Here is a 115,343-nt window from a genome sequence, read left to right as displayed (position 1 = left end):
GCGATGACCGCGCCCGCGTCATCGAGGCTTTCGCCAGGACCGCGCTCGGTGTGGTCTCCGTGGAGGAGTTCCGCATCACCCGATCCGACGGGGCGCTGCGTTGGATCCGCAACACCTTCTTCCCCATCCGGGACGAACAGGGCCGGATCCGGCGCACCGGCGGCATCGCCCAGGACATCACGCGCCATGAAGGGCGCTTCGTGTACATCGTCGACGCAGAAGGGACCTCGCGCGAGAGGCTCTCCCGCGTGCTCCGGGAGGCCGGCTACGACGTCAGAGCCTTCCCGTCCGGCAAAGCCTTTCTGGAGTCGGCACCCGCCCTGGTGTCCGGCTGCGTCGTGCTCGACATCCAACAGCCTGACGCGGGCGGCCTCACCATCCCGAGGGAACTCAAGGCTCGGCGGATCGGCCTGCCGGTGATCGTTCTGGGTGACGCCGGAGGCGATGTGACCTTCGGCGTGCACGTGATGAAGGCCGGCGCGGTGGATTTCCTGCCGTCGCCTTATCAGACGGACAACCTGCTCGCCGCCGTCGCGGCGGCGGCGGCTGACATTCGGCAGACCGAAGAGGCCGATCAGGAGGCCGACCACGAGGCCGGCTGGGCCCGGGCCCGCATGGCCGGGATGTCGGAGCGGGAACGGGAGGTGTTGGCCGGCATCCTCGCCGGCCAGACGAACAAGCAGATCGGGCGGGACATCGGCATCAGCCCGCGCACGGTGGAGACCCATCGGGCCCATGTCATGCAGCGGCTTGGCGCCAAGACCGTGCCCGACGCGGTGCGGATTGCCGCGTCAGCGGGCGTGCAGGCGCCGCGGCGGTCAAGTGATGGCGGTCAAGTGACGGCGGTTATGAAGCCCTGGCGCGGAGGTTCCCTGAGGAACCATCCCTAGGAACGCGGTGAGGCTCGTTCAGGTTTTGAGGCTTTCAATCCGACAGACCATCCCCGCAGAGACAGGCTCTTGGGTCCGAATCACTCCCGGAAGCGCAGGCCTCTGCACCTTGGCAGGATGAAGGAGGACAGCATGCGAGCCTTGGTTTGGCACGGCAAGGAAGACATCCGGTGCGACACCGTCACCGACCCCGAACTCGAGCAGCCGCGCGACGCCATCGTCAAGGTGACGAGCTGCGCCATTTGCGGCTCGGACCTGCACCTGTTCCACAACTTCATCCCGGCGATGCTGCCCGGCGACATCATGGGGCATGAGATGATGGGGGAGGTCGTCGAGGTCGGGCCCGAGGCCAAGCACAAGCTCAAGGTCGGCGACCGGGTGGTGGTTCCGTTCACGATCATCTGCGGCGAGTGCGACCAGTGCAAACGCGGCAATTTCTCGGTGTGCGAGGCCACCAACCGCAAGAAGTATCTCGCCGACAAGGTCTTCGGCCACCCGACCGCAGGCCTGTTCGGCTACACGCATCTGACCGGCGGCTATCCGGGCGGGCAGGCCGAATATCTCCGCGTTCCCTTCGCCGACGCGACGCACATCAAGGTGCCGGATGGGATCCCGGACGAGAAGGTCCTCTTCCTGGGTGACATCTTCCCGACCGGCTGGCAGGCCGCGGTCCAGTGCGACATCCAACCGACCGACACCGTCGCGATCTGGGGCTGCGGTCCCGTCGGTCAGATGGCGATCCGCAGCGCCGTCCTCCTCGGCGCCAAGCAGGTGGTCGCCATCGATCATCTGCCGGAGCGCCTGGACATGGCGGAAGCCGGTGGCGCCATCACCATCAACTTCGACGAAGAGAGCGTGGTCGAGCGTCTGAACGAGCTCACCGGTGGCTTGGGCCCGGAGAAGTGCATCGACGCCATCGGCATGGAAGCCCATGTCTCGCCGTCCATGCCGGATACGGTCTACGACCGCGCCAAGCAGATGCTGGGCGCCGAAAGCGACCGGCCGCACGTCCTTCGCGAGATGATCTACGTCTGCCGCCCGGCCGGGGTGATTTCGATCCCGGGCGTCTATGGCGGGTTGGTCGACAAGATCCCGATGGGCCAGCTGATGAACAAGGGGCTGACCATCCGGACGGGCCAGACGCACGTCAACCGTTGGACCGACGACCTCCTGCGCCGCATCGAGGAGGGGCAGATCGATCCATCCTTCGTCATCACCCACACCGTGAGCCTCGATGAGGGGCCCGAGATGTACAAGGTGTTCCGCGACAAGCAGGACAGCTGCGTCAAAGTCGTCCTGAAACCTTGAAGACCGGGGAGAGAAGACGTGACTTACACCATCTCGAACATCGCCCGGTCCAAGGGCGACCCGAAGGTCCTCCACGCCGGCCCCAGCTCGCTGGGAGCCGCCGACCGCTTGGCCAGGGCACTCGGCTGGTACAGCATCGCGCTCGGCGTGACGGAGCTGTTCGCGGCGAAGCGCATCACCCGGGCGCTTGGCATGGAGGGCAAGGAAGCCCTTGTGCGGGCCTATGGTGTCCGCGAACTCGGGCACGGCATCGTCTCGCTCTCGCCCGACAAGCATCTTGGGTTGTGGAGCCGGGTGGCCGGCGACGGGCTCGACATCGCCACCCTGATGATGGCCATGCGGCATGACAATCCGAAGCGCGACAACGTCGGGATTGCTCTCGCGGCGGTGCTGGGGGTGACGCTGCTCGACATCATCGGCGCGCAGGGGGTCACGGCCCGCCACCGCCGCCCCCGTGACCGGCCACGCTCCTACCGGGATCGGACGGGCTTCCCGCAGGGTGTCCAGGCGGCGCGTGGCGCAGCCAGGGATTTCAAGGTGCCCCCGGACATGCGGGCCGCACCAGCCCTCGCCGCGGTGTCCAATCGCGCCCCGCAGGAGAAGGCGCAGGAGAAGGCACGGCCGGTTTGAACCATCGACGATACGGCTGCGTCCGAGCGGCGTTTGCGCCGTGAGACGGCCGCCGCATCCCACACGATCTCGGCCACACGATCACGGCCACACGATCACGGCCACGCGATCACGGCCACGCGATGGAAATGAACATGCAACGGCTCGCAACGGTGACCCTGCTTTTCGGAACGCTCCTGGCCGGCACATCCATGGCGCAGCAGGGCGCCGCACCATCTCAGGGTACGGCGCACCTGGAGCAGGTCGCCAGCTTCGAACACCAAGTGACCGGGGTGACCGTTTCGAAGGACGGGCGCATCTTCGTCAACTTTCCGCGCTGGACGGAGGATGCACCGATCTCGGTCGCCGAGGTGACGCGCGACGGCCACATCAAGCCCTATCCGGATGACGCCTGGAACTCCTGGCGCAACGCCAAGAAGAACCAGATGGCGGCCGGGGATCACTTCGTGTGCGTCCAGAGCGTCGTGGCCGACGCGCGGGGCAATCTCTGGGTTGTCGACCCGGCCGCGCCGGCCACGGCACCCGTCGTGCAGGGCGGGCCCAAGCTCGTCAGGATCGACCTGAAGACGAACAAGGTTGCCCAGGTGATCCGCTTCGACGAGACGGTCGCACCCCAGGGCAGCTACCTGAACGATGTCCGGTTTTCGCCGGATGGGCGGCATGCCTACCTGACCGACGCCGGGGCCAAGGGCGCTCTCGTCGTCGTGGATCTGCAGAGCGGCAAGGCTCGACGCGTCCTCCACGGCCACCCGAGCACCCAACCGGAAAAGGATGTGGTGGTGAAGACCGACGGGCGGGAGTTGCGCCGGCCCGACGGGCGCGGGGTGGAATTTGCCGCCGACAGCATCGCGCTCTCTCCCGACGGGCGCACGCTCTATTGGAAGGCGCTGACCGGCCGGACCCTCTATCGCATCCCGACGGATGCCTTGGAAAACCCACGCCTGTCCGAAAAGGAGCTCAAAGCTCGCGTCGAGCGTGCCGCCGAAACCGAGCCGACGGACGGTCTTTGGATCGACGGGCGCGGACGGCTTTATCTGAGCGCGATCGAGCAGGATGCCGTGAAGGTCCGTGAGGGGAACAGCGTCACCACCCTCGTGCAGGACAAACGGTTGCGCTGGCCCGACACATTCTCGGAGGGGCCTGACGGGACCGTCTACGTCACCAGTTCCCGCATTCAGGACATGAACTGGTTCAAGCCCGAGACCGGCCCGCGCCTTGAGACGCAGCTGTGGCGCATCGAGCCTGGGCAGAGCGCGGAGGCGACCAGCCCGGTCGGGCAGCCCCAATGACCCCGACGGAGCCGTTGGGATGACAGGAGGCCGCCATGGTGGGACGACTGGAGCAGGGCCTTGGAGCACTGCTGATCCTGATCATCTTGCTCGATATTTTTCTGACCGTGCTCTACGCCCGGATCGGAACCGGCATCATCGGAATCAGGGTCGAGCGGCTGGTCTGGGCTTGCTTCGTCAAGGCCTCGAAGCTTCTTGGCTCTCGACACGGGAGCGTTCTGTCCTTCTGTGGTCCGGTCATCCTCGTGCTGCTGGTCGGGGTCTGGGCTCTCGGGCTGACGCTCGGGGCGGCGTTGATCATGCACCCGGAACTCGGCACCTCCATCCGCGCCACCAACGGCGAGACCCCCACGGACTTCGTCACCGCGATGTATGCCGGGGGAACCAGCATGGCCATCGTCGGGGCGAGTGACTTCACCCCGCACACGAGCCTCACGCGGCTGCTTTTCCTGTTCAACTCGCTGATCGGCATGTCGGTGATGTCGCTGACGCTGACCTATCTGATGCAGGTGTATACGGCGCTCCAAAGGCGCAACGTGCTGGCCATGAACATCCATTTCCTTTCAGGGTGCACAGGCGATGCCGCCGAACTGCTGGCGCGTCTCGGACCCGAGGGGCAGTTCAGCGGCGGCTACACGAACCTGTCGGAACTCGGTGTCGAGATGACCCAGGCCAAGGAGGCGCACCACTTCTACCCGGTGCTGTTCTATTTCCGCTTCAATGATCCCTACCACTCGGTGTCCCGTTCCACGCTGGTCGCGTTGGACACGGTGAGCCTGATCGGGAGCGCCCTAGATGATCAGAAGCACCGCTGGCTGCGGGAGGCGGGAGCTGTCGCGCAGCTCCGGGAAGCGTCCATGTTGCTCCTCGTCTCCTTGGAGAACACCTTCCTTCCCCATGGGGCACCGGACCGGGAGGCCCAACCGGACCAGCAGACCCGGGACCTTTGGCGGGCACGCTACCACGCTGCCCTGCAGCGGCTTCGGCAGGCGGGGATCCAGGTCACGGCCGACGGGCAGGCCGGCGCCGAGGCCTACATCTCCTGCCGGATGCAATGGGACCACCACGTCACGAACCTGGCGCCATCCATGGCTTACAGCATGGAGGAGATCGACGCGGCCATGAGCGGTTTGGGATCGAAGGACGGGCCGAACGATCCCCGGTCCCGCCTGCGCGTCGCCGATTAGCGGTGGCGATGCTGCTCGTGCCCGAAGCATCGGCGTCTGTGAAGGGAGGCCCTGTGGCTCAGCCCAGTCCAGGTCGGCACTGGACTCCGCCAGCGCCGGATCAACGGACCTCAGACGTCGTTGCGGTCGTGGGCCACGCGGAACCAATGCTCCGCATACTGGCGGCAGGTCTCGGCTTCGACGGAATCGCCGGACCGCTCGGCGTCGCTGGCCCGGGCAAGCCACTGGGCGTGCTTCTGCTGGGCGGAGCCGTTCACCTTGGGTTGCGAGGGCGCCGGCGTTCCCTGAGCGGCGTGCCGTTGGGCTGACTTGCCGAACCGTGCTTGCCGACGGGCCCGATCACCCGCCGGATTGTCAAAAGGCATGGACGTCGATCCTTGGATGCTCGGCGGACCGCGATCAGGAGCGGGGGATCATTCCCGAACGCTCAATCGCGGCCTTCTTTCGTCACGCCGGAAAACGCTCGGAAAGCTTCGGTCACATCATTCATGACCTGCGGGAAGAACGCAACGCGGCCGGCGAGCGGACCGTCGCTGATCGGTGTGGGGCGGGGGAGGGGGCGCGGCAAGGGAAGCGGCTTGCCGGGGTCCCGCTCGTCGGCCCGGGGCGGCTCGTAGAAATGAAGGGCGAGCTGGCCGTTGGGTTCCGCGGCGTAGGGGAGGCCGGGCTCGGTCCGGCGTTCCGCGCCGGGAAGGACATATTGATCGCCCTGGGCGGTCCTTTCCGTCAGCGGCATCCAAGACACCCCCTTCACCGGTTGAAGCCTCGCTCAACCTATCAGCAATCCGCCGCTCCGCTCCAGCGAATACGGCGGATTGCCGATGGCACGGCGGCGTCGGGCACCGGAGGCGCGGCTGAACCGGTGGCGCGGCCGTCCGCCCGGTCGTCGCCGCGGGGCGAGGATGGGTCAGACCGTTGGGATCGTCCCGCCGTCGATGACGTGTTCCGCGCCGTGGATGGCGGCGGCGCGATCCGAGGCCAGGAAGGCGATGAGGTCCGCCACCTCCTCGGGCCGGGCCGGGCGTCCCAGCGGGATGCCTCCAAGAGCGTCCAGGATGCTTTGGCGCGCCTCCTCCGTCGTTCCGCCGGTGCTGGCTGCGATGCGGGCCATCAGGGCGTCGGCGGCCTCCGTGTGGATCCAGCCCGGCGAGACGACGTTGACCCGCAATCCCTTCGGTCCGAGTTCCTTCGACAACGCCTTGCTGTAGGTCGTCAAGGCCGCCTTGGCGGCCGCGTAGGCGGTCGTGGAGTCGTGCAACGGCAGCCGGCGCTGGATGGACGAGACGTGGATGACCGTGCCGCTGCCGCGGGCGATCATCCCCGGCAGCAGGGCCCGGTCGAGCCGCACCGCGGCAAACAGGTTCAGGTCGAGTTCGGCGCGCCAATGATCGTCCGTCAGGGCGGCGAAGCCGCCGCTGGGCGAGGCGGAACCACCCAGGACATGGACGAGCACGTCGACGCCGCCAAGGATCTCCATGGCCGCCTCGGCGAGTGTCCGGGTTCCCTCCGGGGTGGTCAGGTCCGCCTCCACGAACCGGGCGCCCGACGGATCGTCGGCGCCCTTGCGCGCGGCCGTCAGGACCTGGGCGCCGCCCGCCACGAACCTCTGGACGGTCGCCCGGCCGGTGCCCTTGGTGCCGCCGGTGACGACGACGCGGCGTCCCTGGAACTCGATGGGGTCGATGCGGGCGGCCATCAGGCGATCTCCAGAGCGGCAATCGCTCCGCCCTCCAGCCGGAAGCGGAAGGTGAAGCGGATCGGGCTGCCGCTGAAATCGCTTGTGGTCAAGCCGTCCGCCACGATGCGGCCGTCCTCGTCGCGCCAGGCCTTGGGGCTGAAGACCGCCCGGCTGTCGAGTGTCGCTCTCCGAATCCAGGCCTTGATCTCCTCCCGTCCTTCATGTCGACCGCCATCGTCGAGGACGACCGCGCGTGGTGCGAACGCCGCGAGCATGCCCTCGGCGTCGAGCCGGGCGTTGGCCGCGACATAGGCGGCGATCGCGGGAGGAAGGTCATGGGCCATGGGTTCTCTCCGGAACTGTGTTGCTTCGGAGACAGGGTGCTATTAGGCTTTCCAGATGACAAGAACCGACGAAAAAGTAAGGTACTTACCGGAAGGTAAGCGTGCCTCCTACACGGCGGGGTCGGCGGCCCAGAGCGTGCAGAACGTGCTCCGCGTCCTGGAAGGCCGGTGGAAGCTCGTGATCCTGTTCCAGCTGTTCGGCGGTCAGGTGCGACGCTTCTCCGATCTTGAGCGGGCCATCCCCGGCATTTCCCAGAAGATGCTGATCCAGCAGCTTCGCCAGCTCGAGAGCGACGGCGTGGTCGGGCGCATCGTTCACCATCAGGTTCCGCCGAAGGTCGAGTATCATCTCACGGAATGGGGCCAGTCCCTGTGCCCGGCTCTTGACGCCCTGCTGATCTGGGCGGAGGGGGCGCCCGCCGACCTCCGGTCGCAACTCATCCTGGAGGGCGGGGAAGGCGATGCGCAAAAGCCGGAGACCGGCGCCACGTAGCCGGTGCCGGCCACGAACGTCGGCTCCTCCGGCCGGAGTCCCGCCTGGGCTGCGTCCTCAGACGCTCGATGCCGTCCAGGCGGTGCTGCCCTGCTGGGCGGTTCGCTGGCCTCCGGTCGCCACGGCCCGGCTGACGACCTCGCCGTCGAGATTGACGAAATAGGCCGCGGTGCGCGCGAGCTGCTCCGGCGTCAGGCCGTTAGCCCTCAGCTCGTCCCACATCCTCTCCATCTCGTGCTGCGGCCGGCCAAGATAGGAGTCGGTGATGCGGTCCATCAGCTTCTGCTGGTCGGCCGTCACGTAGGGCATGTAGCCGCGGTCGTTGACGGGCAGCGCCATCTGAAACGCCGGCGGGTCGCTCGTCCGGTTCCGGACGACCTTGTCCCGTTCGCGCTTGTATGCGGCCAGTTCCTCCTGCATGCGGGCAATCGCGCCGCTCTCGGCCCGCTCGGCCGAGGCGGGCGCCGCCATGGGGGTTGGCGATGGGGAGGCGTTTGCCGACAACAGATCCGAGAAATCGGGCGAATCCGCGGTTTGGCCGGCGCTTGGCATCCTGCCGCGATCCGAGACGACGGTCTGGCCAGCGGCCCCATGGTACCCAAGGACTTGCACGTTCCCCTCCACTGCGGTTCGTGGCTCCAGCCACGTGCCGCCGGGGAGTAGCAAAGGTTGTGCCATGACCGCGCGGCGCCGCGCACCGCGGCAACGGGCTTCCATGGGGTGTCTTTCGGACAAGCTTGACGCCGATGCGCTCGCCTTTCGCTTGGTCGGACTCTGCCTATGGGCACAAACTGCCCGGTCCGGTCGTGAAGCCGGGCAATCGGCAACGTTCAGGTGCGGCTGAAATTGCCAGGAACGCGTCGACTTGCTATAGGAATCCACCTCATCCCGCTGCGGTCGGTCGTCCGCGATGCACACGTTCAGCGCCACCGTCACCCGGCGTGCCCTTCTGATGCTGCTCGCCGCTGCGTTGACCCTCCTGGGAATCGTCGCGATGTCGGGGTGGCTGGCCGAAAGCACGCGGCAGTTTTCACGGTCCGTCGGCCGTACCACCGCCTTGCGGGTCGCCGCCGGGACGCTGCTCAGCCAGTTGCAGGACGCCGAGATCGGTCAGCGTGGGTATCTGCTCACCGAAGACCGCCACTATCTCAAGCCCTACGAGGCCGCCATCACCGCGGTCGACGCAACGATCGCCCGGCTGCGCGACCTTGGCGACGGAAGTGCCGGTGAGTTGCGCATCGTCGACCGCCTCGCCGTCCTCGCCGCCGCCAAGCAGGAGGAGTTGGCCCAGACCATCGCGCTGATGGAGGCCGGACGCCGGGACGAGGCGCTGGCCATCGTGCGCACCGACCGCGGCATGATGCTGATGGACGACGCCAGACGCTCGCTCGCCGACCTGATCACCCCCGCCGACGCGCAGCTCGACACCCAGCTCGCCGCCCTGATCGGGCAGGCCAGAGCGTCGGGCTGGGTGGCCAATCTGGGCGGCCTGTTCATCGTGCTGGTCGTCGGCGGCGCCGTCTGGATCGCGTTCCGCTACACGCGCGACCTCATGCGGGCGCAGCACGCGATCCGGGCGCTCAACGATTCCCTGGAACAGCGCGTCTGCGAGCGCACGATGGAGCTGCAGCGGGCCAACGGCGAGATCCAGCGCTTCGCCTACATCGTCAGCCACGACCTGCGCGCGCCGCTGGTGAACGTGATGGGCTTCACCGGCGAGTTCGAGGCGGGGCTGGAGAGCGTGCGCGCCCATTTCGCCCGCCTGCTGCGAAACGACGGCGACGCCGTGGCGTCGGAGGCGCGTCGGGCGGTGGAGGAGGACCTGCCGGAGGCCATCGGCTTTATCCGCGCCTCGACGGCGAAGATGGACCGGCTGATCAACGCCATCCTCGCCCTGGCGCGCCAGGGCGGACGGGTGCTGATCCCGGAGCCTGTCTCCATGCAGGCCCTGCTGGAAAATGTGGTCTCCAGCCTCCGTCATCAGGCGGGCGAGCAGCGCTGCGCCATCGACATCGAAAGCCCCCTGCCGGTCCTGGTGGCGGATCGGCTCGCCCTGGAGCAGGTGTTCGGAAACCTGCTCGACAACGCGATCAAGTATCTCGATCCGGCAAGGACGGGGCGGATCGCCATCCGCGGGCGGGCCGAGGGGGACCGCCTGGTCTTCGAGGTCGCCGACAACGGGCGCGGAATCGCTTCGCAGGATCACGAGCGCATCTTCGAGCTGTTCCGCCGGTCCGGCGTGCAGGATCGGCCCGGGGAGGGGATCGGGCTGGCCTATGTCCGGACGCTGGTCCGGCGCCTGCAGGGTGAGGTCACCGTCGAATCGGTTCCTGGACAGGGCAGCGTCTTTCGCATAAGCCTTCCTGGAGTCCTAGCCCTGTCATCGGAGACGCTCGCTCATGGCGCGTGACAGTGAGCCGGTGCGCATCGTCATGATTGAGGACGACGAAGGGCATGCCCGGCTGATCGAGAAGAACATCCGGCGGACCGGCGTCACCAACGACATCCTTCCCTTCGCCGACGGCACGAGCGCGCTCGCCTACCTGTTCGGTCCGGACGGAAGCGGGCGGGCCAGCATGGGGCGGGTGCTTCTGATCCTCCTGGACTTGAACCTTCCCGACATGACGGGGATCGATATCCTGGCGAGGCTCAAGGCCAATCCCCACACCCGGCGCTTTCCCGTCGTGGTGCTGACGACCACCGACGATCGGCAGGAGATCCGGCGCTGCTACGACATCGGGGCCAATGTCTACGTCACCAAGCCGGTGAACTACGATGGCTTCGCCGCGGCGATCCGGAAATTGGAACTGCTCTTTTCCGTCATGCAGATTCCGGAGGCGGAGGCATGACCGAGCCGGCCGTCCGCATCCTCTACATCGACGACGACGTCGTCATGGCGCGGCTGGTGCAACGGAAGCTCGAGAGGCGCGGCTACGCCGTCGAGTGCGCCAAGGACGGTCGGGAGGGGTTGGAGCGGCTGGAGCGGGGCGGCATCGCGGTGGTCGGCTTGGATCACGAGATGCCGGGGGCGAACGGGCTGGACATTCTCCCCGACCTGCTGTCGCGCGAGGACGCGCCGCCGGTCGTCTACGTCACCGGCGCCGGCGACACGCGGGTGGCCGTCGCGGCGCTGAAGGCCGGCGCGGACGACTACGTCCCCAAGGAGGCCGGTGAAGGCTTCTTCGACCTGCTGGTGGCGGCCATCGAGCAGGCCCGCGAGAAGGCCCATCTGCGCCGGGAACGGGAACGCGCGGAGCGGGAGGTGCGCGCCGCGCGGGACCGTGCGGAGCTTCTGCTGCGCGAGGTCAACCACCGCGTCGCCAACAGTCTGGCCCTGGTGGGCGCCTTCATACAGATGCAGCGATCGGACCTGTCCGACCCCGAGGCCCGCGCCGCGCTGGGGGAGACCCAGGCGCGGATCATCGCCATCGCCGGCATCCACCGAAGCCTCTACACCTCCGACGACGTGCGCTCCGTCCGCATCGACCTCTATCTGGAAACGCTTCTCGCCGGGATGCACACCGCGATGGCCTCCCGGCGCCCAGACCGTTTCACCGTCATCGCCGACGCCGTGTCGGTGCCGACCGATCAGGCCGTGTCCCTGGCGGTCATCGTGACCGAGCTGGTCACCAACGCCTGCAAATACGCCTATCCGGACGGCCGGACCGGCAGCGTCCGCGTCCGGGCCACGGCCGCCGATGGGGCCCTGTCGGTGAGCGTGGAGGACGACGGTGTCGGCTTCTCCCGCGACGACGCCCCGCGGGGAACCGGCCTTGGCACCCGGATCGTCCAGGCGATGGCGAACAGCCTGGGAGCGCGGTTGACCTACGACCGTCGGCAGGCCGGCACCTGGGTGACGTTGACGATGCCGCTGCCGTGACGGCGTCCAGCGCCTCGTCCGCCACACGGTGTACAGGGCGTTGCCGTCCGACGTCTCCAGCCCGTGGCGCTCGGCCGCCGGATGGGGATTGTCGTCGACCTAAAGCGGATTGCAATCCGCTTTGGATCGCGACGGCGGTCCCGGCCGCACATGCGGCCGAAGCCCGCCGGCAAGTGAGGCGATGTGAGTCTAAAGCGAACGGAAGTTCGCTTTAGCGTTTGCGCAGCAGGAGCGCCGTGACCACCGGCGCGCCGACCAGAGCGCCGGAAATCGAGTGGCGCAGCGGCAGATGACGTCCGTCCAGGCGGGGCGTCAGCGTTTCCCCTTTCCGGGCAGGCGATGCAGCAACTCACCCACGATGCCGCGGCGGAAGACCAGCACGCAGACGACGAAGATGGCACCGATCACCACCGGGACCGGCAGGCTGGTGGCCGCCAGATAGCTTTCCAGCGTGACGACGATGGCCGCCCCCACCACCGGGCCGAGCAGCGTGCCCATGCCGCCGAGCAGCGTCATCAGCACCACCTCGCCGGACATCTGCCACGTCACGTCGGTCAGCGAGGCGAGCTGGAACACCAGCGCCTTGGTCCCGCCGGCCAGTCCGGCGAGGCTCGCCGACAGCACGAAGGCCAGCAGCTTGTAGCGCTCCGTCCGGTAGCCGAGCGACACGGCGCGCGGCTCGTTCTCGCGGATCGCCTTCAGCACTTGACCGAAGGGCGAATGCACCGCGCGCCAGATCAGGGCGAAGCCGCCGAGGAAGATCGCCAGCACCGTGTAGTACATCGTCAGCGGCTGGCTGAGGTCGAACAGCCCGAACAGATGCCCGCGCGGCACCGCCTGGATGCCGTCCTCGCCATGGGTGAAGGGCAGTTGCAGGGCCAGGAAGAAGATCATCTGGCTCAGCGCCAGCGTGATCATGGCGAAGTAGATGCCCTGCCGGCGGATGGCGAGTAGGCCGAAGACCAGCCCCATCCCCCCGGCCGCCGCGGTGGCGGTGAGCAGCCCGGCCTCGGGCGACCAGCCCCATTCCTTGACCACATGGGCGGCGACGTAGGCCGCCCCACCGAAGAAGGCGGCGTGGCCGAAGCTCAGCAGCCCGGCGAAGCCGATCAGCAGGTTGAAGGCGCAGGCGAACAGCGCGAAGCACAGCACCTTCATCAGGAAGACCGGGTACAGGGCGTAGGGCGCCAGGACCGCCAGAAGCAGCAGGGCTCCGGTCAGCAGGATTTTCGGCGAGCCGCCGCGCATGGCGAGGCCTTCGTGCAGCGTGTCCCTGGTTTGCAGGCTCATGGCTTATCTCTCCCGCCCGAACAGGCCGGCGGGCTTGACCATCAGCACCACAGCCATGATGACGAAGACGACGATGTTGGAGGCTTCCGGGTAGAAGACCTTGGTCAGCCCCTCCAGCAGCCCCAACCCCAGTCCGGTGACGATGGCGCCGAGGATCGAGCCCATGCCGCCGATCACCACCACCGCGAAGACGACGATGATCAGGTTCGACCCCATCATCGGCGAGACCTGATAGATCGGTGCCGCCAGCACCCCGGCCAGACCGGCCAGCGCCACCCCGAAGCCGTAGGTCAGCGACACCATCACCGGCACGTTGATGCCGAAGGCCTGGACCAGGGTCGGGTTCTCGGTGGCCGCCCGCAGATAGGCGCCCAGCCTGGTCCGCTCGATGGCGAACCACGTGCCCAGGCAGACCAGCAGCGAGGCCGCCACCACCCAGCCGCGGTAGGTCGGCAGATACATGAAGCCGAGGTTGGTGCCGCCCCGCAGCAGGTCCGGGATCGGGTAGGGCTGTCCCGACACGCCATAGTGATGGCGGAAGGCGCCCTCGAAGATGAGCGCGAGGCCGAAGGTCAGCAGCAGGCCGTAGAGATGATCGACCTTGTAGAGCCGGCGCAGCAGCGTGCGTTCCAGCGCCAGTCCGACCAGCCCGACCGCCAGCGGCGCCAGAACCAGCGCCCCCCAGTAGCCGACACCGGCGTAGGTCAGCAGCAGCCACGCCACGAAGGCGCCGACCATGTACAGGGCGCCGTGCGCCATGTTGACGACGTTGAGCATGCCGAAGATCACGGCCAGCCCGAGGCTGAGCAACGCGTAGAAGGAGCCGTTGATCAGGCCGAGCAGAAGCTGGCCGAACAGGGCCTGCGGCGGAATGCCGAGCAGTTGGGACATCGGGCGTTCTTCTCCCGCTCACACGCCGAGATAGGTGTGGAGCTTGTCCATGTTGGCGTGGAGCTGGTCGTTGGGGATCATGTCCACGACATGGCCTTCCTCCATCACGTAATGGCGGTCGGCGATGGTCGCGGCGAAGCGGAAATTCTGCTCCACCAGCACGATGGTGAAGCCGCGTTGCTTCAGCGCCCGCACCGCCACCCCGATCTGCTCGATGATGACGGGGGCGAGACCCTCGGTCGGCTCGTCGAGCAGGATCAGGTCGGCGCCGGTGCGCAGGATGCGCGCGATGGCCAGCATCTGCTGCTCGCCGCCCGACAGGCGTGTGCCCTGGGTGGTGCCGCGGCCCTGCAGGTTGGGGAACAGCTCGTAGATCTGCGGCACGGTCATGCCGCCGGACTTCACCACCGGCGGCAGCATCAGGTTCTCGTCCACGCTGAGCGAGGAAAAGATGCCGCGCTCCTCCGGCACGTAGCCGATGCCGAGGCGGGGTATCCTGTGCTGCGCCATGCCGATCAGCTCCTTGCCCTGGAAGCGGATCGAGCCGGTGCGCTTGCCCATGATGCCCATGATGGCGCGCATGGTGGAGGTCTTGCCGGCGCCGTTGCGGCCGAGCAGGGTCACCACCTCCCCCTGCCGCACCTCGATGCTGACGCCGTGCAGCACGTGGCTCTCGCCATAGAAGCCGTGCAGATCGGCGATCCCGAGCATCGCCGTTCCAGTCCCGGCGGTCGTCTTGCGCATCCCGTCAGGCATGTCCGGTTCCCATGTAGGCTTCCATGACCTGCGGGTTGCGCGATACGACGTCGTATGCGCCCTCGGCCAGGATCTCGCCGCGGCGGAGCACGGTGATGGTGTCCGACAGGTGGGCGACGACCGACAGGTTGTGCTCCACCATCAGGATGGTGCGGTCGGCCGACACGCGCTTGATCAGCGCGGCGGTGCCTTCAATGTCCTCGTGGCCCATGCCGGCCAGCGGCTCGTCGAGCAGCATCACCTCCGGGTCGAGCGCCAGCGTGGTGGCGATCTCCAGTGCGCGCTTGCGGCCGTAGGGCAGCTCGGCGGCGGTGTGGCCGGCCCAGGGGGTCAGGTTCACCGCCTCGATCAGCTCCTCGGCGCGGGCGTGCAGGTCGTACAGGCTGGCCTCCGGCTTCCAGAAATGGAAGCTGGTGCCGCGCGGCCGCTGCAGCGCGACGCGGACGTTCTCCAGCACGCTGAGGTGCGGGAAGACGGCGGAGATCTGGAAGGAGCGCACCATGCCGAGCAGCGCCACGTCGGCGGGCTTCATGGCGGTGATGTCGCGCCCCTTGTAGAGGATCTGGCCGCGCGTCGGTGTCAGGAACTTGGTCAGCAGGTTGAAGACCGTGCTCTTGCCGGCGCCGTTGGGGCCGATCAGCGCGTGGATGGTGCCGCGGCAAACCTGGAGGTTCACCTCCTTCACCGCGATGAAGCCCTTGAACTCCATCGTCAGGCCACGCGCTTCCAGGATGATGTCGCCGGTGTGCCCGGTCATGTGGCTGCTTGCCGTGTGTCCGGTGGTCATGTCTGTCCTTTCCCGGTGATGAGCCGGCCTCGCGCCGTCTGCGCAAGGGGCGCGACGCCGCCGGGGCCGCGGCGCAGAAGCGCCGCGCCCCGACGGCGTGTTTCGCCTTACATCTTCTTGACGAGCGGGCAGTCGCTTTCCGACAGCGGGCGGAAGGCGCGGTCGGCGGGAACGCTGCGGACCAGCTTGTAATAATCCCACGGCGCCTTGGATTCCGCAGGGGTCTTGACCTGGAACAGATGCATGTCGCGCAGCACCCGGCCGTCCTCGCGCACCGAGCCGTTCTTGGTCATGAAATCGTTCACCGGGGTCGCCTTCATCGTCTTCATGACGTCGGGGGCGGCGTCCGTTCCGGCGGCCTTGATCGCCTTCAGGTAATGGCTGACGGCACCGTAGACGCCGGCCTGATAGAAGGTCGGCATCGCCTTGCGCTTCTCGAAGAAGCGCTTGGAGAAGGCGCGCGTCTCGTCATTCATGTCCCAGTAGAAGGGGGTGGTCAGCATGATGTCCTGGGTTGCCGGCAGGCCCAGCGCGTGGACTTCGCTGATGGCGAGCAGCAGCGCCACGATGTTCTTGCCCGACTGGCCGAGCCCGAACTCCGCCGCCTGCTTGATCGCGTTCTGGGTGTCGGCCCCGGCGGTGGCGAGCGCCACGACCTTCGCCGGCGACGCCTGGGCTTGGAGCAGGAAGGACGAGAAGTCGGCGTTGTTGGCGGGCACCCGGACGCTGCCCAGGACCTTGCCCTTCTGGCTTTCGACGACGGCGCCGGTGTCACGCTCCAGCGCATGGCCGAAGGCGTAGTCGGAGGTCAGGAAGAACCAGCTGCTCAGGCCCGAGGCCACCACCGCCTCGGCCGTCACGTGGGCGAGGGCGTAGGTGTCGTAGGTCCAATGCAGCCCGTTCGGTGTGCAGGCCTTGCCGGTCAGGTCCGAACTGGCCGGGGAGGAGAAGATGGCGACGCGGTTGGCCTCCTTGGTGATCTGCTGCACGGCCAGCGCCACCGCGGAGTTCGGGACGTCGATGATGGCGTCCACCTGATCGACGTCGTACCAGCGCCGCGCCGTCGAAGCGCCGATGTCGGCCTTGTTCTGATGGTCGGCGAAGATCAGCTCGACGGGCGTGCCGTTGACGGCGCCGCCGAAATCCTCCACCGCCATCTGCGCGGCGGCGATCGATCCCTGTCCGGTGCTGTCGGAGAGCTGGCCCGACAGATCGGTCAGGATGCCGATCTTGATCTTGCCGTCGCTGTAGGCGGCGCCCTGGGCGTGGGCCGGTGCGGAATAGGTCTGGGCGAGCAGGCAGGCGGCGATGGCCGCCGTCACGGCGTAGCGCTTCACGATTTCCTCCCAATGAATCTTTGGACCCGAGATTTTCTCATGATGGTCAGCCGGCGTTCCGGGGTTCGGCCATGCTCTGGGCGGCGTGCTGGGCCGCGAGCCGGCCGAACACGGCGCCGCGCAGGACCGAGGTCGAGCCGGTGTAGACCTGGTGGTAGAGGCCGACGGTCTCGCCCGCCGCGTAGAGGCCGGGCATCGGCTGGCCGTTGCCGTCCAGAACGCGGGCGTCCACGTCCACCTTCAGCCCGCCGAAAGTGAAGCAGTTGGCCGAGACGATGGGGAAGGCACGGAACGGCCCCTTGACCAGCGGGCGCGCCCAGTTGGTCTTGGGCGGGGTCAGCCCGGTCGTCGCCAGACCGTCCACCCGCGTCGGGTCGAAACCGGCGGCGTCGGACGGGCAGGCGGCGTTGTAGGCGGCGACCGTCGCCCTGGTGGCGTCCGCCGGCAGGCCGAGCTTCTCGATCAGGGCGTCGAGCGTTGGCGCCTCGATGGCCGGCACGTCGCTGCGGATGCTGGTGCGCCAGCGCGGGATGTCCTCCACCTGATCGTCGAACAGGACGTAGGCGAGCCCGTCCGGCTGGTCGGCGACGACGCGCGTGATGTGGTCGTAGGTGGCGTCGGCGGTGCCCGGCGCCTCGTCGAGGAAGCGCTCGCCCCGCTTGTTGACCAGCACGCCGTAGGGCCAGATGAAGATCACCGCCTCGGGCTGGCGGGAGCGCGGATCGACCGGCTCGGCGTGGTAGGAGCCGAAATCGCCGGCCGGCGCCGCCCCGGCGTCGAGCGCCATGCGGATGCCCTCGCCGCGGTTGTAGTAGCCGCCGCGCGCCACCGGCCGCACATGCTTGGCGCGCGCCCCCATGTAGCGGGTCATCATCTCGGTGTTGCCCTGATAGCCGCCCGAGGCCAGGACCGTCGAGCGACCGCGGATGGCGACGCGCAGGCCGTCCGGCCCGGTGGCGTGGACGCCGCCGATGCGGCCCTGCCCGTCGCGCAGCAGGTCGAGCGCGGTGGTGCGGTAGAGAACGCGGGCGCCGAGCGCCTTCGCCTCGGCCATCAGCCGCTCGATCAGGGCGAGGCCGCCGCCCTGGGCGGCGATGCGCTGGGTGTTCTGGGTCAGCAGATAGATCGGCTGCGGCTCGAAGCGCAGGCCGAACTCCTTCAGCCAGCCGATGGTCGGCGGCACCCGCTCGGCGAAGCGGGCGATCACTTCCGGATCGGGGAAGGGGTGCGCCTTCACGTAATCGGGCCAATACTCGTAGGGCTCGGCGGCGGCGGCCAGCACGTTGGGGTCGATGTTCAGCCCGGCGTTGGCGGCGAAATGCTCCTCGAAATCGTCGGCGACCTCGGAATCGTTCTTCATCCGCATGTAGGCTTCGGTCCAGCGCGAGTTGCCGCCGAAATCCTCCTCCGGCGCCCGCTCCAGCAGGGTGACCGAGAGGCCGGCCTGCAGCGCCGTCACCGCCGCCGAAAGCCCGGCGATGCCGCAGCCGACGATCACCAGATCGCTGATTTCGTTGTCGCTGGCGGTGTTGTTGTCGGTGTTGTTGCCGGCCGGGCTCATCCTGGTTTCCTCCGTCATTTCATTTGTCTCCTGACCTGTCCCGCTTCATCCGGCGAGGCGTTTCTGATTCTTGCCCGGTGCACGGTCGGTGGTGCCGTTGGTGGTGCCGTTGGTGGTGCCATCGGCCACGATGACCCCGGCCTCAACCAGCCGCTCGACCGCCGCCGGGTCGTAGCCGGCTTCGGCCAGCACGGCGCGCGTGTCCTGGCCCACGCGCGGCGGATCGCGGCGGATCGCCAGATCCGCGTCCGCCACATGGATCGGCAGCCGCGGCAGCGCGGTCCGCACTCCGTTGGGCAAAGTGGTCGGCATCAGCCCGCCGGTCGCCCGCAGATGCGGGTCGTCGAACAGATCCTCCGGCCGGGCGATCGGGGCGAAGGGAATGCGGGCGCGCTCGCACACCGACACCGCCTCCTCCATCGACAGGCCGCCGAACAGCGCCGTCAGCAGCGGCAGCAGACGCGGCCGGGCGGCGATGCGGTCGTTGTTGGTGCGGAACTGCGGATCGTCGCGCAGGTCCGGCCGGTCGATGGTGGCGCAGAAGCGCTCCCAATGGCTGTCAGTGGTGATGCCGACGAAGATCGGCCGCCCGTCGGCGGTGTGGAAGGTCTCGTAGACCGCCCAGGCCGACACGCGCTCCGGCATGGGCGGGATCGGCGCGTCCGACTGGGCGGCGTAGCAGAGATGCTGCCCCATCAGGAACACCGTGGTCTCGAAAAGCGCGGATTCGACCGTTTGTCCCCGGCCGGTCCGCTCGCGCTCGCGCAGCGCCACCAGGATGGCGATGACCGCGAACATGCCGCCGGTGATGTCGACCACCGACGTGCCGGCGCGCAGCGGCCGGCCGCTCGGCCCGGTCATGTAGGCGAGCCCGGTCATCATCTGCACCACCTCGTCGAGCGCGAGGCGCCCGGCGTAGGGGCCATCGAGGAAGCCCTTCAGGCTGGCGTAGATCAGGCGCGGATTGACGCCGGCCAGCGTCTCGGCGCCCAGCCCCAGCCGGTCCATCGTGCCGGGGGCGAAATTCTCCACCAGCACGTCGGTCTCGGCGACGAGGCGGCGGGCGATCTCGCGGCCCTCCGGCGACTTCAGGTCGACGGCGACCGAGCGCTTGTTGCGGTTGAAATAGCCGAAATAGCCGGTGCCGAAGCCCTTCAGATGGCGGGTGGGCTCGCCGTTGGGCACCGGCTCGATCTTCACCACGTCGGCGCCGAGGTCGGCGAGGATCATGGCGCAGGACGGCCCCATCACCGTGTGGCCGAAGTCGAGCACCTTGACGCCGGCCAGGGGCAGCGGGGTGTCGGCGGACGGGCCGGTCATGCGCCGCCTCCCGGCACCGGGCGCGGCGCGGCGCCGTTGTAGCGGTAGGGGATGGACGGCGGCATCGGGCCCTTGATCCGGCCGCCCTGCTGCGACTGTTCCCAGGCGTGCGCCAGGATGCCGACCGAGCGGGACAGCACGAACAGCCCGCGGCCGAGCCCCGGCGGAAAGCCGAGGTCGGCGAACACCACGGCGGTGGCGCCGTCGATGTTCATCGGCACGCGCTTGCCCTTGCGCGCGGCCAGCGCGTCCTCGACGGCGCGGCCGATGGCGGCCGCCTGTCCGGTCACCGCCCCCTCGCCCGCAGCCTCCTCCACCAGGGCCAGCAGGCGGCCGGCGCGGGGATCGACGGGGTGGAAGCGGTGGCCGAAGCCGGGGATGTGCTCGCGCCGCTCCAGCCGGGCGGCGATCTCGGCGTCCGCCGCCGCGGCCAGGGTGGCACCCTCCGCCATGCGGGCGGCGATGGCCGCGTACAGCTCCATGCATTGCTGGCCGGCGCCGCCATGGACGTCGCCCAGCGCGTTGATGCCGGAGGCCATGGCGTTGTTCAGCCCGACGCCGCAGGTGGCGGCCATGCGGGCCGTGGCGATGGACGGCGCCTGAGGCCCGTGGTCCACCGCCGCGACCAGCGCGGCGCCCAGCAGACGGCCCTGCGCCGGCGTCGGCAGGTCGCCGCGCAGCATCAGCCAGACCATGTCGGGAAAGCCGATCGTGCCGATCAGCTCCTCGATGGCGTAGCCGCGCACCCGGATCGAACCTGGATGGATGTCGATGATCGACGTCCGCCACCAGCCGGCGGCGGTATCGATGGTCGCTTCGGACATGGGAATGCTCCCGGGGCAAGGCCCCTGCAGGCCCGGCCTCAGCCGAGCACGAAGGGGTTGGCGCGGTTGGGCTTGGTGGTGATCCAGACGCTCTTGGTCTGGAGATACTCCTTGATCGCCTCCACGCCGCCCTCGCGGCCGAGGCCGGAGCGCTTGTAGCCGCCGAAGGGCGTGGTGAAGCTGGTGGAGCGGTAGTTGTTCACCCACACCGTCCCGGCGCGCAGCCGGTCCACACAATGCATCGCGCGGTGCAGGTCGCGCGTCCACACGCCCGCCGCCAGACCGAACTCGACGTCGTTGGCGATGCGCAGCGCGTCCTCCTCGTCCTCGAAGGGGATGACGCAGAGGACCGGGCCGAACACCTCCTCCTGGGCGATGCGCATGTCGTTGCGGACGCCGGTGAAGATGGTCGGCGCCACGAACTGCCCCTGGCCGTACTCCGGTCCCGACAGGGCGTGACCGCCGAGCGCACAGACCGCGCCCTCCGCCTTGGCCATCTCGATCATCCGCAGGATCTTCTCCCACTGCGCGCGGGTGGCGATGGGGCCGATCTGCGTCTCCATCTTCGACGGATCGCCGATGCGCGCCTCGCCCGCCGCCGCGACCAGCTTCTCCACGAAGGCGTCGTGGATGGTCCGCTGCACCAGCAGGCGCGAGCCGGCCATGCAGGTCTGGCCCGACGCGCCGAACACGCCGGAGATGGCACCCTTCACCGCCTGGTCGAGGTCGGCGTCGTCGAAGACGATGTTCGGCGACTTGCCGCCCAGTTCCAGCGTCACCTTCTTCAGGCCCGGCGCCGCCGCCTCGTTGACGCGCTGGCCGCCGATGTCGCCGCCGGTGAAGGCGACCTTGGCGGTCAGGCGGTGGCGGACCAGCGGCTCGCCGACCTCGCCGCCGAAGCCGGTGACGACGTTGACGACGCCGCGCGGGAAGCCCGCCTCGTGGGCCAGCTTCGCCAGTTCCAGGATGGAGGCGGAGGTGTATTCCGACGGCTTGATGACGATGGTGTTCCCGGCGGCCAGCGCCGGCGCCATCTTCCAGGTGGTCAGCGCCAGCGGCGAGTTCCACGGCGTGATGGCGACGACGACGCCGAGCGGCTCGTACTTCACGTAGTTGAAGACGTCGGCCTTGTTGATCGGCACGACGGCGCCCTGAACCTTGTCGGCGAGGCCGGCGTAGTAGTGGAACCACTGGGCGACGTTGCGCACCTGCCCGCTGACCTCGGCCATCAGCTTGCCGTTGTCGCGCTGCTCGATGGCGCCCAGCCGGTCGACGTTGCGCTCGATCAGCTCGGCCAGCCGGCGCAGCAGGGCGCCGCGCTGGGTCGCCGTCAGACCGGCCCATTCCGGCGCCAGGAAGGCGCGGTGCGCCGCTTCGATCGCGCGATCGGCATCGCCCTGCGTCCCGCGCGGAATCTCCGCCCACGCCCGCCCCGAATAGGGCTCCGTCGATTCGAACCACTCGTTGGACACCGGATCGCACCAGTCCCCATCGATGAACAGCCTGTAGCGTTCCACCCTTCGCCTCGCAAAAGTTCTGTTAGATAGAACTACGTTTCATCTAAGAGAACATAGGCGTACCAAATGCGTCAACCACGAACCGTTCGCCCACCCACATTTTTCAGCGGCGGCCATCCTTGACGTCCGAGGGTTGTGTCGGGGAAAAATGCACGCTAAGGCCTGCCGACGGCCGAGGTTGCCAAAGCAAGGCTGCCGATGCCGGGCCGCCAATAAAGGATGCGCTATGACCGACGAAAAGCCCAAGACGACCACGGCCTCCGCCGGCGGGGTGGAGGCGGTCGACCGGGCGCTGAGCATCGTCGGCTGCTTCCAGGCAGGCGACCACGCGCTCAGCCTGAAGGAGATCGCGGCGCGGACCGGGCTCTACAAAAGCACCATCCTGCGGCTGACCGTGTCCCTGGAGAAGGCCGGCTATCTCGTCCGCCACCAGGACAAGTCCTACCGGCTCGGCCCGGAACTGATGCGGCTGGGCGGGCTCTACCAGCGCTCCCTGCGCCTGGAGGACCATGTCCGGCCGGTGCTGCGCCAGCTGATGCGCGAGAGCGGGGAAAGCGCGTCCTTCTTCCGGCGCGAAGGGGCGTGGCGGATCTGCGCGTTCCGTGAGGATTCGACGCAGGCGATCCGCGACCACGTCCATGAGGGCGACCGCCTGCCCCTGGATCGCGGCGCCGCCGGCCATGTGCTCCTCCGCTTCTCCGGGACGGTGTCGGCGGAGGACTTCGCCGCCCTGCCTCTGCTGTCCTTCGGCGAGCGGGAGTCCGAGACCGGGGCCGCCGCCGTTCCGGTCTTCTCCCAGCGGGAGGGGCTGGTCGGCGCCCTGACCCTGTCGGGGCCGCTGACCCGCTTCACCGAGGAGCGCGTGGCGGTGATGGTGCCCCTGTTGCTGGCGGCCGGCCATCGGCTGTCGGAGACCCTGGGCGGGCATTACCCGAGCTGAGGCTTCGCCTTGCGGACGGAGCCGGGGGGCGCCGCTCTACCATGGTGGCTTGCCAGCGCCGCCGCCTTGCAGTAGAAAGCGATCCTGGTCGGCAGTTCACCAAGGCGTCGCCGCCCCGTTCCGGGGAGCTAAACCTGCCACGACACCCACTCGACCGACACCTCATCGCGTGCCGCGTCGGAAGCTGGCGACCACCGACATCCCTTCGCGGATTGGCGCGTTGTGAGGATGATTTCATGTCCAGAACGCCGCTGCCCTACAGCGCGGGCGATATTTCCGCGCTTGCGCGCTCGCTGCGCGCGCAACTCGCCAACCGGACCGAGCCGCCCGGCCATGTCGAATGGCTCAACATGCTGGCCAAGGCGGTCGGCTGCCGGAACTTTCAGCATTTCCGGGGCCAGGCCCAGGTCCAGACCCAGGCCCAGACGGTGGAGCAAATCACGGCGCAGGACCCTCCCGGCGTGGTGGTGGACGCGCCGCCACCGGTCGATGCGGTCCGGGTCCTGAAGGTGGCCCGTTGCTTCGATGCCGCCGGCGCGCTGCTGCGCTGGCCGCCGAAGCGGAGCGAGCGCGATCTGTGCCTGTGGGTCCTGTGGTCGCGGATCGACGCCGGCCGGGCGATGAGCGAGGGCGAGGTGAACGACGTGCTGCGCGGCGCCAACCGGTTCGGCGACCATGTCCTGCTGCGTCGGGAGCTGTGCGACTTCGGCCTGCTCGACCGGACGCGCGACGGGCGTGTCTACCGGCGCGTCGAGCGCCGGCCGCCGCCGGAGGCGCTCGCCATGATCCGCCGCCTGAAGGCGGCGCCCGTCGCCGGACGGGCGCCGTCCTGAAGCGCCGCGTCCCCGGCGGGGCGGCGGTGGTCTAAAGCGAACGTCCGTTCGCTTTAGATTCACATCGCCTCACTCGCCGGCGGGCTTCGGCCGCACGCGCGGCCGGGACCGCCGTCGCGGTCCAAAGCGGATTGCAATCCGCTTTAGCAGGGTGCGGAAAAACGAACATATTCCGGCCTTTTTCCTCCGCTGAGGCTGAGAATGCGGGTTTCAGCGGGCGATTTGGTCGGGACGGAGCGTTTTTCCTCGCTCCGAGGCTCCCAGAACCGCCGTTCAGGCGGATTGCGGGCGTGATTATGCCGCAGCCAGCAGCTTGGGCAGGCGGATCAGGTTGTAAGCGGTGGCGGTTAGGGTGAACATCCAACCGACACGGGCTGCTCCGCAATGGCGCGTCTTGCGCAAGCCGGCTCCCTTGATCCAGCCAAAGACCTCTTCGATCCGCTTGCGGACCCGCAGGCTGACGGCGTAGCCGGGATGGCGGGTGGTCCGGCCGTCGATCGCCGAGCGGCGGTTGCTGGTATTTCGGGCAACATGCGGAGCCACGCCCAAGTCGCGCATGTCCGCCACGAAATCCTTGGTGTCGTAGGCCTTGTCAGCGCCGACCGTGATGCGGTGGCGGCCGGGGATGGCCTCGATCATGGCCACCGCCGCCGCACGTTCGGCCAGGCCGCTGGCCGCGGTGAGCCGCACGTCCACCACCAGGGCGTGGCGGTTCTCCATCAGCGCGTGGCCCATGAAGGCCAGCTTCGCCGGCTGGCCGTTGCCCTTGCGGTAGAGCCGCGCCTCGGGATCGCTGGTCGAGGCATGCGTCTCGTTGGACCGCTTCTCGCCATGGAAGTCGCGCTCGCCGTTGCGCCCCGGCCCCGGCGGCTCGCCGCTGCCGTCTTTGGGCCGGAAGCTCTTCACCGACGCCCAGGCTTCGATCAGCGTGCCGTCCACCGAGAAATGCTCGTCCGACAGCAGCGCCTTGACCTTCGGCTGACCCAGCACGGTCGCCAGGAACTTGGCCGCCACATCGCCGGCCAGAAGACGCTCGCGGTTCTTGGTGAACACGGTGACGTCCCACACCGGGGCGTCCATGGACAGGCCGACGAACCAGCGGAACAGCAGGTTGTAATCGAGCTGCTCCATCAACTGGCGTTCCGAGCGCACCGAGTAGAAGGCCTGGAGCAGCAGCGCCCGCAGCAGCTTCTCCGGCGGGATCGAGGGGCGCCCGATCTTGGAGTACAGCCCCTCGAACGCCGGCGACATCACCTCCAGCGCCTCGTCCACGATGGCCCGGATCGCTCGCAGCGGGTGGTTGGCTGGAACCCGCGCCTCGCAGCTCACGTAGCTGAACAGACCCTCGCTGCGTTCGTCCGAACCCCGCATCGTCCCCTCGTCGGTCGCGTTCTTCTCAACCGAAAAGAATCACGACCAACCGCCCGTGCACAGCCCTTTTTCCGCACCCTGTTAGTCGCCCAGCGCGAAGGCCACCGCGGCGTCGGCGTGGAGCGCCGTCGTGTTGAACATGGGGACATCCGGCCGGTCGGCCTGATCGACCAGCAGGAAGATCTCCGTGCAGCCGAGGATCACCCCCTGCGCCCCGTCGGCGGCCATCCGGTCGATGATCTCCAGGTATTGGGCCTTGGACTCCGGGCGCAGGTCGCGCCGCACCAGCTCGTCGAAGATGATGCGGTCGACCGTCGCCTTGTCGGCGTCGGACGGCACCATGATCTCGACGCCGAAGCGGTCCTCATAGCGGCGGCGCAGGTCCTCGGAGAGCATCGTCGGCATGGTGCCGAGCAGCGCCACCCGGGACAGGCCGGCGGCCCGCATCGCCGCGCCGGTCGGGTCGGCGATGTGGATGAAGGGGGTGGCGCGCCCGGCCATGATCGGCTCCACAACGCGGTGCAAGGTGTTGGATACGCACAGGATCACGTCGGCCCCGGCACGTTCCAGCGCGTCCACCTTTCCGGTCAGGTAGCTCTGCGCGGCGTCCCATTCGTTCCGGCGGACGAAATGCTCGATGTTGCCGAAATTGACGCTGACGATGACGATCTCGCCGTTGTCCCAGCCGCCGAGCCGGGCGTTCAGCCCGTCGTTCAGCAAGCGGTAGTACTCGGCGGTGGCCTGGTTGCTCATGCCGCCGAGGACGCCGATGGTCTTCTGGGGCAGGGGCCGGGCGGTGGGCGTCGTCATGTCGTGATCCTATCGGTTGGGCCGCGGATGATAGAGCGGCTGCAGCGGATCGCCAACCGTTCAGGCCTTCTCCACGGTCCGCCCCTCCTGGGTGAACAGGTAGGGGACGAAGCTGCGGTGGTGCTCGTCCACCGACAGCTGGCTGCCGATGGGCGGGAAGGCGCGCTGCTGGCAGTCGGTGCGCTCGCAGATTCGGCAGTTCACGCCGATGGGCACGGCGGCGGCCTCGTTGGAGGTGTCGATGCCGGCGGCGTAGACGATCTCGTTGGCGTGGGTCGCCTCGCAGCCGAGCCCGACGGCGAACTGGCGCGACGGCTTCAGATAGGCGCCGCCGCGCTTGGTCACGGTGCGGGCGATGCCGATGTAGGTGGTGCGGTCGGGCATGGTGGCGAACTGCACCAGGATCTTGCCGGGCTGGGCGAAGGCCTCGTGCACGTTCCACAGCGGGCAGGCGCCGCCGAAGCGCGCGAAGTGGAAGCGCGTCGCGGAATGGCGCTTGGTGATGTTGCCGGCCATGTCGACCCGCACGAAGTAGAAGGGCAGGCCGCGCGCCCCCGGCCGCTGCAGGGTGGACAGCCGGTGGCAGACCTGCTCGAAGCTGGCGCCGAAGCGGCTCTGCAACTGCTCCACGTCGTGGCGCAGCGCGCGGGCCTGGGCGGCGAAGGCGCGGTAGGGCAGGACCAGCGCCCCCGCGAAGTAGTTCGCAAGCCCGACCCGGCAGATCGACTGCGCGTCCTCGCTTGAGAACTTCGCCTGGGCGACCAGATCCTCGATCACGTCGCCGAAGCCGAGCAGGGCGATCTGGTGGGCCATGTGGAAGGCGCGGCTGGGGCCGTTCAGCAGGGCGGACAGGCGCAGCGTGCCGGTGCTGCCGTCGTAGCTGCGCATGGCCGTCTCGCCATCGTCAGCGACGATCTTCACCCGCACGTCATGCCGCCGCTTCAAATAGGCGGCCAGCTCGTTCAGCAGGGCGCCGGAATGGATCTTCTCCGTGTCCCACAGCTTTTCCGCCGCCTCGTCCAGCGGGCCGATGTAGTTGTTGCAGTAGTGGAAATAGTCGCGGACCTCCTCGTAGGGGAACTGCGGTCCGGCGAAGGCGTCGCTCGGCTCCTGGTTCGACAGGCTGTCGGCCAGCGACTGCACCCGCTCGTGAAGCTTCTGGTAGGCCTGATGCAGGCTCAGGACGCGGCGGGCCAGTTCCGGGCTTGAGCCGACGGCGCTGCGCAGTTCGGCGTTGGTCAGCGGCGCCCCGGCGAACAGCGGGTCGGCCAGGGCCTCGCGCAGGTCGGCGACGAGACGGCTGTCCTCGTCCTCGACGAAGTTGGACAGGTCCACCTCGAACACGGCGGAGATCTTCAGCAGCACCGGCAGGGTCAGCGGGCGCTGGTTGTTCTCGATCTGGTTCAGGTAGCTCGGCGACAGGTCCAGCGTCTTGGCCAGCGCCGCCTGGGTCAGCCCGCGCTGTTCGCGCAGGCGGCGGAGCTTGTAGCCGAGGAAGAGCTTCTGCATGGACCCGCCTATCACCCGAAGATTATGCCGAAGTGCATATTTGCAATCTTGGCAAACCGCGCGCTGCGTTTGCAAAGATGTTCGCAACTTCGCACATTTTTCCCGCCCGGCCAATTGCCCTGTTGCAAATCTTGTGAATAATCCAGGCGTTCCGGTGAGGGGACCGCTGCCACAAGGTTCGCAAGGTTCTCCGCCGCTCGCCAAAGTGGGAAACGCCTGATGCAAGAAATTCTGGCCAAGTTGGACGCCATGCGCTCCGGTGCGCGGCTGGGCGGCGGCGAAAAGCGCGTCGCCGGGCAGCACGCCAAGGGCAAGCTGACCGCGCGGGAGCGCATCGAACTCTTCCTCGACGAAGGCTCGTTCGAGGAGTTCGACATGTTCGTGCAGCACCGCTGCAACGACTTCGGCATGGAAGGCCAGAAGGTTCCCGGCGACGGCGTGGTCACCGGTCACGGCACGGTCAACGGTCGTCTCGTCTTCGTGTTCAGCCAGGACTTCACCGTCTTCGGCGGCTCGCTGTCGGAAGCCCACGCCGAGAAGATCTGCAAGATCATGGATCAGGCGATGAAGGTCGGCGCGCCGGTCATCGGCCTGAACGATTCCGGCGGCGCCCGCATCCAGGAGGGCGTGGCCTCGCTCGGCGGCTACGCCGAGGTGTTCCAGCGCAACGTCAACGCCTCGGGCGTCATCCCACAGATCTCCCTGATCATGGGGCCGTGCGCCGGCGGTGCGGTCTATTCGCCGGCCATGACCGACTTCATCTTCATGGTGAAGGACAGCTCCTACATGTTCGTGACCGGCCCGGACGTGGTGAAGACGGTCACGCACGAGGTGGTGACGGCGGAGGAGCTGGGCGGGGCGATCACCCATTCCAGCAAGTCCGGCGTCGCCGACATGGCCTTCGAGAACGACGTGGAGGCGCTGCTCCAGCTCCGCCGCTTCATCGACTTCCTGCCGGCCTCCAACCGCGAGCGGGCGCCGGAGCGTCCCTGCACCGACCCGATCGACCGCGACGACCTGTCGCTCGACACGCTTGTGCCGGAGAACCCGAACAAGCCCTACGACATGAAGGAGCTGATCCTCAAGACGGTCGACGAGGGCGACTTCTTCGAGCTTCAGCCGGACTATGCCAAGAACATCATCATCGGCTTCGGCCGCATGAACGGCAGCACGGTCGGCATCGTCGCCAACCAGCCGATGGTTCTGGCCGGCTGCCTGGACATCGACAGCTCCAAGAAGGCCGCGCGCTTCGTGCGCTTCTGCGACGCCTTCGAGATCCCGATCCTGACCCTGGTGGACGTCCCCGGCTTCATGCCCGGCACCTCGCAGGAGTACGGCGGCATCATCAAGCACGGCGCCAAGCTGCTGTTCGCCTACGCCGAGGCCACCGTGCCGAAGATCACCGTCATCACGCGCAAGGCCTACGGCGGCGCCTATGACGTGATGGCATCCAAGCATCTGCGCGGCGACATCAACTACGCCTGGCCGTCGGCGGAGATCGCGGTGATGGGGCCGAAGGGTGCCGTGGAGATCATCTTCCGCGGCGACATCGGCGACACCGCCAAGATCGAGGCGCGCACCGAGGAGTACCGGCAGAAGTTCGCCAACCCGTTCGTGGCGGCGTCGCGCGGCTACATCGACGACGTCATCATGCCGCACGGCACCCGCCGGCGCGTCATCAAGGCGCTGTCCATGCTGAAGAACAAGCAGCTCCAGAACCCCTGGCGCAAGCACGACAACATCCCGCTCTGAAGGCGCGCCGCCCCATGACGACCCTGTTCTCAAAGATCCTGATCGCGAACCGCGGCGAGATCGCCTGCCGCGTCATCCGCACGGCGCGCCGCCTGGGCATCAAGACGGTCGCCGTCTATTCGGACGCCGACAGGAACGCCCTGCACGTCGAGATGGCCGACGAGGCCGTCCACATCGGCGCCGCCCCCTCGGCGCAGAGCTACCTGCTGATCGACCGCATCGTCGACGCCTGCAAGAAGACCGGCGCCCAGGCCGTGCATCCCGGCTACGGCTTCCTGTCGGAGAAGCGCGAGTTCCAGGAGGCGCTGGCCGCCGCCGGGATCGCCTTCATCGGCCCGGACGCCCACGCCATCCAGGCCATGGGCGACAAGATCGAGTCCAAGAAGCTGGCCAAAGCCGCGGGCGTCAGCACGGTGCCCGGCTATCTGGGGGTCATCGCCGACGACAGCGAGGCGGTGACCATCGCCCGCGACATTGGCTACCCGGTGATGATCAAGGCGTCGGCCGGCGGCGGCGGCAAGGGCATGCGCGTGGCCTGGAACGACGAGGAGGCCCGCGAAGGCTTCCGCTCGGCCCAGAACGAGGCGCGCTCCTCCTTCGCCGACGATCGCGTCTTCGTCGAGAAGTACATCCAGCAGCCGCGCCACATCGAGATCCAGGTGCTGGCGGACGGGCAGGGCACGGCGCTCTATCTGGGCGAGCGCGAATGCTCGATCCAGCGCCGCCACCAGAAGGTCATCGAGGAGGCGCCGTCGCCCTTCCTCGACGCCGCGACCCGCAAGGCGATGGGCGAGCAGGCCGTGGCGCTGGCCCGCGCCGTGGACTACAAGTCCGCCGGCACGGTGGAGTTCATCGTCGACGCCGAGCGCAACTTCTACTTCCTGGAGATGAATACCCGCCTCCAGGTGGAGCATCCGGTCACCGAGCTGGTCACCGGCCTCGACCTCGTCGAGCTGATGATCCGCGTCGCGGCGGGCGAGAAGCTGACGCTTCGCCAGGAAGACATCCACCTGCACGGCTGGGCGATCGAGTCCCGCGTCTACGCCGAGGACCCGTTCCGCAACTTCCTGCCCTCCACCGGCCGGCTGACCCATTACCGTCCGCCGTCGGAGGACCCGCATGTCCGCGTGGACACCGGCGTCTACGAGGGCGGCGAGATCTCCATGTTCTACGACCCCATGATCGCCAAGCTGTGCAGCTGGGGGTCGACGCGCGACGCCGCCATCGCCCGCATGCGCGAGGCGCTGGACCAGTATTACATCCGCGGCGTCAGCCACAACATCCCGTTCCTCGCCTCGCTGATGGCCAACCCGCGCTTCGTCGAAGGCCGGCTGACCACCAATTTCATCGCCGAGGAATACCCGAACGGCTTCCACGCCTCCGACCTGCCGCCGGACGATCCGGCGGTGCTGATCGCCGTCGCCGCGGTGATCCACCGCTGCCTGAACGACCGCGACATCCAGATCAGCGGCAAGATGCCGGGCAACAAGGTCCGGGTGCGCGACGACTGGGTCGTCGTGATGGACGGCACGCAGCACCCGGTCCATGTCCGCCCGACGGACGGCAGCCCGCAACGCATTGGCTACACCGTCGATTTCGAGGGCAGGCACCATGTGGTGTGGAGCGACTGGACGCTCGGCCAGCCGCTGTTCCGCGGCACGGTGAACGGCGCGCATGTCTGCGTCCAGGTGGACCGCGTCGGCGTCGGCTACCGCCTGTCCCACTCCGGCAGCCAGGCGCTGGTCAAGGTGCTGACGCCGAACGCGGCGCGGCTCGACGCGCTGATGCCGGTGAAGGCGCCGCCGGACATGTCGAAGTTCCTGCTGTCGCCGATGCCCGGCCTGCTCGTCTCGGTCGCCGTGACCGAGGGGCAGGAGGTCAAGGCCGGCGAGGTGCTGGCCGTGGTCGAGGCGATGAAGATGGAAAACATCCTGCGCGCGGCGCAGGATGGCACGGTGTCCAAGGTGCACGCGACGCCGGGCTCCAGCCTGGCGGTCGATCAGAAGATCCTGGAGTTCGCGTGAGCCAAGCGGGCTCCGACATATAGGGAAAGGTAAGGACGATGGCTTTCGCAAACACGCTTTCGCAGCGTGCCGCTTCGCTTCTCGAGACGGTCGCCCCGCGGGGCGGCCTGCTCACCGCCGCCACCGCGGCGGTTCTGGGCAGCCTGCTCCTGGCCGCCTCGGCCAAGGTCCAGGTGCCCTTCTGGCCGGTGCCGATGACGATGCAGAGCATGGTCGTCATCCTGCTCGGCATGGCCTACGGCAGCCGCCTCGCCACGGCGACGGTCCTGCTGTACCTGCTGGAAGGCCTCGCCGGCCTGCCGGTCTTCGCCGGTCCGGGCGCCGGCCCGGCCTACATGGCCGGCCCGACCGCCGGCTACCTGCTGGGCTTCGTCCTGGCCGCCGGCGTCACCGGCTGGCTGGCCGAGCGCGGCTGGGATCGCAGCCCGCTCAAGGCCGTCGGCGCCCTGGCGATCGGCCATGCCCTGCTGTTCGTTCCGGGCGTGGCCTGGATGGCCGTCCTGTTCGGCGGCGAGAAGGCCGTCGCTCTGGGCCTGACGCCGTTCCTGGCCGCCACGGTCCTGAAGACCGCTCTGGGTGCCGCGATCATGCAGGCCGCCTGGAAGGTCGTCGCCCGCCGGTCGCAGGGCTGAGGGTTAGGGCGGGGGCGCGCACTTGCCCCCTCCCTGACCCTCCCCCGCTTCGCAGGGGAGGGGACTGTTCTCCCTCCCCTGCGTCAGCGGGGGAGGGTCGGGGTGGGGGCAAGCGACCCACCCATTCATTGATCGTTTCAAATCATTCGAACCAAGAAGCCGTGTCGAGGAGACGTCCGATGAGCGAGTTCCCGAAGAAGACCCAGGCCGACTGGCAGACCCTGGCCACCAAGGACCTCGGCGCCAACGGGACGCTCGACGACCTCGTCTGGAAGACTCCGGAGGGGCTGGACGTCAAGGCCCTCTACACCGCCGACGACCTGGAAGGGCTGGAGCTGGACAGCCTGCCCGGCTTCCCGCCCTTCACCCGCGGCCCGCGCGCCACGATGTACGCGGTGAAGCCCTGGACCATCCGCCAGTACGCCGGCTTCTCGACCGCCGAGGAGTCCAACGCCTTCTACAAGGCGAACCTCAAGGCCGGGCAGATGGGCCTGTCGGTCGCCTTCGACCTCGCCACCCACCGCGGCTACGACAGCGACCACCCGCGCGTGGTCGGCGACGTGGGCAAGGCCGGCGTCGCCATCGACAGCGTCGAGGACATGAAGATCCTGTTCGACGGCATCCCGCTCGACAAGATGTCGGTGTCGATGACCATGAACGGCGCGGTGCTGCCGATCCTCGCCGGCTACATCGTCGCCGCGGAGGAGCAGGGCGTCAGCCAGGACAAGCTGAGCGGGACCATCCAGAACGACATCCTCAAGGAGTTCATGGTCCGCAACACCTACATTTACCCGCCCGAACCCTCGATGCGGATCATCGCGGACATCATCGAGTACACGGCGCTGAACATGCCGAAGTTCAACTCGATCTCGATTTCCGGCTACCACATGCAGGAGGCCGGGGCGACCGCGGTGCAGGAGCTGGCCTTCACCATCGCCGACGGTCTCGAATACGTCCGCGCCGCCATGTCCAAGGGGCTGCCGGTCGACAAGTTCGCGCCGCGCCTGTCCTTCTTCTTCTCCATCGGCATGAACTTCTTCATGGAGATCGCCAAGCTGCGCGCCGCGCGCCTGCTGTGGTCGACCCTGATGAAGCAGAAGTTCGACCCGAAGGACGCCCGCTCGCTGGCCCTGCGCACCCACTGCCAGACCTCCGGCGTCAGCCTGACCGAGCAGGACCCCTACAACAACGTCATCCGCACCACCATCGAGGCGATGGCCGCGGTGCTGGGCGGCACCCAGTCGCTGCACACCAACGCCTTCGACGAGGCGCTGGGCCTGCCGACAAAATTTTCCGCCCGCATCGCCCGCAACACCCAGCTCATCATCGCCGAGGAGTCGGGCGTCACCAACGTGGTCGATCCGCTGGGCGGCTCCTACTACATCGAAAACCTGACCCACAGCCTCGCCAAGGCCGCGCTCGACCTCATCAACAAGGTCGAGGACCTGGGCGGCATGACCAAGGCGGTGGACAGCGGGATGCCCAAGCTGCTGATCGAGGAGGCCGCCGCCCGCCGGCAGGCCCGCGTCGACCGCGGCGAGGAGGTGATCGTCGGCGTCAACAAGTACCGCCCGGAAAACCCCGAGATGGTCGACGTGCTGGACATCGACAACACGGCGGTCCGCGAATCCCAGATCGCCCGCCTCAATCAGGTCCGCGCCGGCCGCGACGACGCCAAGTGCCGCGCCGCCCTGGAGGCCCTGACCAAAGCCGCTGCGGAGAAGTCCGGCAACCTGCTCGCCCTGTCGGTCGAGGCCACCCGCGCCCGCGCCACGGTCGGCGAGATTTCCGACGCGCTGGAGAAGGCCTTCACCCGCCATGTGGCGGTCATCCGCTCGGTTTCCGGCGTCTACGGCGCCGCCTATGAGGGCGACGAGGGCTTCAAGAGGATTCAGGAGGAGGTGTCCGCCTTCGCCGCCGAGGAGGGCCGCCGCCCGCGCATCCTTGTCGTGAAGATGGGCCAGGACGGCCACGACCGCGGCGCCAAGGTGATCGCCACCAGCTTCGCCGACATCGGCTTCGACGTGGACATCGGGCCGCTGTTCCAGACCCCGGAGGAGGCCGCCCGTCAGGCGGTGGAGAACGACGTGCACGTCATCGGTGTGTCGTCCCAGGCCGCCGGCCACAAGACGCTCGTCCCGCAACTGGTCGAGGAACTGCGCCGCCAAGGCGCCGGGGACATCCTGGTCGTCTGCGGCGGCGTGATCCCGCCCCAGGACTATGACTACCTCTACAAGGCGGGCGCCGCGGCCATCTACGGCCCTGGCACCAACATCCCGAAGGCCGCCTCCGACATCCTGGACATCCTGCGCAAGCAGAAGGCCGCGGCGTAAGCGAAGCGGAGAAGCCGGCCTCGCTCTCTCCCAGCGGGGACTGGACGCCTTGAGAAAACATGCGCATAGTGTTTGCGCATGTTTTTTCGTGGGGAGTGTCCATGGCGCGCGGATCAGTCCAGAGGAAGCCCACCAACGTCTCGGCCCGGCCCGATCTGATCGCCGAAGCGAAGAGCTTGGGTATCAACCTGTCGCAAGTCTTCGAAGCCGCCGTTGAGCAGTCGGTGAAGGACGCGAAGCGGGAGCGCTGGATCGAAGAAAACCGTTCGGCCTTTGATGCCTACGATTCCTATGTGGAAAAGCACGGCGTGTTCAGCACCGGGAAGCGGATGTTCTGATGCGTTTCCTAGATGTCTGCCGGAATCCAGATGCGGTCGGCCGACCGGACCATCCAGTTCCGTTTCTTCTCGTCGTTCAGGGGAATCATGTGGCGGTGCGTTCCACGCGCGTCGTCATCCCTCTCGTTCGTGCGTCGGAAGCGGGAACACCCATTCGTGATGTGATGCCGGTGTTCGATATTCAGGGCGAGCAACTGGTTGCCATGACGTCGCAGATCGCGGGCATTCCGGTGACCGACATCGGCGACGTGGTGATGAACATGTCCAGTCGGCATCACGATGTCCGGCGAGCCATTGACGTGCTGACCGGCGATTTGTAAGCGGTTGAACGTTACACCCCATGTCCATCACCGCCGAAACCGACCTCTACGCCCCCGTCAAGGCCTTCCTCGAAGCCCAGGGCTACGATGTGAAGGCCGAGATCCACGGCTGCGACCTCGTCGCGGTGCGCGGGGCCGAGCCGCCGCTGATCGTCGAGTTGAAGAAGCGCTTCACTCTGGACCTGCTGCTACAGGGGGTGGACCGGCTCGCCCTGACCGACACCGTCTATCTCGCCGTGCCGCAGCCGGGGCGCAAGGCCAGCGGCGCGTCGCCCCACGACAGCGGCGTGCGCAAGCTGTGCCGGCGGCTGGGCGTCGGGCTGCTGATCGTCGACACCGGCCGGGCCGCGGGGCATGAGGTGGAGGTTCTGCTCGACCCCGTTCCCTACAGCCCGCGCAAGGACAAGACGCGCACCGCCCGCCTGTTGGGAGAGCACGCGCGGCGCCGGGGCGATCCCAACCGCGGCGGCTCCACCCGCGTGCCCATCGTCACCGCCTACCGCCAGGACGCGCTGCGCTGCGCCCGGCTGCTGGCCGCCGGGCCTCTGTCCCTGAAGGCGCTGCGCGCCGCCGGGGCGCCGAAGGACGCTGCGGCCATCCTCCAGCGCAACGTCTACGGCTGGTTCGAGCGCATCGCCAAAGGCACCTACGGGCTGAGCGAGGCCGGCGTGCAGGGGGTGGAGACCTTCGCCCACGCCCTGGCCGCGGAATGACGGCCACTCACTCCACGAAATCCTCGCGGCTGAGGCCGTAGCGCTTCAGCTTGTCGTAGAAGGTCTTGCGGGGAATGTTCAGCGCCTCGATGGCGGCCTTCACGCTGCCTTTGCAGCGGGCCAGCTCGCTTTCGATCAGGCTCTTCTCGAACAGGTCCACCTGCTCCGCCAGCGACAGGCCGCTGCGGCCCGCCGCCATCGCCGGAGCGGTGCCGCCCACCGCGGACAGCGCGTCATCCAGCCCGAGGACGAAGCGGTCGGCGGCGTTGCGCAGTTCGCGGACGTTGCCCGGCCAGTCATGGGCCGCCAGCCGCTGCACCTGCGCCGGGCTGGGAGCCCGGGGCTCGCGGTTGTAGCGGGCGGCGGCCTGGACGACGAAATGCTGGAACAGCAGGGGGATGTCGTCGCGGCGGTCGCGCAGCGGCGGGATGGTCACCACGACGACGTTGAGCCGGTAATAGAGGTCCTCGCGGAACTTGCCCTCGCTGGCCGCCTTGCGCAGGTCCACCTTGGTCGCGGCGACGACGCGCAGGTCCACGGGGATCAGCTCGTTCGAGCCGAGCGGCTCCACCACCCGCTCCTGGATCACGCGCAGCAACTTGACCTGGAGCGACAGCGGCATGCTCTCGATCTCGTCGAGGAAGAGGGTCCCGCCGCTGGCGTGTTCGATGCGCCCGACGCGGCGCTTGCCGGCCCCGGTGAAGGCCCCGGCCTCGTGCCCGAACAGCTCGCTCTCGAAAATCGCTTCGGGCATCGCGCCGCAGTTCAGGGCGACGAAGGGGTGCTTGCGCCGGCCGCTGCCGGCGTGGAGGGCGCGGGCGACCATCTCCTTGCCGGTGCCGGTCTCGCCCAGCACCAGCACGTCGGCGTCGGTGTCGGCCACCGCGGCGATGGCGCTGCGCAGCCGCTCGATCCCCGGCGTCCGCCCGACGATGGGCGAGGCCTCCCCGGCGGGCAGCCCAGCCAGCTGGTCGCGCAGGCGCCGGTTCTCCAGCACCAGGCGGCGCTTCTCCACCGCGCGCCGAGTCACCTCGACCAGCCGGTCGGAGGGGAAGGGCTTTTCCAGGAAGTCGTAGGCGCCGCGCCGCATCGCCTCCACCGCCATCGGCACGTCGCCGTGGCCGGTGATCAGGATGACCGGCAGTTCGGGGTCCAGCGCCAGCGCGCGCTCCATCAGCTCCAGCCCGTCGATCTGCGGCATGCGCACGTCGGTGACCAGGGCGCCCGGCCAGTCGCGGCCGAGATGGCGCAGCGCGCGCTCCGCCCCGTCGCAGGCGGTTACGTCGAAGCCCGCCAGTTCCAGCGCCTGCTGCCCGGCGAGGCGGACGGACCGCTCGTCATCCACGAAGAGGACGGAGCCGCCCGGGGCGATGCTGCCGGTCGTCATGTCTGGATATCCCTGCGCTTGAGGCGGATGGTGAAGAGGGCGCCGCCCTCCGGGTGGTTGGCGGCGGTCAGGCTGCCGCCGAAATCCTCGACGATGCCGTGGCTGATCGACAGGCCGAGGCCGAGCCCGTCGCCCGCCTCCTTGGTCGTGAAGAAGGGCACGAAGATGCGCGGCAGGTCGGCCTCCGCGATGCCGGGGCCGCTGTCGCGGACGGTCAGCACCGCCTCCTCCCCCTCCTCGGCCAGGGCGATCCGGACATGGCGGTGGGGGGAGGCGCGCATGGCGTCGGCGGCGTTGCCGATCAGGTTGACCAGCACCTGCTGCAACCGCACGTCCTCGCCGGTGACCAGCAGGGGGCCGGCGGGCAGATCGGTGTCCACCGTCACGGAATCGCGGCGCAGACGGGCCTCCAGCAAGGCCAACGCCTGTCCGACGGCGGCGGCGGCGGACACCGCGCCCAGCGTGCCCGAGGCGCGCCGCGCGAAGCCCTTCAGGCTGCGGGTGATGGCGGCCATGCGGTCGGTCAGGTCGGCGATCTCCGCCAGATTGTCGCGCACCGAGTCCGGCCGCCCGCGCTCCAGCAGCACCACCGCGTTGTCGGCGAAGCTGCGGATGGCGGCGAGCGGCTGGTTGATCTCGTGGGCCATGGCCGCCGACATCTGGCCCAGCGCCGCCAGCTTCGCCGCCTGGGTGAGCTCGTTCTCGGTGGCGCGCAGCTCCGCCGTGGCGGCGGCCACGCGGCGCTCCAGCTCGGCCCGCGCCTCCTCCTGCAGGGCCAGCCGCTCCACGAGGTTCAGGCGGCGCTGGGCCAGCGCGTGGCCGGTCAGGGCGGCCAGCGCCACCACCGCGGCGGCGAGCAGCCCGGCCTGCTGGGCGCGGGTGGCGACCGGGGCGAGGCTGGTCAGGGCGTGGATCGTCCAGTCGCCGCCGGGCACCGCGGCGGATTGCAGGAGGTAGCGCCGCTCCGCGTTGCCCTCCCGCAGCGTGATGCGGTCGGACGCCCCGCCGAAGGCCCAGGGCAGGGTGGGGATCTCCTCGGTCGCTGGGACCGCCGCCGCGGGCAGCGTGACCGGCAGGCGGCGGGGCAGGGCGTTGTAGCGCCAGCCCTCCACGTTGGTGATGAAGACGACGCCGTCGCGGTCTGAGACCAGAACCTTTTCCTGGCCGTGCGACCAGGCGCGTTCCAGCTCCTGGAAACCGACCTTCAGGACCACGACGCCGGCCCCCCGGTCGCCTGCCCGCCCGTCTGTGCGGTTTTCCGCCACCACCCGCTGCGCCGTGTAGTAGCCGGGGACGAGCGAGGTGGTGCCGAGCGCGAAATGATGCCCTTCCCCCCGCTCCATGGCCGACTGGAAATAGGGGCGGTAGCTGAAATTCTGCCCGACGAAGCTGGGAGCGGCGTTCCAGTTGCTGGCCGCGACGGTGGTGCCCGCCGCGTTCATCACATAGAGGGCCGACGCCTTCAGCGTCGCCGCGATGGCCTCCAGCTTGCGGTTCAGGTGGTCCACCCGCTCCGGGCTGGGGTCGCGCAGCAGGTCGGCGACCTCCTGGTCGTGGGCGAGCACCATCGGTACGGCGGCGTGGCGCTCCAACTCCGTGCGCAGGTTGGATTCGTAGAGTGACAGCTGCGCCGAGCCCTGTTCGCGCAGGGACTCGCCGGCGTTGTCGGCCGCCAGACCCGCCGCCACCGCCGCGGCCAGCGGCATGCCGACGACCAGCACGGCCAGCATCACCCGCCGCGGACGGGCGAACAGGCCGGACGCCCGCCGGGCGACCCAGTCGCGGCTTTGCGAAAATGTCCAGCGGGTGGGGGCGATCCTAACCAACGGTCCTCAATTCATGTTGCGCCGCAACAAGAGGTCTCGATGTGCGGATTTTCGCACATGGATTCCGCCCCTGTCGTGCGGATTCTGACCCACGCGCTTCGTCAGAGCGCTGCGATTGCTCGTTTTTATTCTTGGCACACGGCTTGCTTAATGAGGGCCATGACGGGCAGGCCGCCGACCGCGAGACAAGAGCGGCAGCCCATTTCAGGAACGCCACGAGGAGACGATCATGCAGGCCCAAGGGCAGCCCCAGAAAAAGCCATTCTACACGAACCTGACCGTCCAGGTTCTGACCGCGATCACCATCGGCATTCTGCTTGGCCATTTCTATCCGGCTCTTGCGGTGCAGATGAAGCCCCTGGGCGACGTCTTCATCAAGATGATCAAGATGGTCATCGGCCCGATCGTCTTTCTGACCGTGGTCACCGGCATCTCCTCGATCGGCGACATGAAGAAGGTCGGCAAGGTCGGCGGCAAGGCGATCCTGTACTTCGAGATCGTCACCACCTTCGCCCTGGGGCTCGGCCTGCTGGTCGTCAACCTCGTGAAGCCGGGCTCGGGGATGAACATCCAGGCCGGTTCGCTGAAGGCCGACGCCGTCGCCAAATACGCGACCGAGGCGCAGAACCACACCACCATCGACTTCCTGGTCAACATCGTCCCGGACAACGTCGTGGGCGCCTTCGTCAAGGGCGACATGCTGCAGATCCTGTTCTTCGCGGTGATCTTCGGCGTCGCGCTGTCCGCCATGGGCCAGAAGGGCAAGGTCGTCGAGGACCTGTTCGAGAAGGTGTCGCACGCCCTGTTCGGCGTGATCGGCATCCTGATGCGCGTCGCCCCGCTGGGCGCCTTCGGCGCGATGTCCTTCACCATCGGCAAGTACGGCGTGTCGTCGCTGACCTCGCTCGGCCAGCTCATGGCGGCGGTCTACATCACGATGGCGCTGTTCGTCTTCGTCGTGCTGGGCAGCATCGCCCGCCTGTACAACTTCAGCCTCCTGACCTTCCTGCGCTACATCAAGGACGAGCTGCTGATCGTGCTCGGCACCTCCTCGTCGGAGTCCGTGCTGCCGCGCATGATGGAGAAGATGCAGAAGTTCGGCTGCTCCAAGCACGTCGTCGGCCTCGTCATCCCCACCGGCTACTCGTTCAACCTCGACGGCACCTCGATCTACCTGTCGATGGCCGCGATCTTCATCGCCCAGGCCTTCAACATCGACCTGACGATCTGGCAGCAGCTCACCATCCTCGGCCTGCTGATGCTGACCTCGAAGGGTGCGGCGGCGGTCACCGGCGGCGGCTTCGTGACGCTGGCGGCCACGCTCTCGGCCACCGGCCACCTGCCGATCGAAGGTCTGGCGCTGCTGCTGGGTGTGGACCGCTTCATGTCGGAAGCCCGCGCCATCACCAACCTGATCGGCAACGGCGTCGCCACCATCGTGGTTGCCAAGATGGAAGGCGAGTTCGACGAGAGCAAGGCGGTCGCCGAGTACCAGGAGCACTTCAAGGAGCCGGCCCTGGCCCGCATCTGACGCGGGTCCGGCCTCCGGTCCGGCCCCCGTTCCAGGGGGTGAAAAGGAAGGGGCGGTCCGCCGCGGGCTGCCCCTTTCCCATTCCGGTGCCCGGACAATTCGGGTATAAGCCGGAGGGGAAACAGTTCGTCGTTCGGCAAATTAACTGAAATCAAGTTAAAAGGGGAGAGGACGTATGTCCGGCGACTTCGACGCGATGGCGCTTGAGTACCACCGGAATCCGAAGCCCGGTAAGTTGGCGATCGTCGCCACCAAGCCCATGGCGAACCAGCGCGACCTCGCGCTGGCCTACTCGCCGGGCGTGGCCGCGGCGTCCAGCGCCATCGCAGCCGACCCGGCCCAGGCCGCGGAGCTGACGGCCCGCGCGAACCTCGTCGCGGTCATCACCAACGGCACGGCGGTGCTGGGCCTGGGCGACATCGGTCCGATGGCCGCCAAGCCCGTTATGGAGGGCAAGGCCGTCCTCTTCAAGAAGTTCGCCGGCATCGACTGCTTCGACCTGGAGCTGAACGAGAAGGACGTCGACGGTCTGGTCGACACCATCGTCCGGCTGGAGCCGACCTTCGGCGCCATCAACCTGGAAGACATCGCCGCCCCCGCCTGCTTCGAGGTGGAGCGCCGCTGCCGCGAGCGGATGAAGATCCCGGTCTTCCACGACGACCAGCACGGCACCGCCATCGTGGTGGGTGCGGCCGTCCTCAACGGGCTGAAGCTGGTCGGCAAGGATATCTCCACGGTCAAGGTCGTCTCCACCGGCGGCGGGGCCGCGGGCATCGCCTGCCTGGACCTGATGCTCAGCCTGGGCGTCAAGCGCGAGAACGTCTGGCTGGTCGACCGCATCGGCGTGGTCCACAAGGGTCGCAACGAGGAGATGAACCCCTACAAGGACGCCTACGCGCAGGAGACGGACGCCCGCGTCCTGAACGACGTCATCGACGGGGCGGACATCTTCCTCGGCCTGTCGGGCGCCAAGGTGCTGAAGCCGGAGATGCTGGCCCGCATGGCCGACAAGCCGCTGGTGCTGGCGCTGGCCAACCCGGAGCCGGAGATCATGCCGGACCTCGCCCGGCAGGCCCGCCCCGACGCCATCATCGCCACGGGCCGCTCGGACTTCCCGAACCAGGTCAACAACGTCCTCTGCTTCCCCTTCATCTTCCGCGGCGCGCTCGACGTCGGCGCGACGACGGTGAACGAGGAGATGAAGATCGCCGCCACCCACGCCATGGCCAGCCTCGCCCAGGCCGAGCCGTCGGACGTGGTGGCCGCCGCCTATGTCGGCGAGAACCTGCGCTTCGGTCCGGACTACATCCTGCCCAAGCCCTTCGACCCGCGTCTGGTGATCGAGGTGTCGTCGGCGGTCGCCAAGGCCGCCATGGAATCGGGCGTGGCGACGCGGCCGATCGTCGATTTCCGCGCCTACCGCGACAGCCTCGGCCAGTATGTCTTCCGCTCCGGCCTCGTCATGAAGCCGGTCATCACCAAGGCGAAGGCGGCCCCCAAGCGCATCGTCTACGCCGAGGGCGAGGAGCCGCGCGTCCTGCGCTGCGCCCAGGTGGTGGTGGACGACGGCATCGCCCATCCGGTCCTGCTCGGCCGCGCCGACGTGATCGAGCGGACGATCGCCGACATGGGCCTGCGCATCCGCATCGGCAAGGACGTGGAGGTGATCGAGGCCGCCCGTGACCTGCGCTGCCACAATTACGCCGAGGTCTACCGGCAGCTCATGGGCCGCCGCGGCGTGTCGCCGGCCAACGCGCTGAACGTCGTGCGCACCCAGCCGACCGTCTTCGGCGCGCTGATGGTCCGCCGGGGCGAGGCCGACGGCATGGTCTGCGGCACCTCGGGCCGCTACGGCGACCACTTCAACCACGTCATGGACGTGATCGGCCTGCGCAAGGGCGTGAAGGTCGCCGGCGCTATGAACGGGCTGATTTCGCAGAAGGGCACGCACTTCATCTGCGACACCTACGTCAACCCCGACCCGACCGCCGAGCAGGTGGCCGAGATCGCCCGGCTGGCGGCGGAGGAGGTGAAGCGCTTCGGCATCGAGCCGAAGGTGGCGCTGCTCTCCCACTCCAACTTCGGCAGCGCGGACACCCCGTCCGCCCGCAAGATGCGTCTGGCCTACCAGCTTATCGCCGAGGAGATGCCCGACCTGGAGGTGGACGGCGAGATGCACGCTGACGCCGCCCTGTCGGAGGTGCTGCGCAAGGGCGTGCTGCCCGACAGCCGCCTGAAGGGCGAGGCGAACCTGCTGGTCATGCCGACCCTGGACGCCGCCAACATCGCCTTCAACATGCTGAAGATCATGGCTGACGCGCAGAATGTCGGGCCGATGCTGCTGGGCGCCGCGCGCCCCGTGCACATCGTCACCCCGTCGGTGACCACGCGCGGTCTGGTCAACATGACGGCGGTGGCGGTGGTCGACGCCCAGCTCGCCGCCCCGGTCAACGCCGCCCCGCGTCCCCCGGCGCTGCAGGACGGCGAGGACTGAGCAACCGCGACCGCGGGGCCGGACGGCGCTTGCGCCGTTCCGGTCCTGCGGGCCACTCTGCCGGGATGAATCCCGACGCTGTTTCCCGCGATGACCTGCCCACCCTGACCGCGCTGGCCTTGCGCCACCACGCCGAAGGACGGCTGGCCGAGGCGGTGACCGCCTACACCGACGCCTTGCGGCTGGACCGCCGCAACCCGGTGCTTCTCTACGGCTTCGGGCTGGTGCTGCGCGATCTCGGCCAGAACGAGGGGGCGGCCACATGCTTCGAGGCGGCCTTCGCCCTTGACCCCGGATGCGTGGACGCGGCCGATAGTCTGGGCACGCTGCGCGCCGGGCAGGGCCGTTTCGCGGAGGCCGAGGCCTGCCACCGCGCCGCTCTGGCCCGCGGCGCCGACCGGGCGACGTTCTGGAACAATCTGGCCAACGCGCTGAGCCGGCAAGGCCGGGCCGCGGCGGCTCTGGCGGCGTGGCGGCGCGCCGTCCTGCTCGACCCGGCCTTGCCGGAAGGGCTGTCCAACCTCGGCGGCGGGCTGCGCGATGCGGAGCGGCTGGACGAGGCCGAGCGGGCGCACCGCCGCGCCCTGCGGCTGCTGCCGGATGAACCGCAGGCCAACAACAATTTCGGCCACGCGCTGCAGGCGCGGCTCCGCCACGCGGAGGCGGCCCGCTGGTTCCGCCGCGCCCTGACGCTCGACCCCGGCTATGCGGCGGCGCTCTGCAATCTCGGCTTGGCGGTGCAGCGCCTGGGCGACGGCGGGCTTGCGGACCGTATGTATGGGCGAGCGCTCCGCATGAGCCCCGATCTGGCGCTGGCCCACTTCAACCGCGGCCTGCTGCGGCTGGAGCGCGGCGAACTGGCGGATGGCTGGGCCGGCTATGGCTGGCGCTTCGCGTGCGGTCAGGCGGGCGGGGCGCGTCAGCCACGGTTGCCCGCGTGGCGCGGCGAGGACCTGACCGGGAAGCGCCTGCTGATCTGGGGTGAGCAGGGGGTGGGCGACACCATCCTGTTCTCCTCCCTCTGCGCGGAGGCCATCGCCCGCGCCCGTTCCGTGGTGATCGAAACCGACCGGCGGCTGGTGCCGCTGTTCGCCCGCTCCTTCCCCGCCGCGCTGGTCCGTCCACAAAGCCACGATGCCATGGCCGTGCCCGATTGCGACCTGCACACGCCCATCGGCTCCCTGGCGCGGGTCTTCCGCCGCGATCTGTCCGCGTTCGCCGGCTCCGCCGACGGCTGGCTGACCCCCGACCCGGCGCGGGGGGCGCTCTGGCGGGAGCGGGTGGCGGCGCTCGGCCCCGGCCTGCGCGTGGGGATCGGCTGGCGCAGCGCCGTGATGACCGAATCGCGCCGTGCCGCCTACAGCCGGCTCGACCAGTGGGGGGCTTTGTTCGCCGTGCCGGGTCTGGTCTTCATCAACCTCCAGTACGGTGCGTGCGAGGCCGAGCGGCTTGCGGCGGAGGACCGGTTCGGCGTTGCCATCCACCGCTGGGACGATCTCGACCTGACCGACGACTTCGACGGGACGGCGGCGCTGATGGCGAATCTGGATCTGGTGATCGCGCCCGCCACGGCGGTCGGGGAACTGGCGGCGGCGCTCGGCGTGCCAGTCTGGCGCTTTGGCGGGCAGGACTGGACCCAGCTCGGCACCGCGGTACGCCCCTGGTTTCCGGCGCAGCGCCTGTTCCAGCCGCAGGGCAGGGAGGACGTCCCTGGCGTGCTGAACCGGATGGCCGCACAACTCGCCCGGCGCCCTATCTGAAATTTCGGAGAAAAACAATTCGCAACTTTACATGCATTGCGGTAAAGTGAGGGTCCAGCGATCCATTCGTGCCTCTCCGTTCGGGGGGCGCGCCTGATGGGAGAAGGTGCCATGTCTGACGGAATGGCCGGCGTCAACCAGATGGTCTCGGACCTCAACAAGTCCGTGTCCGCCGCTGTGGAGCGCATGAACGCGCAACGGGAGGCCGAAGCCGCCGCCGCCGCGAACGTGCAGGAATTCCGCAAGGACGTCCGCAAGTCCTCCGTCAACACTCCGGGCTTCGCCACGGACATGGGGGTTCTCGCCAAGAACGTGACCCGCCTGAACGTGGTCGGGGCGCTGGGCGCCGACGACCCCGTCGACTTCTACAAGTTCCGCGTGACCACCAAGGGCGAGGTCACGCTGGGGCAGGTCGGCGACGAGGGGCTGCGCGTCCAGGTGATGTCCAAGTTCGGCACGGTTCTGGCCGACAGCGACAAGAGCGCCGGAAAGAACTACGACGCCTTCAAGAGCATGATGCAGGGCGAGTACGAACTCGACCGCGGCGACTACACGCTGCGCCTGACGCGCGAGAAGGGGCAGTCGCCCAAGGACACCAAGAACTACGCCATCCAGCTCAGCATGGGCCAATACACCCAGGATTACGACACGGTCGCCAAGGCGCCGAAGAAGGGCGAGAGCCCGTTCAACCTCTCCACCGGCCAGCAGGCCATGCTGGACGGGCTGAGCCAGGCGGCGGCGAGCCTGAATTCCATCCCCACCGGCCAGACCGGCACGCAGAAGTTGCTGGGCAGCTTCAACATGTTCGTCTGATCGAAGCCTGTTTTCCGCCAAAGGCCGAAGCCCTTTCCCCAACCCATGGGGGAAGGGCTTTTTCCATCCGGGGCTTGCGGTCTGCCCCGGTGGGTGCTCCTCCGTCGGCGCACACCGCAAGCGGCGGACCTTTCGCCCCCGGGAAATGTTAAGCCAACGCTATGACCGCACCGGACCACCCGATCCTGCTCTGCCACGACTGCGGCGCGCCGCACGCCCTGCCGCCGGCCTTGCCCGGCCATCGCGCGGAATGCCACCGCTGCGGGGCGGTGCTGCGCCATTTCCGGACCGGCGGGCTGGGGCAGGCGGTCGCCCTCGCCATCGCCTCGACGATCCTGTTCGTCACCGCCAACCTGTTTCCCATCCTGACCTTCGAGCTGGAAGGGCGGGCGCAGACGGCGACGCTGCTCAGCGGCTCGGTGGCGCTGTGGGACGGCGGCTACGAGGTGCTGGGCGTCCTGGTCTTCTTCGTGCTGTTCCTGGCGCCGCTGGCGCAGGTGCTCGGCACGCTCTACGTCGTGATGCCGCTCGCCGCCGGGCGGACGGCGGCGCCGGGCGCGGCCTGGACCTTCCGGACGGTGGCGCGGCTGCGCCGCTGGTCGATGGCCGAGGTCTTCCTGCTCGGCCTGATCGTCGCCTATGTGAAGCTGTCCGATCTGGCGGAGCTGGAGCCGGGGGCGTCGCTGGCCGCCCTGGTCGCCTTCATCCTGGTGCAGGTGTGGGGGGAGGCGTCGCTCAGCCCCTTCGAGGTGTGGGAGCGGATCGCTCCGCAGACCCGCGTCGCCCAGGCGGCCAGCACCCAACCGGAGCGGCTGACCGCCTGCCACGACTGCCACCAGGTGGTCGCCGGGCCCGATGGCGGTGGAGCGGAGGGAGCGTGCCCGCGCTGCGGCGCCCGTCTGCACCACCGCAAGCCGAACAGCCTGCCGCGCGGCTGGGCGCTGATCTCCGCGGCGACGATCCTCTACATTCCGGCGAACCTGCTGCCGATCATGACGGTGGTCTATTTCGGCGCCGGCCAGCCCGACACCATCCTGTCCGGTGTGGAGGCGCTGATCGCGGCGGAGATGTGGCCAGTGGCCCTGCTGGTCTTCTTCGCCAGCATCACCGTGCCGGTGCTGAAGCTGATCGGGCTGGCCTATCTGCTGTGGACGGTGCAGCGGGGCTCGCCGAAGCGGCGGCGCGACCGCACGCGGCTCTACCGGCTGATCGAGGGGGTCGGGCGCTGGTCCATGGTGGACATCTTCATGATCTCGCTTCTGGCGGCCCTGGTCCAGCTGGGCGCCATCGCCACCATCCACGCCGAGCTGGGCGCCGTCGCCTTCGCCGCGGTCGTCATCATCACCATGCTGGCGTCGGAGTCCTTCGACCCGCGGCTGATCTGGGATGCGCCGCCCCGGCGGACGCAGCGGCAGGATTCCTCCTATGACTGACTCGAATTCCACGGTGAAGCCGGCCAGCCCGGTGATCCGCCGCCGCCGCGGCCTGCCGCTGATCTGGCTGGTGCCGCTGGTCGCCGCGCTGATCGGCGGCTGGCTGGCCTGGAGGACGCTGAACGAGCGCGGCCCGACCATCACCATCACCTTCGACACGGCGGAGGGGCTGGAACCGGGGAAGACCCGCGTGCGCTACCGCGACGTGGATGTCGGGACGGTGCAGGGGGTGGCGGTCTCGCCCGACCTGGCGAACGTCATCGTCACCGTGCGCATGGTGAAAGGGGCCGCCTCCTACCTCAACGACCGGACGAGCTTCTGGGTGGTCAAGCCGCGGCTGGGTTTCGGCGGCGTGTCGGGCCTCGGGACTCTGGTCTCCGGCGCCTATATCGGCATGGACCCGGGAACCGGCAACGGCGAGGCGCTCAGCGCCTTCCGCGGGCTGGAGGAGCCGCCGCTGATCCGGTCCAGCTCGCCGGGGCGGCGTTTCGCGCTGCGCGCCGACCGGCTGGGCGGGCTGGGGCCGGGGGCGCCGATCTACTACCGCGGCATCCAGGTCGGCGAGGTGGTCGGTTACGAATTCTCCCAGGACTGGCAGTCGCTGACCATCCCGGTCTTCATCCACGCCCCCTACGACCGGATTGTCCGGCCCAACACCCGCTTCTGGAACGCCAGCGGCCTGTCGGTGTCGATCGGGCCGGAGGGGCCGACGGTGGCGCTGGAATCGCTGCAATCGCTGGCGACGGGCGGCGTGTCCTTCGAGACACCCGGCCTCGGCGGTCCCGGCGACAACGGCGAGATCGCGGCGGAAGGCACGGACTTCCCCCTCTACGAGAACCGCAACGCCGCGAGCGATGCCCGCTTCACCCGCCGGGTGCCCTTCCTGGTGCATTTCGACGGGTCGGTGCGCGGCCTGCATCCGGGCTCTCCGGTGGAGTTCCGCGGCATCCGGGTCGGCGAGGTGACCGACATCCGCCTGGACGTCGATCCGGTGTCGGGGGAGGCCCGCATTCCGGTCACCCTCAACATCGAACCGGAGCGGCTGGACAGCGAAATGCCGGCGGCGCACGACGCCGAGGCCGCCTATGCGGGCATGCAGGCGCTGGTGGAGCGGGGGCTGCGGGCGCAGCTCAGCACCGGCAACCTGCTGACCGGCGAGCTGATCGTCACGCTCGACCTGTTCCCCAACGCGCCGAAGACGACGCTGATCCGCGGCGGTCCCTATCCGGAGGTGCCGTCCCAGCCGAACGTGCTCGACACGGCGACCAAGACCGCCACCGACCTGATGAACGAGTTGGCCCGCGCGCCGATCGCCGAAACGGTGATGGAACTGCGCTCGACCATCCAGAAGGCCGGCGCCCTGATCGCCTCGCCGGAGATTGCGCAGGCCATCGGCTCGCTCAGCCGGTCGCTCGCCGAGTTGGAGAAGACGACGCAGGCCCTGGGCAGCGAGGGCGAGCCGACCATCCGCGCCCTGCGCGACGTGGCGGAGAACACCTCCAAGCTGGTCCGGCAGGCCGAAAAGACGCTCAGCAGCACGGACGGGCTGGTCAACTCGTCCCGCCCCGCGGTCAACGACCTGCAGGGGCTGGTGCGCGAGCTGACCGCGGCGGCCCGGTCGATCCGCGGCCTGACCGACTATCTCGAACGCCATCCCGAAGCCCTGATCCGGGGCAAACGCGGTTGAGGATTCCCATGGCTCATGCTCGTCACGCCCGTCGCCTTCTGCTGTGCGCCTCCGCGCTGGCTCTGCTGGCCGCCTGCAGCACGCCGCCCAGCCGCTTCTACCATCTCGACGCCGTCGCTCCGGACGCCGCGCCACAGGACGCGGCAAGGCCGGCCGCCGCCCCGTTGCGGGGCGCCGAGGCGCAGCGGCGGGTGATCGGCGTCGAGGGCGTGAAGATCCCCGGCTATCTCGACCGGTCGGAGCTGGTGATGCGGGCGCCGGGCAACCGGCTGGTCGTCCGGGAGTTCGACCGCTGGGGCGGCCCCCTCGACGAGATGGTGACCCGCAAGCTGCTGCGGAACCTGGAGGCGGACCTGCCGGGGGCGGAGATCGTCGGCCTGCCGCTCCAGCGCGACTTCCCGCTGTCCCAGGTGGTGGAGGTGACGCTGGACCGCTTCGACGCGGCGGAGGACGGGCCGGCGGTTCTGGAGGCGCGCTGGCGCGTCTTCGACCAGGGCGGCGACCGGCTGCGGCGGCTGGGCCACACCGCGGCGCAGGAGCCGGTGAGTGCGGCCGGCGATCCCGGCGCCGTCGCCGACGCGCTCAGCCGCACCCTGACCCGCTTGGCGCAAGATATCGCAAGCGCGCTGCGCTGATCGGAATCGTCTGTTTTAAAACCAGCGATCCGAATGAAAATATTCGATTCTCGGTGGATTGTCTCAAATGCTGCGACGCAAAAGCGGCGCGTTTCTTCAGTTTTTGTGTCAGGACCTACCTCGGATGGTGCCCTGCGTATTTCGCAGGGATTGATTGATTGGGATCAATGAGGCTGGGGAGCTTTGGGCGCCTACTGATCGGGCAAGCGCGATGCTTGACCGGGCGGGTCCGTCCAGTCCGGCGCCGCGCAACGTGGCGCGGCCCCCGCCGGGGAGGGCAGGGACCGCCGCAGACAAACAGAGGCGCGTCATGGATTCCCTGATGTTCGAACCGAAAATCCCCGTTGCCGAAGCCGAGACGCCGGACCCCTGGCGCGGTTTCGCGCCCGGTTCCTGGCGGACCACGGTCGATCTGCGCGATTTCATCGTGAAGAACGTCCGCCCCTACGACGGCGACGGCGGCTTCCTCTCCCCGGCCAGCGACCGCACCCTGTCGCTGTGGAACAAGGTGCGCGATCTCCTGAAGGAGGAGCGCGCGGCCAAGGGCGGCGTGCTCGACGCCGACACGGAACTGGTGTCCTCCATCGTCAGCCACGCCCCCGGCTACATCGACCGGGAGCTTGAGGTCATTGTCGGGCTTCAGACGGACAAGCCGCTGAAGCGGTCGATCATGCCCTTCGGCGGCTGGCGGATGGTCAAGACGGGCCTGGAGGCCTACGGCTTCAAGCCCTCGCCCAAGCTGGACGACGTGTTCCCGGCGCTGCGCAAGACGCACAACGACGGCGTCTTCGACGTCTACACCGACGAGATGCTGCGCTGCCGCAAGTCGGGCGTCATCACCGGCCTGCCGGATGCCTATGGGCGCGGCCGCATCATCGGCGACTACCGCCGGCTGGCGCTCTACGGCGCCGATTTCCTGATCGCCGACAAGAAGGCCCAGTACAAGAGCCTGGAAGTCGACCGCATCGACGAGAACACGCTGCGCCTGCGCGAGGAGATCACCGAGCAGATCCGCGCGCTCCGCGACCTCGTGACGATGGCGGCGTCCTACGGCTTCGACGTGACCCGCCCGGCGACCAACGCCTTCGAGGCGGTGCAGTGGACGTATCTGGCCTATCTGGCGGCGGTGAAGGAGGCGAATGGTGCGGCCATGTCGCTCGGCCGCGTGTCGAGCTTCCTCGACGTCTACATCGAGCGTGACCTGCGCGAAGGCCGCCTGGACGAGGCGGGCGCCCAGGAGCTGATCGACCAGTTCGTCATCAAGCTGCGGATGGTGCGTTTCCTGCGCACGCCGGAGTACGACCAGCTCTTCTCCGGCGACCCGACCTGGGTCACGGAATGCATCGGCGGCATGGCGCTCGACGGGCGCACGCTGGTGACCAAGGGTAGCTTCCGCATGCTGCACACGCTCCAGAATCTGGGCCCCGCTCCGGAGCCGAACCTGACCGTGCTGTGGTCGGAAAGCCTGCCGGAGGGCTTCAAGAAATTCTGCGCGGAGACGTCGATCAAGACCTGCTCGGTGCAGTACGAGAACGACGACCTGATGCGGCCCTACTGGGGCGACGACTACGGCATCGCCTGCTGCGTCTCGGCCATGCGCATCGGCAAGCAGATGCAGTTCTTCGGCGCCCGCGCCAACCTCGCCAAGACGCTGCTCTACGCCATCAACGGCGGCCGCGACGAGGTCTCCGGCGAGCAGGTCGGCCCGGCCTTCGCCCCGATCACCGGCGACGTGCTCGACCACGACACGGTGGTCGCCCGCCTGCTGCCGATGATGGAATGGCTGGCGCGCGCCTACATGAACACGCTCAACGCCATCCATTTCATGCACGACAAGTACATGTACGAGCGGCTGGAGATGGCCCTGCACGACCGCGACGTGCTGCGCACCATGGCCTGCGGCATCGCCGGCCTGAGCGTCGTCGCGGACAGCCTGTCGGCGATCAAGCACGCCACGGTCAAAGTGGTGCGCGACGAGCGTGGCCTCGCCACCGACTTCGTCATCGAGGGCGACTACCCGGCCTTCGGCAACAACGACGACCGGGTGGACGGCATCGCGGTGTGGCTGGTCGAGACCTTCATGGGTCTGCTGCGCAAGCAGAAGGCCTACCGCGACGCGGTGCCGACGCAGTCGGTGCTGACGATCACCTCGAACGTGGTCTACGGCAAGAAGACGGGCAACACGCCGGACGGGCGCAAGGCCGGCCAGCCCTTCGCGCCGGGGGCCAACCCGATGCACGGGCGCGACCGCAAGGGGGCGATCGCCTCGATGGCGTCGGTGGCCAAGCTGCCCTACGCGCACGCCCAGGACGGCATCAGCTACACCTTCACCATCGTGCCCGGCGCGCTGGGCCCGACCGAGGGTGAACGGGTGGCCAATCTGGTGGGCATGCTGGACGGCTATTTCGGCCAGGGCGGCCACCATATCAACGTGAACGTCTTCGACCGCGAGACGCTGCTGCACGCCATGGATCATCCGGAGCTGTACCCGCAGCTGACCATCCGGGTGTCGGGCTACGCGGTGAACTTCATCAAGCTGACCCGCGAGCAGCAGATGGACGTCATCAGCCGCACCTTCCACGGCGCGCATTGAGTCCTTGAAAGTCCCCTCTCCCCTCCGGGGAGAGGGTTAGGGTGAGGGGGCGCCCGTCAGGGCGTCAACGCAGCCTCAATGCAGTGCATTTCCGGCCTTGCGGCCGCCCCCTCATCCCATACCCTTCTCCCCAGTGGGGAGAAGGGCTTCTACACCGTCCCCTGGGTGTCCTCCTTGATCCCCAGCGCCTGCATCCGCTCATAGAGCGAGGCGCGCGAAATCCCCAGCAGCTTGGCGGCCTTCGCCTTGACCCCGCCGGTGCGCGACAGGGCGCCGACGATCGCCGCGCGCTCCGTGTCCTTCAGCACGTCGCTCAAGGGTCGGTCGCCACCCTCCGCCGGGCGGTCGCCCGAACCGGCGGGACCCGCCGCGCGCGGCAGGGCGCCGCGGATGTGCTCGGCGGTCAGGGACGCGTCGTCGGTCATCGCCGACACCCGCTCCAGCACGTTGCGCAACTCCCGCACGTTGCCGGGCCAGTCGTAATCCTCCAGCACGGCGATGGCCCCGGCGGTCAGCTCCCGCGACGGGGCGGCGGTGGTGAAGGCCAGCTCGTCGAGGATGCGGTCGGCGATGCTGCCGATGTCCTCCGTCCGGTCGCGCAGCGGCGGCAGGGTGATCGGAACCACGTTCAAACGGTAATAGAGGTCGGCGCGGAACTGCCGCTCGCGGACCAGGGCGTCGAGGTCGCGGCTGGTCGCTGCGATGACGCGCAGATCGACGCGCACCACCTTGTTGGAGCCGACCGCCTCGAACTCCCGCTCCTGCAGCACGCGCAGCAGCTTGGCCTGGAGCGGCAGCGGCATGTCCCCGATCTCGTCGAGGAACAGGGTGCCGCCGTCGGCCAATTGGAACTTGCCTTCGCGCATCTTGCGGTCGGCGCCGGTGAAGGCGCCGGGGGCGACGCCGAACAGTTCCGATTCCAGCAGATTTTCCGGGATCGCCGCGACGTTCACGCCGACGAAGGGCGCCCCGGCGCGCGGGCTGGCGGCGTGGATGCCGTGGGCCAGCAGCTCCTTGCCGGTGCCGGTCTCGCCCAGCAGCAGGACGGTGCTGTCGAGCTGCGCGGCGCGGCGGGCCAGGCGCTTCACCTCGCGCATGGAATCGCTGTTGCCGATCATCTGCGACAGGGAGTATTTCGCGCGCCGCTCCTGCGCCAGCTCCTGCCGGGCGCGGGTCAGCTCCTCCTGGAGCTTCTGGTACTTCGACATCAGCGGACGCAGCCGGTCGGCCCGGTCGAACAGGGCGAAGCCGATGGCCCCGATCAGCGTCCCGTCCTCCTCGCGCAGCGGCAGCCGGGTCACCACGATGGTCCGCTCCCCGATGTCCATGAGGTCGAGCAGCATGGTCTGCCCGCTCTCCACGACATGGCGCATCTGGCTGTTGGGGATGACCTCCTCCACCGGGCGGCCCAGCGCATCGTCCGGGTTGCCCGAATAGCCGAGCAACTCCAGATAGCGGTCGCCGATCCAGGCGATCCGCGCCTCCTGGTCGACCACGATCAGCCCGACGCAGGCGTCCGCCAGATGGTGGAACAGCGACTCCACGGCCCTGGCCCGCAAATGTTCGAACTTCGGTTCGAGGCTCATGCCTTCTTCCTTCTTGGTGGGGGGCTTGGTGGAGGGCTTCGCGGACCTAGCATCAAGTGGGGGCACCATACCAGGGAATCCAGTTGGGGAGTGCCCCGCCCGTGCGCACGACGGATATCCTATGCCGAATTACGCCGTGTGCCGCGGGGCACGCTGTTGTATGGTGCGGTGACGCTGACCGACCGAAGACCTTTCCCTGGCATGCTGCCGAAGGCCGATTCGAACGACCCGACCATGCCGGACCATGAGCAACTTCTGCTTGCTGTCGCCCGCAACCGCGACTCCACCGCCTTCCGCGCGCTGTTCGATCACTTCGCGCCGCGGATCAAGGCCTACATGCGCCGGTTGGGCGCCGACAGCAGCGCGGCCGAGGAGCTGGTCCAGGACGTCATGATGGCGGTGTGGCTGCGGGCGGACCGTTTCGACCCGGCGCTGGCCAGCGCCTCCACCTGGATCTACACCATCGCCCGCAACCGCCGCATCGACCGCGTCCGGCAGGAGCGGCGGCCAGAGCTTCAACCCGACGATCTGGTTCCGGACGGTGGGGAGGAACCCCCGCCCGATCATCAGTTCGAAGCCGCCGAGACGGCCTTCCGCCTGCGCACGGTGATCGGCAACCTGCCGCCGGAGCAGGCCGACGTGCTGCGGCTCGCCTATTACGAGGACAAGGTTCACACCGAGATCTCCGCCGAGCGCGGCATTCCCCTGGGCACCGTGAAGACGCGCCTGCGGCTGGCCCTCGGCCGCCTGCGCCGGGCCTTTGGAGAGGGAGCGTGACTGTGCCGGCCCATCATCCCGCCCCCGAACTGCTGCTCGACTACGCCGCCGGCAGCCTGCGCGCGGTGCAGTCGCTGCTGGTCGCCGCGCATCTCGCCTATTGCCCGGACTGCCGGGCGCAGGTCGCGGAGCTGGAGGCCTGCGGCGGCGTCCTGCTGGCCGACCTGCCGCCCGAGCCGGTGTCCGACACCCTGTTCGGCAGCCTGATGACCCGGCTCGGCGATGCGGGCGCCGCCCCGCCGCCGCCCGTCGCCGTCTCGACCGGGAAGAGCCTGTTTCCCGGCCCGCTGCGCCGCGCCATCGGTGCGGAACCGGAAGCGCTGGAGTGGGTGCGCGTCGTCCCGGGCGTCCATCTGTCCGCGTGGGGCGTCGGCGCCGGAACGGCCTCGGCCTGCCTGCTGCGCATGGCGCCGGGGGCGCGGGTCCCGGCCCACCGCCACACCGACAGCGAGATGCTGCTGGTGATGAAGGGCGGCTTCTCCGACGAGTTCGGGGCCTACCGCGTCGGCGACGTGGCGTCCTACGACACCGGCACGCCGCACCATGCCGTGGCCGACGCGGATGGGGAGTGCCTGTGCCTTCTGGTGCAGGACCGGCCCCTGGTGTTCACCGGCCCGCTCGGCTGGCTGCTGAACCGCGGGTTCCGCTTCTGATCGGAGTGCGGCCGTCGCTAAAGCGGATTGCAATCCGCTTTGGACCGCGACGGCGGTCCCGGTCGCACATGCGACCGGAGCCCGCCGGCGAATGAGGCGCTATGAGTCTAAAGCGAACGGAAGTTCGCTTTAAGGACGCGGCCGCCTCACCGCCCGAACAGCGCGATCAGACCGTCGCCGAGCGCGCCGCGCCAGGCGAACCGGTCGTGGCCGGCGGCATAGTCGCGGTAAGTGACCTCGTAGCCCTTGGCTTCCAGCACGTCGCGCAGATGGCGGGAGCTTTCCAGAATGCCGACATCGCCGTCGCTTCCGCCCTCGAACAGGCCGGCGCTGAGAAAGAACCGCACCGGCCGGCGGTCGCCCGATGCCACCAGACCGGCCATATGCTCCGGGCGGTCCGGCGGCGCGTCGGGCGGATGCCACCAGAAGGAGCCGGACATGGACAGCGCGTTTGCGAACCGGTCCGGGCGGGCCAGCGCCGCGGACACCGCCGCCAGCCCGCCATAGCTGGATCCGGCCAGAACCGTGCGGTCGGGGCGGGAGCGGATGCCCATCCGCTCCCGCAACCAGGGGAGAAGCTCGTCGGCAAGCATCGCGGCGAAGGCGGGGTTGGCCGGCAGTTCGCGCTCCCGCGCTTCAGCCGTGGGGTTGGCGATGAAGACGGCGACGGTCGGCGGCAGGCGGCCATCGCCGGTCAGCCTGTCGAGCATGGTTGGAACCGGTGCGCGCCGGTCGAGATAGTCCGGCCCGTCGAACAGCAGCAGCAGAATGGTGTCCTTGCTTGCCGGATCGACGCCGGGCGGCGCATAGACCACGATGTCCCGCGTGTTGCCGAGGATGCCGCTGGCGAACCGTTCGGTGACGAGCCGCCCCGCCGGTTCGGCCCAACCGCCTTCCAGGCCGGGCTGGGGCGGGGCGCCGGGCAGTTCCACCAGGGAGACCTGGTTGTAAGGGTCGGGGGCGTCGGCCGGCCAGGGGTGATGGTTCAGCGGATCGGCCTGAAGCTGCGCCAGGATCGCCATCCGGCATTCGCGGCAGGTTCCGGGGAAGTCCGGCACGTCCGGCGCGATCTGGTAGGACAGGCGGGTGGAGGCGGGAACGGTGAAGCTCTTGAACCAGACGTCGGTGCCGCCGAGTCGTTCGAGGGTCTCATGGTTGGCGCTCGGCCCGCCGAGCAGGCGCACGTTGTGCCGCGCGCCCCGCGCCAGGAAGGTCATGGCGACCCGGTCCGCTCCCGGTGCGCCCGCCAGCGGCTCCACCAACGGGGTGCCGCGCCGGGCGATGTCCTGCCAGAAGGCATCGGTCCCGCCGCCGCGCTTCACCGTTTCCGCCAGGGCGGCGATGGTCGGGCTGAGATGCCCCCGAAGGACGGGATGCTGGTCCGCCACGGCGATGCGGCGGGTCAGCGCCAGCCGATAGCCGCCGGCCCCGCGCAGCGTGACGCGCAGCGCCGCCATGCCGGGCCCGGCGACGAAACGGAAGACCTCCCGCCCCGCCGTGCCGTCCAGCAGCAGGCGGACCGGGTGTCCGTTCCGGTCGATCAGCCGCAGATCCGCAGCGTCCGTTCCCGAATCGAGCACGCCTTCCACATAGTCGCCGTCGTCGAGGTCCAGGGGATGGACGGCGTCGCGCTCCGTCCCGGAGACGGGACCATCGAGGACAAGCGGGGAGCGGTCCGGCATCACCGCGCAGCCGTTCGGAACCATCATCACCACTCCCAGGACCATCAGGCGCCTCACGCGTTCCATGAGCATCCGGCGCGTCACCCGCCCACCGCAGCACGGACCGGTTCCGCGTCGGTGGCCGCTGCCGCGATCACCCGGTCGAGCAAGGGGCCGACGATCCGAAGCGAGGCCGGCGCGATGATGTCCTCATGCGAGCAGTGCGACAGGCGGTGCACCGACAGGCGCCCGACGCGGCCCGCCCAGCTTCCCTCCGGATCGATCTCCGGCGGGATCGACTTCTCCGCGACGAACAGCGTCAGTTCACCGTCGTAGGACGGGGTGCGGGCCTTGGACAGGACCCGCACGGCGTCCTTGTAGTTGCCGAAGATGTGGCCGAACATCTCCACCTTCTCGCGCCGCAGATCCTCGTCCATCACGTCGGCCAGGGCGTCGCTGAGGAACTGTTCCTGCTCGCGTTCCGCCGCCTGATCGGTGTCGGTGCGGCCAAGCCCGCTCCAGTCGTGCGCCTCCGCCGGGTAGGTGTCGAGCAGGCCGAGGAAGTCCACCCGCTCGCCCAGCCGCCGCAGCCGCGCCGCCAGCCCATAGGCCACCGTGCCGCCCAGCGAATAGCCCAGCAGATGGTAAGGCCCCCGCGGCTGGACCTCGCGCAGGATGGCGAGCTGGCGGTCGCACAGCTCGTCGAGGTCGGCGCTGAGCGCCAGCGGGCCGTTGGGGCGGGGCGATTGCAGGCCGATGATGGGCCGGTCGCCGCTCACGTAACGCGACAGGACGCTGTACTGCCAGGACAGGCCGGACCCCGGATAGAGGCAGATCAGCGGCGGCCCCGACCCGTCGCGTAGGTGGATGACCGGGGCGAAACCGAGATTCTCCGGCTCGTCACGCCCGCCCGCTTCGGACAGCAGGGCGGCCAGGCGGGCGACGGTTGGAGCGATCATGATCTGGCTGACCGCCACCGGCTGGCCCAGGTCGCGGCGGATGCGCGCCGCCAGCCGCATCGCCAGCAGCGAATGGCCGCCGATGGCGAAGAAATCATCGTCCGCGCCGATCCGCTCCAGTTCCAGCAGTTCGGCGAAGAGGACCGCCAGACGGCTTTCCAGCCCCGGCGCCGGGGACCGGCCCGCGGCGGCCGTCTGGGCGCCCGCTGCGGGCAGGGGCAGGGCCTTGCGGTCCAGCTTGCCGTTCGGCGACAGGGGGAGGGAGTCCAGGGTGACATAGGCGACGGGGAGCATGTGCGGCGGCAGCGTGTCCTGCAGGGCGGCGCGGATGGCGGCCTCGTCCACCGTTTGCCCCGCCGCCGGGACGAGATGGGCGACGAGCTGGCGCCGGTCCATGCCCGGCTCGGACCCGCCGTCGCCCAGCGCCACGGCGGACACCACCGCCTGGGCCACGCCGGGCAGGGCGGCCAGCGCGCTCTCGATCTCGCCCAGCTCGATGCGCTGGCCGCGGATCTTCACCTGATGGTCGGTGCGGCCCAGATACTCGACCGAGCCGTCCGGCAGCCAGCGGGCGAGGTCGCCCGTGCGGTACATGCGCCGCCCCGCATCGAAGGGATCGGCGACGAAGCGCGACGCGGTCAGGCCGGGTCGACCGAGATAGCCGATGGCGAGCTGGTCGCCGCACAGGTGCAGCTCCCCCACCGCGCCGGGCGGCACTGGGCGCAGGGCGTGGTCGAGGATGCGGAGCTGCGTGTTCCACACCGGCCGTCCGATGGGAACGCCGCCGTCCCCCTCGATCCAGGCGCCGGACGCCGGGCAATAGGTGACGTCCACCGCCGCCTCGGTCGGGCCGTAGAGGTTGTGCAGCGCCGCGCCGAAGCGGCCGGCGAAGGCGCGCGACAGGCTCCGCCCCAGCGCCTCGCCGCTGCAGAAGACGCGGGTCAGGCTGGCGCAGACCGGCGCATCGGGGCCGTGGCTTTCGATCACGCTGTCCGTGAACAGGGCCAGCATCGACGGCACGAAATGGATCGTGGTGACGCGGTGATCCTCGATCAGCCGGACCAGGGCCGCCGGGTCGCGGTGGGCCTCGGGCGGCGCCATGACCAGCCGCGCCCCGACCAGGAAGGACCAGAAGAACTCCCACACCGACACGTCGAAGCCGCAGGGCGTCTTCTGCAGGATCGCGTCGTCCAGCCCCAGGGGATACTCGTTCTGCATCCACAGGATGCGGTTGACGATGGCGCCGTGCGACACCGCCACGCCCTTGGGCCGTCCCGTGGTGCCGCTGGTGTAGATGATGTAGGCCGGGTGCTCCGGCGTCAGCCCGTCCGCGGGGACAGGCGATTCATCGACCAAGCCGGCCACCGCGCCGCCGTCCTCATCGACGGACAGCACCGGCACCGCGTTTCCGAACAGCGGGCGCGAGGCCGCGTCGGTCATCAGGGCGCGCGGGCGGGCGTCGGACAGCATGAAGGCCAGCCGCTCCTCTGGATAGCCGAGGTCGAGCGGCAGATAGGCCGCCCCCGCCTCGATGACCGCGAGGATCGACAGGCTGAGGGATGCGGAGCGCGGCACGCCCACCGCCACCACGTCGCCGGGGCGCACGCCCAGGGCGCGCAGCCGCCCGGCCAAAGCGGTCACCCGCGCTCGAACGTCGCGGAAGGTCAGGCTCTCCCGCTCGTCGACCAGGGCGACGGCGTCCGGCGTGCGCGCCGCCTGCGCGACGAGTAGGTCGCGCAGCGTGGTCCGGGGTACCGCCCGCGCGGTGGCGTTCACCGCGGCGAGGTGCCGCCGCTCCGTCTCGGTCAGGGTCGGCAGGGCGGCCACGGGCGTCCCGGGATGGCGGACCAGCGTGGTCAGCACGCCGCGGACCCGCTCCGCCAGCGCCGCCGCGTCGGGCACCGCGCCGCGGCTCTCCACCAGCAGGGTCAGCTCGCGGCCCGGCAGGACCAGCAGGGCCAGCGGGTAGTGGCTGTAGCCGCGGTTGTGGACGCCGGAAACGCGAACGCCGCCGAGGTCGAGGGACTCGTATCCGCTGTCCGGGTAGTTTTCCACGACCAGCAACGTGTCGAACAGAGCGGCGCCGCCCGCCATCGCCTGAAGCTCCGACAGCCCCAGACCGTCATGCTCCATCAGGGCGATGTGGCGTTCCTGGACGGCCGGAAGCTGCTCCCACAGCGGCCGCGCCGGGTCCAGCGCCACCCGCACCGGCACCGTGTTCAGGAACAGGCCGACCTGCTCCTCCAGGCCGGGAACGGCGGCGGAGCGTCCAGAGACCGGCGTGCCGAACAGCACGTCGTCGCGCCCCGCCAGATTGCCCAGCACCAGCCCCCACACCGCCTGCATCAGCGCGTTCAGGGTCAGCCCCTCCGCCCGCAGCCGGGAGAGGAGGGCCTCGGTCAGCTCCGCCGGCAGGGCCAGCTCCGCCTCCTCCATCGGCGTGTCGCCGCCGGACCGGGCCGGGTCGAACAGCACGGTCGGGGTGGCACCGGCCAGCGCCGCGTCCCAGGCGGCCCGGCTCGCGGCCCGGTCGCGGGCCAGCAGGCCGTTGACCACCGCCGGATAGCCGACGGCCGGGGGTGTCAGCGCGTCGGGACCCTGCGCATAGGCGGTCAGCAGGTCGCGCAGCAGCAGCGGCGTGGACCAGCCGTCGACCACCAGATGATGCACGGCGATCAGCAGCCGATGACGGTCGGGCGCGGTGCGGACGAGGATGGCCTTCACCAGACCCAGGAAGCGGTCGGTCGGGTTCGCGCGCTCCGCCGCAGCAGCCTCGATGCGGGCCAGCTCCGCGGCGCGGGTGTCCGGCGCACCGTCGGACAGGTCGTGCTGTTCGAAGGGCCACAGCCCGGCGCCGCCGTCCGGCAGGGCGGGGATGACCAGCAGCGGGTCGCCGCCGACGTCATGGTCGAACAGCCCGGCGAGCTGCGGGTGACGGCGCAGCACCGCGTCGAAGGCCCGCTCCAGCCGCTCCGCGTCCAGCGGCCCGTCGAGGTCGAGCGCGGTGAAGGCGTTGTAGGCGCTGGCCTTTCCGCCGAGCTGGCTCTGGAACAGCATGCCCTTCTGCAGGGGCAGCAGCGGCACCGCAGCCGCGACCGGGCCGTGACGGGCCTCCAGCGTCGCAAGATCGACGGCGGGCGCCGCCGCGAGGGTTCGGCTTTCCGGAACCAGCGCCTTCAGGGCGAGCGCCATGCGCCGCGGGTCGCGCCCGGCGAAGACGTCGCGGGGGCGCAGTTCGAAGCCGTGGGCGCGCAGGGCGCTGCCCAGCGCGATGGCGCTGATGCTGTCGCCGCCAAGCGCGAAGAAATCGGCATCCGCGCCCACCGACGGCAACTGCAGAACCGTCGCCATGGCGCGGCAGAGCAGAGCCTCCGCCGGGGTGGCGGGGGCAGCACCGCCGCTCTCCGCCGCCGGGGCTGGCAGGCGGGCGCGGTCCACCTTGCCGTTGACGGTCAGCGGGAAGGCGTCCAGCACCACCAGCGCCGAGGGCACCATGTAGTCGGGCAACCGCTCGCGCAGCCCATGCAGCAGGTCGCGGGACGTCCGATCCGCCCCCTCGGCCAGGGTGCAATAGGCGACCAGCCGGTGGCTGGCGTTCACCGCCTCCGCCACCACCAGCGCGCCGGACACGCCGGGCAGGCGGTGCAGGGCGGCCTCGACCTCCGGGATCTCGATGCGGTAGCCGCGGACCTTGATCTGGTGGTCGGCACGCCCGATGAAGTCGATCTGCCCGTCGCCGGTCCAGCGCACCAGATCGCCGGTCCGGTAGAGCCGCCCGCCCGTGCCGAACGGATCGGCGACGAAGCGTTGGGCGGTCAGTCCCGGACGGCCCACATAGCCCGCCGCCAGACCGGCGCCGCCGATGTACAGCTCGCCCACGGCGCCGACCGGCACCGGGCGCAGCCGGGTGTCCAGCACATGGACCCGCACATTGCCGACCGGGCGCCCGACCACCGGCCGCTCCGCCGCCGTGACGGGCGCGCGCAGCGTGTCCACCGTGTTCTCGGTCGGGCCGTAGAGATTCACCGCCATCAGATCGGCATGGCCGCGCAGCTCCGTCCACAGGGCGGGGGAGGCCGCCTCGCCGCCGATCAGGATCAGCGTCGGCTGGTGGTGCCCCGGCTCCATCAGGCCGCAGGCCAGCATCTGCGCGCAGAAGGACGGCGGCAGGTCCATGGCGTCGATGCGCCGGCTCCGCACCTCCTGCACCAGGGCGTGGGCATCGCGCCGCATCTCCTCGTCGAAGACGTGAAGCTCCTGACCCAGCAGCATCCAGAAGATTTGCAGCCAGGACGAATCGAAAGCAAAGGAATGGGTGTGCGCGGCCCTCAAGGCCCGCGCGCCGTGGCGGCGCCGGACGGCGTCCAGCGCCGGACCGTAGACCGCCGCCGTGTGCGACAGCAGCAGGTTCAGCAGCGCGCCGTGGGTGTTCATCACCCCCTTCGGGCGCCCGGTGGAACCGGAGGTGAAGATGATCGTGGCGACATGGCCGGGCGTCAGGGGCGCCTTGCGCTCCGCCGCCGCGACGGGGCCGCCGGGCAGGGCGGCGCAGGCGGCCAGAAGGTCGGCGTCGTCCAGGCAGAGCGCCTCAAGCCCGGCGGGCAGCCGCCCGGCAACCGAGGCCCAGGTCAGCGCGCAGCGCGGCCCGGCGTCCTGGCACATCATCGCCAGCCGCTCGCTGGGATAGTCGAGGTCCAGCGGCAGATGGGTGGCGCCGCTCGCCAGCACGGCCAGCATGGCGACCACCGCGTCGGCGGAGCGCGGAACCGCCACCGCCACCACGTCGCCGGGGCCGACGCCGCGCGCGATCAACAGCCGCGCCAGCTGCGACACAGCGCCCGACAGCTCCGCGAAGGGTATGCGGGCGTCGTCGAACACCAGCGCCGTGGCCTCCGGCGTCTCGGCGGACTGGCGGTCCAGAACCTCCACCAGGGTCGCCGGGCGCTCCGGCGCGGCGAAGACGGGACCGCTGGACCACGCGGCGATGGCCGCGTCCTCGTCGGCGTCCATCACCGGCAGGCCGTCCAGCGGAGCGCCGGCCGCCGCGGCGTCGACCAGCCGGATCAGGCGCCGGGCGTGACGGGCCAGTTCCGCGGCGTCGTAGCGGGTGCGGTCGGCGCGCAGCTCCAGCGCGATGCCGCCGCCGCGGGTCATCAACCCGAACTCGAAGTCGTCGACCGGGCCGGTGGCCAGATGGTGGGTGATTGCCTCTACACCCGCGAAGTCGAGGTCGTAATCGAACAGGCGGTAATTGACCACCGGGCCGTAGAGCGCCTTGCCCGACCCGACCTGACCCAGGTCGCGGGGGATGCGCTCCGCGTCGTAGCGCTGGTGTCGGCGCGCTTCCCGCAGCGCGGCCCGCACCCGCCCGGCGGCCTCGGCCAGCGTGCCGGCGCCGGTCAGGTCGATGCGCACCGGCAGCACATTGACCACCGGCGCCACCGCATGGACGGCGGCGGAACCCATGCGCCGCATGAAGGGCACACCCACCACCGGGCGGGAATCGCCGGACAGCCGGTGCAGATAGACGGCGATGCCGGCCATCACCAGATCGGCGACCGACACGCCGCAATGCTCCGCCAGCGTGCCAAGCGTGCGGGCCAGCGGGTCGGGCAGGGCGGCGGCGTGGGCCACCACCTCCGACGTGGCCTGCTGCTCGGTCGGCTTGGCGCCCTGGACCGAGAGGGTCAGCGGCGCCGGAAAGTCCCGGCACAGCCCGCTCCAATAGGCGCGGTCGCGGACCAGAGCGTCGGAGGCGAGATAGGCCGCTTCCTCCTCCGCCACCGCGGCGACGGAGACGAAGGGGCAGGAGGCCGGCGTCCGCCCCTCGACAGCCGCGCCGTAGAGATCGGCGATGCGGCGGGTCAGCGCGTTGAAGCTGTAGCCGTCCAGCATGATGTGGTGGTAGCGCTGGTACCAGATCCAGCGCGGCGACCCGTCCGCCCCGGTGACGTCGAACAGGATCTGGCGGCACAGCGGACGCTCGCTGTCGGCGGGCAGGTCACCGGCCAGATCGTCGGCCATGATGGCGCGCGCCGCCTCTTCCGGGTCGGGAGCGCTGGTCAGGTCCACGCGCTCCGGCTCCGCCGCCGCGTTGCCGCCACCGAGAATCTGGACGACGCGGCCGTCCCGCTCGGCGAAGCTTGCGGTCACCGTGTCGGCCTCCGCCAGCCCGTCGCGGATGGCCCGGGACAGGCGCGCGGCGTCGATGGCGCCGTTCAGCGCGACGGCGTGGGCGATGACATAGGCGTTCTTCCGGGCCGCGACCTGATCCGCCAGCCAGATGCCCAGTTGCGTGCCCAGCAGGGGGATGATGCGCATGGCCCTGTCCTCGTGATTGCTTTGAAAAGCCGTCAGGCGGCGGCGGGGGTGAGGTCGGTCCAGGCGGCCTCGATGTGGTCGAGGCAGGCGGCGCGCCCGGCGGGGCCGAAGACGGCGGTCCAGCCCTCCGGCACCGCGGCGAAGCACGGCCACAGGCTGAACTGGCCGGCAGCGTTCGCCAACGCCAGGAAGTCGTGACGCTCGTCGTCGAAGGGGTTCACATACTGGTCGTTGGTCATCGGGTGATTCCTGGAAAGGAAAGGGCTAGCGTCCCAGCGTCGCCCCGCCGTCCACCAGAAGGTCGGCCAGGGTGATGTGGCCGGCGGCGGGAGAGGCGAGGAAGACGACCGTCTCCGCCACGTCGCGCGGCGTGGCGAGTTTGCCGAGTGGGATGCCGAGCTTGTGCTGGTCGGGATTGCCCCGGATGGTCTGCGCCGCACCGTCCGGCCCGCTCCACAGCGCACGCTGCATCGGCGTGTCGGTCGAGCCGGGGGAGACGACGTTGCAGCGCACGCCGTAGGGCGCCAGCTCCAGCCCCACCGTCATGGTCAGGCTGGTCAGCGCGGCCTTCGACGCGCCGTAGGCGGCCATGCCGATCCGCGGCACATGGGCGGCGTTGGACGACACGCTGACGATGGCGCCGCCGCTCCCGCCGCTTTTGAAGGCCGGGATCACCGCCCGCATCATGTGGAAGGGACCGGCCACGTTGACGGCGAAGGTGTCGCTCCAGTCGGCGTCGGTCATCGCCTCCACCGGTCCCATGCGCAGGATGCCGGCGACGTTGGCCAGGACGTCGATCCGCGTGCCCTCGGCGAACAACGCCTCGCAGGTTTTGGCGACCGTGCCGGCGTCGGCGATGTCCAGCGTCACGGCGCGGTAGGGCCGCTCCCCGCCGTCGTGCCAATGGCGGTCGAAGGCGACGACGATGGCGCCGCGGGCATGGAACAGATCGGCCACGGCCCGCCCGATCCCTTGCCCGGCGCCGGTCACCCAGACGGTCCGGCCCGCGACGTCCGTCATGCCGCCACGCGCCCGGAAGCGGCCAGACGGGGCTCGATCAGCGCCCACCAGCCGTTGATGCTCGGCTGCGCGGCCAGTTCCGCGAAGCCGACCTCGACCCCCGCGGCCTTCCAGCGGTCCACCACCTGCATCACCGCGATGGAATCCAGGCCAAAATCCATCAGGTTGTCATCGTCCCCAGGTACCTCATCCAGCGAGGCGAGCAGGATGCGCCGCAGCCCCTCCTTGCTCAGCACCGCCGCGGGAGCGGCCAGAACGCTGTCCGAATGGATCGTCCGCCCGGCGTTGCGCGCGACGTAGCGCAGCGCCATCATATGGTCCTCGCGCGAGAAGTCGGCGATGGCGTCGGCGACCAGGAAGGGCTTGATGCCGCGCATGAAGGCGTCCAGCGCGGTCTGCATCACGCCGATGTGCGCGTAGATCCCGCAGATCAGGAGCTGGTCGCGCCCCGCCTCCGCCATCATCTCGGCCAGCGGGGCGCGGAAGAAGGCGCTGTAGCGCCATTTGGTCAGCACCCGGTCGTCGGCGTCCGGGGCCAGCGGGGCGACGATGCCGGCGAGGTCCGGCTTGGCCGTCAGGCCCGGCCCCCACATGTCGTTCAGCAGGCCGCGGTCGGCGTCGGACTGCTCCGGCGGCTGGGCCGTGTAGACGACCGGCACGCCCAGCGCCTTCAGATGGCGCTTCAGCCGGACGATCCGGTCGATGCAGCTGACGATGGCCGGGTTCGCCGCGCCGTAGAAGCCGACGAAATAGTCCTGCATGTCGTGGATCAGCAGGACCGCGCGGGCGGGGTCGACGCTCCAGGACACTTTGTCCTGCGGCAGGTCCGCCGCGGTGGGCAGGGCGTAGGGGGCGATGGATCGGATGGTCATGATGCGGTCGTTTCCATGAGAGCGTTGTCTTGGCGCGCCCGCTCGCGCAGGGTCTGCTTGTCGACCTTGCCGACGGCGGTCTTGGGCAGGTCCGGGACGAAGACGAAGCGGTCGGGCAGCTTGAAGTCGGCCAGCCCCTGGCCGCGCAGGAAGCGGCGCAGCTCCGACGGCTTCGTGCCGGGCGGGGCGATCACGAAGGCGCAGGACCGCTCGCCCATCAGCGCGTCGGGCATGGCGACGACGGCGGCGTGGCCCACCGCGGGGTGGGCGGCCAGCAGGTCCTCGACCTCCTGCGCGTCGATCTTCTCGCCGCCGCGGTTGATCTGGTCCTTGTTGCGCCCGCAGACGACGAGGTTGCCGCCCGGGGCCAGGCTGACCAGATCGCCGCTGCAGTAGAAGCCCTCGGCGTCGAAGACGCGGGCGTTGTGCGCGTCGGCCTTGTAATAGCCGCGAAAGGTGTAGGGGCCGCGGGTCCACAGCTCCCCCACCGCGCCGGGCGGGACCGGGTGGCCGGCGGCGTCGAGGATGCGGATCTCGTCGTCGGGGCTCATCGGACGGCCCTGGGTGTTGACCACCGTCCAGGGATCGTCGTCGAGCCGCGTGTAGTTCACCAGCCCTTCCGCCATGCCGAAGACCTGCTGGAGACGGCAGCCCAGCCGCTCCGGCACCCGCTCGGCGACGGCGGGGCTGAGCTTGGCGCCGCCCACCTGGACGACCTCCAGGCTCGACAGGTCCTCGCCGCCGCCGGCGGCCTCCAGCCAGACCGACAGCATCGGCGGGACCAGCGCCGCCCAGGTGACGCGGTGGCGGGCGATCAGCGGGAAGCAGGTGGCGGGGCTGGGGTCGCCGGCCATCACCACCGTGCCGCCGGCGTGGAACACGCCGAGCGCGCCGGGCGAGCTGAGCGTGAAGTTGTGCGGCGCCGGCAGGGCGCAGAGGAAGCGGCAGGACCCGTCCAGCCCGCAGATCTCGACGCTGCGGCGGACGCTGTAGAGATAGTCGTCGTGGGTGCGCGGGATCAGCTTCGGCGTGCCGGTGCTGCCGCCGGACAGTTGGAAGAAGGCCACGCCGGACGGGTCGGCGGCCAAGTCGGGGACGGGCAGCGGCCCAGCGGCGTCTTCCGCCAGGGCACCACCGTCGGCCCAGGCGAAGCCGCCGATCCCGTCATCGGACGGCGCGCCGAGCAGGAGCAGCCGTTCCGGCCCGACGGTCTGCGTCATCAGGGTGACCAAGGCCTGGTCCACCGCTGGCAGCACGGCCAGCGCCGGTTCGATCTGGCGCGCGTAGGCGGTCAGCTCGTAGACGCCGTGGCTGTTCAGCGCGTTGACCGGCACCACCCCGCAGCGCAGCAGGGCGAAGAAGACCAGATAGAATTCCGCGCGGTTGGGCAGCCGCACCAGCGCGGTGTCGCCGGGCCGCAGGCCGCGGGCGCGGAAGGCCGCGGCCAGACGGAGCGACAGGCGTTGCAGGTCGGTGTAGCGGAACCGGCGTTCCCCGCAGAGGATCGCGGTGGCCTCCGCCGCAGCGCCCCGGTGGCGGTCGATCACATCGGTCAGCGGGTCGCCGGTCCAGTAGCCCTTGGCGCGGTAGCGCTCCGCGAACGCGGCGGGCCAAGGCGTGAAGGGAATGGTCACGACGCCAGCTCCACCGGAAGGTCGGTGTTGGAGGGCTGGGCGGACGCGACGCCGAACAGGTTCAGCATGGTGGTCAGCTTGGCCGCCGTCTCCTCCCACTCCGCCGTCGGGTCGGAATCCGCGACGACGCCGGCCCCGGCGTAGAGGCGCAGATGCCGGCCCTGGACCAGCCCGCAGCGGATGGACAGCGCCCATTCGCCGTTGCCCCGGCTGTCCATCCAGCCGACCATGCCGCCGTACCAGTTGCGGGCGTAGCCCTCCAGCCGGTCGATGGCGTCGCGGGCGAGGCCGGTCGGCGTGCCGCAGATCGCCGGCGTCGGGTGCAGCGCGTGGGCGAGCCGCAGCGACGACACCGTGGGATCGGCCAGCTCGCCGGTCAGTTCGGTGGACAGGTGCAGCATGGTTGGGGTGCGGATCACGCTGGGGGTGTCCGGAACGGACAAAGGGTTGCAATGGCCGGCGAGCGCCGCGCGCACCGCATCGACGACGTAGCGGTGCTCGGTCCGGTCCTTCGTGGAGGCGAGCAGGGCGGCGGTGCGCTGGCGCTCCACCTCGGCGGACGGGCTGCGCGGGGCGGACCCGGCCAGCGGATTGCTGACCACGGTCCGCCCGGTCTTGCGGATCAGCAGTTCAGGACTCGCGCCCACCAGGGTCTGTCCGTAGGCGACCGGGGCCGCGAAGACGTGGGCGCCGGGATTCTGACGCAGCAGGGCGCGCAGCAGGCGGCCCGGCGCGAAGGCCTCGCGCGCTTCCACGTCGAGTGGGCGCGACAGAACGACCTTTTTCAAAGGGGTGTCGCGGAACAGGCCGATGGCCTGGGCCACCGCCGCCTCGAAGGCGTTGCGTCCCACCGTTTCCTCAATAGCGTTCAAGGCGATGGGGTCGGGGTCGGCGGCCATGCGGCCGGCGTCCTCGTAATCGCAATGCTCGGGGATGAACAGGCGGGCGTGCTGCCGCCCGTCGAAGGGGACGGCGCCGACCAGGATCGGATTCTCGACGCCCCGGGCCTTGCGGCGGCGGAAGGCGCGGTCCAGCGCCTCCTCCCACCGGCCATCGGCGAAGCTGCGGTCGTCGAGGGCGACGTCCAGCCGCTCATCCACGCCATAGGCTTTCAGGACGCGGCCGCGCGAGGCGAAGGCGAAATCCGGGTCGGAACGACCGCCGAGCGGCCGCTCACCGGCGGGCAGGGGTAGAACGTCCATGGAAACACAAGCCTCCACTGTCCATCCGCGAGCGCGGACGACGTTGACATGGTCGGATGAAAGCGCGCCGTTGACGGTCCAGGCGGGCGCGGGAATCGCCGCCGGCCTTCTGCCGGGACCGCAGATTGCGTTCGCATATATTGCGAATGATTCTCATTATCAATTTAGGGTTATGTTCGAAGGGACGCAAGTATTTTTTGCATTACCCGATATGTTTCTCCCGCTTTTGGACTCAGTCGCCCGCTTCCGCCACCTTCCGGTCGTGCGTCGTGGCGCCGAGCCGGTCGGACAGGCGGAAGACCAGCGACAGCACCACGGGCAGGACCGTCACCGTCACCAGGCTGGAGATCAGCAGGCCGCACAGCACGACCAGCCCCAGCCCGCGGTACAGCTCCGTCCCGGCGCTGGACACCGCGACCATCGGGATCAGGCCGGCGACGGTGGTCACCGTGGTGATCAGGATGGGGCGCAGCCGGCTTTGCAGGGCGTCGGCGATGGCCTCCGCCCCGGACATGCCGTGCGTCCGGCGGTTCACGGCGGCCTGTTCGACGATCAGGATGGGGTTGTTCACCACCGTCCCGACCAGCACCAGGAAGCCCATCATCGTCAGCACGTCGAAGGGCTGCGGTGGGCCGAAGCCTCCCGGCAGGCCGGCGGCGAGGTTGTAGAGCCACAGCCCGACCAGCCCGCCGCCGATCCCCGTGGGCACCACCGCCATGATGATCAGCGGATAGCCCCAGTGCGAGAAGACGGCGACCAGAACCAGATAGGTGATGGCGAGCGCCAGCAGGAACCCGCCGGCCAGGGCGGAGCGCAGCTCGTCCAGGGACCCGCCGGCACCGGTGATGCGGGTGCTCATCCCGTCGGGAATCACGCCCTCGGCGCGCAGCCGGTCCACCAGATCGCTCCGCACCGCGGCGATGCCGGATTCCAGCGCCACCGAGCGCGGCGGGATGATGGTCAGGGTGACCGTCCGGAAGCCGTCGATCCGCGCGATGCTGGAGGCTCCCACGGTTTCCCGCAGGTCGGCGAGGCTGGACAGCGGCACCGGCGCGCCGCGGCCGGTGTGGAGGACCAGATCGGCGAAGCCCTGGCGGTCGCGACCCAGGCCCCCGGCCACCCGCAGATAGATGTCCAGCGTCTCGTCGTTCAGCAGATACTCGTCGGCGAAGGCGCCGTCCGAATAGGCGCGCAGCGTGTAGCCCAGCTCGGCCAGCCCGATGCCCATCTCGCCCGCGCGCTCCCAGTTCGGGTGCAGCTCCAGGAAGGGCTGCGACATGGCCAGCGTGGGCGGGGAGGGATCGCTGTTGACCTGTCCGTCGGGGAACAGGTCGCCCGCGCGGTCGAGCACCGTCAGCGCCGTGGCGTAGAGCGTGGTCAGGTCGCCGCCGCTCAGCTCCAGCCGGATGGCGCGGGCGCCGCCACTGTTGCCGGAGAAAATCGACCCGCGCGCGGCGAAGCCGCGCATGCCGGGAATCGCCCGCATCCGCTTGGTGACGTTGGCGATCAGCGCGTCGGTGTCGGCGGGGTCCAACGGCTCCGTCACGAAGCGGATGAAGCCGGGCCGGATGAAGCTCAGATTGACGCGCAGCGGCGGAATGCCGGTCTCGGCGTCGGTGCTTGCCGCGCCCACCTGACGGCTCAGCAGCGGGTCGATCTGCCGCCAGACCTCCTGCATCGACTCCATGCTGTAGCCGGGCGGGGCGGACATGAAGCTGAAGACGGTGGCCTCTTCGCCCTCCGGCAGATACTCGGCGGGCGGCACCATGGTGAGCATGACGGCGACCATGGCCGCGGCGGAGGCGGCGAGGATCGCCAGCTCCCGCCGGGCGCTGCGCAGCATCCAGCGCACCGCGACGCCGAGAGCGCCCTCCCTGGCCGGCCCGTGCGAGGGGGCGGCGGACGCCACCGACCAGCGCCCGGCGACGACGGGGACCAGGACCAGGGCGGCGACCATCGACATGACGACGGCGCCGGTGATGGCGATGGCGATGTCGGAATAGAGCTGCCCGGCCTCCGCCGTGATGAACAGCACCGGCAGGAAGACCAGGACGGTGGTCAGGGTGGAGGACAGGATCGCCGGCCACACCTCGGCGATGCCGTCCTCGGTCGCGGCGGCCTTCGACTTGCCCATGCGCAGGTGACGGGCGACGGCGTCCAGCGCGACCACGCTGTTGTCCAGCGTCATGCCGATGGCGAAGGCGACGCCGGACAGCGAGATCACATTGATGCTGCGCCCGGCCGCCGCCAGGACCAGCAGGGTCGCCAGCGTGCAGACCGGCATGCTGGCCGCCGCCGCCGCCGTCGCCGGGACGGAGCGCAGGAACAGCAGAAGCACCACCGCGGCCAGAACGCTGCCGGCGATCAGGTTGCTCAGCACATTGTCGATGGACCGTTCCATGTAGCGCACGTCTTCCGACAGCAGCCGCATGGACAGACCGCGCTCCTTCAGGGCGTGGCGGTTCAGCTCCTCCACCGCGCCGGTCACCGCCTCCTTGACGGCGATGACGTTGGCGCCGGCCCGCTTGCCGATGGTGACGAGCAGGGTGGGACGCCCGTCGGCGAAGGCGACGCTGCGCGCCTCCTGGGTCGCCATGGTCACCGATCCGACGTCGCGCAGGCGGATGGCCGTGCCGTTCTCGCGCGCTATGATCAGATCGGCCAGATCCTCCAGGTCGGTGAAGCGCCCGATGGTGCGCAGGAAGTAGCGGCGCTTGCCGAAGTCGCGGTCGCCGCCGGAGACGTCGCGGTTGCGCGCCCGCACGGCGTCGCGCACCGTTCCCACATTCAGGTTGCGGGCGGACAGCTTCAGCGGGTCGAGCAGGATGTGGATCTCCTGCGCGGCCCCGCCGATCACCTCGGCCTTGGCCACGCCGGCGACGCGCTCCAGCCGCGGGCGCAGGACGTTCTCGATCCAGTTGGTCTCGCGCTGGATGGAGTCCGGGTCGGTGGCACCATCAAGCCGCTCGACGCCGAAGAACAGGAAGGGCTCCGCCGTCGCGGATTCGGCGACGATGCGCGGGCGGTCCACCGTCTCCGGGTAATCGGTGACCTGGGACAGCGCGTTGTCGATGTGGATCAACGCCTCGTCGATGGAGGTGCCGGAGGGGAACTCCAACTCCACCTGACCGCCGCCGAACTCGGCGCCGGAGGACAGGCGGACGAGACCGGGGATGGCGCGCAGGTACTTTTCCTGCTCGATCAGGATTTCCTGTTCGACGTCCTGCGGGGTGGCGCCGGGCCAGTTGGTTTCCACCATGATCCGGCGCGGGCTGATGTCGGGGATCATCTGCACCGGAATGCGGAAGACCGACACCGCGCCCAGCAGGCACAGGATCAGGACCGACACCAGGGCGGCCAGCGGGTTGCGCAGGATCAGGCGGGTCATCGTGACTCCGGGTAGGAACTTGAAGATTCCCTCTCCCGCCCCGGGAGAGGGAAGGGGCCCGCGCGGAGCGCGGGAAGGGTGAGGGTGCCGCCAAGAATCAGCGCCTTGATCCTCGCAGGACCCTCACCCGGCCCTTTGGGCCACCCTCTCCCGGGGCGGGAGAGGGGGCTCCTCACCCCACCATGTCCGGGACGACCGGCTGGTCGGGGCGCAGGCCCTCGTTGCCCTGGACGACCACCAGATCGTCGGGACGAAGCTCGGGGCTGAGGACCTCCACGTGGTCGCCGGAATGGCGGCCGGTGCGCACCGCCACCGGGCGGGCCACCGCCCCGTCGCCGCCGCGCTGCACCACCCAGACGCGGGCGCTGCCGTCGGGATGGCGCTGCACCGCGTCCGCCGGGACCTGGAGCGCGATCTCCGCCATTCCCGGCACCGGGCCGAGCGCGACGCCGACGCGCGCCGACATGCCGGGCATCAGCCGCCCCTCGGGGTTGGGAAGCGCGATGTGGATGCGGAAGCTGCGGCTGACCGGATCGGCGGCGGGCACCACCCGCTCGACCGCCGCGGCGATGCCGGCATCCGCCGCCGCATCGGCGATCAGAACGGTGACCGGCGTGCCGGCCTCGATGCGCCCGTGCTGGCGCTCCGGCACGTCGACGACGACGCGCAGCGGGTCGGTGGCGGTGAGTTGAAGCACAGAGACGCCCGCCCCCACCCATTGCCCGCGTTCGGTGCGCCGTTCGGTCACCACACCGGCGAAGGGCGCGGTCAGCCCGTGACGGGCCACCTGCTCGCGCTGGATGGCGACGGCGGCGCGGAGCTGGCGGACCTTGGCCTCCTCGATGGCGGCCTGGGCGAGCTGCGTGCGGTAGCGGGACTGCGAGACGCTCTGCACGCCGGCCAGCGCCTCCGCCTCACGGGCCAGCCGCAGGGCGTCGCGTTGCAGGTGTTCGGCCTCGGCCAGGGAATGCTCCAGCCGCTCCAGGTCCAGCCGGGCGATGGTGTCGTCCAGCCGCAACAGGGGGTGCCCGGCCTCCACCCGGTCGCCGGCCTCGACCAGCAGGGCGTCCACCCGGCCCTCGACCTGGGCGGAGAGGGAGCTGCTCTGCGGCGACACCAGCGTGCCGGGGAGCTGCAGCGTCTGGCGGACGGGGGCGGCGACCACCGCCGTCACCTTCACCCGTGTCTGTGCGGCGGCCGGAAGCGCCGCGGCGAGCAGCGCGGCGGTCAGCAGGATCGGCATGCTGCGGGTCATCATCCGGTTCCCTCCAGGGCGGGGTCGCTCATCGGCGCTCCGCGCATCGTGGTGGCGGTGGCGGTCACGGCGGCGGCGAGCGCCAATGCGCCCAGGCCCAGCGCCAGGATTCCCGCGGCGGGGCTCATCAGCGCCGCCAGCAGGCCCATGCCGATGGTGCCGGCGCTGTCGCCGAACACGTCCTGCGCGGTCCACAGGCTGTTGACGCGACCCAGCAGGTGGTCGGGCGTGTGGCCCTGGACCATGCTGTATTCCAGGAGCGAGGCGATGGAGGTGGCGTAGCCGAACAGCACCAGCACGGGCAGCGCCACATAGAAACCATTGGGAAGGCTTCCGGCCGCCCCGATCACGGCGATGCAGGCGAAGGCGCTCATGCAGGCGCCGCCCATCACCAGTCCCGGACGCTCCAGCCGCGCGGCCCAGCCGCTGAGCGCGGCGCCCAGCGTCGCCCCGACTGGAACGGCGCTGTACATCAGCCCGGTCTCGAAGGCGCCGCCGCCGAACACCTCCTCGACCAAAGCCGGGAAGAGGATGCGGATGGATGTGGCGACCGTGGTCAGGCACCCCAGCGCCACCACGCTCAAAATCACCTTGTGACCGAAGAGGAAGGCTAAGGCCTGCGCCATGGCGCGCAGCGGATTCTCCCCGGCCTCGCCCGGCGGCATCATCCGGGGCAGGCCGAGCAGCGTCAGGACGGTCAGCCCGGTGCCCAGCGCCGTCAGCAGATAGACCCAGCCGACCCCCAGCCCGGCGATCAGCAGGCCGCCCAGCGCCGGCGACAGGATGGTGGCGACGCGCATCGACAGCATGCCCAGCGCGCGGGCCTGCACCAGATTGGCGCGTCCGACGAGATGGGGCATCGCCGCCAGCAGGGCGTTGACGCCGATGGCACCGAAGAAGCCGTCCCAGAAGGACAGGGCGTAGATCGCCGGAAGCGACGGGGAGGGCAGCGCCGCGTTGGACGCCAGCCCGAGGAAGCCCAGGCCGCAGACGCCGCGGGCGACCAGGATCAACCGGCGGCGGTCCATCCGGTCGGCCAGCACGCCGCCCAGCAGAAGCCCCAGGAACATGCCGACACCGTCGCAGGCGGCGGCGACCCCGACCTGAAGGCTCGACCCGGTGAGGGCGTAGACCTGGAGCGGCACCGCCACCGACAGCAGGCCGAGCGCCATCAGCGAGATCGTCCGGGCGATCAGCACGCGGCGGAAATCGGGGTTGGTCCTCAGAAGGCTGACATCGACAAAAAGGTTCGACAGGATCATGGGCGGGCCTTTCCGGCACCGGCGCCCGCGGCAAAAGGGCCGAAGGCGGCTTTCAGAAAGCGGGCGCGCCCGCCCCCGGCGCGGGCCGGGGACGGGCGGCGGCGGATCAGAAGCGGTAGTTGGCGGAGACGTAGTAGTTGCGCCCCACCTCCACCGACGTGAAGTTGACGTTCTTCTCGCTGAGGATCACGTCGGTGATGTTCTTGACGCCGGCCCCGATGGTCAGCGCCTCGGTGACGTCGGCGCTGACGCCCCAGTTCAGCAGGGTGTAGCCGGGCATCTTGCTGGTGCCCTGCAGCTGCGGGCCGGTGTAGCTGGTCGACACCGACGTGCTGACGGTGTCCAGCGCCTGCCAAGTCAGGGAGGCGTTGACCTTGTGGCGCGGACGGTAGTCCAGCTCCGCACCGTTGCTCTGCTCGGTGTAGAGGTAGGTGTAGTTGCCCGACAGCAGCAGCTTCGGAGTCAGGCTGACCGAGCCGGTCACCTCGACGCCCGAGATGTCCACATTGTTGATGTTGCTCCAATGGCGGGAGGGCGGCGGCCCCGCGCTGTAGACCGCCTGGATCATGTCCTTGACCTTGTTGTGGAACAGCACGACGCTGCCGTCCCAGCGGTCATAGCGGGTTTCCAGGCCGATCTCGTAGTTGGTGCTGGTCTCCGGCTCGAGGTCCGGGTTGCCCGACAGGAAGCAGCGGCCGCCGCAGCTCACCACCCGGTATTCGCGGCTGAGCTGGTAGGCGTCCGGCGCCTTGTAGCCCTGGCTGACGCCAGCCTTCAGCGACAGCGCGTCGGTCAGCGCGTAGACGACGTTGGCGCGGCTGGTGAAGTTGCCGCCGAAGATCTCGTGATGGTCGTAGCGGGTGCCGACCGTCAGGGTCAGCCCGTCGATCAGCCCGATCTGGTCCTGAAGATAGACCGCCTTCTGCCCGATCTCCGACTTGCCGGACTGCAGGAAGGTGTTGGGGTCCTCCACCGTCTGCTTGCGGTATTCCGCGCCCGCGGTCAGCCGGTTGAAGCCGAGCTGGAAGTTGGAGCGGCCGTGCAGGAAGAGGTTCTTCTCCTTCAGGTGCCGCTGCTGCGGCGCGTTGAAGGACGAGTTGTAGTCGTCGATGCGGCCGTCTTCGTAGTTGGCCTCCAACAGCGTGTCGCCCCAGCTCCAGTTGCCGCGATGGGCGGCGCCGAAGGTGTTGCGGACGATCTCCTGCTTCTGGGAGGAGAGCCAGCGGTCGTAGTAGCCGCGGGGGCGGTTGTCGCGGTTCAGGCCGTAATTGGCCTCCAGCGTCTGGTTCTCCGTCACGTCGAAGGCCAGCGTGGTCAGAAGGTTCGCCAGGTTCTTCTTTTCCAGGACCGGAACGACGCCGTTGTAGCGGGAGTCGTCGTACCAGGCCTGCCGGTTGAAGTATTCGGCGGCGACCGAGGCCGACACCTTGTCCACGATCGGGCCGGCGGCGTAGAGGCCGGTGCGGTACTGGGTGCCGCCGCGGCCCGGCTCGACGACGCGGTAGTCGCCGTTGATCTCGCCCGACCACTTGTCGGTCGGCTTCTTGGTGATGATGTTGACCACGCCGCCGATGGCGTCGGAGCCGTAGAGCGACGACATCGGGCCGCGCACGACCTCCACCCGCTCGATGGCCGACATCGGGATCGAGTGGTAGTCGAAGTCGCCGCCGCGCCACAGCGCGTCGGAGGTGGACACCCGGCGCCCGTTCACCAGCACCAGCGAGTAGTTTTGGCCCATGCCGCGGATCACCACCTCGTCGCGGCCCGTGGCGTCGGTGCGGTCGTTCACGCCCACCGAGCGGCCCAGGATCTCCGGCAGGCCGGAGGAGGCCACGCCCTCCTTCTTCAGATCCTCCGACGTGATGACGGTGGTGAAGGCGGGAGCGGTCAGCGTGCTTTGTGCCGTGCCGGTCGCGGTGACCGTCACCGGACCCAACGTCTGGACCCCGGCGGGCGTCCCTTCCGTGGCGGCCTGCTGGGCCAGCGCCGGCGTTCCCCCCGCCAGCGCCGCCGCCAGAGCCGCACCCACCATGGTTGCGGATTTCCCTGCCGTCACCGGACGGCCCGCTGCCGCCCCTTCCTTTGCACACGCCCCCGATGTGCGAATGGTCATGCTCATGTCCCCTGATTAGGCGTATCCGTAGATGCTAATGCGAATCATTCGCAATAACGTGCTTAGATTGTTAGTGCATATCCCTTATGGCCGCAAGGGATATGACTCGGTCCGGTTGTTTTTCGGGCGCTCCCGCTCACTCCGCCGGGTGGGCCAGCGGTTGGATGCCCATTTCCGATTTCGGGCGCTCGGCCGTGGCTGCCCAAACGCTGTCCCGAGGACCGCTGAGGGCGCGCCGTTCCGCGCTGCGGGCCAGTGCGGCGAAGGCCAGCGCGCCGGCCAACGCAACCAGATCGACACCGATCAGCCCGTCCGACAGCCAAAGACCCGGCATGAAAAGACCCAGCAGCGACGTCGCCGGGATGGCGGCGGTGGCCGCCGCGCTGGCCCACAGAAGCTCCACCCCAGCGCGGGCCGCCCCGCGCAGGAAGGCCCAGGCGCAGGCGCCCAGGAAGGTTGCGTAGTAGACGCCCCAATGCCAGGCGTGCAGGTCGTCCACCAGCCCGCTCAGCCATTTCCCGGCGGCGATGGTCAGCGACAAACCGGCCACGCAGCCCAGGCAGACCCCCACCGTCCCGGCGGCCAGCAGGCGGGTGGCGCGGCTCTGCTCGACCGGGCCGCTGCCCGGACGGCCTTTCGCCTGCCGCTCCGTCCGCCGCCGCGACTCGATCCACAGCAGGTTGCCGGTGTAGAACAGCCCCGCCCCGGCCAGCCCGAGCAGGAAATAGGACCAGCGCACGATGCCGCCGCCGAAGCTCCCGAAATGCAGCGCGAAGAAGGCGGAAACAGTGGCCGACCAGCCGTTCTGGTGGCCCGGCATGTATTCGGTGTCGATGATCCGGCCGTCCACGGCCCCCATCAGCACGAAGCCCTCCCGCCGCACCAGATAGCGCGGGTCATGTCCCCAGACGCGCACGGTGGCGGCCCCGGTGCCGGCGTCGTGATACTCCAGGCTGACCGGCTGGAAGCCGGGCGAGAGGCTGTGGGCGCGCGCCAGGAACGCCTTCGGCGGCAGCATGACCGCCGGGCCCATGTCCTTCGACACCGTGCGGAAGGGGCTGCTGGCCGCCGCCACGGCGCGCATCTGCCCGCCATAGACCACGCGGTCCAACGTGTCGTAGATGTGGTCGTGCAGCCCGAACACCACCGCCGACAGGGCGATGACGAGGTGGAAGGGCAGGCTGATCAGCCCCAGCACGTTGTGGGCGTCCAGCCACAGGCGCTTCACGTTCCGGGTGACGCGCAGGATCAGGAAATCCTTGACCAGCGACGGCAGCAGGATGATCACGCCGGACACCAGCGCCACGACGTAGAGCGCGCTGGCGACGCCGGTCACCGTCGTGCCGATGTCGAGATCGCCCGGAATGCCCACCGTGCGATGGAGGAAGTCCACCAGCAGCCCGATGCCGGACGGGTTGAGCTGCTCCACCGCCACCGATCCGTCCGGCGCCAGGGTGGCGGCCCAGGGAGCGGGGTCGAAGCGCTCCTCCGTCCAGGTCAGGCGCAACGGCGCCTCTCCGGCCAGCGCTGGTTCCACCGCCAGGGTGAAGTCCCGCACCTCCGGCCGCAGGGCGCGCGTGGCGGCGACCAGTTCCTCCGCCCGGTCGAGCGTCGCCGGAGTCACCGCCGCCGGAGGCGTGATCCAGCGTTCCAGCGGTTCCTTGAACATGGTGAGGGCGCCGGCATAGAAGCAGACGAACAGGATCAACCCGGTCAGGATGCCGGTCCAGGTGTGGATCTGCCGGTAGAGGCGCACGACGTCGGTGCGGATGGCCATGGCTCGGCTCGCGGCTGTGAGGGCGGGACGGGTGGGCGACGGGTCAGTGCAGCAGCGGGCTGCGCGCGGCGAGCAGCGCGGTGTGGGCCAGGACGTTGGCACAGCCCAGCCACAGCCAGGCCTGACGCCCGCTGCGGAACAGGAAGCAGGCGCTGACGACCGCCAGCCAGATCGGGACGACGAGCCACATGACGAGTTGCAGCTTGTTCACCGCAGCCGGCCCGCCGGGGCCGATCCAGGCGAACAGTCCCGACAGGGCGATGGCCAGCGCGAATCCCAGGACCACGCCGGCCAGACTCTTGCTCCACCAGTCAGGACGGATCGGTGCCGGTGTCTTGTGGGTTGGCGACGCATCGGCCATCGCTCAACCCTCCCGGCGCGCGAGCACGGCGCCGCGTGCCGCGGCGGCGAACGGCAGAATGGTGAGGAGCAGCATCGCGACGGTGAGGCTGGTGAACAGCGCGGTCGCCGGATGCATGACCACCGACCACAGCAGCCATCCCTCCAGAAGAGCGAGCGTGCCAACCACGCGGCTGCGACGGGCCGGCAACGGGCGGCTCAGCCATTGCTGGCGCGGCGCCGACAGGTAGAATCCGGTGATGCCGGCGACGGTCGCGGCCAAGGCCAGTCCGTGGCAGACGGCTTCTGCCAGCGATGCGCTTTCAGTCATGGCACCTCAATCCAATCCGGTGGAGAGGCGACAGCTTTTGCCTATCAGCGATTGAAGTTGCAAGTGATTCCTAATTGCATAAACGCCCTTGCGACATTTCGCCGTGGCCGGCTGCCGGCATGGATGAGAGGAGCGGGACGATCCGTCGGAACCCGTCGCTTCCGGTCCAGGATCGACGGCCGGTGACCGTCCGCCTGGAACAGGACAGGAACATTCCTTCCCCGCAGCGGGCGTTCTCCTGCTAGACTGCGGCCATGGCTGTGTTCGACGATTGCAAGGTCCTGTGCCGCGACTGCGCGGCGGCTCTCCGCGGGAGCGAGCCGCGCTGCCCGAAATGCGGCGGCCGGCGGCTGGTCCGGCATGGGGAATTGCACGGCCTCGCCATCGGTCACATCGACTGCGACGCCTTCTACGCCACGGTGGAGAAGCGCGACCGGCCCGAGCTGGTCAGCCGCCCGCTGATCATCGGCGGCGACCGGCGCGGGGTGGTCGCCGCCTGCTGCTACATCGCGCGGATGGCCGGGGTGCGCTCGGCCATGCCGATGTGGCAGGCGATGGAGGCCTGCCCGGACGCCGTCGTGCTGCGGCCCGACATGGCGAAGTACAAGGCGGTGGGCCGGCAGGCGCGGGAGCTGATGCACGCCTTCACCCCGCTGGTCGAGCCGCTGTCCATCGACGAGGCCTTCCTCGACCTGTCCGGCGTCGCGGAGCGGCTGAGCATCAGCCCGGCCCAGGCGCTGGCCGAGCTGGTCCGCCGCTTCGAAAACCAGTTGGGCATCACCGCCTCGGTCGGGCTCAGCTACAACAAGCTGTTCGCCAAGATCGCCTCCGATCTGGAGAAGCCGCGGGGCTTCTCGGTGATCGGGCGGGGGCAGGCGCTGGACTTCCTGGCGCCCAAGCCGGTGTCGATCCTGTGGGGTGTCGGGCCGGTGCTCCAGCGCAAGCTGCAGTCGGACGGCATCCGCACGGTCGGCGACCTGCGCGGCTGGACGGAGATCGACCTCGTGCGCCGCCACGGCAAGATGGGCCGCCTGCTGCACCGCTTCGCCCGCGGCCAGGACGACCGCCGGGTGGAGCCGGAGTCGCCGAGCAAGAGCATCTCCGCCGAGACGACCTTCGATTGGGAGACCGCCGACAAGGCCGCGCTGAAGGACGCGCTGCTCCCGCTGGCCGAGACGGTGGCCCGCCGCCTGTCCGCCGCGGGCCTGCGGGGGCGCAGCGTGGTGCTGAAGATGAAGACCGCCGATTTCCAGACGATCACCCGCTCCCGCCGCGTCGATCCGCCGGCGAGGTCGGCGGGGCTGATCTGGCAGACCGGCTGCGAGATGCTGGACGCCGAGCCGGACGGGCGGTCGATCCGCCTGATCGGCGTCGGCTGCACCGACCTGCTCGACCCGGAGACCGAGGCGGAGCCGGGCCTGTTCGACGGGTTCGGCTCGTCTCCGCCGGGCTGAAGCGAATTCGGACCATTCCGGTCCAGGGCTCGCTTGCCGCGGGGCGGTGGAGAGGCCCACTCTTCCAGCCGTCGTTTCGGGATGGAGGAACGGGATGAGTCAGGCGGTGTGCGCGGGCGCCATGATGACCTGCAGCTTCGGGGCGGCGCCGTCCGCCCTGGTGGTGCTGCCGTTGAACCGGACGATGGCCGGCGGTCCGCCGATGGCCAACATCATGGACAACAAGCCGATCATGAACATCCCGCCCTTCGGCGTGTGCACCAGCCCGGCCAACCCGGTGGTGGCCTCGATGATTCCGGTGCCGCCGCCGGGTGTGATCAAGCCGCAGCCCTGCGTTCCATGCACCGTCGCCCCCTGGGTGCCCGGAGCGCCCACGGTGATGGTCGGCAACATGCCGGCCCTGACCTCCACCAGCAAGCTGATGTGCAACTGGGGCGGGGTGATCCAGATCGTCGTGCCGGGGCAGTTCACGGTGCAGACGCCGTGAGGCGTGCGGGGCTCTTGCCCCCTCCCTAACCCTCCCCTGCGAAGCGGGGGAGGGTTAGGGAGGGGGCAAGACCTCCCCAAGGGTTTTCCTCACCCCGCCGGGGGCTCCAGCACGGCGATCTCCTTGCCGTCCTCCGAATAGGTCCGCAGCGGTTCGATCAGCAGGCCGCGGCGATAGACGCCGTGCTGCATCAGCGCGCCGGAGGGGAAGAAGCGGCGCAGCACCCCGTCCTGGAGCCCGTCCAGGAAGGCCGCGCGCTCGCTCACCGTGCCGTCGTCGTAATAGCCCAGCACCGGGCCGTGCAGGCGGTCGTTGGCGTAGCTCTCCCGCCGCATCGGGCGGCCCTGCGGGCTGTGGAACAGCGCTTCGCCCTCGCGCTTGCCGTCGCAATACTGGAAGACGGCGGCCACCGTGCCGCTCTCGTGGAAGAAGACCGACGGGCCGTTGAGCAGGCCGTTGCGGTAGGTCATGCGGCAGGTCGGGCGGGCGTTGGCGTAGAAGGTGGTCTGACCGTGCTGCACGCCGTCCGCATACTCGGCCACCTGGACCAGGGCGCCGCCGGGCGCGTAGTTGCGCACCTCCCCGTGCAGCTTCCCGGCGCGCAGCCGGGCGCGCAGGATCGGGTGGCCGTCCTCGCCATAAGCGGTGTAGAGGCCGTGGAACTCCTCATCGCGCATCTCGCCGCTGCGGACGATGCGGCCCTGCTCGTCGCGCTCCTCCACGGGCTGGGGATCGGCAATCCGGGCTTCAGGTGGGCTTTCGCCGGCCATCTCAATTCACCTTCACCAGGGTGCCTTTGACGGTCATGATGGCGCCGGCGCTGACCTCGCCCATGGTCTGGGCCTTCAGCGTGGCGGACAGCCCCTCGGCGGACAGGGCCATGCCGGCCTTCAGGTTCATCCCCATGCTCGCCTTGACGTCCATGCCCATGCCCGACTTGATCTCCATGGCCATGCCGGACTTCGCGTTGAAGGCGCCGCCGGCGTCGAGCTTCATGTCCGTCCCGGACTTGACGCCGACCTCGCCAGAGGTGGCGGTCACCTTGACCGACTTGCCCTTGATCACCACGTCGCCGGTCACGTCGATGGTCAGGTTGCCCTTCACGGTCAGGGTGTAGTCGCCGTCGGCCTTGTGGGTGAAGTCGGCCTTGTTCGTGTGGGTCTCGTTCCCCTTCACCGTGACGGCGCGCGTGCCCTTCGCGACCTCGTGAGTCTCGTTGCCTTCCGACACGGTGATGCTGTGATCGTTCTTCACGGTCAGCTTGCGGTCGTGCTGGATGTCGATGGTGCTGTCGTTCTCGACCGTCTCCACCTCGTCGTGTTTGATGAGGCGGGTCACGTCGTTCAACACCTCGACGTTCATGTCCTTCTGGGCGTGAACGAAAATCTCCTCGGCATCGGCCTTGTCCTCGAAGCGGATCTCGTTGAACTTGCCGGTGCCGTTCTTCGAGGTCTGGGTCTTGATGGTGCTCTTGGTCGAATCGTCGGGCAGCGTGTAGGGCACGGTCTGCTCCGCGTTGTAGACGGAGCCGGTGACCAGCGGACGGTCGGGGTCGCCGTCGAGGAAGGTCACCACCACCTCCTGCCCGACGCGGGGGAAGAACATGATGCCGTAGTTCTTGCCCGCCCAGTTCTGCGCGACGCGGACCCAGCAGGAGCTTTTCTCGTCCTTCTTGCCCAGCCGGTCCCAGTGGAACTGCACCTTGATGCGCCCGTACTTGTCGAGCCAGATCTCCTCCCCGCTCTTGCCGACGACGATGGCGGTCTGGGTGGAGTGGATGCGCGGCTTCACCGCCGTGTCGAGCGGGCGGAAGGGCAGGTCCGGCGGGAAGGCGGTGAAATGGGCGTTGAAATGGCCGCTCGCCCCGTCGATGCGCACGGAATGCAGGACATATTCGGCGTTCAGGTCGCTCTTGCGGTGGCCCGACACGGTGATGCGCGTCCCGGCCTCCAGCGACCGGCATTCGCCGCTGCCGCGCACCCGGCGTCCGGGGAAGGCCAGCGCCTGCTGGCGCAGCTTGGCCATCGCCTCCCCATCCGACGAGGTGGTGTGGCGGCCCATGTAGTCGCTGACCGTGCCGAAGCCCGACGCGCCTTCCGCCGTGGCGTAGAGATCGGTCGAGGGCGTCTCGAAATGGTAGCCGTCGATGCCGTAGCTCTTGGTCGTCACGCGCCGCTCGACGCTGAGCCCGTTCAGCACATGGTCCTCGTCGTCGTGCCCTTCGGTGGTGCGGTATTCGAAGGCGTCGAGCAGCGTGCTCTTGGCAAAGGCGTTGGCCCCGTCGCCCAGCACCAGCGTGTGCTTCCCGTCCTCATGCGCGAAGTAATAGAAGATGCCTTCCTCTTCGAGCAGCCGGGCGACGAAGTTGTAGTCGGTCTCGCGGTACTGCACGCAATATTCGCGCTTGGCGTAGGTGCCGGTCAGCGACTTCTTGAGGTCGGTGTAGCCGGCGCCCTTGCAGACCTCCTCGACGATTTCCGGGACCGTCTTCTCCTGGAAGATGCGGCAGTCGCCGGAATGGGTCAGCATCCACAGCCAGGGGTGAAGCTCCGCCTCGTAATGGGCGACCTGGCCGCGGTCATCGACGTGGGTCAGCTCGATCCGCCCGACGATGGCGTTGATGTAACGCACCGTCTCCTGGTCGCCCAGCGTGATGGCGACGGTCACCGCCTTGCCGACGACGCGGTCGAAGGCGATGTCCTCGTCCGACGAGATCATCGTGACGCGGTAGGTGAACAGCGACGACAGCCGCTCCTCCCCCACGATGGTGCGCAGCGCCAGCGCGTCCGCCCCCAGCGGGGTGGTGATGGACAGATACTGGCCGTCCTGGGAAAAGCGCTTCGCCATCCTCGCCGCTCCCCGGTCAGGCCGCCGTGCCGTCCACGCTGACGGTGAAGCGCCCGTCCGCGCCGTGGTCCACGGTGATGCGGCCCACCGGCTGGCCGGCGGCGACGCGGTCGAGGATGCGGATCGCCACCTCCGGCACCACGAACTCCGACAGCAGCGTGTCAATCATGCGCGCCCCGGCGTCGGAGTTCAGCGCCCGCAGCACCAGCGCCTCCACCGCCGCGTCGGTGACGGCCAGCTCGGCGCCGCGGTTGCCGGCGGTGCGGCGTTGCAGCTTGTCCAGCTTCATCGTCACGATGCGGCGGATCTGTGCCTCGCTCAGCGGGTAGTAGGGCACGACGGACAGGCGGCCGAGGAAGGCCGGGCGGAAGCGGCGGCGCAGCACGTCGGAGATAGCCGCCAGCCCCTCTTCCCGCGCCTCGCCGATGCGCCCGGCGTCGAGCGCCTCGCGGCCCAACGCGAAAAGCTCCGTGTCACCGAGGTTGCTGGTCAGCAGGATCAGCGTGTTGCGGAAGTCGACCTCCACGCCCTCGCCGTCCTCCAGCACGCCCTTGTCGAAGACCTGATAGAACATGTCCAGCACATCGGGGTGGGCCTTCTCGACCTCGTCCATCAGCACCACGGCGTGGGGACGGCGGCGCACCGCCTCGGTCAGGACGCCGCCGCTGCCGTAGCCGACATAGCCCGGCGGGGCGCCGCGCAGGGTCGCCACGGCGTGGGCCTCCTGATACTCCGACATGTTGATGGTGATCAGGCTGTCCTCGCCGCCGTTCAGCAGCTCGGCGAGCGCCAGGGCGGTTTCGGTCTTGCCGACGCCGCTCGGGCCGCTCAGCAGGAAGACGCCGATGGGACGGTGCGGCTCGCCCAGCCCGGCGCGGTAGCCGCGCACGGCCCGCGCGATGGCCTGGAGCGCCTGCGGCTGGCCGACGACGCGGGCGGCCATGCGGTCCTCCAGCGTGGCGACCACCTCCAGATCGTCCTTGGACATCGAGCCGACCGGAATGCCGGTCCAGTTCGACACCACGGCGGCGACCACCGCGCCGTCCACCCGGTGCGGGACCAGCGGACTATCGCCCTGGATCGCTTTCAGCTTTTCCGTGGCCGCGGCGGCCTCCACCGCGTGGCCGGCCTTCAGCGCGGCCTCCACCGCATCGACAAGGTCGCGCTCGCGCGTCCAGCGCTCATCCAGCGCGGCCTTTTCCAAGGCCAGCGCGCCGCGGCGTTGCGAAATCTGCGACAGGCGGGCGTGGTGTGCGGTGCCGGGCTCGGCCTCCAGCCGCTCGGCCTCGCGGGCCAGGATGGCGTCCTCGCGCTCCATCGCCTCGATGGCCTCGGGCTTGGAGCTGCGGGCGATGGCGACGCGGGCGCAGGCGGTGTCGAGCACGCTGATCGCCTTGTCGGGCAACTGGCGGGCGGGGATGTAGCGGGCGGACAGGGCCACGGCGGCGGCGATGCCGTCGTCGAGCACGCTGACCCCGTGATGCTCCTCGAAGCGGCGGACGAGGCCGCGCAGCATGGCCGCCGCCGCCGTCTCGTCCGGCTCCGGCACCGAGACGGGCTGGAAGCGGCGGGCCAGCGCCGGGTCCTTCTCGAAATACTTCTTGTACTCGGCCCAGGTGGTGGCGGCGATGGTGCGGAACTCGCCGCGCGCCAGGGCGGGCTTCAGCAGGTTGGCGGCGTCGCCCTGGCCGGCGGCCCCGCCAGCGCCGATCAGCGCGTGCGCCTCGTCGATGAAGACGACCATCGGCACGGGCGAGGCGGAGACCTCCTTGATGATCGACTTCAGCCGGTTCTCGAACTCGCCCTTCACACCGGCTCCGGCTTGCAGCAGCCCGAGGTCGAGCGTGCGGATGACCATGCCGCGCAGCGGCGGCGGCACGTCGCCCTCGGCGATGCGCAGGGCCAGCCCCTCGACGATGGCGGTCTTGCCGACGCCGGGGTCGCCGACCAGGATCGGGTTGTTCTGACGGCGGCGCATCATGACGTCGATGACCTGCCGGATCTCGCGGTCGCGCCCGATCACCGGGTCGATCTTCCCGGCCTTGGCCTGGGCGGTCAGGTCCTGGCTGTACTGGTCCAGCATGGCCCGCCCGTCCGACGCCGTGGAGACCGGAGCGGCGGTGGGAGAGGAGTCGGACGCGGCGGCGGACGGTCCGCCCTCCTTCAGGACGCGCACCAGCTCCGGCAGGTCGGACGCGGTGCGCTCGCGCGGCAGGGCGAGCAGGGAGGGGGCGGACTCCGTCACCACCGCCCGCACGGAATCGCAGGCGACCGCGGCCCACAGGATCGCCGGCAGGACGATCTGCGGGCTGTCGAGATGGGTGACGGAGATCAGCAGCGCCGTTTCCAGCATCTCCGGCACGCGGGGGGAGAAGGCCGGGGTGCGGCTGTTGCCGCGGCGGATGCGGTCCAGAGCCGCTTCGAGTTCCGTCTCCAGCCGGCCCGCCTCGACGCCGTAATGGCGCAGGATGCCGGCGACGGTGGCGTCCTTCAGCCGCAGCAGCGCCAGCAGCACATGCTCCGCCTCGACGTCGTAATGGGTCTGCGAGACGCACAGCGCGGCGGAGCGTTCCAGAACCTTGCGCCCGTCGCGGTCGAGCTTTCCGATGAGGGACTTGATGTCGGCGGTCACGGGACGGCTCCCTGGGATGACGTTGCGGGCGGTGTCAGGTGCTTGCGAAGTCCCCTCTCCCCCCTGGGGAGAGGGTTAGGGTGAGGGGGTTGCGCTTGTTGGTACGTCCGGCACAAGCGCAACCCCCTCACCGGCCCTGCGGGCCGCCCTCTCCCCAGAGGGGAGAGGGCTAGAGGGGGCGGGGTCGAGGGTCAGGCGCCCGTCCTTCAGGTTCGGGCGGCCCGGGGCCCGCAGCCAGGAGGTCCAGCCGAGGCGGCTGCCCTCCGGCGGTTTGGTGGACAGGCGCGTCGGCGGCACCTTGGTGGCCTCCAGCACCAGCACGATGCGGAAGTCCATGCCGTCCCCGGTGTGGAAGCGGGCGAGCGCGCAGAGCGTCTGGTGGTGCCGCCCGTCGGGCAGGAACTCGCGGAAGCGCTCCAGGCTGTCGAGCGTCAGTTCGATGGCGTAGCAGCTCTGCTGGTCCCAGACGCGGCGGCCCAGCACGACTGTCCGGCCCAGGCTGTTGTTCCGCGCGCCGAAACCGCCGCCGATCCGGGTCCGGCTCTCCTCGTCCAGCGGCAGCCAGCGCCCGACGAAGCTCTCCACCCGCACCTTGACCCGGAAGACGGCGCCGAGGATCGCCTCAAGCCCGGACGACGAGCGGCGCCGGTTGGCGAGGATGCCGGAGAAGGCGAGCAGCATGCGGTCGGGCGTGCCGGGCAGGCGCTGCTCCAGGCCGGGCGTGCCGATGCCGGCCAGCGCGCGCAGCACACGCGCCATCAGCGTGCGTTCCGGGTCGCGCTCCAGCAGGGGCAGGCTGCCCTGGCGGGTGCGGTAGAAGATCGACATCAGGCGGTGGTTGAAGATGTCGTAAAAGGCAGAGCCCGCCGTGTCGCGTCGCGCCGCCCGCTCGACGAGCAGTTCGGTGGCGACGTAGGGCAGGGGGCCGTTGATGCCCGCCACGCCCAGCACGGGGGAGCGGACCACGCCACGCCCGTCCTCGGTCCGCCGCGCCTCGACGACGTCGCTGGCCGGGAAGACGAAGCTGGGGTCGTGCTCGATGCGGACGGCCTCCTGCTCCGGGTCGATGCCGGTGCCGAGCGGCGCCAGGCCCGGGGCGGCGCGTTCCAGCAGGGCGATGGCCTGCAGCAGGTCGAAGCCCCAGGGCTCGGCCTCCAGCCGGTCGATCAGGGCGGGAGGGTGGCCCGAGGAGGGGGGAGGGCGGTCCGTCACAGGACCGGCTGGCTGCCGGCAAGGCGCGACCATGCCTTCCACACCCCTTCCCGTTGCACCGAGCGCAGCCGAAGCTGGGCAAAGGCGTTGACGTTGACGTAGAGCCCGAGAAAGCGGCTGAGCACGCCGCCGAAGACCAGCGGGCTGGCCCCGACGAAGTTCCGCTCGTCCAAGTCCACAGTCACCTCCAGCCCGCGCACGAAGCCGCGCCAGGCGTCCTGCCCCATGCGGTGCAGCACCGGGCGGGAGGACAGGCCCTGCACGCCGCGGATCTGGTGCTGGGCGGACGGATCGTCGGGCGCGTGCAGCAGCAGGATCGATTGCAGGGCGCGCAGCCCCTCGGCGTCGCCGGTCAGGCTGAGATGGTTGACCGACAGGTGCGAGATCAGCTTCCAGGCCGAGGAGCCGCCCGCCGGGGCGGGGCGGCCGGGCGTCGGCTTGTGCAGGCAGCGGATGGTGGCGATGGGCGCCGCCTCCTCGATCATCAGCGCGGCGCCCGCCGGGACCTGCTCGGCCAGCGCCCGGTTGGTGCAGAGCGTGCGCACGAGGAGCGTCTCGTCCGCCGGGTCGGTCGGCGTCAGGTCGAGGTGGTGCAGGCTGAGATGGATGTCGGTGCCCGGCACGTCCTCCCGTTGGGTCGGCTCGCGCGCGGCCAGCCAGAAGCCGCGCGGCTCGGTCTCCGCCTCGGCGTGATGGTGGGAGAAGAGGGGGACGTAGCGGTGATGCATGCCGTCGCCGTCGCGCAGGCCGCTGACCTCCAGGATCGAATGGACCTCGGTCGTGCGCTCGCGCAGGGCGTCGGGGACGACGCGGTAGGCGGTTCGCCGGTGGTTCAGCCGGATTGGCTCCGCCGTGCGGTTGAACAGGTTGACGATGGGCGTGCAGCCGAGGACGAAGCTGTCCTTGCGCAGGGTCAGGCGGTTGGGCAGCGGGCGCGACACCGCGATCAGGATGTCGACGACCTCCCCCGACAGCTGGCCCCGGGGAAGCGGCAGGTCGTAGAAGTCGAACTTCTGCGGGAACTCGAAGTATTCCTGCAGCAGGCCGTAGGCGGGCTGGGCGTGCCTGGGATGGGGCAGCACCGTCTCGTCGGGACCGAAGCCCACCGGGGCGATCAAGTTCTCGCCGCGCAGCCGCACCGGCGGCTTGCCGGGCTGGACATAGGCGATCTCAACGACGCCGCACAGGAACAGTTCGTGCAGGGCGGAGGTGAGGATCGTCTCGCCGTCGATGAACAGGCGCAGCTTGTCGATCGGCAGATTCTCGAAGGACTGGTTGCGCGTCTCCAGCCGCAGCCGCAGCACCGAGGCGGTGGCGGCGCCGTCGAGGAAGTCGTAGCGGTCCGCCGGCTCCACCGCGGCGTCGGTCACCGCGACCGGCCACAGCGTCACATCGTAGGCGGTGCGGAAGCGGCAGCGGATGTTGTCCTCGGCCACGGCGTGCAGCGGGGTGCCGCGCGGCACGCGGAAGCCGCCGGTCAGCCGCCCCTCGCCGGGAGTCGGCTCCATCCGCGCGATGCCCATGGCTGGGATCGGCGCGATCATCTGCGGGTGCAGGATGCCGAGCAGCGCCTCGGAAAAGCGCGGGAACTCGCGTTCCAGATTGAGTTGCAGGCGGCCCGACAGGAAGGCGAAGGATTCGATCAGCCGCTCGACGTTGGGGTCGGCGGCCTGATCCGGCCCCAGCGCCAAGCGGCGCGCGATCTTGGGATAGCTGCGCGCGAAGGCTTCGCCCGCCCGGCGGACGTAGAGAAGCTCGCGTTCGTAATGGTCGAGGAGGTCCTCGCGCCGCATCCTGATGCGTCCTTTCAGCCGGATTCGGCGTGGCCGCGCAGGCCCACGTCGAACTCCAGCCGTTCGGTGACGGTGCCCGCCACGACCTCGCCGGAGATGCTGGTGACCATGGTGCCGCGCCCGGTTCCGGCGCTGACGGTCACCCGCGGGCGCTTCAGCCGCGGCTCGAAATCGATGATGGCCTGTCGCACCATCCGCTCCACCTGACGGCGGTCGGCGTCGGAGGCGGCGTCCAGATGCGTGATGTCGGCAATCCCATAGTCCAGCGCCGTTCCGCCGAGGTCGGGGCGGCGGGCGCCGGTGCTGCGGCTGTCGAGGATGCGCGCGACCTCGCGCCGGATCGACGCCTTGAGATCGGGCATGGACAGCACCGTGGCGGACGGCTCGTCGCCCGTCGGGTGGTCCGGTTCGAAGTCGATCAGCCGTTCGAACAGCAGCGACCGTCCGCCGGTCATCGTCTTGGGCTGGGTCATCGCCGTGTCCGTTGGAGCTTCAATTCCTTCTCCCCTCCGGGGAGAAGGTCAGGATGAGGGGGTGCCGAAGGCACACCGTGTGAGCACAAAGAGAATTTCTCCGCCCTGCCGGGCGCAATGCCCCCTCACCCAACCCTCTCCCCGCTTTCGGCGGACCAATGGTCTGCCTGTCGCGTCAGCGCAAACGGAGTTTGCGCGTGAGCGGGGGAGAGGGCTTTTGGCGAGCGTAGGAAATTAGCTGTCGGAGACGGTGCCCTTCAGCAGGTTGAACTTCACGCCGCCACCGCCTTCGTGCTTCTGCTCCTCGGTGTAGCGCTTGTAAGTCCAGTAGATCTCCGTGGCGTTGATCTCGATGGTCTCGGTCGTATCGCCCTCGTTGACGCTCAGGCTGTGCTTGGCGATCAGCGGGTTGGTCAGCTCGATCGTCAGGAACTCGCCCCACTGGTGGCTGTCGCCGATCGGCTTCAGGCAGTGGATGGTCCACTGCTTCTTCGCCGTATCGGAGTTGGCCGAGCGCAGCAGCAGCGAGATCAGCTTGGGCGAGGCCCGGTCCCACTTGCGCTCAAGCGTGATGTTCTCGACCTTCGGGGTGTGGACCGTGCGGCGGGCGTTGGTCGACACTTCCATTTCGACGGTCATGTCCTGCGACAGGGATTCGCACAGGATCATGTCCTTGAACACCGTGCCCCCGGCGATCTCCACCGCGGACTCCCCCTGGACGTTGGGGATATCGAGAATGATCATAGACATGCGGATTTACTCCGGACGATGCGTTCGGTGGGGAGGGGATCAGGCTTCCGGCGCCGGCAGTTCGGCGACCATGCGGATGGAGGCCGACAGCTCTTCGAGCTGGAAATGCGGACGCAGGAAGATGTTGGCGCGGTAGACGCCCGGACGGCCCGGCACGTCGTAGACGTCGATGCGGGCCTCGCGCAGCGGGAAACGGGCCTTCGTGCCCTGCGACGCCTCGTCGTCCAGCAGGACGTAGTTGGCGATCCAGGTGTTCAGGTGGTCCGTGATGTTGTTGCGCGTCAGGAAGGCGCCGATCTTGTCGCGCAGCATCACCTTCAGGTAATGGGCGAAGCGCGACGACACCAGCATGTACGGCAGCATCGCGGAGATGCGGGCGTTCGCGTTGGCCTCGTCGGTGTTGTAGACCTTCGGCTTGTTCGTGGTCTGGCCGCTGAAGAACGCCGCGTAATCCGTGTTCTTGCAGTGGACCAACGAGATGAAGCCGAGGTCGTTCAGCTCCTTCTCGCGGCGGTCGGTGATGGCGATCTCCGTCGGGCACTTCAGGGCGATGTCGCCCTCGTCGGTCTTGAAGGTATGGCTGGGCAGACCCTCGACCTTGCCGCCGCCTTCCACGCCGCGGATGGCCGCGGTCCAGCCGTGCTTGGCGAAGCTGTCGGTGATGCGCGCGGCCAGCGCCCAGGAGGCGTTGCCCCACAGGTACTTGGAATGATCGCGCCCGTCGGTGTCCTCGACGAAGTTCATGCCTTCGACCGGAACGGTGTTCGGGCCGTAGGGCAGGCGCATCAGGACGTGCGGCATGGTCAGCGAGACGTAGCGGGAATCCTCCGACGCGCGGAAGGACCGCCACTTCACCATCTCGGCCGTCTCGAAGATCTTCGACAGGTCGCGCGGGGCGCCCAGCTCGCTGAAGCTCTCCATGTCGAACATCGCCGGGGAGACGGCGCTGATGAAGGGCGCATGGGCGGCGGCGGCGAGGTTCGACATCTTCTCCAGCAGGGAGATGTCCTGCGGATGGCGGCCGAACTCATAGTCGCCGACCAGCATGCTGTAGGGCGTGCCGCCCAGCGTGCCGTATTCGGCCTCGTAGACCATCTTGAACATGGCGCTCTGGTCGAACTCGACCGCGCTGTCCAGGTCCTTCTGGAGGTCCTTGCGCGAGACGTTGAGGACGCGCAGCTTCAGCGTCGTCGAGGTCTCGGTGTTCATGACGAGGTAGTTCAGGCCGCGCCACGTGCCTTCCAGCTTCTGGAAGTCGGGGTGGTGCATGACCTCGTTGAGCTGGTCGCTGATCAGCTCGTCGATCTGCGCGATGCGCTGGTTGATCGCCTCGACCACGTCGACGGCGGAGGCGTCGCCGGTCTCGGCGAGGACCTGGTCGACGAATTCGGTCAGAAGGTCGCGGGCGTAGGGCCGCTGGCCCTCCTCGCGCGCCATCTTGCCTTCGACCATCATGCGGTCGAGCAGGGACAGACTGGCGGCGCTCTCAACGGACGTTTCCGTGCTCACCTGTTCGCTCCGTGAAGGGGGTTCTGGTTGGGCTTACCGGGAGGGGGGATCAGGCGGGCTCGCCCGCGGGCTCGCCGGCCGGGGTGCCGGCCACCGGGCCGAGGAGCTTCTTCAGCTCGTCCTGCTGTTCGGTGCTGGTGATGACGTCGTTCAGCAGGCCGTTCAGCTCGTCGTTGCCGTCCAGCTTGGCCAGCAGGTCCGAAAGCTTCTGCCGGGCTTCGAACAGGCGGCTCAGCGTCGGCACCTGCTTCAGCACCTCCACCGGCTGGAAATCGTCCATGTGGCGCATGTTCAGCAGGATGTTCAGCTTGCCGCCGTCCTCCTGCAGCTTGTTGTCCACCTGGAAGGCGAGGCGCGGCCCGACGGAGGCCATCACGTCGTTGAAGTTGTCGCGGTCGATCTCGACGAACTTGCGCTCCTTCAGCTTGGGAAGGGGCTTCTCCGGCTTGCCGCTGAGGTCGGCCAGGATGCCGACCAGGAAGGGCAGCTCCTTCATCTCCTGGGCGCCACCGGTGTGGACCTCGTAGGTGAGCTTCACCCGCGGCGGGCGGACGCGCTCCAACTTCTTCTGACTGCTCTCGCTCATATCTGACGACCTCATAGGGTTGTGCGCGTCGCGCGCCGGCTGTCGAGCTTCGCCATCATTCGAAAGGCACCCCCGCGGAGGCCAGCCGAGATGGACCCCAATTGGACGACATCGCCCCGGAACACCTCCGTTTCGGAGGGAATGTCCGGCGTACGAAGCATCGCCCGCTCAGCTTCGAAGGTGCTGCAAGAGGAAGTTGCGGGCCTCCAAGAGTTGACTCATCCGCTCGGCGCTGGAGAGCAGGCCGGTGTCGGGATGGAAGATCGGGGCCAGCGTGCGGAAGCGGCTGTTGACCGTCTGCGTGTCCAGCCCCCACTCGTGGGTGAAACCGAGCACGTAGGTGGCCTGCCACGGCTTGCGGATCGGCTGGCGCAGCGGGCGGAAGGCCAGCGTCTCCAGCGCCGCGGTCAACTGCTCCAGCCGCAGGCGGCAGCGGCTCATCTCGCTTTCCACGGCGTTCAGCTCGCCCGCGGTGATGAGGTGCGCGCCGTCGTCGTTGCCGATGGTGGCGGCGACCCAGGCGGCCTTGCGGACGGTCGCCGCGTCCAGCGGCGTGTCGTGGCGCACCCGCAGCTTCGGCACCACCCGCACGCGGCGGGTGCCGCCGTTCTTCAGCGTCACGGTGCGGTGGGAGACGTCCACCGGCTCGGGGCTGCCGGGGTCGGGCAGATGGGTCAGCGCCTCCGGCCCGACCAGCGTCAGGCAGGAGCGGATCAGGGCGGGCACCGTCATGCCGCGCGCCGCCGCCGCGGAATCCACGGCGGCGTAAAGGGCATGCTGACAGGGTGCGGTGATGGTGGGCAAAGGGCCTCCGGGTACGCACGGCGGTAATGCCCCGCAAGGTGTGCGATGGCGGGCCGCCGCGGAACGCCTTGTTGGTCCACTCCCGGAGTCACGCCGCCGGAACTGCGTCCGTTGCGGAGCGAAGGCGCTCAGGCGTCCTTGCCGCCGCCCTTGCCGCCGCGGAACTCCTCCATCACGGCGCGGATGCCGGTCTCCAGCGCCCGGACGCGGCGGCGCTGCCGCTCCTCCCGCCGCATGGCCTCCTGCGCCTCGCCGCGCAGGCGGTCCACCTCCTCGACCAGCGAGGGGGCGACGGTGCCGCGGTCGGTGTAGAACAGCCCGACCTGGATGACCTCGTAGAGGGAGGCGCCGGCGGGCATCAGCCGCTCCAGCGCGGAGAGGGCGGCCAGCCGCTCGCCGGGGGAATCGCTGCGCAGCCGGGCGAGGATCGCGTGCAGCCGGGCGTCCTGCTTCATGTTGGAGCGCGTCCTTTCTGGTTCGCCGGGGGAGTATCGCAGGGGCCGGGGAGCGGCAAAAGCAGATCAGACCAAGTTGGGCCAATCTGAACGGGATGCCCCCGCGGAAAGCCGCTATAGCCGGACGCTTGGGAGGCTGGCCATGCTCTACGGTTTCGGGCGTCTGGCGCTTGTGTTGTGGCTGTGCGCCGTGGGCGGGCAGGCGTTCACGCTGTTCGCCTTTCACAACGCGGTGGCGGAGGCGCACACGGCGGAAATCGCCGCGCGCGCGTCGGCGCTGGCCAGCCGCGTGGCGGCCAGCGCGGCGGAGCGCGCCGCCATCGGTTTTCCGCTCGCCGACCAGAACGACCTGCAAAGGCTGATCGAGGTGGCCTCCACCGGCGGCGGGGGCGTGCGGCTCTATGTGGTGGACCCGCGCGGGACCGTGCTGTTCGCCACCGCCCAGGCGGCGGGGACGCCGGTGCCGGCTTCCTGGATGGGCGGCGCCGCGGGGCTGCCGGCGGAGCCCTGGGACCTCGCCGACCACGACGGCGTGCTGGTCGGCGTGCCGGTGGCCGACGCCCTAGGCAAGCCCGCCGGCGCCGTGCTGGGCCTCGCCCCGCAGCAGGACGCGCGGGTGGAGGTTCTGGCCGCGCTGCGCGAGACGGCGACGGTCACCGCCGTTTTCCTGGCCGCCATCGCGATCCTTGCCGTTCTGGGCACGCGGGTTCTGCTGTCCGGGGTCTGCCGGTCCGTTCTGGAGCGGACGGCTTTCTACGCCGCCGAGGCGCGGCAGCTTCAGGCCGACGCACCCGCTGTGGCGGTCGCCGATCCGGCGCTGTCCGCCGTCCTGGCCGGGCTGCGCGCGGCGGAGACCGAGGCCGCCCGCATCGACGGGGAGGTGCTGCGATGACCCGCCCGGCGACGCTGTTCCCCCAGCGCAGCGTGTTGCGGCGCTTCATCCCGCTGATGGCGGTGGTGGTGGTTGTGCCCTGGCTCGCCACGTTGGCGGCGGCGCTGATCGCCGCGGCCGGGCTGGCCGATCGGGGAACCGCCTCCCGCGCCGAGATCGTCGGGACGGGCATCGCCCATGACCTGGAGAAGGCGCTGGCGCTCGGCCTGCCGCTCGACCGCATGGCCGGGATGGACGACTATCTCGGCGAGGCGGGCGCGGTCTTTCCGGAGATCAAGCTGATCCTGGTGGTGGACGGCGCCGGGCGCCCGCTGTTCCAGAAATCCGACGCGGCGCGCCCCGACCTGTCGGTCCGGCTGGTGCCGGCGGAGACCGACTGGTCCGCGCTGGGTCTGGTCCTGCAACGCTTTCCCATTCGCCAGGGCGCCGCGACGGCGGGTGAGGTCCTGCTGGGCCGCAGCGCCGTGGCGCAGCCGGCCAACGCGCCGCGCATCCTCATCGACTTCGCGGTGGCGCTGAGCATCGCGCTGGCGCTCGGCGGGCTGGCGCTGCGCACCATGCTGAACGCCCAGGTGATGGCGCCGCTGCGCCTGGCGGCGTCGCTGGAGGCCAACCTCGCGCGCTCCGCCTACGACCGCATCGCCCCGCCGGTGGAGCAGAGCCTGATCGGCACCCTGCTGGCCGAGATGAACCGGGTGGTGACCGGCGTGAACGACCGCTTCGCCCGCCTGCGCAGCTATCTGGCCGAGGTGCGCGACCTCAGCTTCAACAAGGACGCCGCGGCGGAGGTGGCGCCGCTGATCGAGCGGATCGAGCGGCTGGGTCGCTTCTCGCCCGACCGGCTGACCGCGCTGGCCCCGCCGGACGCCGGGTCGCTGCCCTACGCCATCGCCTTCTGCGCGGGGGTGGTGGTGGCGGTTGCCGCGGCGGTCGCGGCGCGGCACCTGCCGCCGGGGACGGCGCTCGGCGGGGTTGTTCTGGGCGCTGTCATGGCGGTGCCGTTCGCCCTGGCGCTCGGCCGCCGCGCGCCCATTGCGGGGGCGCTGGCGCTGGGCGCATGGGCGTTGCTGAACGGGCTGGGGGACGGAGTGGTGGTCTGGCTGAGCGGGGCGGTGCTGGGCGGGATGGCCGCGACGCTTCCCTTCCAGGCCGCGCGTCCCGCCGCGGAAAGCCTGCGCGCCGGGCCGGCGGTCTCCGCCGCGGGCGGTCTGGTCGTTGGAACGGGGCTGTCGGTCCTGTGCATCGGTGGTGGCGTGCCGGGTGTTCTCATGGCCGGCGCGGTGCTGTCCGGGTTGGCGGGTCTGCTGGCCGCCGTCCGGCTGGAGCGGCGGAGCGGTCTGACGCTGCCGCGCGTGACCCTCCGCGCTCTGCTGGCGGTGGACCGTTGGTGGGCGGACGGGACGCTGCGTCCCAAGGGATGGGGGCTGTGGCTGGTCACAGCGCTGGCCCTGGCGGTGTTGAGCCGGGCCGACGGCGGCGGCGCGATGGACGCCCGCCGGGTCGCGGAACTCTTCTGGCTGCACGCCACCCCGGCCTGGCTGGCCGCCGCCCTGGTCGCGGTGCTGGTGCCGCGGGGGGCTGCGGCGCTGCTGAGCCTGTGTGCGACGGCGGCGGTCGGACTGCTCCTGGCGCTCGGCCCGGTGGAGCCGGGCACCGCCGTCGCGCTGGGCGCCGCCGCGGCGCTTGGCGCCGGCCATGCGGGCTTCGCGGCGTCCGGGAACTGGGGAGGGCTGACCGCGATCCGCGCGGCGTTGACTTTGGCCGGAACGCTTGGCGTGCTGTGGCTGTCCGGCGGGAGCAACACGGTGGTGGCCGCCGGAACGCTGCCTTCCCTCGCCTTGCTCGCCGGGATCGCCGCGCTGCCGCCGCTGGCGCTGGCCCTGTGGCGCAACGCCATGCCACGCCGGCGCGTTCCGGTCGAAGGGGAGGCCGCGCGATGACCGGTCTTCGCCAGCGCATGACGGTGGCCGCGGCCGCGGTGGTCCTTGCCGTGCTCGTCACCGCCGCGGTCTTCGCCCTGCTGCGCATCGAGAGCGGGGCCACCCGCCACGCCGAGGACGAGGGGCGGATGACCCTGCGGCTGTGGGAAGGGCTGCTCGACCAGTCCGCCACCGCCGCGCGGGTGGCGGTGGGCGACCCCCGCCTCACCGAGGCCCTGGAACGCGGCAACGCCGCGGCGGCGGCCGAACGGATCGGCGCGCTGGGCTTCACGGCAGTGACGGTGGTCAACGGCGCGGGGCAGACCCTGCTTGCCGTCCCGGCCGACCAGCCGATCCGCCTTCTCGACGAGCGGCGCATCGGGCAGGTGCTGGCCCGCAACGACACGCAGGACGGTCTGGTGCTGACCGGCGGCGCCGCCCAGCTTCTGCTCGCACGCCCCCTCGGCGCGCAGCGGCCCGCCGACCGGGCGCTGGTCGCGATCTGTCCGCTGACGGGCAGCCTTGAAGCGCTGGCCGGCGTCCTTGGCGGCTCCGCCTTTCTGGTCGGCAGCGACGGCACCTTGTACGGCCACGCGGGACCGCTGGCCTGGGCCGACGTGCGTCCCGCCGCGGAGCGCGGCGAGGAGGTGCAGGCGACCATCGGCGCCCGCGGCTACGGCGTGCGCAAGCTGCGCCTGCCCAAGGTGGCCGGGACGGAGGGGGACGGCACGCTGTACCTCGTCACGGCGCGCGAGACCACGCTGGCCGCCATGGCCGACAGCCTGCTGGACAGCTCCGCCATCCTGGTGGTGCTGATGGTGCTGGTGGCGGGCACCTTGGGGCTGGACTGGTACTTCCGGCGCGTCTTCACACCGGTCTACGCCTCCATGTCCGCCCTGTCGGCCCTGGCGGCGGGAGACACCGGCGTCGCCGTGCTGGGGGCGGAGCGCACCGACGAGGCCGGGCAGCTCGCCCGCACCGTCGAGGTCTTCCGCAGCCGCAGCCGCGCGCTGCGCGACGCCGAGGAGCGGCGCGCCCGCCACTGGCTGCGCCAGCAGTCCTTCATCCGCCGCCAGATGCTGCGCCTGTCGGAAACCCTGCCGGAGCAGGGGCGGCGGGAGCTTCTCGCCGACCTCGCCCGCATCGAGGCGGCGTCGGAAGGCCGGACGCCCTGCGCGCGCACCGACGATCCCGGCGCGCTCGCCGTCGCCTTCGAGGTGATGGCCGAACGCGTGCGCGACCAGCACACGGCGCTCGACGGCATGGTCCGCCAGCTTCAGTCCGCGCTGGACACCCGCACCGAGCTTGTGGAGTTGCAGAAGCAATTCGAGATCGCCCGGCGCATGCAGGCGGCGATCCTGCCGCCCGACCTGACCACCGCCCCCGACCTGGAGGCGTCGGGCCTGATGCGCCCGGCGGCGGAGTTCGACGGCAGCTTCTACGACTTTTTCCTGACGGCGGACGGGTCGCTGGCGGTCCTGATCGGGCAGGTGTCGGGCGGCGGCTTGGCGGCGGGCTTCATGACGGTGACGGCGCGCGCCGCGCTGCGGACGCTGGCGGCGGCCGGGCTCGGGCCGGCGGCCTGCCTGACCGGCGCCAACCGGCTGCTGGCGGCGGACAACGCGGCGGGCCTGTCGATCGGCCTCGCCATGGGCATCGTGTCGCCGCGCTCGCGCCGGCTGGTCTTCGCCGCGGCGGGCGTGCCGGAGCCCTTCCTGCTGCGGCGCTTCGGCGACGTGGTGGATCTGCCGGTGGCGGCCAACCCGCCGCTCGGCCTCGATCCCGCGATGACGGCGGTGGAAACCGCGCTCGACCTGCCGGTGCCGTCGACGCTGGTGCTGTGCAACGGCGGGCTGCTGGACGGCGAGAACCGCTTCGGCGTCGCTTTCGGGCGGGCACGGCTGACCGGCATCCTCGGCAACCTCGACGACCTGTCCGCCGCCAGCGTCACCGCCGCGGTATCCGCCGGGCTGGCCGAGCATGGGGGCGGTGCCGCGATGGCGGTGGACCGGCTGTGCGTCGCCCTGCGGGTGCGGGCATGAGGGCCGGCGTGCTTCCAACCCCTCTCCCGTCCCGGGAGAGGGTGGCGCCAATGGCGCCGGGTGAGGGTCGTGCAAGGATGGTGGCGCGGATTCTTGGCCGCACCCTCACCCTCCCGCCGCGACGCGGCGGGCCCCTCCCTCTCCCGGGGCGGGAGAGGGGTTGGCGGGCGGGGCGCCTTTTCGCCGGTGTTCTGGGATTGATGGGCGCCCTGCTGGCCGGGCCGGCGGTGGCGGAACAGGCCCCGGCGTCGGACGGCGGCCCCGCGCTGTTCCAATGCAGCCGCTACCTCCGTAACGGGGAGGCGCTCTACGGCATTCCTCCGGGCATCCTGCACGCCATGAGCGTCGTGGAATCCGGGCGGGCCGGGATGCCCTGGCCCTGGGCGCTGAACGTCTCGGGCCGCCCGCACTACCCGGCGACGCGGCGCGAGGCGCTGCGGCTGATGCAGGACGGCGAGGGCGGCCTGCGGGGCGACGTGGCGGTCGGCTGCATGCAGATCCACACGCGCTGGCACGCCGGTTCCTTCGCGGGGGGCGAGGACATGCTGGACCCCGCGGTCAACGTCGCCTACGCCGCGCGCTTCCTGCGGGAGCTGTACGACCGCCACGGCTCCTGGACGGAGGCGGTGCGCCGCTACCACGCCAGCGACCCGACGGCGCAGGACACCTACCTTTGCCTCGTGCTCGACCGGCGGGTGCGGCTCGGCTACCAGCGCGAGACGGCGGAGATGCGCCGGCTGTGCGGCGGCCCGGAATCATGAGCGCGGTGCCATGAAGAAAGTTCTGGTCGGCGTGCTGGCGCTGCTCCTCCTCCTGGTGGCCTTCGCGGGCGGCTATTTCCTGGCGGGCGGGGGTTTGCCGGGCGCCGCGGACGACCCCGCGCCCGCCGAAGCGAACGCCGCGCCCGCCGCCGCGCCGCAGGAGGCGGCGAAGGCGGAGCCGGAGAAGGCCGCTCCGGCCGCGGTCCCGGTTCGCCCGGTCGCGACCGTGAAGGCGCCCACGGCGCGCTTCTCCATCGAACTCGGCGTCTTCCGCTCCGCCGGGAACGCCCAGGACTTCGCGGCGGCGCTGGCCGGGCGGGGCCTGCCGGTGGAGATCGTCGAGACCATGGACGCGGCCGGCGGGCAGTGGCACCGCGTGCGCGCCGGCGCCTTCGCCGACCGCTGGCAGGCCGAGGCGCGCCGCCCGTCCTTCGAGCGCATCGCCGGGATCGGCGGGGTGGTGGTCGAGGAGCCGCTTGCCGCCGCCCAACCCGCGAAGGCCGGCGGCGGCGAATGATCCAGTTCGGACCAAGGGGGTAACCCGCCGGATTTGCGGGCTTCTCCGCACGGCGGGGCGGGCTTCCGGACCATCGCCGCGAAACCCCCGTGGGACTACGCCAGAACGAACCAGACAGCGCGCGGATTTGGGCCGCCGGGATGCTTCTATCAGGCTGGGCCGCCGTCCTGTGGGGCGGGCGGTCCATCCGACGGTTTCTTCCCCAGGAATTCCCGCGATGACCACGATCACGCTCGGACGATGGCAGGTGGCGGCTCTGGCCGCCGGCGTCGCCGTGCTGACCGTCGTGGCCCTGCTGCTGGGCGCGGTGATGGCGGCGCTGATCCTGACCGGCGGCGACGCGCCGATGGCATTGACCCCAGCACCCGCCGCCGCGACCGCTGCGGCGCCTGCCGCGGCTCCCATCGCTGGCGGAGGACTGGGCGCGATGGCACGGAGCAACATCGCCGACAGCTTCGAGGCCCGCCAGGGCGTGATCGAGACGGCGGACATCTTCAGCGACGAGGCGCGCGGACGGGCGATCTCGGCGACCGAGCCGGTGACGCGCGGCGCCGCGGACGCGGCCCGCCGCTTCCTGCCCGGCTGGATGGCCGGCACCGCCGCCCACGTCATCGAGAAGACCGGCTACCGCGTCACCGAGTTCGCCGGCAACAGCGTGGAAGGAGTCGTCGAGGACACGCTGAACGACCGTCTGGACGCGATGAAAGAGGATGGCGCGGCGCCGATCCGCCATTACGCCATCGAACTCGGGCGCTTCGCCACCCCGGCGAATGCGGAGTCCTTCGCCGCCGCCGCCGCCCAGCGCGGCGTGCGCGGCACGGTCGATTTCGCGCCGCTGCCCGGCGGCAACGCCCCCTACGCCGTGCGCACCGGACGCTACGCCGCGGCCGACGAGGCCGCCCGCGCGCTGGACGCGCTGACGCGGGCCAATGGGGTGTCCGGAACCGTCGTCACCCTTGCCGAAGCGGGAGAGCGCTGAACGTCATGACTCCGGTGAACGGAAAAGGATTGGGATTGGCCGGCGCGTTTGTGCTGGCGCTGCTGGTCGCGGCGTGCGCGGAGAAGCCGCGCGCCGCGCTGGACAGCGTGTCCTTCACGGTCGCCCCCGCCGCCAACGACACCACGCCGGTCGCCATCGACCTCGTGTCCGTCCGCGACAAGGCGCTGGTGGACAAGCTGGGGGCGCTGACCGCCGCGGAGTGGTTCGGCCAGCGCGAGCAGTCCATGCGCGACCACCCGACCACGCTCGGCGTGACGAGCTGGGAACTGGTCCCCGGCCAGACGCTGAAGACGGACCTGCCACCGGGCGAGCCGGCCTGGGCAATCCTGGTCTTCGCCAACTATTCCACGCCGGGGCCGCACCGCCTGCGCGTGCCCGACACACGAACGCTGACCCTCACCGCCGGGGACAAGGATGTCGAACTGGTTCCGTGATGTTCTTTCCTTCTCCGTGAGGATCGCATGACCGAGGCGCGCGACATTCCCGACGCCATCGACTGGCACGACGGGATGCTGCTGGCCCCGCAGCATTTCCAGCAGCAGGCGCTGCGGCACGAGCGGCAGCTGACCTACCATGTCCGGCAGGCGCGGCCCTTCCATTGGGGCGTCGTCCATCTCCAGGTCGACCGCGTGCAGCTCGTCTCCGGGCTGGTCCAGGTGCGGGAGCTGGAGGCGATCCTGCCCGACGGCCTCGTCGTGGATTACCGCGCCGGTGTCGACGAGCCGCTGGAGGTGGACATCTCCGCCTACGCCGACCCGGTGGGGCAGACGCAGATCACCATCCACCTGATCGTTCCCGCCGCCCGCGGTGACCGCGCGCCGGGACCGGGCGAGACGCCGCGCTACGTCTCGGTCGAGGGCGCGCCGGTTGCCGACCAGCATGGCGGGGAAGAGCTGTCCATCGCCCGGCTGCGCCCGCGGCTGGCCCTGTTCGCCACCACCGGCCCGACCCAGAAGCCGCCGCAGAAGTTCGTCTCGATGCCGGTCGCGCAGGCAACCTTCCGCAACGACGCCTTCGTGTTGACCGACTTCGTGCCGCCGGCGCTCACCGTCGCCGCGAACGCGCCGCTCGGCCGGCTGGGAGCGGAGGTGGTGCGACGCGTGCGCGAGAAGGCGCTGTTCCTGGCCGAGCGCTCCGGCGTCGGCAACGGCAATCCGGCGACCGAGCTGGCCGAGGCGGCGCGGGCGGAGATCCGCAGCCTCGTCACCGGCCTGCCGCCGCTGGAGGCGCAGCTCGGCGTCGGCGTCTGCCACCCGTTCGATGTCTACATGTCGCTGTGCACGCTGGCCGGGCACCTGTCGGCCTTTGCCAGCGGCGCCGTGCCGGCCAAGCTGTCGCGCTACGACCACGACGACCCGATGGCGAGCTTCGGCGAGGTGCGCGACTTCATCCTGCGCATGATCGACCGCGTGAAGGAGGGCGTCGCCCGCATCCCCTTCACCTTCGAGGACGGCATGTTCGGGTTGCCGATGGATGAGGCCTGGCTGAAGGGCCGGCTGGTCGTCGGCGTGCGCGGCCCGGCTTCCGCCCCGGTCAGCGAGGTCGCCGCCTGGATGGAGAACTGCATCGTCGCCTCCCGCTCGCGGCTGGAGACGCTGTCCGGCCTGCGCGTCAAGGGGGCCGAGCGCGTCGCGCTGGACGACAGCGGCGAGGGCGGTGTGGCCGCCCCGCGCGGCGTGGTGCCGTTCGAGATCAAGGTCGATCCCCGCTACATCGTCCCCGGCGAACGGCTGGAGATCTGGAATCCGGACTCGCTGGGCAGCCGCTTCCGCCCCGTCGAGATCACCCTCTTCGTCAGCGCCTGAGGCTGGGAATGACCGCCATGCTGCACCGCCGGGACCTGGTCGATCACTTCCTCGCCTTCGCGCGGGAACTCCAGAAGCACCGCGCTTCGATCGGGGCGGGCCGTCCGGCCGCCGCCGCGGCGAAGCCCGAGGGCGCTGCGGGGGAGACGGCGGACAGCCTGCCGGCCTTCCTGACCGAGGACGCCCTGGCGATCCCGGCGCCGCGTGGTGCCGCCGCGGCGGTGCCGGCCCTGGCGCTGGAGCCCGACGCCGAGATCATCATCCGCCGCCTTCAGGAGTTTCTGGAGGCGCAGGCGGTCCAGGTCGGGCGCACCGGCACCGACCTGATGATCAGCCAGCACCGCGAGGCGCAATACGCCATGGCGGCGCTGGCCGACGATCTGTTCATCCACGACGTGGAATGGAACGGGCGGGAGCTGTGGCGCAGCGTGCTGCTGGAGCAGGCGGTGTTCCGCACCCGGCTGGCCGGCGAGCGGGTGTTCGACCGGATGGAGGCGCTGCTCGCCAGCAACGACCGGCGGCTGGTCCAGCTCGCGGCGGTCTATCTCTGCGTGCTCGGCATGGGCTTCAAGGGGCGCTGCCGGGTGCCGGGCGGCGAGTCCACCCTGCGCGACTACAGCGCCCGCCTGTTCGAGTTCATCGCCGGCCGCGAGTCCGAGCTGGGCGCCGGGGTGCTGCCCGGCGGGCGGACGCTGATCCCCGCCGCCTACGCCTACACGCTGACCGACGGCAAGGCGCGCACGCTGGCGCGCGGGCCGCGCTGGCCGTTGGTGCTGGGGGCCATCGCCGGGCTGTGGCTGGTGCTGGGGCAGGCGCTCTGGTGGATGTCCACCGCGCAGCTTTCCAACGCGGCGGACGCGGTGCTTCAGGCATCCGTCCGCGTGACCCGCTGACGGGAGAGGACGGTCATGGAACTCCTGGCAGCGGTCCTGTCCGGCATCGCCGGCAACCAGATCTGGGTCTTCGCGGGGCTTCTCGTCCTCGTCCTGCTGATCATCGCTGTGATGGCGGCGATCCTGCTGCGCGCCCGCAGCGCGGCGCCGCCCGCCCCGGCGGAGCCGGCGGCCCTGCCGCCGCCCGACGCGACGGTGGAGGAGGGCGGGGCTGTCCCGGCGCTGGCCGCCACCGCGCCGGACGTCACCATCCGCGACATCCGCCGCCTGTTCCGCGACGGTCTGGCCGCCTACCGCGAGACGCTGTCGCGCAACGTCTATCTGGTACCCTGGTACCTGCGCACCGGCGTCGCCGCGTCGGACGACGCTGGCCTGCTGTCCTGCGCGGAGGAGGTGCGCCCCCCGGTGACCGCCGAGCGGCACGCCGGCTTCTCCTGGCGCTTCTACGACCGGGCGGTGGTCATCGACGTTGACGATCCCCGCGCCGCCTGGGCCGGCGTGCTGGACCTGCTGGGCCGCCGCCGCCCGATGCTGCCCGCCGACGGGCTGATCCTGACCGTGCCGCTGGCCGAGCTGGACGACGTGCGCCGCGCCACCGCGCGCGGGACGGAGCTGTACGCCCGCCTGTGGGAGATCCAGCGCACGCTGGGCTTCGCCCTGCCGGTCTATGTGGTGGTGACGGGCTGCGAGGAGGCCCCCGGCTTCGCGGCGCTGGCCGAGGCTCTGCCCCCGTCCCTGACCGGCGGGATGCTCGGCTGGTCGAGCCCCTACGCGCTGGAGACCGCCTTCTCCCCCGATTTCGTGAGCGAGGCGCTGCAGTCGCTGGCGGATGGCCTGCTGGCGGTGGAGCTGGAGGTGTTCGGCGCGACGGCGACGCCGGACGGCGCCCCGCTGTTCGCCCTGACGGAGCGGTTGACCGGGACGGAGGCGGCGCTGCGCGCCCTGCTCGGCACGGCCTTCAAACGCACGGCCTATCAGGAAACGCTCTACGTTCGCGGCCTCTACTTCACGGGCCGCCCCGATCCCGACGCGGCGGCGCTGTTCGGGCGCGACCTGCTGAACCGCAAGATCTTCCCCGAGGCTGGTCTGCCCAAGCCGACCCGCGCGCTGGCCGCGTCCCGCGCGTGGCGCCGCTACTCCTGGCCGGTGGGAACGGGGGCCGCCGCCGTGGCCGCGATCCTGCTGCTGTGGATGGGGGTGCAGCGCGCCTCCACCCTGTCGGACCGGCTGTTGCCGGTCCTGGCTGACATTCCGGGCGGGCTCCAGCAGCTGGCCGACCAGCGCCCGGCGGTCGAAGCCGGCGCGCCGATGACCGCCGCCTACGGCGATCCCGCCGCCCGCTTCGTCCAGGGCGTGACCATGCTGCCCACCGACTGGACCTTCAACCCGCTGCCGGCCTCCTGGATCAGTGGCGTTCCGGATTCGGTGTCGGGGGCGCTGGCCGTCGGCTACCGCCGGCTGGCCCTGTCCACCGTGCGCGACGTGGCCGAGGATCGCTTGCGCCGCCTGACCCGCGACGGCGGGGTGGGGCCGGCGGGGGCGGGCGCCTTCGAACGGCTGCGCGCCTTCGCGGGCGAGGTCGGCATCGCCGAGGGGCTGGCCCGCGCCTACAACAACGTGGACGCCCGCGACCCGGCCCTGCCGCTGGACGAGGTGCTGGACTTCGCGCTGGGCTCCGGCGTGGCGCGCGGCTTCTCCGCGCGGCTGTACGGCTGGGGGATCGACCAGCCGCCGGGTGGCACCGCCATCCCCGCGCCGGGACCGGGGGCGCAACGCCCCATCGACCTGACCGCCCACCGGGCGGAGGTCAGCCGCCGCTTCCGGCAGTACGCCGACGCCTATCTGCGCGACCTCGCCATGGGCGGCCTCGCCGCCGCGCGGCTGTCGGTCGCCGCCAGCGAGCTGGAGCTGCTGGCCGGCGGGGCGCGGTCCGGTGCCGACGCGGCGGCCGCCTACGGCGAGGTGCTGTCGAGCCTGGAGGACGCCGCCCGCGGCTTGGGGGCGGAGCGCGGCGCCTGGATCGGCGCCAACGGCCCCGTCCTGCCGCCGGAGTTCGAGGCGCTGCTCGGCCGGCTGGAGAAGTCCGACCTGCTCGGCCCCAACCTGCGCGCCGACATCCTGGATCTGGCGCAGCGCCGCTATGACGAGGCGGGCGTCGGCGCCCGCAGCCTGGATTCGGTGATTGGCCGCCTGCTGGAGCAGGCCCCGAATGGCGGTGCCCGCTTGGCCCCCGCGGCGGAACAGCTCCGTCGCACCCTGGCGGTGTGGATGGCCCGCCGTTTCATGAAGACGGACGACAGCGGCGCGCTGGCGATGCCCGCCGTGGGCGCCGGCTGGGACCGCGCCGCTCTGGACAGCATCCCGCCGCTGGTCGAGGACTATCTGCTGTTCGACGCCAAGGACCTGCCGCAGGCGCCGGCCATGCTGCGCACCTCCATGCGGGCGGCGGCGCAGCACCAGCTCCGCCAGGGGGTGGAGCGCATCCTCGCCCGCGCGCTCGCCGGCAGCCCGGCGGGCGGCGGGGTGGACCGGGCCGGCGGGCTGGCGCAGCTTCGCGCTTCGGCCCACGCGCTGCGCACCGCCTTCCCGGTGCTGGCCGAGACCATGCAGTCCTTCCGCCAGATCGGGCTGACCACCTCCGCCGACACCATTCGCGACACGGTGGCCCGGCAGGCCAACGCCGTTCTGGCCCAGGCTGACCGGCTGCTGGAGGGCGACCAGCTCTACCGGCCCGACGCCCACGCGCTGGACGTCTGGGTGGACGGGCCGCTGGTGCCGCACCTGCTGTTCGGGCAGACCACGCCGGCCGGGCTGGCGCTCTATCTCGGCAACGCCCGGCAGGAGGTGACAGTGCTCGCCCGCGACATCGCCGCCCCGGTGGTGGAGATCCTGGAGCGCCCGGTGATGGGCGCCGGGACCGGGTCGGGCGCCGCCTCCAAGTGGGCGCGGATCATCGCCGAACTGGACAAGTACGATGGCGGGCGTCCCAACAGCTCGCTGGCGCAGCTCGAAAAGTTCGTGACGGTGGAAAGCGCCGCGGTGGACGCCGCCGGTTGCCAGAATCTCGGCGCCATCGACGGGGTGCCCGACGACTTCTTCCGCAGCCGTCTGGCCGAGCTGAAGCAGTGGATCGCCACGCGCTGCGTGCTGGCCGCCGACGCCCGCGTCTACGACGCCTATGTCGACATGGCCGCGTCCTTCAACGAGATGCTGGCCGGCCGCTTCCCCTTTGCCGCCGCCGCCGTGGCGGGCGAGGAGGCCGACCCGGCGGCGGTGCGCGCCTTCTACGAGCGGTTCGACGCGCGCTCGGCCTTCGTGCTGGAGGGCTTGCGCCGCGGCGAGCGGTTCGGCACCGCCGGGCGCGAGGCGCTGCGCTTCGTGGAGACGATGGAGCGGGCGCGCCCGCTGCTGATCGCCGCGGTGACCCCGGACCAGAGCGGCGGCCTGGCGCTCGACCCCGCCTTCCGCGTCAACCGCGGGCGTGAGGCCGGGGGCAGCGACATCATCGAATGGAAGCTCGCCACGCCGAACGGCGCCCTGTCCAGCGTGCTGCCGCGCACGCCGTTGCGCTGGTATCCGGGCGACAAGCTGAGCGTGACGCTGCGCTGGGCGAAGGACGGCACGGTGCTGCCGGTGTCCGGCGTCGGTGTGGGGGTGACGGTGGACGGGCCTTCGCTGCGCTTCGACTATGACGGTCCCTGGGCGCTGTTCGCCCTGGCCGGCCGGCAGGCCGCGCCGCAACGCGACCGCCGCCCCGGTCCGGACACCGAGCCGCTGTTGTTGTTCGAGGCCACCGCCAGCGGCCCGGTCAAGGAGGCCGCCAATGCAGCCCCGCTGCCGATCGCTCCGGCGGCCCAGGCGGCTCCGGCGGTCCAGGCGGTGAAGCCCAACGTGCGGGTCTTCATGACGCTTGCGGTCAAGCGCACCGTCCTGGCCGACGGCAAGCCGCCGCGCGAGGAGAAGGTGGCCGTGCCGGCGCTGCCCGCGCAGGCGCCGCCGCTAGCCCCGGTCGGCTCCATGCGGCGGATGCCGGGGCTGGCCGGCTGGCCGGCGCCGTCGGGCGCGGTGGCCCCGGCGGACCGCGCCTTCTTCGATCTGGGCACCCCGCCGTCCCAACCCCCGATGCTCCGCCCCGCGGCCCAACGCTTCCCGTGAGCAGCCAAATGACCGCATCCCACCCGCTGATCGACATCGGCGCCCTGCTCCAGCCCATCCCCGGCGACGACCCGGCGGGCGACGACCTGCGCCATGGCCCGGAGTTCGACGCGCTGACCGAGGCGCGCCGGATGGACGACGATCTCGACCAGGGCATCTGGCAGACCACCGTCAAGAAGGCCGACTGGAAGGGCGTCGTCCAGCAGGCGTCGGACCTGCTGACGACCCGCACCAAGGATCTCCAGGTCGCGGCGTGGCTGGTCCAGGCGCTGGGCCGGCTGCACGGTCCGGCGGGGCTGGCGCCGGGGCTTCTGTTGGTCCACGGGCTGGTCGAGGATTTCTGGGACGGCCTCTACCCGCGGCTCGACGACGGCGATCCGGAGCCGCGGCTGGCGCCGCTGGTCTGGCTGGACAGCCAGTTGTCGCGCGACCTGATGGCGACCACCATCAGCCAGCCGGCGGGGCCGAACGCCGACGAGACGCACAGCTTCCAGGACTGGCAGAACGCGCAGCGCCTGCGCAAGCTCGCCACCCGCGACCCGCGCGCCTTCCACGCGGCGGTCGATGACGGGGAGGTGACGGTCGAGCAGATCCTCGCCGCCCAGGACCGCACGCCGCCGGACTTCTACCAGATTCAGCACGGTCATCTGCGCGACACGGTGACGGCGGTGCGCACGCTGGCGGCGGAGCTGGATGCCCTGGCCGGGCGCGCCGCCCCCGGTTTCAGCCAGCTTCTGAAGACCCTGGAAAGCCTGATCCAGTTCCACCGCGAAGCGCTCGCCAAGCGCGGCATCGATCCGGACGGCGCCGCCGCCGCGACGGAGGAGGCCGAGGGCGAGGAGGGGGCCACCATCGACGCGTCCGCCGAGATCATCCCCGCCGCCGCTTTCGCCCGCCCCGGCGGGCCGCGGACCCGGCAGGAGGCCTACGCGATGCTGCACCAGATCGCCGATTTCCTGGCGCGGGAGGAACCGCACAGCCCGACCTCCTACCTCGTCCGCCGCGCCGCGACCTGGGGGAACCTGTCCCTGCCGGAGCTGTACGCCGAGCTGCTGGGCGACCGCGGCGAGGTCGGACGGATCTTCGGCCTTCTGCGGCTTGAGGAGCGCTGAGCCATGCCCCGCATCCTGCTCGACTACCCCGGCATCAAGGGTGAGTCGCTGATCCGCAACTACAAGAATCTCGCCGACTGCTTCAAATTCGACCTGTCGTCGGGCAAGCGCGAGGTCGGCGGCTTCAACTACGACGACCCGATCGAGGACAACTCCTACTTCGGCAGCCGGAAGGCGCAGAAGCAGGACAAGCTCGGCGTCGACAGCCTGAAGCTGGAGCGCCATTTCGACCTCGCCTCGCCCAAGCTGATGCAGGCGGCCTTCGATCCGCAGAAGAAGGACGTCACCGCGACGATCCATTTCTTCCGCACCTTCGCGCAGCTTCAGGGCGGCGATTATTTCGGCGAAAGCGACATCTTCGCCGAGCCGTACCTGACCATCATCCTGAAGAACACGCAGATCACGGAGTACGTGCTGTCGGTCGACGACGACGACAGCAGCAACGGCACCGAGACCATCTCGCTGGCCTTCGACCAGTTGCAGATGACCTACCAGCACCAGATCGACGGCCGGAAAATCGGCCAAATCCGTGGCGACATCACATTGGCGAGCAAGTCATGACCCAGTCGAACCCGTCGGCCCTGACCGGCGACACCACCCTCCTGTCCCGCAACGGCGAGGGGCGCCGCCGCCCAGGGCGCCGGGCCGAGCATTTCCTGGAGCAGGTGATGTTCCAGAGCCGCTGGCTCCTGGCGCCGCTCTATGTCGGTCTGGTGGGTGCGCTGCTGATGATCGGCTGGCGCTTCGCGCTGGAACTGGTGCACGCGCTGCCGCTTCTGATCCACGGCACGGAAAACGACATCATCCTGATCGTTCTCGGTCTGGTCGACCTGACGATGGTCGGCAACCTCGTTCTGATGGTGATCTTCAGCGGCTACGAGAACTTCGTCTCGAAGATCGACGTCGCCGGACACGCCGACCGCCCGGAATGGATGGGCAAGCTGGATTTCAGCGCGCTGAAGGTGAAGCTGATCGCCAGCATCGTGGCGATCTCCTCCATCCAGATCCTGAAGACCTTCATGAACGTGTCGGAGGTGTCCGACCGCGACCTGATGTGGCTGGTCGCCATCCACGTCACCTTCATCGTCTCCGGCGTGCTGCTGGCGACCATGGACGTGCTGGTCAAGAAGAGCCACGCGCACTGACATCCGGCAGGAAAGGAGAGGGCATCATGATTCGGTACGCGCTGGCGTTCCTCGCCATCCTTCTGACCGGCCTGCCCGGAGCGTCGAGGGCGGAGCCGGCGAAGGTGGTGGTCGGCACCTACGTCAACCAGATCACCGGGGTGAATCTCCGCGACAATCAGGTCAATGTGGACTTCTACGTCTGGTTCCGCTGGGACGACGACTCGCTGAACCCGCTGGAGACGTTTGAGCTGATGAATGGGCGGATCGAGTCCCGGACGCCCACCCCGGTCCGCAAGCTGAAGGACACCAACTATGGGCAGGCGCGCGTCCAGGCCGTTCTGAACCAGCCCTGGGACGTGAGCCGGTTCCCCCTGGACACCCAGACCATCCGTCTGGTGATCGAGGACAGCGACCAGACGGCCGAGCATGTCGTCTACGTGCCGGACATCGACAACAGCACCGTCGATCCCGACGTCGACGTTTCCGGCTACACGCTGATCAACAACGGCGCCACCATCTCGGCGCACCGCTACCGCACCAACTACGGCGACATCACCCTGCCGAAGAACCACGAGTCCGTCTATTCCCGCTACACCCACGCGATCACGTTGGAGCGGCCGGATTCGGTCTATTACATCAAGACCTTCTCGACCATCTTCATCTCCTCGGTGGTGGCCTTCCTGGCCTTCCTGGTGAAGCCGGTCGACCTCGACCCCCGCTTCGGCCTGGGCATCGGCGCGCTGTTCGCCGTGGTCGCCTGCTATTTCGTCATCGCCAGCGACCTGCCGCGCAGCAGCGGCTTCACCCTGTCGGACCGGGTCAACCTCGCCTCCATGGGCATGATCTTCCTCAGCCTGATGCAGAGCGCGGTGTCGCTGATGATCTACGAGCGGAACGCGGCGAAGTCCCTGCTCCTGGACCGCTGGTCCCTGGTGGTCTTCCCCGTCGCTTACGCGCTGCTGTGCGTCTGGCTGACGACGGTGTGATGCCGCCGGGCGCCGCTCCGGCCTGAGCTTCGCCACAATCCTCCGCCATGCTCCGCAGGGAGCGACGAGGGAGAGTGGCATGATCGGAAACCGGACGGCGCTGGCGGCGGCGGCGTTTCTCGCCATCGGGATTGCGGTGGCGGGCTGGTCGGCGGGGCGCGAGGTCGCGCAGGTCCGGCTGGCCGACCGCTTCGTCACCGTCAAGGGCTCCGCCGAGCGCGAGGTCAAGGCGAACCTCGCGCTCTGGCCGGTGCGCTTCGTCGCCACCGGCGACGACCTGTCCGCCGTGCAGGCGAAGACGGCGGCGGACGAGAAGGCCGTGCTGGCCTTTCTGGAACGCTACGGGCTGGGCGCCGACGCCGTCGTCTCGCGCTCGCTCGATCTTGTGGACCTGCTCGCCCAGGCCTACCGCCAGGGGCCGGCGGATCAGCGCTACATCCTCACCCGCACCCTGATGATCCGCAGCCCCGACGTGGAGCGGGTCGACCGCGCCAGCCAGAATCTGGCGGAACTGCTCGACCAGGGCGTCACCCTGGGCGGGGAGCCGGGCATGGGCTCCGGCCCCAACTACCTGTTCACGCGCCTCAACGACGTGAAGACCGAGATGATCGCCGAGGCGACCGCCAAGGCGCGCGAGGCGGCAACCCAATTCGCGACCGACAGCGGCGCCACTCTGGGCGGCATCCGCCGCGCCAACCAGGGCCTGTTCCAGATCCTCGCCCGCGACGAGGCCCCCGGCATCATGGAAAGCCGGCAGATCGACAAGATCGTCCGCGTCGTGTCGACCCTCGACTGGGAACTGGTGGATTGATGGGGCAGCAGCGCTCCGCCCGCCCTCTCGCTGTATAGGTCATCTACATATTGGATTCGCCGCATCCGGCCATCCCTCGCCAAAGGAACGGTGCGGGCGGCGTGGACTCTTGCGGGTCGTCAAGGCCTTTTGAAGTCCAGGGTGGTCAGCTGGTTCCAATAATTCGCCGTTTTCGACACAAGCCCAACAACAACGCCTCCTCACGCACCGAAGATCGCCCATAAAATCGGCAAGATGAGCAGGGGGCGTGCATCTTGTTCCCGGCGCGTTTCACACGGCGTTCCGATTTTCAGATCGGCGTGACCGCTGTTCCCCTCCCCAGACCTCAAAAAGTGAAGATGTCGCCAGAAAGCGCTAGTTCACCTGCTCGGAGCATGGTTATATAGCCAGCATATATAGCGAATCCGGGGTGCCCGCTCATGTCCGTCCAACCGCAGGTGTCGTTCGCCGGGCCGCACGCGTCGCCGATCGGCGCCGAGCGCATCCGGCTGCTGGAGGCGGTGGGGCGCGAGGGCAGCATCTCCGGCGCGGCGCGGTCGGTCGGCGTCACCTACAAGGCGGCCTGGGACGCCATCGACGCCATGAACAACCTGTTCGGCCGCCCGCTGGTCGAGGCGCAGGCCGGCGGAAAGCGCGGCGGCGGAACCGCCTTGACGCCGGACGGCGTGCGGCTGGTCGCCACCTTCCACCGTCTGCAGAGCGAGATGGTCCGCGCCTTCCAAGTGCTGGAACCGGAACTGAACGGCACCGGCCTGTCGGCGGCCAGTCTGATGTGGGGATTCTTCATGCGCACCAGTGCCCGCAACGCCCTTCGTGGAACCGTCACCGCCATCACCGACGGGGCGGTGAACGCCGAGGTCACCCTGGCCGTCTCGGACCAGACCTCGATCGTCGCGATCATCACCCGCGACAGCGTGCGCGACCTGGGCCTGTTCCCGGGGCGCGCGGCGACGGCGCTGATCAAGGCGCCCTTCGTGATCCTTGCGCCGGCGGACGAGGCGAAGCGCACCTCGATGCGCAACCGCGTGGAAGGCGTGGTGTCCCGTCGCGAGGACGGCGCGGTCAACAGCGAGATCACCCTGGACATCGGCGGCGGCAAGACGCTGACCGCCATCATCACGCTGCGCAGCGCCGACGACATCGGCCTGAAGGCGGGCGACCCGGCCTGCGCGCTGATCGACGCATCGCACATCATTCTTGCGGTGGATTGACGATAGATCGGAAGGAGTTTTCGAATGACGCGTGTCCTGCTCGCCGCCGTCGCGCTGCTGTCCGTCTCGGCGACGGCCCATGCCGACGAATTCAACGTTGCGGTCGCCGCGAACTTCACCGCCCCGGCGAAGGAGATCGCCACCGCCTTCGAGCAGAAGACCGGCCACAAGGCCGTCCTGAGCTTCGGCGCGACCGGCCAGTTCTACGCCCAGATCAAGCAGGACGCCCCCTTCGTCGTCTTCCTCGCCGCCGACGACGAGACCCCGCGGAAGGCCGTGGAGGAGGGCTTGGCCGTTCCGGAATCCCGCTTCACCTACGCCGTCGGCCGTCTGGTGCTGTGGAGCAAAGCCGGCGACGCGCCGCTGGGCGAGGACACGCTGCGCAAGGGCGCCTTCGAGAAGCTGTCGATCGCCAACCCGGCGACCGCGCCCTATGGCGGCGCCGCGGTGCAGGCCATGAAGAAGATGGGGGTCTACGAGGCGATCCAGCCTAAGATCGTCCAGGGCAACAGCATCGCCCAGGCCTTCCAGTTCGCCGAGACCGGCGCCGCCGAGCTGGCCTTCGTCGCCCTGTCCCAGGTGATCGCCAAGCCGGACGGCACCCGCTGGCCGGTTCCGGAAGCGCTGCACGACCCGATCTTCCAGGACGCCGTCCTGCTGAAGAAGGGCGCTGGCAACGAGGCCGCCACGGCCTTCCTCGCCTTCCTGAAGGGACCGGAGGCCGCCGCGGTGATCTCCAAGTACGGCTACGGCACGCGGGCGCCGAACTGACCATGCCGGCCTTCCTGGCAAAGACAGCCCGCCGATGAGCTGGCAACCGATCATCCTGACGCTGGAGCTGGCGGCGCTGACGACGGTCATCCTGCTGATCGTCGGCACCCCCCTGGCCTGGTGGCTGGCGCGGTCCGGCGCCTGGTGGAAGGAGGCGGTGGCCACGGTGGTGGCGCTGCCCTTGGTCCTGCCGCCGACGGTCCTGGGCTTCTATCTGCTGATGCTGCTGGGGCCGAACGGCCCTGGCGGGTGGCTGGCCTCGCTGTGGGGCGCCCGCTCGATGGCCTTCACCTTCGAAGGGCTGGTCATCGGGTCGGTGCTGTACTCCATGCCCTTCGTCGTGCAGCCGATCCGCAACGCCTTCGAGGCCTTTGGCGACCGCCCGCTGGAGGCGGCGGCGACGCTGCGCGCCTCGCCGCTCGACACCTTCTTCACCGTGGCGGTGCCGCTGGCCCGCCGCGGCTTCCTGACCGGCGCCGTGCTGGGCTTCGCCCACACCATGGGCGAGTTCGGCGTCGTCCTGATGATCGGCGGCAACATCCCCGGCCAGACCAAGGTCCTCTCGGTGGCCATCTACGACTATGTCGAGACGCTGCAATGGGACGAGGCCCATCTGCTGGCCGGCGGCATGCTGGTCTTCTCCTTCACGGTGATCCTGACGATGATGATGCTGGAGAAGCGCATCGGGCGGAGCGGGCGATGAGCCTGTCGGTGCATTTCCATGGCACGCTCGGCCGGTTCGAGCTGGATGTGGCCTTCGAGGCGCCGGGCCGCGGCATCACCGCGCTGTTCGGCCCGTCGGGCTGCGGCAAGACCTCGGTGCTGCGTTGCGCGGCCGGGCTGCAGCGGCTGAACGGGCGCTTCGCCCTGGACGGCGACGTCTGGCAGGAGGGGCGCAGCTTCCGGCCGACGCACAAGCGGCCCATCGGCTACGTCTTCCAGGAAGCCAGCCTGTTCCCCCATCTGTCGGTGCGCACCAACCTGTTGTTCGGTCACCGCCGGACGGTGGGGCGCGGCGTGCCGGAGCACATCCGCCTGGACGACGTGGTCGACCTGCTGGGGCTGGGGCATCTGCTCGACCGCTCGCCCGAGCATTTGTCCGGCGGCGAGCGCCAGCGGGTCGGCGTCGGCCGCGCTCTGCTCTCGCAACCGCGGCTGCTGCTGATGGACGAGCCCCTGGCGGCGCTCGACCGCTTCAGCAAGGAGGAAATCCTCCCCTATCTGGAGCGGCTGCACGGCGTCCTGTCCGTCCCCGTCCTCTATGTCAGCCACGACATCGCGGAGGTCGAGCGGCTGGCCGACCATCTGGTGCTGCTGCGCCAGGGACGCGTCGTCGCCGCCGGCCCGATGCAGGAGCTTCAGGCCGATCCCACCCTGCCCATCGCCCGCATGCCCGAAGCCGGGGTGACCCTGCCGGCGGTGGTGGCGGGGCGGGAGGACGCCTACGGCCTGACCCTGCTGCGCCTGGACGGC

At 69.9% G+C, this 115,343-nt stretch carries 94 protein-coding genes (2 of these 94 cut by a window edge); 49 read left to right on the top strand and 45 right to left on the bottom strand.

All coding sequences use genetic code 11. The features are described from left to right. The 5 genes from D3869_RS17855 to D3869_RS17835 form a co-directional block, all read left to right on the top strand. Positions 1-890 carry the end of a PAS domain S-box protein gene (locus D3869_RS17855; protein ID WP_137141263.1) on the top strand. It extends 1,465 nt beyond the left edge of the window, so 890 of the gene's 2,355 nt are visible here — the last part of the coding sequence; its start codon lies beyond the left edge, outside the window; its stop codon occupies positions 888-890. A gap of 132 nt (positions 891-1,022) precedes the next feature. After that, positions 1,023-2,198, top strand: coding sequence for a zinc-dependent alcohol dehydrogenase (locus tag D3869_RS17850; protein WP_137116775.1), 1,176 nt, complete (start codon positions 1,023-1,025; stop codon positions 2,196-2,198). An 18-nt stretch (positions 2,199-2,216) separates the two neighbouring features. Further along, positions 2,217-2,828, top strand: a complete 612-nt coding sequence (locus D3869_RS17845) for a hypothetical protein (RefSeq protein ID WP_137141262.1) — start codon at positions 2,217-2,219, stop codon at positions 2,826-2,828. A 134-nt stretch (positions 2,829-2,962) separates the two neighbouring features. Further along, on the top strand, positions 2,963-4,117 hold the full coding sequence (locus D3869_RS17840; RefSeq protein WP_137141261.1) for an L-dopachrome tautomerase-related protein: 1,155 nt from the start codon (positions 2,963-2,965) through the stop codon (positions 4,115-4,117). A 35-nt stretch (positions 4,118-4,152) separates the two neighbouring features. Then, on the top strand, positions 4,153-5,304 hold the full coding sequence (locus D3869_RS17835; protein ID WP_137141260.1) for a potassium channel family protein: 1,152 nt from the start codon (positions 4,153-4,155) through the stop codon (positions 5,302-5,304). A gap of 110 nt (positions 5,305-5,414) precedes the next feature. On the opposite strand, the gene D3869_RS34635 is transcribed toward D3869_RS17835, so the two are convergent. The 4 genes from D3869_RS34635 to D3869_RS17815 form a co-directional block, all read right to left on the bottom strand. Continuing rightward, positions 5,415-5,669, bottom strand: coding sequence for a DUF4167 domain-containing protein (locus tag D3869_RS34635; protein ID WP_137141259.1), 255 nt, complete (start codon positions 5,667-5,669; stop codon positions 5,415-5,417). A gap of 62 nt (positions 5,670-5,731) precedes the next feature. Continuing rightward, positions 5,732-6,040, bottom strand: coding sequence for a hypothetical protein (locus D3869_RS17825; protein WP_137141258.1), 309 nt, complete (start codon positions 6,038-6,040; stop codon positions 5,732-5,734). A gap of 171 nt (positions 6,041-6,211) precedes the next feature. After that, positions 6,212-7,000: an SDR family oxidoreductase gene (locus D3869_RS17820; protein ID WP_137141257.1), complete on the bottom strand. Its 789-nt coding sequence runs from the start codon at positions 6,998-7,000 to the stop codon at positions 6,212-6,214. Beyond that, a complete protein-coding gene (locus D3869_RS17815; RefSeq protein WP_137141256.1) occupies positions 7,000-7,326 on the bottom strand; it encodes a nuclear transport factor 2 family protein in 327 nt (108 codons plus the stop codon). The genes D3869_RS17820 and D3869_RS17815 overlap by 1 nt, the downstream gene beginning before the upstream one ends. Before the next feature lie 55 nt (positions 7,327-7,381). Between D3869_RS17815 and D3869_RS17810 the strand changes: the two genes are divergently transcribed. Beyond that, positions 7,382-7,819, top strand: coding sequence for a winged helix-turn-helix transcriptional regulator (locus tag D3869_RS17810; protein ID WP_137141255.1), 438 nt, complete (start codon positions 7,382-7,384; stop codon positions 7,817-7,819). A 57-nt stretch (positions 7,820-7,876) separates the two neighbouring features. On the opposite strand, the gene D3869_RS17805 is transcribed toward D3869_RS17810, so the two are convergent. Then, the gene (locus D3869_RS17805; protein WP_247895914.1) at positions 7,877-8,371 is read right to left on the bottom strand and encodes a hypothetical protein; all 495 of its coding nucleotides are present in this window, start codon (positions 8,369-8,371) and stop codon (positions 7,877-7,879) included. A gap of 358 nt (positions 8,372-8,729) precedes the next feature. Here D3869_RS17805 and D3869_RS17800 point away from each other — a divergent pair, with 358 nt between their 5' ends. The 3 genes from D3869_RS17800 to D3869_RS17790 are packed head-to-tail and all read left to right on the top strand — an operon-like array spanning position 8,730 to position 11,699. Further along, positions 8,730-10,229 carry a sensor histidine kinase gene (locus D3869_RS17800; protein WP_137141253.1) on the top strand — a complete coding sequence of 500 codons (1,500 nt, stop codon included), beginning with the start codon at positions 8,730-8,732 and terminating at the stop codon, positions 10,227-10,229. Next, complete coding sequence (locus tag D3869_RS17795) at positions 10,219-10,668, top strand: response regulator (RefSeq protein WP_137141252.1); 450 nt, start codon at positions 10,219-10,221, stop codon at positions 10,666-10,668. Before D3869_RS17800 ends, D3869_RS17795 begins: the two co-directional genes overlap by 11 nt. Beyond that, complete coding sequence (locus tag D3869_RS17790; protein WP_137141251.1) at positions 10,665-11,699, top strand: sensor histidine kinase; 1,035 nt, start codon at positions 10,665-10,667, stop codon at positions 11,697-11,699. Before D3869_RS17795 ends, D3869_RS17790 begins: the two co-directional genes overlap by 4 nt. Before the next feature lie 312 nt (positions 11,700-12,011). Here the strand turns inward: D3869_RS17790 and D3869_RS17785 are convergent, their stop codons facing one another. From D3869_RS17785 to D3869_RS17745, 9 genes are all read right to left on the bottom strand, one after another. Further along, on the bottom strand, positions 12,012-12,947 hold the full coding sequence (locus D3869_RS17785) for a branched-chain amino acid ABC transporter permease (RefSeq protein ID WP_247895924.1): 936 nt from the start codon (positions 12,945-12,947) through the stop codon (positions 12,012-12,014). A gap of 45 nt (positions 12,948-12,992) precedes the next feature. Then, a complete protein-coding gene (locus D3869_RS17780) occupies positions 12,993-13,880 on the bottom strand; it encodes a branched-chain amino acid ABC transporter permease (protein ID WP_137141249.1) in 888 nt (295 codons plus the stop codon). A gap of 18 nt (positions 13,881-13,898) precedes the next feature. Next, complete coding sequence (locus tag D3869_RS17775; protein WP_432613424.1) at positions 13,899-14,624, bottom strand: ABC transporter ATP-binding protein; 726 nt, start codon at positions 14,622-14,624, stop codon at positions 13,899-13,901. 4 nt (positions 14,625-14,628) lie between these two features. Further along, the gene (locus tag D3869_RS17770; RefSeq protein WP_247895913.1) at positions 14,629-15,423 is read right to left on the bottom strand and encodes an ABC transporter ATP-binding protein; all 795 of its coding nucleotides are present in this window, start codon (positions 15,421-15,423) and stop codon (positions 14,629-14,631) included. Between the two features lie 107 nt (positions 15,424-15,530). Further along, positions 15,531-16,760, bottom strand: a complete 1,230-nt coding sequence (locus tag D3869_RS17765) for an ABC transporter substrate-binding protein (protein WP_432613422.1) — start codon at positions 16,758-16,760, stop codon at positions 15,531-15,533. Positions 16,761-16,806: 46 nt separating this feature from the next. Beyond that, entirely contained in the window at positions 16,807-18,339 is a 1,533-nt protein-coding gene (locus D3869_RS17760) for an FAD-dependent oxidoreductase (protein ID WP_432613421.1), read from the bottom strand. Between the two features lie 27 nt (positions 18,340-18,366). After that, positions 18,367-19,641, bottom strand: a complete 1,275-nt coding sequence (locus D3869_RS17755; RefSeq protein ID WP_137141247.1) for a CaiB/BaiF CoA transferase family protein — start codon at positions 19,639-19,641, stop codon at positions 18,367-18,369. Beyond that, a complete protein-coding gene (locus tag D3869_RS17750) occupies positions 19,638-20,465 on the bottom strand; it encodes a citryl-CoA lyase (protein WP_137141246.1) in 828 nt (275 codons plus the stop codon). Before D3869_RS17750 ends, D3869_RS17755 begins: the two co-directional genes overlap by 4 nt. A gap of 38 nt (positions 20,466-20,503) precedes the next feature. After that, on the bottom strand, positions 20,504-21,982 hold the full coding sequence (locus D3869_RS17745; RefSeq protein WP_137118637.1) for an aldehyde dehydrogenase: 1,479 nt from the start codon (positions 21,980-21,982) through the stop codon (positions 20,504-20,506). Between the two features lie 226 nt (positions 21,983-22,208). Here D3869_RS17745 and D3869_RS17740 point away from each other — a divergent pair, with 226 nt between their 5' ends. After that, complete coding sequence (locus D3869_RS17740; protein ID WP_137141245.1) at positions 22,209-22,922, top strand: IclR family transcriptional regulator; 714 nt, start codon at positions 22,209-22,211, stop codon at positions 22,920-22,922. A gap of 236 nt (positions 22,923-23,158) precedes the next feature. Beyond that, a complete protein-coding gene (locus D3869_RS17735; protein WP_137141244.1) occupies positions 23,159-23,755 on the top strand; it encodes a DUF2087 domain-containing protein in 597 nt (198 codons plus the stop codon). Between the two features lie 294 nt (positions 23,756-24,049). Here D3869_RS17735 and D3869_RS17730 read toward each other — a convergent pair whose 3' ends face one another. The 3 genes from D3869_RS17730 to D3869_RS17720 form a co-directional block, all read right to left on the bottom strand. Then, entirely contained in the window at positions 24,050-25,126 is a 1,077-nt protein-coding gene (locus D3869_RS17730; RefSeq protein WP_137141134.1) for an IS5 family transposase, read from the bottom strand. 81 nt (positions 25,127-25,207) lie between these two features. After that, positions 25,208-25,936, bottom strand: coding sequence for an aspartate/glutamate racemase family protein (locus D3869_RS17725; RefSeq protein WP_137141243.1), 729 nt, complete (start codon positions 25,934-25,936; stop codon positions 25,208-25,210). A 60-nt stretch (positions 25,937-25,996) separates the two neighbouring features. After that, positions 25,997-27,445 carry a helix-turn-helix domain-containing protein gene (locus D3869_RS17720; RefSeq protein WP_137116513.1) on the bottom strand — a complete coding sequence of 483 codons (1,449 nt, stop codon included), beginning with the start codon at positions 27,443-27,445 and terminating at the stop codon, positions 25,997-25,999. A 219-nt stretch (positions 27,446-27,664) separates the two neighbouring features. Here D3869_RS17720 and D3869_RS17715 point away from each other — a divergent pair, with 219 nt between their 5' ends. The 7 genes from D3869_RS17715 to D3869_RS17685 all read left to right on the top strand — a co-directional run bounded on the left by D3869_RS17715 (position 27,665) and on the right by D3869_RS17685 (position 35,557). Next, positions 27,665-29,197, top strand: a complete 1,533-nt coding sequence (locus D3869_RS17715; RefSeq protein WP_137141242.1) for an acyl-CoA carboxylase subunit beta — start codon at positions 27,665-27,667, stop codon at positions 29,195-29,197. Positions 29,198-29,220: 23 nt separating this feature from the next. After that, a complete protein-coding gene (locus D3869_RS17710) occupies positions 29,221-31,221 on the top strand; it encodes an acetyl-CoA carboxylase biotin carboxylase subunit (RefSeq protein ID WP_137141992.1) in 2,001 nt (666 codons plus the stop codon). 38 nt (positions 31,222-31,259) lie between these two features. Then, complete coding sequence (locus D3869_RS17705) at positions 31,260-31,853, top strand: biotin transporter BioY (RefSeq protein WP_137141241.1); 594 nt, start codon at positions 31,260-31,262, stop codon at positions 31,851-31,853. A gap of 179 nt (positions 31,854-32,032) precedes the next feature. Continuing rightward, positions 32,033-34,186: a methylmalonyl-CoA mutase gene (scpA, locus tag D3869_RS17700; RefSeq protein WP_137141240.1), complete on the top strand. Its 2,154-nt coding sequence runs from the start codon at positions 32,033-32,035 to the stop codon at positions 34,184-34,186. Positions 34,187-34,287: 101 nt separating this feature from the next. Then, on the top strand, positions 34,288-34,524 hold the full coding sequence (locus D3869_RS17695) for a type II toxin-antitoxin system CcdA family antitoxin (RefSeq protein WP_172428560.1): 237 nt from the start codon (positions 34,288-34,290) through the stop codon (positions 34,522-34,524). Then, positions 34,524-34,844 (top strand): CcdB family protein, encoded by a 321-nt coding sequence (locus tag D3869_RS17690; protein ID WP_137141238.1) that lies wholly within the window; start codon positions 34,524-34,526, stop codon positions 34,842-34,844. The genes D3869_RS17695 and D3869_RS17690 overlap by 1 nt, the downstream gene beginning before the upstream one ends. A 20-nt stretch (positions 34,845-34,864) precedes the next feature. Further along, positions 34,865-35,557, top strand: a complete 693-nt coding sequence (locus D3869_RS17685; RefSeq protein ID WP_137141237.1) for a DUF2161 domain-containing phosphodiesterase — start codon at positions 34,865-34,867, stop codon at positions 35,555-35,557. A gap of 7 nt (positions 35,558-35,564) precedes the next feature. On the opposite strand, the gene D3869_RS17680 is transcribed toward D3869_RS17685, so the two are convergent. Together D3869_RS17680 and D3869_RS17675 are read right to left on the bottom strand one after the other, a co-directional pair. Then, positions 35,565-36,944: a sigma-54-dependent transcriptional regulator gene (locus D3869_RS17680; RefSeq protein WP_137141236.1), complete on the bottom strand. Its 1,380-nt coding sequence runs from the start codon at positions 36,942-36,944 to the stop codon at positions 35,565-35,567. Continuing rightward, entirely contained in the window at positions 36,941-38,770 is a 1,830-nt protein-coding gene (locus D3869_RS17675; protein WP_247895912.1) for a sensor histidine kinase, read from the bottom strand. The genes D3869_RS17680 and D3869_RS17675 overlap by 4 nt, the downstream gene beginning before the upstream one ends. 229 nt (positions 38,771-38,999) lie before the next feature. On the opposite strand from D3869_RS17675, the gene D3869_RS17670 reads away from it, so the two are divergent. The 8 genes from D3869_RS17670 to pflB all read left to right on the top strand — a co-directional run bounded on the left by D3869_RS17670 (position 39,000) and on the right by pflB (position 51,716). After that, a complete protein-coding gene (locus D3869_RS17670) occupies positions 39,000-40,301 on the top strand; it encodes a dicarboxylate/amino acid:cation symporter (RefSeq protein ID WP_137141235.1) in 1,302 nt (433 codons plus the stop codon). Between the two features lie 175 nt (positions 40,302-40,476). After that, a complete protein-coding gene (locus D3869_RS17665) occupies positions 40,477-42,795 on the top strand; it encodes an NADP-dependent malic enzyme (protein WP_137141234.1) in 2,319 nt (772 codons plus the stop codon). 65 nt (positions 42,796-42,860) lie between these two features. Then, positions 42,861-44,555, top strand: coding sequence for a tetratricopeptide repeat protein (locus tag D3869_RS17660; RefSeq protein ID WP_137141233.1), 1,695 nt, complete (start codon positions 42,861-42,863; stop codon positions 44,553-44,555). Positions 44,556-44,666: 111 nt separating this feature from the next. After that, positions 44,667-45,368, top strand: a complete 702-nt coding sequence (locus D3869_RS17655; RefSeq protein ID WP_137141232.1) for a hypothetical protein — start codon at positions 44,667-44,669, stop codon at positions 45,366-45,368. A 161-nt stretch (positions 45,369-45,529) separates the two neighbouring features. Continuing rightward, on the top strand, positions 45,530-46,801 hold the full coding sequence (locus D3869_RS17650) for a paraquat-inducible protein A (RefSeq protein WP_137141231.1): 1,272 nt from the start codon (positions 45,530-45,532) through the stop codon (positions 46,799-46,801). Continuing rightward, positions 46,794-48,488 carry an intermembrane transport protein PqiB gene (locus D3869_RS17645; protein WP_247895911.1) on the top strand — a complete coding sequence of 565 codons (1,695 nt, stop codon included), beginning with the start codon at positions 46,794-46,796 and terminating at the stop codon, positions 48,486-48,488. The genes D3869_RS17650 and D3869_RS17645 overlap by 8 nt, the downstream gene beginning before the upstream one ends. Before the next feature lie 8 nt (positions 48,489-48,496). Then, a complete protein-coding gene (locus tag D3869_RS17640) occupies positions 48,497-49,123 on the top strand; it encodes a PqiC family protein (protein ID WP_247895910.1) in 627 nt (208 codons plus the stop codon). Positions 49,124-49,433: 310 nt separating this feature from the next. Further along, entirely contained in the window at positions 49,434-51,716 is a 2,283-nt protein-coding gene (gene pflB / locus D3869_RS17635) for a formate C-acetyltransferase (RefSeq protein WP_175426518.1), read from the top strand. Positions 51,717-51,865: 149 nt separating this feature from the next. On the opposite strand, the gene D3869_RS17630 is transcribed toward pflB, so the two are convergent. Beyond that, positions 51,866-53,302 (bottom strand): sigma-54 interaction domain-containing protein, encoded by a 1,437-nt coding sequence (locus D3869_RS17630; RefSeq protein WP_137141228.1) that lies wholly within the window; start codon positions 53,300-53,302, stop codon positions 51,866-51,868. A gap of 201 nt (positions 53,303-53,503) precedes the next feature. Between D3869_RS17630 and D3869_RS17625 the strand changes: the two genes are divergently transcribed. Both D3869_RS17625 and D3869_RS17620 read left to right on the top strand, forming a co-directional pair. Beyond that, positions 53,504-54,079 carry a sigma-70 family RNA polymerase sigma factor gene (locus tag D3869_RS17625; protein ID WP_137141227.1) on the top strand — a complete coding sequence of 192 codons (576 nt, stop codon included), beginning with the start codon at positions 53,504-53,506 and terminating at the stop codon, positions 54,077-54,079. After that, the gene (locus D3869_RS17620) at positions 54,076-54,732 is read left to right on the top strand and encodes a ChrR family anti-sigma-E factor (RefSeq protein WP_137141226.1); all 657 of its coding nucleotides are present in this window, start codon (positions 54,076-54,078) and stop codon (positions 54,730-54,732) included. The genes D3869_RS17625 and D3869_RS17620 overlap by 4 nt, the downstream gene beginning before the upstream one ends. A gap of 146 nt (positions 54,733-54,878) precedes the next feature. On the opposite strand, the gene D3869_RS17615 is transcribed toward D3869_RS17620, so the two are convergent. The 14 genes from D3869_RS17615 to D3869_RS17550 all read right to left on the bottom strand — a co-directional run bounded on the left by D3869_RS17615 (position 54,879) and on the right by D3869_RS17550 (position 78,866). Next, complete coding sequence (locus D3869_RS17615; RefSeq protein WP_247895909.1) at positions 54,879-56,486, bottom strand: alpha/beta hydrolase-fold protein; 1,608 nt, start codon at positions 56,484-56,486, stop codon at positions 54,879-54,881. Positions 56,487-56,494: 8 nt separating this feature from the next. Continuing rightward, the gene (locus tag D3869_RS17610) at positions 56,495-63,673 is read right to left on the bottom strand and encodes a non-ribosomal peptide synthetase (RefSeq protein ID WP_137141225.1); all 7,179 of its coding nucleotides are present in this window, start codon (positions 63,671-63,673) and stop codon (positions 56,495-56,497) included. Positions 63,674-63,705: 32 nt separating this feature from the next. Next, complete coding sequence (locus tag D3869_RS17605; RefSeq protein WP_035679370.1) at positions 63,706-63,912, bottom strand: MbtH family protein; 207 nt, start codon at positions 63,910-63,912, stop codon at positions 63,706-63,708. A gap of 25 nt (positions 63,913-63,937) precedes the next feature. After that, on the bottom strand, positions 63,938-64,693 hold the full coding sequence (gene dhbA, locus D3869_RS17600) for a 2,3-dihydro-2,3-dihydroxybenzoate dehydrogenase (protein WP_137141224.1): 756 nt from the start codon (positions 64,691-64,693) through the stop codon (positions 63,938-63,940). Continuing rightward, the gene (locus D3869_RS17595) at positions 64,690-65,565 is read right to left on the bottom strand and encodes an isochorismatase family protein (protein ID WP_137141223.1); all 876 of its coding nucleotides are present in this window, start codon (positions 65,563-65,565) and stop codon (positions 64,690-64,692) included. Before D3869_RS17595 ends, dhbA begins: the two co-directional genes overlap by 4 nt. Beyond that, entirely contained in the window at positions 65,562-67,199 is a 1,638-nt protein-coding gene (locus tag D3869_RS17590; protein WP_137141222.1) for a (2,3-dihydroxybenzoyl)adenylate synthase, read from the bottom strand. The genes D3869_RS17595 and D3869_RS17590 overlap by 4 nt, the downstream gene beginning before the upstream one ends. Continuing rightward, a complete protein-coding gene (locus D3869_RS17585; protein ID WP_137141221.1) occupies positions 67,196-68,401 on the bottom strand; it encodes an isochorismate synthase in 1,206 nt (401 codons plus the stop codon). The genes D3869_RS17590 and D3869_RS17585 overlap by 4 nt, the downstream gene beginning before the upstream one ends. 232 nt (positions 68,402-68,633) lie before the next feature. After that, positions 68,634-71,789 carry an efflux RND transporter permease subunit gene (locus tag D3869_RS17580; protein WP_137141220.1) on the bottom strand — a complete coding sequence of 1,052 codons (3,156 nt, stop codon included), beginning with the start codon at positions 71,787-71,789 and terminating at the stop codon, positions 68,634-68,636. 172 nt (positions 71,790-71,961) lie between these two features. Beyond that, a complete protein-coding gene (locus D3869_RS17575; protein WP_137141219.1) occupies positions 71,962-73,047 on the bottom strand; it encodes an efflux RND transporter periplasmic adaptor subunit in 1,086 nt (361 codons plus the stop codon). Further along, entirely contained in the window at positions 73,044-74,306 is a 1,263-nt protein-coding gene (gene entS, locus D3869_RS17570; RefSeq protein ID WP_137141218.1) for an enterobactin transporter EntS, read from the bottom strand. Before entS ends, D3869_RS17575 begins: the two co-directional genes overlap by 4 nt. Positions 74,307-74,412: 106 nt before the next feature. Next, the gene (locus D3869_RS17565) at positions 74,413-76,338 is read right to left on the bottom strand and encodes a TonB-dependent receptor domain-containing protein (protein ID WP_137141217.1); all 1,926 of its coding nucleotides are present in this window, start codon (positions 76,336-76,338) and stop codon (positions 74,413-74,415) included. A gap of 217 nt (positions 76,339-76,555) precedes the next feature. Next, positions 76,556-78,196 (bottom strand): PepSY-associated TM helix domain-containing protein, encoded by a 1,641-nt coding sequence (locus tag D3869_RS17560; RefSeq protein ID WP_137141216.1) that lies wholly within the window; start codon positions 78,194-78,196, stop codon positions 76,556-76,558. A 43-nt stretch (positions 78,197-78,239) separates the two neighbouring features. After that, a complete protein-coding gene (locus D3869_RS17555; protein ID WP_137141215.1) occupies positions 78,240-78,557 on the bottom strand; it encodes a hypothetical protein in 318 nt (105 codons plus the stop codon). A 3-nt stretch (positions 78,558-78,560) separates the two neighbouring features. After that, positions 78,561-78,866, bottom strand: coding sequence for a hypothetical protein (locus D3869_RS17550; protein ID WP_247895908.1), 306 nt, complete (start codon positions 78,864-78,866; stop codon positions 78,561-78,563). Positions 78,867-79,120: 254 nt separating this feature from the next. Here D3869_RS17550 and D3869_RS17545 point away from each other — a divergent pair, with 254 nt between their 5' ends. Both D3869_RS17545 and D3869_RS17540 read left to right on the top strand, forming a co-directional pair. Further along, a complete protein-coding gene (locus tag D3869_RS17545) occupies positions 79,121-80,320 on the top strand; it encodes a DNA polymerase IV (RefSeq protein WP_137141214.1) in 1,200 nt (399 codons plus the stop codon). Positions 80,321-80,414: 94 nt separating this feature from the next. Next, on the top strand, positions 80,415-80,807 hold the full coding sequence (locus D3869_RS17540; RefSeq protein ID WP_014198555.1) for a DUF4280 domain-containing protein: 393 nt from the start codon (positions 80,415-80,417) through the stop codon (positions 80,805-80,807). An 89-nt stretch (positions 80,808-80,896) separates the two neighbouring features. On the opposite strand, the gene D3869_RS17535 is transcribed toward D3869_RS17540, so the two are convergent. The 11 genes from D3869_RS17535 to D3869_RS17480 form a co-directional block, all read right to left on the bottom strand. Beyond that, entirely contained in the window at positions 80,897-81,577 is a 681-nt protein-coding gene (locus D3869_RS17535; protein WP_137141213.1) for a toxin-antitoxin system YwqK family antitoxin, read from the bottom strand. A 1-nt stretch (position 81,578) separates the two neighbouring features. Beyond that, entirely contained in the window at positions 81,579-83,654 is a 2,076-nt protein-coding gene (locus D3869_RS17530) for a type VI secretion system Vgr family protein (RefSeq protein WP_137141212.1), read from the bottom strand. Between the two features lie 16 nt (positions 83,655-83,670). Further along, positions 83,671-86,286: a type VI secretion system ATPase TssH gene (gene tssH, locus D3869_RS17525; RefSeq protein WP_137141211.1), complete on the bottom strand. Its 2,616-nt coding sequence runs from the start codon at positions 86,284-86,286 to the stop codon at positions 83,671-83,673. 75 nt (positions 86,287-86,361) lie between these two features. Beyond that, positions 86,362-87,498, bottom strand: coding sequence for a type VI secretion system baseplate subunit TssG (tssG, locus tag D3869_RS17520; protein WP_247895907.1), 1,137 nt, complete (start codon positions 87,496-87,498; stop codon positions 86,362-86,364). Beyond that, positions 87,495-89,291: a type VI secretion system baseplate subunit TssF gene (gene tssF / locus D3869_RS17515; RefSeq protein ID WP_137141210.1), complete on the bottom strand. Its 1,797-nt coding sequence runs from the start codon at positions 89,289-89,291 to the stop codon at positions 87,495-87,497. Before tssF ends, tssG begins: the two co-directional genes overlap by 4 nt. 14 nt (positions 89,292-89,305) lie before the next feature. Beyond that, complete coding sequence (gene tssE, locus D3869_RS17510; RefSeq protein ID WP_137141209.1) at positions 89,306-89,764, bottom strand: type VI secretion system baseplate subunit TssE; 459 nt, start codon at positions 89,762-89,764, stop codon at positions 89,306-89,308. A gap of 234 nt (positions 89,765-89,998) precedes the next feature. Then, entirely contained in the window at positions 89,999-90,514 is a 516-nt protein-coding gene (locus tag D3869_RS17500; RefSeq protein ID WP_094306712.1) for an Hcp family type VI secretion system effector, read from the bottom strand. 39 nt (positions 90,515-90,553) lie between these two features. Next, positions 90,554-92,023 (bottom strand): type VI secretion system contractile sheath large subunit, encoded by a 1,470-nt coding sequence (gene tssC, locus D3869_RS17495; protein ID WP_137141208.1) that lies wholly within the window; start codon positions 92,021-92,023, stop codon positions 90,554-90,556. Between the two features lie 49 nt (positions 92,024-92,072). Beyond that, complete coding sequence (gene tssB / locus D3869_RS17490) at positions 92,073-92,609, bottom strand: type VI secretion system contractile sheath small subunit (protein WP_094306710.1); 537 nt, start codon at positions 92,607-92,609, stop codon at positions 92,073-92,075. A gap of 168 nt (positions 92,610-92,777) precedes the next feature. Continuing rightward, on the bottom strand, positions 92,778-93,413 hold the full coding sequence (locus D3869_RS17485; protein WP_247895390.1) for a hypothetical protein: 636 nt from the start codon (positions 93,411-93,413) through the stop codon (positions 92,778-92,780). Between the two features lie 128 nt (positions 93,414-93,541). Next, on the bottom strand, positions 93,542-93,868 hold the full coding sequence (locus tag D3869_RS17480; protein ID WP_137141207.1) for a hypothetical protein: 327 nt from the start codon (positions 93,866-93,868) through the stop codon (positions 93,542-93,544). 142 nt (positions 93,869-94,010) lie between these two features. Between D3869_RS17480 and D3869_RS17475 the strand changes: the two genes are divergently transcribed. From D3869_RS17475 to modC, 19 genes are all read left to right on the top strand, one after another. Next, entirely contained in the window at positions 94,011-94,760 is a 750-nt protein-coding gene (locus tag D3869_RS17475; protein ID WP_247895906.1) for a hypothetical protein, read from the top strand. Then, positions 94,757-96,700 carry a hypothetical protein gene (locus D3869_RS33855; RefSeq protein ID WP_247895905.1) on the top strand — a complete coding sequence of 648 codons (1,944 nt, stop codon included), beginning with the start codon at positions 94,757-94,759 and terminating at the stop codon, positions 96,698-96,700. The genes D3869_RS17475 and D3869_RS33855 overlap by 4 nt, the downstream gene beginning before the upstream one ends. Beyond that, positions 96,697-98,721: a PP2C family protein-serine/threonine phosphatase gene (locus tag D3869_RS17465; protein WP_137141205.1), complete on the top strand. Its 2,025-nt coding sequence runs from the start codon at positions 96,697-96,699 to the stop codon at positions 98,719-98,721. Before D3869_RS33855 ends, D3869_RS17465 begins: the two co-directional genes overlap by 4 nt. Positions 98,722-98,921: 200 nt before the next feature. Beyond that, positions 98,922-99,482 (top strand): lytic transglycosylase domain-containing protein, encoded by a 561-nt coding sequence (locus D3869_RS17460; RefSeq protein WP_247895904.1) that lies wholly within the window; start codon positions 98,922-98,924, stop codon positions 99,480-99,482. 10 nt (positions 99,483-99,492) lie between these two features. Then, a complete protein-coding gene (locus D3869_RS17455) occupies positions 99,493-99,999 on the top strand; it encodes an SPOR domain-containing protein (RefSeq protein WP_137141203.1) in 507 nt (168 codons plus the stop codon). 217 nt (positions 100,000-100,216) lie between these two features. Next, the gene (locus tag D3869_RS17450; RefSeq protein ID WP_137141202.1) at positions 100,217-100,978 is read left to right on the top strand and encodes an SPOR domain-containing protein; all 762 of its coding nucleotides are present in this window, start codon (positions 100,217-100,219) and stop codon (positions 100,976-100,978) included. Positions 100,979-101,013: 35 nt separating this feature from the next. Beyond that, positions 101,014-101,433, top strand: coding sequence for a hypothetical protein (locus tag D3869_RS17445; RefSeq protein WP_247895903.1), 420 nt, complete (start codon positions 101,014-101,016; stop codon positions 101,431-101,433). A 27-nt stretch (positions 101,434-101,460) separates the two neighbouring features. Further along, a complete protein-coding gene (gene tssK / locus D3869_RS17440; RefSeq protein WP_137141200.1) occupies positions 101,461-102,804 on the top strand; it encodes a type VI secretion system baseplate subunit TssK in 1,344 nt (447 codons plus the stop codon). An 8-nt stretch (positions 102,805-102,812) separates the two neighbouring features. Further along, a complete protein-coding gene (locus D3869_RS17435) occupies positions 102,813-103,697 on the top strand; it encodes a DotU family type IV/VI secretion system protein (protein WP_137141199.1) in 885 nt (294 codons plus the stop codon). 15 nt (positions 103,698-103,712) lie between these two features. Continuing rightward, the gene (locus tag D3869_RS17430; RefSeq protein WP_137141198.1) at positions 103,713-107,852 is read left to right on the top strand and encodes a type VI secretion system protein; all 4,140 of its coding nucleotides are present in this window, start codon (positions 103,713-103,715) and stop codon (positions 107,850-107,852) included. Between the two features lie 8 nt (positions 107,853-107,860). Then, positions 107,861-108,964: a type VI secretion system protein TssA gene (gene tssA, locus D3869_RS17425; protein WP_247895902.1), complete on the top strand. Its 1,104-nt coding sequence runs from the start codon at positions 107,861-107,863 to the stop codon at positions 108,962-108,964. A 3-nt stretch (positions 108,965-108,967) separates the two neighbouring features. Then, a complete protein-coding gene (locus tag D3869_RS17420) occupies positions 108,968-109,525 on the top strand; it encodes a type VI secretion system tube protein Hcp (protein WP_137141196.1) in 558 nt (185 codons plus the stop codon). Beyond that, complete coding sequence (locus D3869_RS17415) at positions 109,522-110,109, top strand: TIGR00645 family protein (protein ID WP_137141195.1); 588 nt, start codon at positions 109,522-109,524, stop codon at positions 110,107-110,109. The genes D3869_RS17420 and D3869_RS17415 overlap by 4 nt, the downstream gene beginning before the upstream one ends. A gap of 26 nt (positions 110,110-110,135) precedes the next feature. Continuing rightward, positions 110,136-111,077 carry a hypothetical protein gene (locus D3869_RS17410; RefSeq protein ID WP_137141194.1) on the top strand — a complete coding sequence of 314 codons (942 nt, stop codon included), beginning with the start codon at positions 110,136-110,138 and terminating at the stop codon, positions 111,075-111,077. A 79-nt stretch (positions 111,078-111,156) separates the two neighbouring features. Next, positions 111,157-111,888 carry an SIMPL domain-containing protein gene (locus D3869_RS17405; protein ID WP_119509459.1) on the top strand — a complete coding sequence of 244 codons (732 nt, stop codon included), beginning with the start codon at positions 111,157-111,159 and terminating at the stop codon, positions 111,886-111,888. Positions 111,889-112,307: 419 nt separating this feature from the next. Beyond that, positions 112,308-113,099 carry a TOBE domain-containing protein gene (locus D3869_RS17400; protein ID WP_137141193.1) on the top strand — a complete coding sequence of 264 codons (792 nt, stop codon included), beginning with the start codon at positions 112,308-112,310 and terminating at the stop codon, positions 113,097-113,099. Positions 113,100-113,123: 24 nt separating this feature from the next. Beyond that, the gene (gene modA / locus D3869_RS17395) at positions 113,124-113,870 is read left to right on the top strand and encodes a molybdate ABC transporter substrate-binding protein (RefSeq protein WP_137141192.1); all 747 of its coding nucleotides are present in this window, start codon (positions 113,124-113,126) and stop codon (positions 113,868-113,870) included. A gap of 34 nt (positions 113,871-113,904) precedes the next feature. Next, positions 113,905-114,573, top strand: coding sequence for a molybdate ABC transporter permease subunit (gene modB, locus D3869_RS17390; RefSeq protein WP_137141191.1), 669 nt, complete (start codon positions 113,905-113,907; stop codon positions 114,571-114,573). Continuing rightward, positions 114,570-115,343: the 5' portion of a molybdenum ABC transporter ATP-binding protein gene (gene modC, locus D3869_RS17385; protein WP_137141190.1), read on the top strand. The gene runs 318 nt beyond the window's last position; 774 of the gene's 1,092 nt are visible here — the first part of the coding sequence; its start codon is at positions 114,570-114,572; its stop codon lies off the right edge, out of view. The genes modB and modC overlap by 4 nt, the downstream gene beginning before the upstream one ends.

Source organism: Azospirillum brasilense, assembly GCF_005222205.1.
GTDB classification, from domain to species: domain Bacteria; phylum Pseudomonadota; class Alphaproteobacteria; order Azospirillales; family Azospirillaceae; genus Azospirillum; species Azospirillum brasilense_G.
This window is presented reverse-complemented; position numbering and strand designations above follow the sequence as displayed.

What these genes read in the sequence shown, in the direction of transcription:
- D3869_RS17720 (WP_137116513.1), bottom strand. Translation starts at nt 27,445, where the DNA reads ATGCAGAAGCTCTTCCTCGGCTACAAGCTCCGCCGCCTGCGCGAACAG.
- D3869_RS17595 (WP_137141223.1), bottom strand. Translation starts at nt 65,565, where the DNA reads ATGACCATCCGATCCATCGCCCCCTACGCCCTGCCCACCGCGGCGGAC.
- D3869_RS17755 (WP_137141247.1), bottom strand. Translation starts at nt 19,641, where the DNA reads ATGACCGGCCCGTCCGCCGACACCCCGCTGCCCCTGGCCGGCGTCAAG.
- D3869_RS17660 (WP_137141233.1), top strand. Translation starts at nt 42,861, where the DNA reads ATGAATCCCGACGCTGTTTCCCGCGATGACCTGCCCACCCTGACCGCG.
- D3869_RS17480 (WP_137141207.1), bottom strand. Translation starts at nt 93,868, where the DNA reads ATGAAGCAGGACGCCCGGCTGCACGCGATCCTCGCCCGGCTGCGCAGC.
- D3869_RS17550 (WP_247895908.1), bottom strand. Translation starts at nt 78,866, where the DNA reads ATGACTGAAAGCGCATCGCTGGCAGAAGCCGTCTGCCACGGACTGGCC.
- D3869_RS17645 (WP_247895911.1), top strand. Translation starts at nt 46,794, where the DNA reads ATGACTGACTCGAATTCCACGGTGAAGCCGGCCAGCCCGGTGATCCGC.
- D3869_RS17740 (WP_137141245.1), top strand. Translation starts at nt 22,209, where the DNA reads ATGACCGACGAAAAGCCCAAGACGACCACGGCCTCCGCCGGCGGGGTG.
- entS (WP_137141218.1), bottom strand. Translation starts at nt 74,306, where the DNA reads ATGATCCTGTCGAACCTTTTTGTCGATGTCAGCCTTCTGAGGACCAAC.
- D3869_RS17780 (WP_137141249.1), bottom strand. Translation starts at nt 13,880, where the DNA reads ATGTCCCAACTGCTCGGCATTCCGCCGCAGGCCCTGTTCGGCCAGCTT.
- D3869_RS17850 (WP_137116775.1), top strand. Translation starts at nt 1,023, where the DNA reads ATGCGAGCCTTGGTTTGGCACGGCAAGGAAGACATCCGGTGCGACACC.
- D3869_RS17535 (WP_137141213.1), bottom strand. Translation starts at nt 81,577, where the DNA reads ATGGCCGGCGAAAGCCCACCTGAAGCCCGGATTGCCGATCCCCAGCCC.
- D3869_RS17655 (WP_137141232.1), top strand. Translation starts at nt 44,667, where the DNA reads ATGTCTGACGGAATGGCCGGCGTCAACCAGATGGTCTCGGACCTCAAC.
- D3869_RS17560 (WP_137141216.1), bottom strand. Translation starts at nt 78,196, where the DNA reads ATGGCCATCCGCACCGACGTCGTGCGCCTCTACCGGCAGATCCACACC.
- modA (WP_137141192.1), top strand. Translation starts at nt 113,124, where the DNA reads ATGACGCGTGTCCTGCTCGCCGCCGTCGCGCTGCTGTCCGTCTCGGCG.
- D3869_RS17545 (WP_137141214.1), top strand. Translation starts at nt 79,121, where the DNA reads ATGGCTGTGTTCGACGATTGCAAGGTCCTGTGCCGCGACTGCGCGGCG.
- D3869_RS17575 (WP_137141219.1), bottom strand. Translation starts at nt 73,047, where the DNA reads ATGATGACCCGCAGCATGCCGATCCTGCTGACCGCCGCGCTGCTCGCC.
- D3869_RS17800 (WP_137141253.1), top strand. Translation starts at nt 8,730, where the DNA reads ATGCACACGTTCAGCGCCACCGTCACCCGGCGTGCCCTTCTGATGCTG.
- D3869_RS17565 (WP_137141217.1), bottom strand. Translation starts at nt 76,338, where the DNA reads ATGGTGGGTGCGGCTCTGGCGGCGGCGCTGGCGGGGGGAACGCCGGCG.
- D3869_RS17400 (WP_137141193.1), top strand. Translation starts at nt 112,308, where the DNA reads ATGTCCGTCCAACCGCAGGTGTCGTTCGCCGGGCCGCACGCGTCGCCG.
- tssF (WP_137141210.1), bottom strand. Translation starts at nt 89,291, where the DNA reads ATGCGGCGCGAGGACCTCCTCGACCATTACGAACGCGAGCTTCTCTAC.
- D3869_RS17640 (WP_247895910.1), top strand. Translation starts at nt 48,497, where the DNA reads ATGGCTCATGCTCGTCACGCCCGTCGCCTTCTGCTGTGCGCCTCCGCG.
- D3869_RS17540 (WP_014198555.1), top strand. Translation starts at nt 80,415, where the DNA reads ATGAGTCAGGCGGTGTGCGCGGGCGCCATGATGACCTGCAGCTTCGGG.
- D3869_RS17815 (WP_137141256.1), bottom strand. Translation starts at nt 7,326, where the DNA reads ATGGCCCATGACCTTCCTCCCGCGATCGCCGCCTATGTCGCGGCCAAC.
- D3869_RS17735 (WP_137141244.1), top strand. Translation starts at nt 23,159, where the DNA reads ATGTCCAGAACGCCGCTGCCCTACAGCGCGGGCGATATTTCCGCGCTT.
- D3869_RS17785 (WP_247895924.1), bottom strand. Translation starts at nt 12,947, where the DNA reads ATGCGCGGCGGCTCGCCGAAAATCCTGCTGACCGGAGCCCTGCTGCTT.
- D3869_RS34635 (WP_137141259.1), bottom strand. Translation starts at nt 5,669, where the DNA reads ATGCCTTTTGACAATCCGGCGGGTGATCGGGCCCGTCGGCAAGCACGG.
- D3869_RS17835 (WP_137141260.1), top strand. Translation starts at nt 4,153, where the DNA reads ATGGTGGGACGACTGGAGCAGGGCCTTGGAGCACTGCTGATCCTGATC.
- D3869_RS17605 (WP_035679370.1), bottom strand. Translation starts at nt 63,912, where the DNA reads ATGACCAACGACCAGTATGTGAACCCCTTCGACGACGAGCGTCACGAC.
- D3869_RS17705 (WP_137141241.1), top strand. Translation starts at nt 31,260, where the DNA reads ATGGCTTTCGCAAACACGCTTTCGCAGCGTGCCGCTTCGCTTCTCGAG.
- D3869_RS17680 (WP_137141236.1), bottom strand. Translation starts at nt 36,944, where the DNA reads ATGACGACCGGCAGCATCGCCCCGGGCGGCTCCGTCCTCTTCGTGGAT.
- D3869_RS17715 (WP_137141242.1), top strand. Translation starts at nt 27,665, where the DNA reads ATGCAAGAAATTCTGGCCAAGTTGGACGCCATGCGCTCCGGTGCGCGG.
- D3869_RS17435 (WP_137141199.1), top strand. Translation starts at nt 102,813, where the DNA reads ATGACCGCCATGCTGCACCGCCGGGACCTGGTCGATCACTTCCTCGCC.
- D3869_RS17430 (WP_137141198.1), top strand. Translation starts at nt 103,713, where the DNA reads ATGGAACTCCTGGCAGCGGTCCTGTCCGGCATCGCCGGCAACCAGATC.
- tssE (WP_137141209.1), bottom strand. Translation starts at nt 89,764, where the DNA reads ATGACCCAGCCCAAGACGATGACCGGCGGACGGTCGCTGCTGTTCGAA.
- D3869_RS17775 (WP_432613424.1), bottom strand. Translation starts at nt 14,624, where the DNA reads ATGCGCAAGACGACCGCCGGGACTGGAACGGCGATGCTCGGGATCGCC.
- D3869_RS17750 (WP_137141246.1), bottom strand. Translation starts at nt 20,465, where the DNA reads ATGTCCGAAGCGACCATCGATACCGCCGCCGGCTGGTGGCGGACGTCG.
- D3869_RS17730 (WP_137141134.1), bottom strand. Translation starts at nt 25,126, where the DNA reads ATGCGGGGTTCGGACGAACGCAGCGAGGGTCTGTTCAGCTACGTGAGC.
- D3869_RS33855 (WP_247895905.1), top strand. Translation starts at nt 94,757, where the DNA reads ATGACCCGCCCGGCGACGCTGTTCCCCCAGCGCAGCGTGTTGCGGCGC.
- D3869_RS17805 (WP_247895914.1), bottom strand. Translation starts at nt 8,371, where the DNA reads ATGCCAAGCGCCGGCCAAACCGCGGATTCGCCCGATTTCTCGGATCTG.
- D3869_RS17450 (WP_137141202.1), top strand. Translation starts at nt 100,217, where the DNA reads ATGACCACGATCACGCTCGGACGATGGCAGGTGGCGGCTCTGGCCGCC.
- D3869_RS17415 (WP_137141195.1), top strand. Translation starts at nt 109,522, where the DNA reads ATGACCCAGTCGAACCCGTCGGCCCTGACCGGCGACACCACCCTCCTG.
- D3869_RS17820 (WP_137141257.1), bottom strand. Translation starts at nt 7,000, where the DNA reads ATGGCCGCCCGCATCGACCCCATCGAGTTCCAGGGACGCCGCGTCGTC.
- D3869_RS17475 (WP_247895906.1), top strand. Translation starts at nt 94,011, where the DNA reads ATGCTCTACGGTTTCGGGCGTCTGGCGCTTGTGTTGTGGCTGTGCGCC.
- D3869_RS17770 (WP_247895913.1), bottom strand. Translation starts at nt 15,423, where the DNA reads ATGACCACCGGACACACGGCAAGCAGCCACATGACCGGGCACACCGGC.
- D3869_RS17465 (WP_137141205.1), top strand. Translation starts at nt 96,697, where the DNA reads ATGACCGGTCTTCGCCAGCGCATGACGGTGGCCGCGGCCGCGGTGGTC.
- D3869_RS17650 (WP_137141231.1), top strand. Translation starts at nt 45,530, where the DNA reads ATGACCGCACCGGACCACCCGATCCTGCTCTGCCACGACTGCGGCGCG.
- D3869_RS17695 (WP_172428560.1), top strand. Translation starts at nt 34,288, where the DNA reads ATGGCGCGCGGATCAGTCCAGAGGAAGCCCACCAACGTCTCGGCCCGG.
- modB (WP_137141191.1), top strand. Translation starts at nt 113,905, where the DNA reads ATGAGCTGGCAACCGATCATCCTGACGCTGGAGCTGGCGGCGCTGACG.
- D3869_RS17580 (WP_137141220.1), bottom strand. Translation starts at nt 71,789, where the DNA reads ATGACCCGCCTGATCCTGCGCAACCCGCTGGCCGCCCTGGTGTCGGTC.
- D3869_RS17420 (WP_137141196.1), top strand. Translation starts at nt 108,968, where the DNA reads ATGCCCCGCATCCTGCTCGACTACCCCGGCATCAAGGGTGAGTCGCTG.
- D3869_RS17670 (WP_137141235.1), top strand. Translation starts at nt 39,000, where the DNA reads ATGCAGGCCCAAGGGCAGCCCCAGAAAAAGCCATTCTACACGAACCTG.
- D3869_RS17410 (WP_137141194.1), top strand. Translation starts at nt 110,136, where the DNA reads ATGATTCGGTACGCGCTGGCGTTCCTCGCCATCCTTCTGACCGGCCTG.
- tssA (WP_247895902.1), top strand. Translation starts at nt 107,861, where the DNA reads ATGACCGCATCCCACCCGCTGATCGACATCGGCGCCCTGCTCCAGCCC.
- tssB (WP_094306710.1), bottom strand. Translation starts at nt 92,609, where the DNA reads ATGAGCGAGAGCAGTCAGAAGAAGTTGGAGCGCGTCCGCCCGCCGCGG.
- D3869_RS17795 (WP_137141252.1), top strand. Translation starts at nt 10,219, where the DNA reads ATGGCGCGTGACAGTGAGCCGGTGCGCATCGTCATGATTGAGGACGAC.
- D3869_RS17840 (WP_137141261.1), top strand. Translation starts at nt 2,963, where the DNA reads ATGCAACGGCTCGCAACGGTGACCCTGCTTTTCGGAACGCTCCTGGCC.
- scpA (WP_137141240.1), top strand. Translation starts at nt 32,033, where the DNA reads ATGAGCGAGTTCCCGAAGAAGACCCAGGCCGACTGGCAGACCCTGGCC.
- D3869_RS17455 (WP_137141203.1), top strand. Translation starts at nt 99,493, where the DNA reads ATGAAGAAAGTTCTGGTCGGCGTGCTGGCGCTGCTCCTCCTCCTGGTG.
- D3869_RS17625 (WP_137141227.1), top strand. Translation starts at nt 53,504, where the DNA reads ATGCTGCCGAAGGCCGATTCGAACGACCCGACCATGCCGGACCATGAG.
- D3869_RS17530 (WP_137141212.1), bottom strand. Translation starts at nt 83,654, where the DNA reads ATGGCGAAGCGCTTTTCCCAGGACGGCCAGTATCTGTCCATCACCACC.
- D3869_RS17585 (WP_137141221.1), bottom strand. Translation starts at nt 68,401, where the DNA reads ATGGACGTTCTACCCCTGCCCGCCGGTGAGCGGCCGCTCGGCGGTCGT.
- D3869_RS17685 (WP_137141237.1), top strand. Translation starts at nt 34,865, where the DNA reads ATGTCCATCACCGCCGAAACCGACCTCTACGCCCCCGTCAAGGCCTTC.
- D3869_RS17665 (WP_137141234.1), top strand. Translation starts at nt 40,477, where the DNA reads ATGTCCGGCGACTTCGACGCGATGGCGCTTGAGTACCACCGGAATCCG.
- tssK (WP_137141200.1), top strand. Translation starts at nt 101,461, where the DNA reads ATGACCGAGGCGCGCGACATTCCCGACGCCATCGACTGGCACGACGGG.
- D3869_RS17760 (WP_432613421.1), bottom strand. Translation starts at nt 18,339, where the DNA reads ATGACGGAGGAAACCAGGATGAGCCCGGCCGGCAACAACACCGACAAC.
- D3869_RS17615 (WP_247895909.1), bottom strand. Translation starts at nt 56,486, where the DNA reads ATGCTCATGGAACGCGTGAGGCGCCTGATGGTCCTGGGAGTGGTGATG.
- D3869_RS17725 (WP_137141243.1), bottom strand. Translation starts at nt 25,936, where the DNA reads ATGACGACGCCCACCGCCCGGCCCCTGCCCCAGAAGACCATCGGCGTC.
- D3869_RS17630 (WP_137141228.1), bottom strand. Translation starts at nt 53,302, where the DNA reads ATGAGCCTCGAACCGAAGTTCGAACATTTGCGGGCCAGGGCCGTGGAG.
- D3869_RS17825 (WP_137141258.1), bottom strand. Translation starts at nt 6,040, where the DNA reads ATGCCGCTGACGGAAAGGACCGCCCAGGGCGATCAATATGTCCTTCCC.
- pflB (WP_175426518.1), top strand. Translation starts at nt 49,434, where the DNA reads ATGGATTCCCTGATGTTCGAACCGAAAATCCCCGTTGCCGAAGCCGAG.
- dhbA (WP_137141224.1), bottom strand. Translation starts at nt 64,693, where the DNA reads ATGACGGACGTCGCGGGCCGGACCGTCTGGGTGACCGGCGCCGGGCAA.
- D3869_RS17405 (WP_119509459.1), top strand. Translation starts at nt 111,157, where the DNA reads ATGATCGGAAACCGGACGGCGCTGGCGGCGGCGGCGTTTCTCGCCATC.
- D3869_RS17555 (WP_137141215.1), bottom strand. Translation starts at nt 78,557, where the DNA reads ATGGCCGATGCGTCGCCAACCCACAAGACACCGGCACCGATCCGTCCT.
- D3869_RS17460 (WP_247895904.1), top strand. Translation starts at nt 98,922, where the DNA reads ATGGGCGCCCTGCTGGCCGGGCCGGCGGTGGCGGAACAGGCCCCGGCG.
- D3869_RS17610 (WP_137141225.1), bottom strand. Translation starts at nt 63,673, where the DNA reads ATGCGCATCATCCCCCTGCTGGGCACGCAACTGGGCATCTGGCTGGCG.
- D3869_RS17500 (WP_094306712.1), bottom strand. Translation starts at nt 90,514, where the DNA reads ATGTCTATGATCATTCTCGATATCCCCAACGTCCAGGGGGAGTCCGCG.
- D3869_RS17810 (WP_137141255.1), top strand. Translation starts at nt 7,382, where the DNA reads ATGACAAGAACCGACGAAAAAGTAAGGTACTTACCGGAAGGTAAGCGT.
- D3869_RS17790 (WP_137141251.1), top strand. Translation starts at nt 10,665, where the DNA reads ATGACCGAGCCGGCCGTCCGCATCCTCTACATCGACGACGACGTCGTC.
- D3869_RS17690 (WP_137141238.1), top strand. Translation starts at nt 34,524, where the DNA reads ATGCGTTTCCTAGATGTCTGCCGGAATCCAGATGCGGTCGGCCGACCG.